At 46.7% G+C, this 115,343-nt stretch carries 120 protein-coding genes, 8 tRNA genes, 2 rRNA genes, 1 pseudogene, 2 riboswitches and 2 other annotated features (1 of these 135 running past the window's edge); of the genes and pseudogenes, 86 read left to right on the plus strand and 45 right to left on the minus strand.

All coding sequences use genetic code 11. From position 1 onward, the window contains the following. The 8 genes from ACFQU8_RS05680 to ACFQU8_RS05715 all read left to right on the plus strand — a co-directional run. A 23S ribosomal RNA gene (locus ACFQU8_RS05680) occupies positions 1–190 on the plus strand; the annotation flags it as partial. Between the two features lie 118 nt (positions 191–308). Beyond that, positions 309–424: ribosomal RNA gene (gene rrf, locus ACFQU8_RS05685) — 5S ribosomal RNA — on the plus strand. A gap of 83 nt (positions 425–507) precedes the next feature. Continuing rightward, positions 508–582 (plus strand) — tRNA-Asn (locus tag ACFQU8_RS05690). A 7-nt stretch (positions 583–589) separates the two neighbouring features. Then, positions 590–662: transfer RNA gene (locus ACFQU8_RS05695), tRNA-Thr, on the plus strand. A 308-nt stretch (positions 663–970) separates the two neighbouring features. Beyond that, positions 971–1,549, plus strand: a complete 579-nt coding sequence (gene cudC, locus ACFQU8_RS05700) for a choline uptake/conversion transcriptional regulator CudC (RefSeq protein WP_382358234.1) — start codon at positions 971–973, stop codon at positions 1,547–1,549. A gap of 50 nt (positions 1,550–1,599) precedes the next feature. Next, entirely contained in the window at positions 1,600–2,127 is a 528-nt protein-coding gene (locus tag ACFQU8_RS05705; RefSeq protein ID WP_382358235.1) for an MFS transporter, read from the plus strand. A 122-nt stretch (positions 2,128–2,249) separates the two neighbouring features. Then, on the plus strand, positions 2,250–2,423 hold the full coding sequence (locus ACFQU8_RS05710) for a Spo0E family sporulation regulatory protein-aspartic acid phosphatase (protein ID WP_382358236.1): 174 nt from the start codon (positions 2,250–2,252) through the stop codon (positions 2,421–2,423). Between the two features lie 157 nt (positions 2,424–2,580). After that, positions 2,581–3,231, plus strand: coding sequence for a hypothetical protein (locus ACFQU8_RS05715; protein ID WP_382358237.1), 651 nt, complete (start codon positions 2,581–2,583; stop codon positions 3,229–3,231). Positions 3,232–3,243: 12 nt separating this feature from the next. On the opposite strand, the gene ACFQU8_RS05720 is transcribed toward ACFQU8_RS05715, so the two are convergent. Next, on the minus strand, positions 3,244–5,694 hold the full coding sequence (locus ACFQU8_RS05720) for a YheC/YheD family protein (RefSeq protein ID WP_382358238.1): 2,451 nt from the start codon (positions 5,692–5,694) through the stop codon (positions 3,244–3,246). Between the two features lie 272 nt (positions 5,695–5,966). Here ACFQU8_RS05720 and ACFQU8_RS05725 point away from each other — a divergent pair, with 272 nt between their 5' ends. From ACFQU8_RS05725 to ACFQU8_RS05785, 13 genes are all read left to right on the plus strand, one after another. After that, positions 5,967–6,017 (plus strand): hypothetical protein, encoded by a 51-nt coding sequence (locus ACFQU8_RS05725; RefSeq protein WP_382358404.1) that lies wholly within the window; start codon positions 5,967–5,969, stop codon positions 6,015–6,017. A gap of 44 nt (positions 6,018–6,061) precedes the next feature. Beyond that, positions 6,062–6,307, plus strand: coding sequence for a hypothetical protein (locus tag ACFQU8_RS05730; RefSeq protein WP_382358239.1), 246 nt, complete (start codon positions 6,062–6,064; stop codon positions 6,305–6,307). Positions 6,308–6,366: 59 nt separating this feature from the next. Then, positions 6,367–7,044, plus strand: a complete 678-nt coding sequence (locus ACFQU8_RS05735) for a hypothetical protein (RefSeq protein ID WP_382358240.1) — start codon at positions 6,367–6,369, stop codon at positions 7,042–7,044. Positions 7,045–7,509: 465 nt separating this feature from the next. Beyond that, a complete protein-coding gene (locus tag ACFQU8_RS05740; protein WP_382358241.1) occupies positions 7,510–8,373 on the plus strand; it encodes a glycine betaine ABC transporter substrate-binding protein in 864 nt (287 codons plus the stop codon). A 161-nt stretch (positions 8,374–8,534) separates the two neighbouring features. Continuing rightward, the gene (locus tag ACFQU8_RS05745) at positions 8,535–8,984 is read left to right on the plus strand and encodes a MarR family winged helix-turn-helix transcriptional regulator (RefSeq protein WP_382358242.1); all 450 of its coding nucleotides are present in this window, start codon (positions 8,535–8,537) and stop codon (positions 8,982–8,984) included. Positions 8,985–9,029: 45 nt separating this feature from the next. Beyond that, complete coding sequence (locus ACFQU8_RS05750; RefSeq protein WP_382358243.1) at positions 9,030–9,446, plus strand: DoxX family protein; 417 nt, start codon at positions 9,030–9,032, stop codon at positions 9,444–9,446. 45 nt (positions 9,447–9,491) lie between these two features. After that, positions 9,492–10,475 (plus strand): ring-cleaving dioxygenase, encoded by a 984-nt coding sequence (locus ACFQU8_RS05755; RefSeq protein WP_382358244.1) that lies wholly within the window; start codon positions 9,492–9,494, stop codon positions 10,473–10,475. 29 nt (positions 10,476–10,504) lie between these two features. Further along, positions 10,505–11,398 (plus strand): VOC family protein, encoded by an 894-nt coding sequence (locus ACFQU8_RS05760; protein WP_382358245.1) that lies wholly within the window; start codon positions 10,505–10,507, stop codon positions 11,396–11,398. A 13-nt stretch (positions 11,399–11,411) separates the two neighbouring features. Further along, positions 11,412–12,020, plus strand: a complete 609-nt coding sequence (locus tag ACFQU8_RS05765) for a flavin reductase family protein (RefSeq protein WP_382358405.1) — start codon at positions 11,412–11,414, stop codon at positions 12,018–12,020. A gap of 23 nt (positions 12,021–12,043) precedes the next feature. Continuing rightward, the gene (locus ACFQU8_RS05770) at positions 12,044–12,634 is read left to right on the plus strand and encodes an alpha/beta hydrolase (protein WP_382358246.1); all 591 of its coding nucleotides are present in this window, start codon (positions 12,044–12,046) and stop codon (positions 12,632–12,634) included. A 74-nt stretch (positions 12,635–12,708) separates the two neighbouring features. After that, the gene (locus tag ACFQU8_RS05775; RefSeq protein WP_382358247.1) at positions 12,709–13,239 is read left to right on the plus strand and encodes a YceI family protein; all 531 of its coding nucleotides are present in this window, start codon (positions 12,709–12,711) and stop codon (positions 13,237–13,239) included. A 219-nt stretch (positions 13,240–13,458) separates the two neighbouring features. Further along, positions 13,459–14,079 carry an NAD(P)H-dependent oxidoreductase gene (locus tag ACFQU8_RS05780; RefSeq protein ID WP_382358248.1) on the plus strand — a complete coding sequence of 207 codons (621 nt, stop codon included), beginning with the start codon at positions 13,459–13,461 and terminating at the stop codon, positions 14,077–14,079. 159 nt (positions 14,080–14,238) lie between these two features. Continuing rightward, the gene (locus ACFQU8_RS05785; RefSeq protein WP_382358249.1) at positions 14,239–14,673 is read left to right on the plus strand and encodes a cell wall hydrolase; all 435 of its coding nucleotides are present in this window, start codon (positions 14,239–14,241) and stop codon (positions 14,671–14,673) included. Between the two features lie 222 nt (positions 14,674–14,895). Here the strand turns inward: ACFQU8_RS05785 and ACFQU8_RS05790 are convergent, their stop codons facing one another. Then, positions 14,896–16,983 (minus strand): catalase, encoded by a 2,088-nt coding sequence (locus tag ACFQU8_RS05790; protein ID WP_382358250.1) that lies wholly within the window; start codon positions 16,981–16,983, stop codon positions 14,896–14,898. 469 nt (positions 16,984–17,452) lie between these two features. On the opposite strand from ACFQU8_RS05790, the gene ACFQU8_RS05795 reads away from it, so the two are divergent. Next, positions 17,453–18,871, plus strand: coding sequence for a flagellin N-terminal helical domain-containing protein (locus ACFQU8_RS05795; protein WP_382358251.1), 1,419 nt, complete (start codon positions 17,453–17,455; stop codon positions 18,869–18,871). 448 nt (positions 18,872–19,319) lie between these two features. Here ACFQU8_RS05795 and ACFQU8_RS05800 read toward each other — a convergent pair whose 3' ends face one another. Together ACFQU8_RS05800 and ACFQU8_RS05805 are read right to left on the minus strand one after the other, a co-directional pair. Continuing rightward, positions 19,320–19,640: a hypothetical protein gene (locus ACFQU8_RS05800; protein WP_382358252.1), complete on the minus strand. Its 321-nt coding sequence runs from the start codon at positions 19,638–19,640 to the stop codon at positions 19,320–19,322. Between the two features lie 17 nt (positions 19,641–19,657). Further along, positions 19,658–21,229 carry an AAA family ATPase gene (locus tag ACFQU8_RS05805; protein WP_382358253.1) on the minus strand — a complete coding sequence of 524 codons (1,572 nt, stop codon included), beginning with the start codon at positions 21,227–21,229 and terminating at the stop codon, positions 19,658–19,660. A 201-nt stretch (positions 21,230–21,430) separates the two neighbouring features. On the opposite strand from ACFQU8_RS05805, the gene ACFQU8_RS05810 reads away from it, so the two are divergent. The 11 genes from ACFQU8_RS05810 (at position 21,431) to ACFQU8_RS05860 (ending at position 29,751) form a co-directional block, all read left to right on the plus strand. Next, positions 21,431–21,598: a hypothetical protein gene (locus ACFQU8_RS05810; protein WP_382358254.1), complete on the plus strand. Its 168-nt coding sequence runs from the start codon at positions 21,431–21,433 to the stop codon at positions 21,596–21,598. A gap of 94 nt (positions 21,599–21,692) precedes the next feature. Further along, positions 21,693–21,768, plus strand: a tRNA-Val gene (locus ACFQU8_RS05815). A gap of 1 nt (position 21,769) precedes the next feature. Continuing rightward, positions 21,770–21,845 (plus strand) — tRNA-Thr (locus ACFQU8_RS05820). A gap of 44 nt (positions 21,846–21,889) precedes the next feature. Further along, positions 21,890–21,975: transfer RNA gene (locus ACFQU8_RS05825), tRNA-Tyr, on the plus strand. A 6-nt stretch (positions 21,976–21,981) separates the two neighbouring features. Beyond that, positions 21,982–22,053, plus strand: a tRNA-Gln gene (locus ACFQU8_RS05830). 183 nt (positions 22,054–22,236) lie between these two features. Further along, positions 22,237–23,532: a hydroxymethylglutaryl-CoA reductase, degradative gene (locus ACFQU8_RS05835; RefSeq protein WP_382358255.1), complete on the plus strand. Its 1,296-nt coding sequence runs from the start codon at positions 22,237–22,239 to the stop codon at positions 23,530–23,532. Next, entirely contained in the window at positions 23,522–24,487 is a 966-nt protein-coding gene (mvk, locus tag ACFQU8_RS05840; protein WP_382358256.1) for a mevalonate kinase, read from the plus strand. Before ACFQU8_RS05835 ends, mvk begins: the two co-directional genes overlap by 11 nt. Before the next feature lie 359 nt (positions 24,488–24,846). Beyond that, complete coding sequence (gene mvaD, locus ACFQU8_RS05845; RefSeq protein ID WP_382358257.1) at positions 24,847–25,824, plus strand: diphosphomevalonate decarboxylase; 978 nt, start codon at positions 24,847–24,849, stop codon at positions 25,822–25,824. A 12-nt stretch (positions 25,825–25,836) separates the two neighbouring features. Continuing rightward, positions 25,837–26,934: a phosphomevalonate kinase gene (locus ACFQU8_RS05850; protein ID WP_382358258.1), complete on the plus strand. Its 1,098-nt coding sequence runs from the start codon at positions 25,837–25,839 to the stop codon at positions 26,932–26,934. Between the two features lie 272 nt (positions 26,935–27,206). After that, positions 27,207–28,505 carry a S8 family peptidase gene (locus ACFQU8_RS05855; protein WP_382358259.1) on the plus strand — a complete coding sequence of 433 codons (1,299 nt, stop codon included), beginning with the start codon at positions 27,207–27,209 and terminating at the stop codon, positions 28,503–28,505. 775 nt (positions 28,506–29,280) lie between these two features. After that, a complete protein-coding gene (locus ACFQU8_RS05860) occupies positions 29,281–29,751 on the plus strand; it encodes a peptide-methionine (S)-S-oxide reductase (RefSeq protein ID WP_382358260.1) in 471 nt (156 codons plus the stop codon). A gap of 95 nt (positions 29,752–29,846) precedes the next feature. Here the strand turns inward: ACFQU8_RS05860 and ACFQU8_RS05865 are convergent, their stop codons facing one another. Further along, the gene (locus ACFQU8_RS05865; RefSeq protein WP_382358261.1) at positions 29,847–30,398 is read right to left on the minus strand and encodes a biotin transporter BioY; all 552 of its coding nucleotides are present in this window, start codon (positions 30,396–30,398) and stop codon (positions 29,847–29,849) included. A gap of 377 nt (positions 30,399–30,775) precedes the next feature. Here ACFQU8_RS05865 and ACFQU8_RS05870 point away from each other — a divergent pair, with 377 nt between their 5' ends. Together ACFQU8_RS05870 and ACFQU8_RS05875 are read left to right on the plus strand one after the other, a co-directional pair. Further along, on the plus strand, positions 30,776–31,075 hold the full coding sequence (locus ACFQU8_RS05870; protein WP_382358262.1) for a DUF2089 family protein: 300 nt from the start codon (positions 30,776–30,778) through the stop codon (positions 31,073–31,075). After that, entirely contained in the window at positions 31,075–31,350 is a 276-nt protein-coding gene (locus tag ACFQU8_RS05875; protein WP_382358263.1) for a hypothetical protein, read from the plus strand. Before ACFQU8_RS05870 ends, ACFQU8_RS05875 begins: the two co-directional genes overlap by 1 nt. 438 nt (positions 31,351–31,788) lie before the next feature. Here ACFQU8_RS05875 and ACFQU8_RS05880 read toward each other — a convergent pair whose 3' ends face one another. Together ACFQU8_RS05880 and ACFQU8_RS05885 are read right to left on the minus strand one after the other, a co-directional pair. Further along, a complete protein-coding gene (locus tag ACFQU8_RS05880; protein ID WP_382358264.1) occupies positions 31,789–32,823 on the minus strand; it encodes a PTS transporter subunit IIC in 1,035 nt (344 codons plus the stop codon). A gap of 578 nt (positions 32,824–33,401) precedes the next feature. Continuing rightward, a complete protein-coding gene (locus ACFQU8_RS05885; protein ID WP_382358265.1) occupies positions 33,402–34,265 on the minus strand; it encodes a 5'-methylthioadenosine/adenosylhomocysteine nucleosidase in 864 nt (287 codons plus the stop codon). 130 nt (positions 34,266–34,395) lie between these two features. Next, a riboswitch (purine riboswitch) is annotated at positions 34,396–34,498 on the minus strand. Positions 34,499–34,698: 200 nt separating this feature from the next. Here ACFQU8_RS05885 and rocF point away from each other — a divergent pair. The 9 genes from rocF (at position 34,699) to ACFQU8_RS05930 (ending at position 45,950) form a co-directional block, all read left to right on the plus strand. After that, the gene (gene rocF, locus ACFQU8_RS05890) at positions 34,699–35,601 is read left to right on the plus strand and encodes an arginase (RefSeq protein WP_382358266.1); all 903 of its coding nucleotides are present in this window, start codon (positions 34,699–34,701) and stop codon (positions 35,599–35,601) included. Positions 35,602–35,747: 146 nt separating this feature from the next. Continuing rightward, positions 35,748–36,572: a diadenylate cyclase CdaA gene (gene cdaA / locus ACFQU8_RS05895; protein ID WP_382358267.1), complete on the plus strand. Its 825-nt coding sequence runs from the start codon at positions 35,748–35,750 to the stop codon at positions 36,570–36,572. Next, on the plus strand, positions 36,565–37,794 hold the full coding sequence (locus ACFQU8_RS05900) for a CdaR family protein (RefSeq protein ID WP_382358268.1): 1,230 nt from the start codon (positions 36,565–36,567) through the stop codon (positions 37,792–37,794). Before cdaA ends, ACFQU8_RS05900 begins: the two co-directional genes overlap by 8 nt. Positions 37,795–37,938: 144 nt before the next feature. Continuing rightward, positions 37,939–39,291: a phosphoglucosamine mutase gene (gene glmM / locus ACFQU8_RS05905; RefSeq protein ID WP_382358269.1), complete on the plus strand. Its 1,353-nt coding sequence runs from the start codon at positions 37,939–37,941 to the stop codon at positions 39,289–39,291. Positions 39,292–39,400: 109 nt separating this feature from the next. Next, the gene (locus ACFQU8_RS05910) at positions 39,401–40,072 is read left to right on the plus strand and encodes a response regulator transcription factor (RefSeq protein WP_382358270.1); all 672 of its coding nucleotides are present in this window, start codon (positions 39,401–39,403) and stop codon (positions 40,070–40,072) included. 24 nt (positions 40,073–40,096) lie between these two features. Then, complete coding sequence (locus tag ACFQU8_RS05915; protein ID WP_382358271.1) at positions 40,097–41,479, plus strand: sensor histidine kinase; 1,383 nt, start codon at positions 40,097–40,099, stop codon at positions 41,477–41,479. An 88-nt stretch (positions 41,480–41,567) separates the two neighbouring features. Next, positions 41,568–42,614, plus strand: a complete 1,047-nt coding sequence (locus tag ACFQU8_RS05920; RefSeq protein WP_382358272.1) for an ABC transporter permease — start codon at positions 41,568–41,570, stop codon at positions 42,612–42,614. 2 nt (positions 42,615–42,616) lie between these two features. Continuing rightward, positions 42,617–43,297: an ABC transporter ATP-binding protein gene (locus ACFQU8_RS05925; protein WP_382358273.1), complete on the plus strand. Its 681-nt coding sequence runs from the start codon at positions 42,617–42,619 to the stop codon at positions 43,295–43,297. A gap of 592 nt (positions 43,298–43,889) precedes the next feature. Then, a complete protein-coding gene (locus ACFQU8_RS05930; RefSeq protein WP_382358274.1) occupies positions 43,890–45,950 on the plus strand; it encodes an LTA synthase family protein in 2,061 nt (686 codons plus the stop codon). An 89-nt stretch (positions 45,951–46,039) separates the two neighbouring features. On the opposite strand, the gene ACFQU8_RS05935 is transcribed toward ACFQU8_RS05930, so the two are convergent. After that, on the minus strand, positions 46,040–46,396 hold the full coding sequence (locus ACFQU8_RS05935) for a DnaJ family domain-containing protein (RefSeq protein ID WP_382358275.1): 357 nt from the start codon (positions 46,394–46,396) through the stop codon (positions 46,040–46,042). A gap of 138 nt (positions 46,397–46,534) precedes the next feature. On the opposite strand from ACFQU8_RS05935, the gene ACFQU8_RS05940 reads away from it, so the two are divergent. From ACFQU8_RS05940 to ACFQU8_RS05985, 10 genes are all read left to right on the plus strand, one after another. Further along, complete coding sequence (locus ACFQU8_RS05940) at positions 46,535–46,858, plus strand: PadR family transcriptional regulator (protein ID WP_382358276.1); 324 nt, start codon at positions 46,535–46,537, stop codon at positions 46,856–46,858. Beyond that, positions 46,855–47,718: a permease prefix domain 1-containing protein gene (locus ACFQU8_RS05945; protein WP_382358277.1), complete on the plus strand. Its 864-nt coding sequence runs from the start codon at positions 46,855–46,857 to the stop codon at positions 47,716–47,718. Before ACFQU8_RS05940 ends, ACFQU8_RS05945 begins: the two co-directional genes overlap by 4 nt. An 11-nt stretch (positions 47,719–47,729) precedes the next feature. Further along, positions 47,730–48,755: a TolB family protein gene (locus ACFQU8_RS05950; RefSeq protein ID WP_382358278.1), complete on the plus strand. Its 1,026-nt coding sequence runs from the start codon at positions 47,730–47,732 to the stop codon at positions 48,753–48,755. A gap of 135 nt (positions 48,756–48,890) precedes the next feature. After that, positions 48,891–49,457, plus strand: a complete 567-nt coding sequence (locus ACFQU8_RS05955; RefSeq protein WP_382358406.1) for an NADPH-dependent FMN reductase — start codon at positions 48,891–48,893, stop codon at positions 49,455–49,457. 27 nt (positions 49,458–49,484) lie between these two features. After that, positions 49,485–50,219 (plus strand): RluA family pseudouridine synthase, encoded by a 735-nt coding sequence (locus tag ACFQU8_RS05960; RefSeq protein WP_382358279.1) that lies wholly within the window; start codon positions 49,485–49,487, stop codon positions 50,217–50,219. Then, complete coding sequence (locus ACFQU8_RS05965) at positions 50,173–50,586, plus strand: secondary thiamine-phosphate synthase enzyme YjbQ (RefSeq protein ID WP_382358280.1); 414 nt, start codon at positions 50,173–50,175, stop codon at positions 50,584–50,586. Before ACFQU8_RS05960 ends, ACFQU8_RS05965 begins: the two co-directional genes overlap by 47 nt. A gap of 60 nt (positions 50,587–50,646) precedes the next feature. After that, a complete protein-coding gene (gene ytxJ / locus ACFQU8_RS05970; RefSeq protein ID WP_382358281.1) occupies positions 50,647–50,991 on the plus strand; it encodes a bacillithiol system redox-active protein YtxJ in 345 nt (114 codons plus the stop codon). A 281-nt stretch (positions 50,992–51,272) separates the two neighbouring features. Beyond that, complete coding sequence (locus ACFQU8_RS05975; RefSeq protein WP_382358282.1) at positions 51,273–51,728, plus strand: DUF2512 family protein; 456 nt, start codon at positions 51,273–51,275, stop codon at positions 51,726–51,728. A 158-nt stretch (positions 51,729–51,886) separates the two neighbouring features. After that, the gene (locus ACFQU8_RS05980; protein ID WP_382358283.1) at positions 51,887–54,757 is read left to right on the plus strand and encodes a UPF0182 family membrane protein; all 2,871 of its coding nucleotides are present in this window, start codon (positions 51,887–51,889) and stop codon (positions 54,755–54,757) included. A gap of 30 nt (positions 54,758–54,787) precedes the next feature. Next, the gene (locus ACFQU8_RS05985) at positions 54,788–54,973 is read left to right on the plus strand and encodes a hypothetical protein (protein ID WP_382358284.1); all 186 of its coding nucleotides are present in this window, start codon (positions 54,788–54,790) and stop codon (positions 54,971–54,973) included. Here the strand turns inward: ACFQU8_RS05985 and ACFQU8_RS05990 are convergent. Next, positions 54,955–55,722, minus strand: a complete 768-nt coding sequence (locus ACFQU8_RS05990) for a DUF3891 family protein (RefSeq protein ID WP_382358285.1) — start codon at positions 55,720–55,722, stop codon at positions 54,955–54,957. The genes ACFQU8_RS05985 and ACFQU8_RS05990 overlap by 19 nt on opposite strands. Before the next feature lie 178 nt (positions 55,723–55,900). Here ACFQU8_RS05990 and ACFQU8_RS05995 point away from each other — a divergent pair, with 178 nt between their 5' ends. From ACFQU8_RS05995 to thrB, 3 genes are read left to right on the plus strand one after another with little or no spacing between them, the layout of a single operon-like run. Continuing rightward, entirely contained in the window at positions 55,901–57,208 is a 1,308-nt protein-coding gene (locus ACFQU8_RS05995; protein ID WP_382358286.1) for a homoserine dehydrogenase, read from the plus strand. After that, entirely contained in the window at positions 57,205–58,266 is a 1,062-nt protein-coding gene (thrC, locus tag ACFQU8_RS06000; protein WP_382358287.1) for a threonine synthase, read from the plus strand. Before ACFQU8_RS05995 ends, thrC begins: the two co-directional genes overlap by 4 nt. Beyond that, complete coding sequence (gene thrB / locus ACFQU8_RS06005; protein ID WP_382358288.1) at positions 58,263–59,150, plus strand: homoserine kinase; 888 nt, start codon at positions 58,263–58,265, stop codon at positions 59,148–59,150. The genes thrC and thrB overlap by 4 nt, the downstream gene beginning before the upstream one ends. A 516-nt stretch (positions 59,151–59,666) precedes the next feature. Here the strand turns inward: thrB and ACFQU8_RS06010 are convergent. Then, the gene (locus ACFQU8_RS06010) at positions 59,667–59,957 is read right to left on the minus strand and encodes a DUF3219 family protein (RefSeq protein ID WP_382358289.1); all 291 of its coding nucleotides are present in this window, start codon (positions 59,955–59,957) and stop codon (positions 59,667–59,669) included. A 158-nt stretch (positions 59,958–60,115) separates the two neighbouring features. Between ACFQU8_RS06010 and ACFQU8_RS06015 the strand changes: the two genes are divergently transcribed. After that, a complete protein-coding gene (locus ACFQU8_RS06015) occupies positions 60,116–61,360 on the plus strand; it encodes a cytochrome P450 (RefSeq protein WP_382358290.1) in 1,245 nt (414 codons plus the stop codon). Between the two features lie 78 nt (positions 61,361–61,438). Beyond that, on the plus strand, positions 61,439–62,860 hold the full coding sequence (locus ACFQU8_RS06020) for a LysM peptidoglycan-binding domain-containing protein (protein WP_382358291.1): 1,422 nt from the start codon (positions 61,439–61,441) through the stop codon (positions 62,858–62,860). A gap of 52 nt (positions 62,861–62,912) precedes the next feature. Here ACFQU8_RS06020 and ACFQU8_RS06025 read toward each other — a convergent pair whose 3' ends face one another. After that, positions 62,913–63,362 (minus strand): YaiI/YqxD family protein, encoded by a 450-nt coding sequence (locus tag ACFQU8_RS06025; protein WP_382358292.1) that lies wholly within the window; start codon positions 63,360–63,362, stop codon positions 62,913–62,915. A 159-nt stretch (positions 63,363–63,521) separates the two neighbouring features. Beyond that, positions 63,522–64,067, minus strand: a complete 546-nt coding sequence (locus ACFQU8_RS06030; RefSeq protein WP_382358293.1) for a DUF4362 domain-containing protein — start codon at positions 64,065–64,067, stop codon at positions 63,522–63,524. A gap of 289 nt (positions 64,068–64,356) precedes the next feature. Here ACFQU8_RS06030 and ACFQU8_RS06035 point away from each other — a divergent pair, with 289 nt between their 5' ends. From ACFQU8_RS06035 to ACFQU8_RS06060, 6 genes are all read left to right on the plus strand, one after another. Beyond that, on the plus strand, positions 64,357–64,740 hold the full coding sequence (locus tag ACFQU8_RS06035) for a GntR family transcriptional regulator (protein ID WP_382358294.1): 384 nt from the start codon (positions 64,357–64,359) through the stop codon (positions 64,738–64,740). Beyond that, positions 64,737–65,636 (plus strand): ATP-binding cassette domain-containing protein, encoded by a 900-nt coding sequence (locus ACFQU8_RS06040; protein ID WP_382358295.1) that lies wholly within the window; start codon positions 64,737–64,739, stop codon positions 65,634–65,636. The genes ACFQU8_RS06035 and ACFQU8_RS06040 overlap by 4 nt, the downstream gene beginning before the upstream one ends. Further along, positions 65,614–66,372, plus strand: coding sequence for a hypothetical protein (locus ACFQU8_RS06045; RefSeq protein ID WP_382358296.1), 759 nt, complete (start codon positions 65,614–65,616; stop codon positions 66,370–66,372). Before ACFQU8_RS06040 ends, ACFQU8_RS06045 begins: the two co-directional genes overlap by 23 nt. Next, entirely contained in the window at positions 66,369–67,109 is a 741-nt protein-coding gene (locus ACFQU8_RS06050) for a hypothetical protein (RefSeq protein WP_382358297.1), read from the plus strand. The genes ACFQU8_RS06045 and ACFQU8_RS06050 overlap by 4 nt, the downstream gene beginning before the upstream one ends. A gap of 219 nt (positions 67,110–67,328) precedes the next feature. Continuing rightward, positions 67,329–68,891, plus strand: a complete 1,563-nt coding sequence (locus ACFQU8_RS06055) for a BCCT family transporter (protein WP_382358298.1) — start codon at positions 67,329–67,331, stop codon at positions 68,889–68,891. A 108-nt stretch (positions 68,892–68,999) separates the two neighbouring features. Then, on the plus strand, positions 69,000–69,818 hold the full coding sequence (locus ACFQU8_RS06060; RefSeq protein ID WP_382358299.1) for a squalene/phytoene synthase family protein: 819 nt from the start codon (positions 69,000–69,002) through the stop codon (positions 69,816–69,818). A 94-nt stretch (positions 69,819–69,912) separates the two neighbouring features. Here the strand turns inward: ACFQU8_RS06060 and ACFQU8_RS06065 are convergent, their stop codons facing one another. The 5 genes from ACFQU8_RS06065 to thiW all read right to left on the minus strand — a co-directional run bounded on the left by ACFQU8_RS06065 (position 69,913) and on the right by thiW (position 73,333). Further along, positions 69,913–70,425 (minus strand): hypothetical protein, encoded by a 513-nt coding sequence (locus tag ACFQU8_RS06065; protein WP_382358300.1) that lies wholly within the window; start codon positions 70,423–70,425, stop codon positions 69,913–69,915. 217 nt (positions 70,426–70,642) lie between these two features. Further along, positions 70,643–71,251 carry a thiamine phosphate synthase gene (gene thiE, locus ACFQU8_RS06070; protein WP_382358301.1) on the minus strand — a complete coding sequence of 203 codons (609 nt, stop codon included), beginning with the start codon at positions 71,249–71,251 and terminating at the stop codon, positions 70,643–70,645. Between the two features lie 3 nt (positions 71,252–71,254). Next, a complete protein-coding gene (gene thiM / locus ACFQU8_RS06075) occupies positions 71,255–72,025 on the minus strand; it encodes a hydroxyethylthiazole kinase (RefSeq protein ID WP_382358302.1) in 771 nt (256 codons plus the stop codon). Further along, positions 72,026–72,829, minus strand: a complete 804-nt coding sequence (thiD, locus tag ACFQU8_RS06080) for a bifunctional hydroxymethylpyrimidine kinase/phosphomethylpyrimidine kinase (protein ID WP_382358303.1) — start codon at positions 72,827–72,829, stop codon at positions 72,026–72,028. A gap of 12 nt (positions 72,830–72,841) precedes the next feature. Next, positions 72,842–73,333: an energy coupling factor transporter S component ThiW gene (gene thiW / locus ACFQU8_RS06085; RefSeq protein ID WP_382358304.1), complete on the minus strand. Its 492-nt coding sequence runs from the start codon at positions 73,331–73,333 to the stop codon at positions 72,842–72,844. Between the two features lie 83 nt (positions 73,334–73,416). Further along, positions 73,417–73,533, minus strand: a riboswitch (TPP riboswitch). A 166-nt stretch (positions 73,534–73,699) separates the two neighbouring features. Here thiW and ACFQU8_RS06090 point away from each other — a divergent pair. From ACFQU8_RS06090 to ACFQU8_RS06105, 4 genes are all read left to right on the plus strand, one after another. Continuing rightward, positions 73,700–74,128, plus strand: a complete 429-nt coding sequence (locus ACFQU8_RS06090; protein WP_382358305.1) for a DUF4064 domain-containing protein — start codon at positions 73,700–73,702, stop codon at positions 74,126–74,128. 374 nt (positions 74,129–74,502) lie between these two features. Further along, a complete protein-coding gene (locus ACFQU8_RS06095; RefSeq protein ID WP_382358407.1) occupies positions 74,503–74,772 on the plus strand; it encodes a YhdT family protein in 270 nt (89 codons plus the stop codon). Beyond that, complete coding sequence (panF, locus tag ACFQU8_RS06100; RefSeq protein ID WP_382358306.1) at positions 74,769–76,226, plus strand: sodium/pantothenate symporter; 1,458 nt, start codon at positions 74,769–74,771, stop codon at positions 76,224–76,226. The genes ACFQU8_RS06095 and panF overlap by 4 nt, the downstream gene beginning before the upstream one ends. A 79-nt stretch (positions 76,227–76,305) precedes the next feature. After that, positions 76,306–76,902, plus strand: a complete 597-nt coding sequence (locus tag ACFQU8_RS06105) for a histidine phosphatase family protein (RefSeq protein ID WP_382358307.1) — start codon at positions 76,306–76,308, stop codon at positions 76,900–76,902. A 311-nt stretch (positions 76,903–77,213) separates the two neighbouring features. Here ACFQU8_RS06105 and ACFQU8_RS06110 read toward each other — a convergent pair whose 3' ends face one another. The 4 genes from ACFQU8_RS06110 to ACFQU8_RS06125 form a co-directional block, all read right to left on the minus strand. After that, positions 77,214–79,190 (minus strand): acetoacetate--CoA ligase, encoded by a 1,977-nt coding sequence (locus ACFQU8_RS06110; protein WP_382358308.1) that lies wholly within the window; start codon positions 79,188–79,190, stop codon positions 77,214–77,216. Between the two features lie 106 nt (positions 79,191–79,296). Next, positions 79,297–79,551, minus strand: a complete 255-nt coding sequence (locus ACFQU8_RS06115) for a DNA alkylation repair protein (protein WP_382358309.1) — start codon at positions 79,549–79,551, stop codon at positions 79,297–79,299. A gap of 63 nt (positions 79,552–79,614) precedes the next feature. After that, on the minus strand, positions 79,615–80,046 hold the full coding sequence (locus ACFQU8_RS06120) for a YueI family protein (RefSeq protein ID WP_382358310.1): 432 nt from the start codon (positions 80,044–80,046) through the stop codon (positions 79,615–79,617). A 116-nt stretch (positions 80,047–80,162) separates the two neighbouring features. After that, positions 80,163–80,339 (minus strand): YfhD family protein, encoded by a 177-nt coding sequence (locus ACFQU8_RS06125; RefSeq protein ID WP_382358311.1) that lies wholly within the window; start codon positions 80,337–80,339, stop codon positions 80,163–80,165. 210 nt (positions 80,340–80,549) lie between these two features. On the opposite strand from ACFQU8_RS06125, the gene ACFQU8_RS06130 reads away from it, so the two are divergent. Next, positions 80,550–80,720: a hypothetical protein gene (locus ACFQU8_RS06130; protein ID WP_382358312.1), complete on the plus strand. Its 171-nt coding sequence runs from the start codon at positions 80,550–80,552 to the stop codon at positions 80,718–80,720. A gap of 83 nt (positions 80,721–80,803) precedes the next feature. On the opposite strand, the gene ACFQU8_RS06135 is transcribed toward ACFQU8_RS06130, so the two are convergent. After that, complete coding sequence (locus ACFQU8_RS06135; RefSeq protein WP_382358313.1) at positions 80,804–81,415, minus strand: spore coat protein; 612 nt, start codon at positions 81,413–81,415, stop codon at positions 80,804–80,806. Between the two features lie 202 nt (positions 81,416–81,617). On the opposite strand from ACFQU8_RS06135, the gene ACFQU8_RS06140 reads away from it, so the two are divergent. Further along, positions 81,618–81,854 (plus strand): hypothetical protein, encoded by a 237-nt coding sequence (locus ACFQU8_RS06140; protein WP_382358314.1) that lies wholly within the window; start codon positions 81,618–81,620, stop codon positions 81,852–81,854. Positions 81,855–81,860: 6 nt separating this feature from the next. Next, positions 81,861–83,213: a tripartite tricarboxylate transporter permease gene (locus ACFQU8_RS06145; RefSeq protein ID WP_382358315.1), complete on the plus strand. Its 1,353-nt coding sequence runs from the start codon at positions 81,861–81,863 to the stop codon at positions 83,211–83,213. A gap of 58 nt (positions 83,214–83,271) precedes the next feature. On the opposite strand, the gene ACFQU8_RS06150 is transcribed toward ACFQU8_RS06145, so the two are convergent. The 4 genes from ACFQU8_RS06150 to ACFQU8_RS06165 form a co-directional block, all read right to left on the minus strand. After that, the gene (locus ACFQU8_RS06150) at positions 83,272–83,664 is read right to left on the minus strand and encodes a hypothetical protein (protein ID WP_382358316.1); all 393 of its coding nucleotides are present in this window, start codon (positions 83,662–83,664) and stop codon (positions 83,272–83,274) included. Positions 83,665–83,763: 99 nt separating this feature from the next. Beyond that, positions 83,764–84,819: a tRNA 2-selenouridine(34) synthase MnmH gene (mnmH, locus tag ACFQU8_RS06155; protein WP_382358318.1), complete on the minus strand. Its 1,056-nt coding sequence runs from the start codon at positions 84,817–84,819 to the stop codon at positions 83,764–83,766. An 18-nt stretch (positions 84,820–84,837) separates the two neighbouring features. Beyond that, on the minus strand, positions 84,838–85,893 hold the full coding sequence (gene selD, locus ACFQU8_RS06160; protein WP_382358320.1) for a selenide, water dikinase SelD: 1,056 nt from the start codon (positions 85,891–85,893) through the stop codon (positions 84,838–84,840). 227 nt (positions 85,894–86,120) lie between these two features. Then, the gene (locus ACFQU8_RS06165) at positions 86,121–87,482 is read right to left on the minus strand and encodes an FAD-dependent oxidoreductase (RefSeq protein ID WP_382358321.1); all 1,362 of its coding nucleotides are present in this window, start codon (positions 87,480–87,482) and stop codon (positions 86,121–86,123) included. A gap of 475 nt (positions 87,483–87,957) precedes the next feature. Between ACFQU8_RS06165 and ACFQU8_RS06170 the strand changes: the two genes are divergently transcribed. The 10 genes and pseudogenes from ACFQU8_RS06170 (at position 87,958) to ACFQU8_RS06215 (ending at position 98,411) form a co-directional block, all read left to right on the plus strand. Beyond that, positions 87,958–88,722, plus strand: coding sequence for a gluconate 2-dehydrogenase subunit 3 family protein (locus tag ACFQU8_RS06170; RefSeq protein WP_382358322.1), 765 nt, complete (start codon positions 87,958–87,960; stop codon positions 88,720–88,722). Positions 88,723–88,738: 16 nt separating this feature from the next. Further along, positions 88,739–90,498 (plus strand): annotated as a pseudogene (locus tag ACFQU8_RS06175) (GMC family oxidoreductase). Between the two features lie 158 nt (positions 90,499–90,656). Beyond that, on the plus strand, positions 90,657–91,151 hold the full coding sequence (gene mscL, locus ACFQU8_RS06180) for a large conductance mechanosensitive channel protein MscL (protein WP_382358323.1): 495 nt from the start codon (positions 90,657–90,659) through the stop codon (positions 91,149–91,151). Positions 91,152–91,259: 108 nt separating this feature from the next. Then, positions 91,260–92,717: an amidase family protein gene (locus tag ACFQU8_RS06185; RefSeq protein WP_382358324.1), complete on the plus strand. Its 1,458-nt coding sequence runs from the start codon at positions 91,260–91,262 to the stop codon at positions 92,715–92,717. 240 nt (positions 92,718–92,957) lie between these two features. Beyond that, the gene (locus tag ACFQU8_RS06190; protein WP_382358325.1) at positions 92,958–93,587 is read left to right on the plus strand and encodes a Bax inhibitor-1/YccA family protein; all 630 of its coding nucleotides are present in this window, start codon (positions 92,958–92,960) and stop codon (positions 93,585–93,587) included. 145 nt (positions 93,588–93,732) lie between these two features. Further along, the gene (locus tag ACFQU8_RS06195; RefSeq protein WP_382358326.1) at positions 93,733–94,116 is read left to right on the plus strand and encodes a GntR family transcriptional regulator; all 384 of its coding nucleotides are present in this window, start codon (positions 93,733–93,735) and stop codon (positions 94,114–94,116) included. Further along, positions 94,113–94,802, plus strand: coding sequence for an ABC transporter ATP-binding protein (locus ACFQU8_RS06200; RefSeq protein ID WP_382358327.1), 690 nt, complete (start codon positions 94,113–94,115; stop codon positions 94,800–94,802). The genes ACFQU8_RS06195 and ACFQU8_RS06200 overlap by 4 nt, the downstream gene beginning before the upstream one ends. Continuing rightward, entirely contained in the window at positions 94,799–95,629 is an 831-nt protein-coding gene (locus ACFQU8_RS06205; protein ID WP_382358328.1) for a hypothetical protein, read from the plus strand. The genes ACFQU8_RS06200 and ACFQU8_RS06205 overlap by 4 nt, the downstream gene beginning before the upstream one ends. Positions 95,630–95,642: 13 nt before the next feature. Further along, on the plus strand, positions 95,643–96,845 hold the full coding sequence (locus ACFQU8_RS06210; RefSeq protein WP_382358329.1) for a hypothetical protein: 1,203 nt from the start codon (positions 95,643–95,645) through the stop codon (positions 96,843–96,845). Between the two features lie 288 nt (positions 96,846–97,133). Continuing rightward, the gene (locus ACFQU8_RS06215) at positions 97,134–98,411 is read left to right on the plus strand and encodes a glycosyltransferase family 2 protein (protein WP_382358330.1); all 1,278 of its coding nucleotides are present in this window, start codon (positions 97,134–97,136) and stop codon (positions 98,409–98,411) included. A gap of 4 nt (positions 98,412–98,415) precedes the next feature. Here ACFQU8_RS06215 and ACFQU8_RS06220 read toward each other — a convergent pair whose 3' ends face one another. The 3 genes from ACFQU8_RS06220 to ACFQU8_RS06230 all read right to left on the minus strand — a co-directional run bounded on the left by ACFQU8_RS06220 (position 98,416) and on the right by ACFQU8_RS06230 (position 101,653). Further along, positions 98,416–99,525 carry a DegT/DnrJ/EryC1/StrS family aminotransferase gene (locus ACFQU8_RS06220; protein WP_382358331.1) on the minus strand — a complete coding sequence of 370 codons (1,110 nt, stop codon included), beginning with the start codon at positions 99,523–99,525 and terminating at the stop codon, positions 98,416–98,418. Next, the gene (locus tag ACFQU8_RS06225; protein WP_382358332.1) at positions 99,503–100,840 is read right to left on the minus strand and encodes a nucleotide sugar dehydrogenase; all 1,338 of its coding nucleotides are present in this window, start codon (positions 100,838–100,840) and stop codon (positions 99,503–99,505) included. The genes ACFQU8_RS06220 and ACFQU8_RS06225 overlap by 23 nt, the downstream gene beginning before the upstream one ends. A 129-nt stretch (positions 100,841–100,969) precedes the next feature. Beyond that, positions 100,970–101,653 (minus strand): acyltransferase, encoded by a 684-nt coding sequence (locus ACFQU8_RS06230; RefSeq protein ID WP_382358333.1) that lies wholly within the window; start codon positions 101,651–101,653, stop codon positions 100,970–100,972. A gap of 197 nt (positions 101,654–101,850) precedes the next feature. Between ACFQU8_RS06230 and ACFQU8_RS06235 the strand changes: the two genes are divergently transcribed. Continuing rightward, a complete protein-coding gene (locus ACFQU8_RS06235; RefSeq protein WP_382358334.1) occupies positions 101,851–102,798 on the plus strand; it encodes a Gfo/Idh/MocA family protein in 948 nt (315 codons plus the stop codon). Positions 102,799–102,871: 73 nt separating this feature from the next. Here ACFQU8_RS06235 and ACFQU8_RS06240 read toward each other — a convergent pair whose 3' ends face one another. The 4 genes from ACFQU8_RS06240 to ACFQU8_RS06255 all read right to left on the minus strand — a co-directional run bounded on the left by ACFQU8_RS06240 (position 102,872) and on the right by ACFQU8_RS06255 (position 104,506). Continuing rightward, positions 102,872–103,084, minus strand: coding sequence for a hypothetical protein (locus ACFQU8_RS06240; protein ID WP_382358335.1), 213 nt, complete (start codon positions 103,082–103,084; stop codon positions 102,872–102,874). 12 nt (positions 103,085–103,096) lie between these two features. Beyond that, on the minus strand, positions 103,097–103,513 hold the full coding sequence (locus tag ACFQU8_RS06245) for a hypothetical protein (protein WP_382358336.1): 417 nt from the start codon (positions 103,511–103,513) through the stop codon (positions 103,097–103,099). A gap of 134 nt (positions 103,514–103,647) precedes the next feature. Then, positions 103,648–104,091, minus strand: a complete 444-nt coding sequence (locus ACFQU8_RS06250) for a spore coat protein (protein ID WP_382358337.1) — start codon at positions 104,089–104,091, stop codon at positions 103,648–103,650. A 25-nt stretch (positions 104,092–104,116) separates the two neighbouring features. Next, complete coding sequence (locus tag ACFQU8_RS06255; RefSeq protein WP_382358338.1) at positions 104,117–104,506, minus strand: spore coat protein; 390 nt, start codon at positions 104,504–104,506, stop codon at positions 104,117–104,119. A gap of 45 nt (positions 104,507–104,551) precedes the next feature. On the opposite strand from ACFQU8_RS06255, the gene ACFQU8_RS06260 reads away from it, so the two are divergent. Continuing rightward, complete coding sequence (locus ACFQU8_RS06260) at positions 104,552–104,788, plus strand: hypothetical protein (protein ID WP_382358339.1); 237 nt, start codon at positions 104,552–104,554, stop codon at positions 104,786–104,788. 143 nt (positions 104,789–104,931) lie between these two features. Here ACFQU8_RS06260 and ACFQU8_RS06265 read toward each other — a convergent pair whose 3' ends face one another. From ACFQU8_RS06265 to ACFQU8_RS06315, 11 genes are all read right to left on the minus strand, one after another. Beyond that, positions 104,932–105,150, minus strand: coding sequence for a spore coat protein (locus ACFQU8_RS06265; RefSeq protein ID WP_382358340.1), 219 nt, complete (start codon positions 105,148–105,150; stop codon positions 104,932–104,934). A 157-nt stretch (positions 105,151–105,307) separates the two neighbouring features. Then, positions 105,308–105,643: a thioredoxin family protein gene (locus tag ACFQU8_RS06270; RefSeq protein WP_382358341.1), complete on the minus strand. Its 336-nt coding sequence runs from the start codon at positions 105,641–105,643 to the stop codon at positions 105,308–105,310. 83 nt (positions 105,644–105,726) lie between these two features. After that, positions 105,727–105,816, minus strand: a tRNA-Ser gene (locus tag ACFQU8_RS06275). An 11-nt stretch (positions 105,817–105,827) separates the two neighbouring features. Next, positions 105,828–105,900: transfer RNA gene (locus ACFQU8_RS06280), tRNA-Thr, on the minus strand. A gap of 215 nt (positions 105,901–106,115) precedes the next feature. Continuing rightward, entirely contained in the window at positions 106,116–106,886 is a 771-nt protein-coding gene (gene trpA, locus ACFQU8_RS06285) for a tryptophan synthase subunit alpha (protein WP_382358342.1), read from the minus strand. Continuing rightward, positions 106,879–108,084: a tryptophan synthase subunit beta gene (gene trpB / locus ACFQU8_RS06290; RefSeq protein ID WP_382358343.1), complete on the minus strand. Its 1,206-nt coding sequence runs from the start codon at positions 108,082–108,084 to the stop codon at positions 106,879–106,881. Before trpB ends, trpA begins: the two co-directional genes overlap by 8 nt. A 5-nt stretch (positions 108,085–108,089) precedes the next feature. Further along, positions 108,090–108,695: a phosphoribosylanthranilate isomerase gene (locus ACFQU8_RS06295; protein ID WP_382358344.1), complete on the minus strand. Its 606-nt coding sequence runs from the start codon at positions 108,693–108,695 to the stop codon at positions 108,090–108,092. Next, complete coding sequence (trpC, locus tag ACFQU8_RS06300) at positions 108,685–109,485, minus strand: indole-3-glycerol phosphate synthase TrpC (protein WP_382358345.1); 801 nt, start codon at positions 109,483–109,485, stop codon at positions 108,685–108,687. Before trpC ends, ACFQU8_RS06295 begins: the two co-directional genes overlap by 11 nt. After that, positions 109,486–110,511 carry an anthranilate phosphoribosyltransferase gene (trpD, locus tag ACFQU8_RS06305; protein WP_382358346.1) on the minus strand — a complete coding sequence of 342 codons (1,026 nt, stop codon included), beginning with the start codon at positions 110,509–110,511 and terminating at the stop codon, positions 109,486–109,488. It abuts the gene before it with no gap. Positions 110,512–110,555: 44 nt separating this feature from the next. Then, entirely contained in the window at positions 110,556–111,953 is a 1,398-nt protein-coding gene (gene trpE / locus ACFQU8_RS06310) for an anthranilate synthase component I (protein ID WP_382358347.1), read from the minus strand. A gap of 67 nt (positions 111,954–112,020) precedes the next feature. Beyond that, positions 112,021–112,402, minus strand: a binding site (T-box leader). An 88-nt stretch (positions 112,403–112,490) separates the two neighbouring features. Next, positions 112,491–112,732 (minus strand) — a binding site (T-box leader). Then, positions 112,707–112,850: a hypothetical protein gene (locus ACFQU8_RS06315; protein WP_382358348.1), complete on the minus strand. Its 144-nt coding sequence runs from the start codon at positions 112,848–112,850 to the stop codon at positions 112,707–112,709. (Overlaps the previous feature by 26 nt.) Before the next feature lie 21 nt (positions 112,851–112,871). On the opposite strand from ACFQU8_RS06315, the gene ddlA reads away from it, so the two are divergent. Continuing rightward, positions 112,872–113,978, plus strand: a complete 1,107-nt coding sequence (ddlA, locus tag ACFQU8_RS06320) for a D-alanine--D-alanine ligase (RefSeq protein WP_382358349.1) — start codon at positions 112,872–112,874, stop codon at positions 113,976–113,978. Between the two features lie 123 nt (positions 113,979–114,101). Here ddlA and ACFQU8_RS06325 read toward each other — a convergent pair whose 3' ends face one another. Continuing rightward, positions 114,102–114,662, minus strand: coding sequence for a nitroreductase family protein (locus ACFQU8_RS06325; RefSeq protein WP_382358350.1), 561 nt, complete (start codon positions 114,660–114,662; stop codon positions 114,102–114,104). Positions 114,663–114,704: 42 nt separating this feature from the next. Here ACFQU8_RS06325 and ACFQU8_RS06330 point away from each other — a divergent pair, with 42 nt between their 5' ends. After that, on the plus strand, positions 114,705–115,343 hold the 5' portion of the coding sequence (locus ACFQU8_RS06330; RefSeq protein WP_382358351.1) for a fructosamine kinase family protein. 435 nt of this gene lie beyond the right edge of the window; only the first 639 of its 1,074 coding nucleotides appear in the window; the start codon lies at positions 114,705–114,707; the stop codon falls past the right edge of the window.

Below are 115,343 nucleotides of genomic sequence, written 5' to 3' on the forward strand. Positions count from 1 at the left end.
ACGGCTGGGTAGCTACGTGTGGTCAGGATAAGTGCTGAAAGCATCTAAGCATGAAGCCCCCCTCAAGATGAAACTTCCCATCACGTCCAGTGAGTAAGATCCCTTAAAGACGATGAGGTTGATAGGTCCGGGGTGGAAGCGTGGTGACACGTGAAGCTGACGGATACTAATCGATCGAGGACTTAACTAACAGAATGTAGCTTGATGGTTCTCTTATTTAGTTTTCAGGGTGCAAAGGTTAAAAAACCTGTTGCATTTTGAGTTAAAAATGCTTATAATGGTTATGTGATTTCAAAATCAATATAAAGTCTGGTGACGATGGCGGAGAGGACACACCTGTTTCCATGCCGAACACAGCAGTTAAGCTCTCCAGCGCCGATGGTAGTTGGGGTTTGACCCCTGCAAGAGTAGGACGTTGCCAGGCTTTTATTATATTCATTAGTGTGATATTATTTGGTTAGGCAGTCATTATGAACTGCACACAATGTAAGTTATACATATTTTTATTCCACAGTAGCTCAGCGGTAGAGCCCTCGGCTGTTAACCGAGTAGCCGCAGGTTCGAATCCTGCCTGTGGAGCCATTATTTTGCTTCCATAGCTCAGTCGGTAGAGCGCTTCCATGGTAAGGAAGAGGTCATCGGTTCGAGTCCGATTGGAAGCTCTTTTCGTTTATTGTGCGTTAAGGCGTTGGTATAACAACGCCTTGGCGCTTTTTTTGATCTAAAAAAGCTATGTTTCTGTTCTGCTAATAAGATTAATTCCAGGGAAGATTATCTTTTATAGACATCCAGCTTCGTAGTGTTTTAATCATGATCATCCTCCACAAACGTTTCTAAATGAAGTTGACAGATGCAGAAAGTCATTATAAAATATAATAACGTTTAATATGTTAATAATGATATAAACGCTGTTAATGGTTACGATAAAACGTAACAAATCTTGTTATTCCTCAGGAAAAGAGGTGCCACTGTGGAAGATAATCAAAGTAACATGAATCAGGACAAAAATGAAGAAAAAGTTGATCAGGCAGAAAGCATTATGGTTAATACGATTTCTGAGACAATGGATCTCTATGGTGTTACACCTTCTGTCGGACGGCTGTATGGCACGATGTATTTTAAACATCAGCCGATTACCCTGGATCAGATGAAGCAGGAGCTTGGAATGAGTAAGCCGAGTATGAGTACATCGGTTCGGAAACTCCAGGATATTAATATTGTTCAAAAGGTATGGCAAAAAGGGTCAAGAAGAGATTCCTTTATAGCTGAGAAAAACTTTTTTAATTATTTTTCCCAGTTTTTTGGTATGAAGTGGGAACGAGAAGTGGGGATGTTTCTGACGAGCATTCATAGTTCCCAAAAACAGCTCAAACAGGTGATCGACGATAGTGAGACACCTGAACAAGTGCGTCAAAGAGCTGAACTGGATTATCAGCAGCTTGATGAAGCTAAGATCTATTATCATTGGCTTGAGCGGTTGACCCAGCTAACGAAATCTGGAGAGATTTTTAATTATATTCCCATAGAAGATGTGGACAGAAGAGATTAGAAGCTAAAGATTATCTTCTTCTTTGACTGAGGATTCGCGATCAAAATGGTTTGGCAACTTGGAGCGCAGGCACGATTACGAGTCTGCCGCTAATAACATTTGCGATTGTGTCACCGCTTGCCCCGAGAATTGGGAGACGCCTGGGTAATTTCCCGGCGATTATTAAAGAAAATTTCCCGCATAGAGTCGGCCGCATGACAAGTGCGTACTCGACATCTATGGCGGTGTTTGCGGCGACCGCTTCAGGGGTGTTCGTTCCGTTGATAAAAAATGCCGGCATGGGCTGGGAACTCGCATTGTTGTCGTGGGGGATTCTGGCTTTAGCCGCCATTATTGTGTGTCTATTTGTTATCAGGAAAGATACACCCGAAGCTAAGGAAAACAATATGGAAGACGATGCAGATGCACCAGTAGAAGGCAGCTTATTGAAGTCGCCATTGGCTTGGCAGGTTACTTTTTTTATGAGATGGTTTCTTGGCTGCTGGGGTGAGTGGACGGTATCGATTTTTATACTGGTGATTGTGTCTGTGCTGCTGACGCTGGCAGGGCTTGGAGCAGGACGCGACAAGTGTGTGTAACCGAGTAACATTCCATTGTGGGTAGGTTTACTGGGTAAGATGTCATGGATCTGTCACACAATTTCATACAATATGAGTTATAATAGATTGATTACTAGGAATCAAACATATAAGGAGCTTGTATGATACAGTTGGATGACAGCAATTTGGGCCTCTTAGCTCATAAGCTTGAACAAAAGAGACAGCAGCTGGTTGATACGGCAGCTGTTCAAGGGATGGAAAATGAGGAGACACTGAGCATCAGTCAGGAACTTGATCGTCTCATTCTTGCTTACCAAAAGAGTAAAGGCGATTAGCAGCAATCAGCATGATATATCCTGCTTCAGCAGCTGGTCATCCGGCCTACTATAATCCGTAAAAAAACGCTCATCCTTTGATGAGCGTTTTTTATTGGGTTGGGAAGTTAGGCTGTATCTTTGCTGCAGCGTGATAAGTCGCGCGAGGCGCCTGAATTTGATCGAGCAGCGTCCCAAAGTCGATCGAGGAACACCGGAATTCGATCGAGCACCACCCAAAGTCGATCGAGGGGCACTGGAATTCGATCGAGCAGCGCCCAAAGTCGATCGAGGGGCACTGGAATTCGATCGAGCAACACCCAAAATCGATCGAGGAACACCGGAATTCGATCGAGCAGCGCCCAAAGTCGATCGAGGAGCACTGGAATTCGATCGAGCACCACCCAAATTCGATCGAGGAACACCGGAATTCGATCGAGCAGCGCCCAAAGTCGATCGAGGAGCACTGGAATTCGATCGAGCACCACCCAAATTCGATCGAGGGGCACTGGAATTCGATCGAGCAGCGCCCAAAGTCGATCGAGGGGCACTGGAATTCGATCGAGCAGCGCCCAAAGTCGATCGAGGAACACCGGAATTTGATCGAGCAGCGCCCAGGGCCGCGCGAGGCGCACCGAACAGAACGCGAGCACCGCCCCAATCCGCGCGAGGCGCACGGAACAGAGCGCGAGCATCATCTCAATCCGCGCGAGGCGCACTGAATAGAGCGCGAGCACCACTCCAATCCGCGCGAGCAGCACCCAAAATTAAGCGAGCACAGCCCCAATCTCGCGCGGGGCTGTGCTCGCAATGTTGTCCGTCACCTTAATCATGCAGATTTCTAGTTTACTTCCATATTCTGTGTCATATCTTTTGTGTAGGTGATGATGCTTGCGGCAATTGCTTCGGTATCGAACATGACTTCGGGGCCGTTTGGCCGGATGTCCAGCACGTTCAGAACGCCTTCTGAGTCGATGCTGATATGGCAGGCCATTTCGGTGATGACTTCGCCGTATATGTGCCGCATTTGCTCAGCTGTCTGTATTGTAAGCCTTTCGATCTGTTGCTCGAGCTGGTCCGCCGTGTCCGTTTCGTATTGCTGGGCCAGAAATTCGCCGGGGGCGGTTTGCCGTGCTGTTTCTGCAAAGCCGTCAACGAGTTGCCAGGTACCGTTTAAGCGCGAGGCGTGTGTGTAAATGGTGAACGGCGTCCCCTCGTCAGTCTGTGAACGGGTATCCTGCAGGACGACGAGGCGTTTTTTCTTGAGCCATTCGTTCCATTTATGCCGTAAGGGCAGCTCGTTGAAGGTTTGACTGGTGTTTCCCTGGCTGATAGTCATTTGGCCGTCTGCGCGTTTTTCAGCGCGTTGGGTGTTGCCTCGGGCCGGGCCTTGCTCCGGTTTAAGCAATATGCTGCCGTATGTTTCGATGAACCGGAAAATGTCGCGTGTGCTGCCAACGCGCTGCCAGGGCGCCATGGTGGTTTCTGGATCGGCGCTTTGCAGCTGCTCATACAGCTCAGAGCGGGTATGCCGCAAGCCGGGCCATTCGTTGGTGAATAGGCTCGTTTCCAGTTCTTCGTAAATCCAGCTGGCATTGGCATTTCCCCGGAGTTTCAGACGATCCATAATAACATCCGGATAGCTGACGATTTTCGGAACCCATGCGTCATCCTCATAAAAGTGGCCGCGAATCAGCATCTCATCCGCATCAATATCGGCCGGCGTGAAGGAAAAAAGCGTTATGCCTTCGTCCGCGGCTTTCGCGATCATGTCCCGGGTCAGATTATCATAAACAAGTTTGCCGGTTAACAGCGCTACTGACGGCTGGTCTGTGTCTTGCATAACAGGGAGATCCGCACGCCTTGCCTGAAACTGCTGGCTGTTGTTATTTCTGGGCTCGGTGCGGACAATGCCATTTTCTGCGATATATTTGGCATAAGCGACCGTGTTCACAGCGCGTTTCGCTTCATGAAAGGCGGTCTGCGGACCATTATTCGCTTCATGCATCCAGTACCGGCCGTTTTCATCGATCGCAAAATCCAGTCCCAATTCATCCAGGGCCAGATTGTACAATTTATCGAGATGGCGGGTCACATTTAGGGACAATTCCAAAATGTCCTGTTCATACGTCGCCCCGAGCTGCTCGCCGTATTCCTGCTGGAGAAATGTATGGAAGTCCTCGACGTGCCCGTCTGTTGCGACGTTGCTCAAATTGCTCCGCTTGTTGCCGATACGCGGATAAATATGTGTGAGCACCCATTTGCCTTCGCCGTCCTTCTGCACATGCGCACGGATATGGTAAGGCTCGTCATCCTTCGTGCGTGTATGAATGTAGCGCTGCACAATATAGCCGCCCTGTTTCTTTAAAATCACGTTTTCCAGCCACTTATCAAAATCATCCTGTCCGAGGATCTGTTCTTTCTTATGAGCCTGCACGTGATAACGTTTGCCTGTTTTCGTGACAAAGAAAATGTTTTCCCCGCGGTTGCTTCCGAGCGCTTTGAAAACGACGCGCGCATGCTTGTCCATAAAGTCGTGAATGCCCTTGATACTGCGGCATGGCTGAAATGGGACGAGCAGATCTGCATATTGACGGTACTGCAGCATGCGTTTCGGCAAAAACAATTTATTGTCCACGTGAAAGGTCGTAAACGGAATCATGCGTCGCAATTTCCGTTCCGCATGTGCTCGCTGGCCGGTGCCCACATTATTGATCACGTCCGGGAACGAGGCCGTTACACGCTGCCAGCCGCCATTCTGATACGTATCCGCTGCGATTGTCTGCTCGGCAAAGTCCACGTCAGCCGATGTGAAAAAATACAGCTGGGCGTGCTGCTGCTCGCTTGCCTCAACCATTGCCTGAATCCGTTCATCTGTGTAAATGTCGAGCGGATTTCTGAATGCGGCAAACACACCGATGGCACACGGCTTGTCTGGCTCAGTCGTACTGCCGATTTCCGCGTTCAGCGTGGTGTAAATCGACTTGATCAGCGGCCGAACAGTAAACTGCAGCATGCCGCTGATTTCGGCGAGATTCCCCGCCTGCAGCAGCCGGGTCATATTCAAAACGTGTTGTTCCAATTTATCGATTTGTCCGGATAGATCGGGATCTTGCACTTCTTTGATCGCAGGACGGATCGCCGCAATCCCGTCCACCAGCGAACTTAATGTAAAAATGCTCTGCTGGATTTCTTTCGCTTTGACTAATGTGTGCAAGTGTTCACCTGCCTCCAGCAATGTCTGGGAAAGATTGATCACTTGCTTCTCCTGCTGGCCAGTTAATGCTGACATAGCATTCGCTCCTCTGAATGATGATTGCGTTTCTTCTATTACTAGTATCGGCAATGAAACGGGTGAGGTAAAGGGAAAAGGCGAGATTCTTAGAGAGGTTTGCATGTGTTTGGCGAGATTGCTTAGGGTGACGTTTCTTTAATTTACTAAAAATTTTGCTATGTTATAATCACGATAGTGTCATGAGGTTTTCATGGGTGGTGGCTCACTCCCTTTTTCTTTCTTATAGAAAGGGGGTGACGCTGATGACAGTTTTCGAATCATTAATTGTGATGATTTCGTTTGCAACATTAATTGTTGCAATTCTGTCAGAAAAAAAGTAACCACCCTTGAGCCTTGACAAGCGCAGGGGGTTACCTTTACCCACGTGAGTCACCCCTTTGAAGGGCATGACACACAAGGCCGTGTGGTGTATCAGCACCACTCGGTCTTTATTATGATAGTGTTAATTACATGTTATTATACACCATTTGCTGACGTAATCAAACTAAAATACGGTGAAGCCACTGGCAAAAGGTGCTATAGTGGTAATGATGAACAGAAAGGGCGATTCGATGTAGATCACGGGCTGTTTCATCATCTGATCCGCAAGGGTGCCCATTTTATTGTGTAAAGAAATATCGATCGTTATTATTTATTAATTAAAACTAAAGTTATAATGAGGAGGTCTATATGCCGATCCATTTTGGGGTTACAGTTTTTCCGGGAAAATGGGGACTCAAATTAACTCGTGAAAAATATGCCTTAATTAATAAAAGAAACTCTTTAGGGAAATTCAAAAATATGTTGCACGCATATGAAGATGAGAAGGGTAAATTTTACACTGATGAATGGTGTTTGAAACATCAGAGTAATTGTTTAAGAAATTTTGATTTACATATGAAATTTTATCATCAATTAAATCACGATAAATTTGAAAGTGAAATACAAGCATTCAAAGATAAATATCCAATGTTTCAAGATATTACGGATTTGAATAATTATGATCAACGTGCTGGATATTATGTAATGATATTAGATGAATATTGCCAAGTATATGTGGGTACATCCGGCAATATTAAAGAGCGTATAAGAAAACATTGGGGAAATAGTAAACCGTTCGATAGGTTACTATTTCCTATAGGTGCAGTTGATACTTCAGTTATGTCAATTGATTCTTTTAGATCTTTAGATACTACCAGAATTCTTGTTTATGAAACAGAAGAGACTTACACAACCGAGGATGAATATATTTCTTTCTTTTCACCAGAGTTTATTAGCAATAGAATATCAGGTGGAAAATTTAATGGCAGTATATTGGAATTTATTGAAAAGATGATTACAAAGAATAGAAGAGATTTTAGTGAATAAAGCAGTTAAGAGTTTATTAAATACATATAAGCTTAACCTAGGCATGCACGGTCATTCATGGAATAATCGGCTTTTTTAAACGTGTCCACTATCTTTAATAATGATGTCTGGATTGTAGCAAGCTTGTGCAAGACTAAATGAGTTCAATCTTTTTCATGAAAATAAAAAAGAAGTTTCAAAGTAGGTGAGCAAAAGCAGCCGTACTTTTTTATCGCTGGCGGTGCATATGACATAGGCTTCTTATCTTTTATCCATTTAAATGCCTCCCCCGAGATCACTGTTCCTTATGGAAAACATATACATAAACTATATTCAAAAAATTTGTGCAGGAAAATTTGGTTATGTTTTTCTGCATTCCAATGTGCATCAACAAAGGGAGGGTCATGCGGCAGCCGATGGCACAAACATTAAGGGAGAGGGACAATCATTCAATTAACTTATAAAATACGTTTAGCAGCTTTATCAGTGTTACTGCTTACGTTTGGATTGGCCGCGTGCAGCAATGATCAGGAAGGCGAGGCTGCACAGGATAAGGCGGTTGACAGCGATGACGATAAGACCATAACGATCGGACAGGATCCATACGATTTTGCGACGGTGCCAGCTTACTTGTCCAAAGAGATTTTGGAACGGGAAGGCTATGATGTCGAAATTGAGGTAGCCGATGTCGGTATCTTGTATCAATCGTTGTCCAATGGAGATATTGATGCCTTTGTTGATGTCTGGGCACCTGGTTTGCAAAAAGAGTATCTGGAAAAATACGAAGGTGATTTCAAGATAGCGGGAACGCTCTATTCGGATATGCCATACGGTGTCGCTGTTCCTGACTATTTGGAAGATATCGATTCAATTGAGGATGTTAAAGAACATCCAGAAAAATTTGACGGTAAGATCTATGCGATTGAACCTGGAAGCGGCATGTCCAAAACGACCGAAAGAATGGTCGATGAATATAACATGGCTGATTTTGAGGTGCAAAACAGCAGTTCACAGGCCATGGTGGCGAAGGCTGTCGATTCCTTTGAAGATGGAGAACCCATTGTGTTTGATGCGTGGCGTCCGCATCCGATGTTTATGAAGATGGATCTTAAGTTTTTAGATGATCCTAAGGACGTCTGGCATTTAGATGATGTGCATATCGGTGTGACGAATGACCTGGAGAATGCGTCACCTTTCGCCTATACGGTGTTTGCGAATATGGATTTAACGCTGGATATGGTTGAGAAATGGCAAAACAGTATGAAATTTGATGACGAAAAACCTGAGGATCTGGCTGAGGAATGGATTGACGATCATCCGGATAAGGTTGATGAATGGCTGGAAAAATAGCCATACAAAAGCCGCCCACACGACGTGAGCGGCTTTTGTATGTCCGTAACCCAATGTCTGATCCCATATCAAAGATTTTGTCGAGAAGGTTTGACAAAATAAAATACTTTGATATAATAAATCTTGAAGTAAAGATAAATGAACGAAGGGGTGTTTAGGATATGGAATCAGCGTCCGGGAATGATGAAAAAGATCTCTCCTTAAAGTGTTTTGTTGTATTATCGCGCGCAAGTCACGCTGTCATGGAGCAAGATCGGCAGAATATTAAGCAGTATGGCCTTTACCCCGCAGAATTTGGTGTTTTGGAACTTTTGCATCACAAGGGAGAACAGGCCATTCAGCAGATCGGCAAGAAAATACTGCTGACCAGCGGCAGTATAACGTATGTCATTGATAAACTGGAGAAAAAAGGGTTTTTAGAAAGAAAACCCAGCCCAGAGGATCGCCGTGTAACCTATGCCTCTATCACAGAGCAGGGGGAAATGCTTATGAATAATATATTTCCGAAACAGGAGGAAGCTGTCAATGACATGTTTAGTGCACTGACCTATGATGAAAAGCATGAACTCAAAGCATTGTTGAAGAAATTAGGTCTGTCGCAGCAAGCTTAACAATAACTTTTGCTATATATAAAAATAATTGAAGGGGTTTTTAAATTGGTTTCTTATGGTGTAACAGCAAGTATTGGTTTACTGATTATTCGATTAATGGTTGGTTTGACGTTTATAGGGCACGGATCGCAGAAATTATTCGGATGGTTTAATGGGGGCGGTATAAAAGGCACTGCTGGTTTCTTTGAATCCATCGGGATAAAACCTGGTGCTGCTATGGCTGTAATGGCGGGATTATCGGAAGTTGGCGGAGGACTATTATTAGCTTTGGGCTTTTTGACACCATTGGCTTCTTTGCTAATCATCGGGGCAATGCTGATGGCCATTATAAAAGTGCATGGCCCCAATGGGTTTTGGAGTAGTAACGGCGGCTTTGAATATAACCTGATTATTATAGCTGTAGCAATAGGCATCGCCCTGGTTGGTCCAGGTGCTTATGCTATAGACGCGTTAATTTTCTAAAGGTGAATGATTAAACTAAATACCTGTGAACAGGAGGACTGGATAATGAAAGGATTAAAAGGCATTCATCATGTAACAGCCATTACAAGCAGTGCCGAGAAGAACTATGAATTTTTCACGTATATTTTGGGTATGCGTCTCGTGAAGAAAACGGTGAATCAGGATGATATCGGGACGTATCACTTATTCTTTGCCGATGATACAGGCAATCCGGGGACAGATATGACATTTTTTGATTTTCAAGGTGCTCCAAAAGGAACGCATGGCACAAATGAAATCGGAAGAATAGCCTTCCGTGTACCAAGTGATGAGGCCTTAGATTATTGGCTGCGCCGGTTTGATCGTCTGCAGGTTGAACACAATGGTATTCAAACGGAATTTGATAAAAAGGTTCTCCCATTCGTTGATTTTGATGGTCAGCAATATCAATTGATTTCGGATGAAAATAACAGCGGTGTGACAGCAGGAACGCCGTGGGAAAAGGGACCAATACCAGAAGCGTATGCCATTGCGGGACTAGGACCCATACGCGTTTTAACGGATGATTATCAGGGTTTTAAACACATTATAGAAAATGTTTTAGGTTTTGAAGAAATGGCTCATGAGGGTTCTGATCATTTATTTGAAATCGGCGAAGGTGGTAACGGCGCACAAGTGATTGTAGAATATAACACCAGCCTGCCGGTTGCTCGCCAAGGCTATGGGACCGTTCACCATTCTGCTTTCCGTGTAGAAGATCGTGACGGGCTTGATGAGTGGATTGCGTATATGCAGCATACCGGTCTTCCAAATTCGGGCTATGTTAATCGTCACTTTTTTGAATCCTTATATCTAAAGGTTCCCTCCCAAATTCTGTTTGAAATTGCGACAGATGGGCCTGGCTTTATGGGTGACGAGCCTTATGAGACGCTTGGTGAAACATTATCTTTACCACCAGCCCTGGAACCAAAACGCGAGAAAATTGAAAGCTATGTGCGTCCGATTGATACAGTCAGAAGCACTAAAGATTTTATAAAAGAACGGGAATGATAAAAGACTTTGAAAAGGAGGGAGAAAGTGTGGAAGCAATCAAAAGGATTCATCATATCTCAGCTATTGTCGGAGATCCAAATGAAAACTTAAGATTTTACCGGGATGTATTAGGCCTTCGACTCGTTAAACAAACCGTTAATTTTGATGATCCGGGCGTTTATCATTTATATTTCGGCGATTATCATGACACACCTGGAACCATTATTACATTTTTCCCATGGACAAATGACAATTATGGGAGAAAGGGCAGTGGACAAGTTGGAAGGATTGCATTTAGAGTACCGAAAGATAGTATGGATCACTGGCATGACCATCTAACGAAACAAAATATCCACGTGGAAAAAACACAATTATTTGGTCAGGATACACTTGAGTTTGATGATATACATGGCCTTGAACTTGCGATTGTTGAAGGTGACACAGCAGCAAATCAACCTGATATCCTTTCTTTTCATGGAGCCGTTTTATTATCAGCCAATCCAGATGGAACTGAAAACTTGCTTACCGATATGATGGGTTTGAAAAAACTGGCTAGTCCGAATGACCATCGTCATTATGAAACTGTGGGGGAGGAGAAGCATCATATTATGACGTCTATGCCACCACAATCCAGAGGACGCTTTGGGATTGGAACGGTCCATCACATCGCTTGGTCTGTTCCGGATGTTGAGGTATTAGAAGAATGGCAATCCAGTCTTCAAGAAGAAGGGTTTAGAACAACGGTCATAAAAGATAGACATTATTTTAACTCTGTGTATATACCTGAAAAAGGGAACGTTATTTTTGAATTAGCGACAGACGGCCCAGGGTTTGATTTGGATGAGGACAAAGCGTCGCTTGGAACCGCATTGAAATTACCGGAACAATATGAACATAAAAGGCAAGAATATGAAACATTATTGCCTGAATTGGACATATAAACGGGTGAATAACATGTTGAACTTCTCACCCCAAGCACTGACGTCTAAAGAGAAAAAGAAATTCCTTATTGGTTCTGTCATTCCTAGACCAATCGCCCTTGTGTCGACGATTTCCAACAAGGGGATTGTGAATATCGCACCGTTTAGTTATTTCAACATCGCGACGTATGATCCACCTATACTATCTATCGCTGTACAGCGTATAGACCAAAGTCCGAAAGATACGGCGAGAAATATTTTCGAAAACAAGGAAGCTGTCGTTCAGATGGTTGATACAGATAATGTAGCAGCGACAAACAAAACGTCAGCTCCCTTGGATGCGGAAAAAAGTGAACTTGATATATCAGAATTTACAACGACGGATTCACATACGATTCGTGTTCCAGGGATTAATGAAACGAAAGTGAGATATGAGGTGGAACTATATGATTCGATGGTCGTGTATAATGAACAAAATCTTCCAACTGCAGATTTGTTGTTGCTGAAAGTAAAACATTATCATATAGACGAAGCTATTTATCAGCAAGGGTATATTGATCCACTAAAATTAAATGCCGTCAGTCGACTTGCGGGAAATGATTATGCTGAAGTTGGAAATATCTTTACAATTGAACGGCCGTAACTATATGAAAAGGAGTGATAAGGATGGAATATATTTATCGGGAACAGAAAAAAGGGGCACCCGTGTTTGTGTTACTCCACGGCACCGGCGGTACAGAAACAGACTTGATTCCTCTTGCAGAAATGCTCGACTCTGAATATAACATTTTAGGCATCAGAGGGAATGTCCAGGAAAATGGTATGAACAGATTCTTCAAGCGTTATGGAGAAGGCCAGTATGACTGGGAAGATTTAGCCTTTCGTGGAGAAGAGCTTTATGATTTCATCGTGGAAAAGGCAAAAGAATATGCATTTAAGCTGGAAGACACTGTACTTGTTGGTTTTTCTAATGGATCTAACATTGCTATACAGATGATGCTGCAACACCCTCATACATTTAAAAAAGCAGCTTTATTCGCACCATTATATCCGACAAGTGTTACAGAAAAACAAGATTTCAGTGATGTAGATGTATTTCTTTCGCTTGGCGTGGGCGACCCGATTGTATCAGAAGCAGAAAGCAATCGTGTGATTGATCTCTTTAAAGAAAGAAATGCCAACGTCACAACAACCTGGGTTAAAGGACACAATCTATCCCAGGATGCTGCTCTAAAAGCAAGGGAATGGCTAAGCTAAAAGGTTCAGGCCTCAAAAGATGGAAGCTGCAAGTATGAAATCAAAAAGAAACCAATTTATTGGAGGCGATTAATATGGCAAACGCAGTATGGAACGTGGACAAGGTACACAGTGTAATAGGATTTTCAGTGAAGCACATGATGATTTCAAATGTGAAAGGTACTTTTGACGAATTTGAAGGGACAGCAGAAGCAGATACAAACGATTTAACAGATGCTTCAATTGAGGTGAAAATCGATACAAACAGTATTAATACCCGGAAAGAAGATCGAGATGAGCATCTGCGATCAGCTGATTTTTTTGATGTAGAGAATCATCCTTATATAACATTTAAAGCAACCGACATCGAGAAAAAATCGAATGATCGTTATGATGTTACAGGCGACTTTACGATTAGAGGGGTCACACAATCCGTAACATTCGACGTCGTGTTTGAAGGCGAGGCCAAAGACCCCATGACTGGAGATGAAGCAGCTGGGTTTACGGGAAGTACAAAAATTAGTCGAAAAGACTTTGGTTTAACTTGGAACGCAGCACTTGAAACAGGTGGCGTTGTCGTAGGCGATGAAATAAAAATTGATATTGAGATTCAATTACGTAAGTAAACCTGTCATGCGGGAAAACATCCGCCCGTGCCGGAGCATCTTGCTAGACAGCCGACAGATCGATCCAGACTGTTGGTGTTGGATGCAGCCGAAGACCAGCATGGAATAAGAAGCATACATGGTTGACAAAATATCATATTTTGATATAATGAATCTTGAAATCAAGATGAATCAAACAAGAATAATTAAAGAAACTTATATTCAGAAAGGAAGATAAATATGTCTGATCTTAATTTAGCCATTGTTTATGATAGTTCATCCGGGGGTAACGTCACATTAGCAAACACGGCAGCAGAGGCAGCCGAAGAAGCGGGAGCGAATGTTAAGGTAGCCAAAGTGGCCAAAATTGCTCCGAAGTCAGATATCGTCCCAAATGACGCTTGGGACGCCAACCAGGAAGCAACTAAAGCTATTCCGGAAGCCGAAATCGATGATTTGCTGTGGGCCGATGCCATCATCTTCAGTACGCCGACCCGCTTTGGCAACATTTCAGCTCATATGAAACAATTCCTTGATCAGGCAGGTCCTGCATGGGGAGAAGGAAAACTTGCTAATAAAGTCGTCAGCGCGATGACGTCAGCGCAAAACCCGCACGGTGGTCAGGAACAAACCATTCGTTCGCTCTATGCTACCATGATGCATTGGGGTGCCATCATTGCTGCACCAGGGTATACAGATGGTTCAATCTTTGCAGCTGGCGGTAATCCATACGGTACAAGTGTGACGATCGACCCGCAAGGCAACTGGGTTGAAGACGTTACAGATGCTGTCAAACATCAGGCAAAACGTACTGTTCAGGTTGGTAAATGGGTTAAGCAAGGACAAGCGAATGAGGCTTAAGGCCATGCAATCTGTTCAGGAAATCCTCTAAAGCATTAGATAAATGACAAAAGCCCGCTTCTGCTTGCTATTAAAGCGTATAAGCGGGTTTTTTTATTGTATTTAAGTTAAGGTTGTCATACGAGCCATTTTTACATACCATACAGTGGAGGTGTTGAAATGGCAATTGTCCAATACACTGATTCTGACGTTGACTTAATGGCGAGAATGATGCGAGCGGAAGCTGTCAGCGAAGGAAAACAGGGCATGCTTTACGTTGGAAATGTTATTGTTAATCGCGATAAGGCGGATTGTCTGGATTTTTCAGACGTCAGAACCATTTCTCAAGTCATTTATCAAGTCCAAGGCAACAATTATGCATTTGAAGCGGTACAAAAGGGGAGTTTATTTTACCGGCCAGCCAGAAATGCTGAAAGGCGACTGGCTAAAAAGAATTTAAAGTATTGGCGGACCCATCCAGCGAAATATGCACTTTGGTACTTTAATCCAGGTGGGGAATGCCCTGACATGTGGTACGGTCAGCCATTTACAGGTCAATTTAAGCAGCATTGTTTTTATGAACCAGCAGCTGGAACCTGTGCCAGTGTTTATTAAGGGCAGGCTGCCGTAATATGCACGATACTAACACTTATTGTAACAATTAAAGCATACAATCAAAAAAGTAACCCATCCTGCTGTGCCTCAATAGGATGGGTTCCTTTTTTCGAAACGGCCACCGCTCATTTTGCGGTAGGTTTATATTTTCTTTATCTCCGATCCCCACAAACCACAAGAAGCCGCTCACACTATGTGAGCGGCTTCTTAACGTCTCTAATCCTATGTCCGGTCCCAGAAACGCTGGCAGGCGATTGCGTGGACGAAGTCATGGGCAAAGTCTGGATTGCTGGCGGCAAAGACCACGCCGGACAGGTTGTTCTCGTGCGTCGGCCGCAGGAAGTGCTGGCCGGTGGTGGCAAGGCCGATCGGTTTGTAGTGCTTATAGGCGGAATGGAGAAAATCCATCACGTCATAGCGGAAACTGGCTTCGCTATGGCGCGGCCGGCCGCCCACGACATAGAGTGAATCATACAGGACCGGATAGGTTGACGTGAAGGTTTTGTTCACCTCAATCGCGGTGCCGTCTGACCCGACGATGGTCCCCAGATGGTCGCTGATTACGTCCATGAACACGCCATTCTGTTTTAATGTATCAAGGGTGTGCCGGACTTCCTCGCCATGGAAGCCATCGTTAATCAGGACACCCACTTTTTGCGTATAGGCGTAATGCGGTGTGTTCGCCTCGCTCAGGCCTGGTGAGCTGTCGTAAACGGGTACATGCGAGCCTTCTGGCGGATTGACCCCGGTGCCGTCAGCGATCGCAGCGGCCATTCCCTGGTCGACGCTGGCGAACATATCGACGACTTGCTGTCTGATGCCCTTGGTTGGTACGTAGCTGAGGTGGAAGATAAAGGTTTCGATGATGTGCTGCTTCTCCACGTGGGTCATGCTGTTCCAGAAAAGCCGCGCCTGGGAAAAGAAGTCATAGAATGACGGTCCCGGCCGTTCGCGTGTTTTATAACCCTGGACTTGCTCGGGATAATGGCTAAAGCCGCCTTGCTCGGGCGGTGTTACATAGGGCGTATTCCCGGCGAGCTGATTGTCTTTATAATTCACGTCATCAACATCGATCTGATGGCGAACATAGCTGTCTTGCTGATTTGTGTTCGCCTCGGCAATCGGCTGGTTGACGGGGATATTGTTGATGTTGCCGGTTCCGAGCCGGTGATAATCGGTATCGCGATAGGCGAAGGAGCGGCCCTGCAGAACGGGATCATTCGTAAAGTTAATGCCCGGTACGAGGGTGGACGGGTCGAATGACGACTGCTCCTCTTCCGCAAAATGATTCTCCACCAGCCGGTTGAGCGTCATTTTACCGATAATCTCGACCGGGATGACATCTTCCGGCCACAGCTTGGTATCATCCAGTATGTCAAAATTATAATTGTATTCCTCGCCCTCTGGAATCATCTGCACGCCGAGTTCGTATTCAGGATAAGCTCCGCACTCAATCGCTTCATGCAGGTCGCGCCGGTGGAAGTCCGGGTCAACGCCGCCGATGATATTCGCTTCATCCAGCATTAGGGAATGGACGCCGAGCACCGGCTTCCAGACAAACCGGACAAAGGTCGACTGCCCCCGGTCGTTAATAAAGCGGAATGTGTTCACTGGCCAGCCTTCCATCATGCGCCAGCTTCTCGGACGGCCGCGTTCGGACATGAGCCACATAATGAAGTGGGCGATCTCCTGATTATTCGCCACATAATCCCAGGCATGCTCGTGGGCGACGGTTGCTTGCGGCACGCCGGTTTTCGGATTCGGCTTCACCGCATGCACGAAGTCCGGAAACTTCATCGCATCCATAATCGAAAAGATGGCAAAGGAAAGCGAGAGCATATCGTAGTTGCCTTCTTGTGTATAAAACTTCGTCGCAAACCCGCGTATGTCGATCGCTGTATCCTTGGAGCCTTTACTGCCGATAAAATTGGAGAACCGGGTAAAGACCGGTGTCTTCGTTCCAGGCTCCTGCAGGAAATGCGCGCGGGTGACGTGCCGCATCGACTTATACAGCTCAAATTCGCCATATGCCCCGTCACCCCGGGCGTGCACGACTTTCTCCGGAATGCGCTCCCGGTTAAAGTGCGACTGCTTCTTATAGAAATGATGATCTTCAAACAATGTCGGTCCGCGCTGGCCGGCTCTTAACGACCAGTTGTCATTCGAAATTTTCTTCCCTGTGTCACTGGTGAGCGGCTTGTTGTAACCGGTGTTTTGTTTATAATACTGGGACAGCTGCTGGTGTTTCGCGTCATTGTAATGGTGGTGATGGTACCCTCCTGATGATCGGTCGTTATCGTGTTCGCTCATGGTATCACCTATCCTTTTCTGAAATGAACTCCAGTTACATCTCTATGTGCTTTTGAAGGGAATATGACCTGACATATTAAATTTTTTAATTGAACATGATATTTTCATCTGTATGACCGTTGTCCTGCATGAAAGGTGACACGCTTTCCGCGGGCATGGCTTCAGCCTCCTCGGAAGAAAACCACTTCCTGCGGGGGTCTTCGACGCACAGGACGTGCTAGTGCAGGCGTTGCGACAGGACGTCGCGAACTTAGCCTGCCTACCTTTTCCCGCAGGAGTCGGTCACCTTTCATTACGGACAACTTGTGACGTTTTGACTAAATAAAGACCAATTCATTAAACTTTTTTCGTTTAAAGGCTTAATCTTTTCCAAATGCTTCCGATATAAGGAGTGAGGTCATCATAGCATGGCCATCACGCAAGTCACATGGACAGGACTTGCCAAACTTAAACATGGAGGTTGATTAATTTGCAAATTAATCATAATATTGCGGCGCTGAATACACAGAATCAGCTGCAGCAAAACAACAATGCGACACAAAGCTCGCTGGAAAAACTGTCATCCGGTATGAAGATCAACAAAGCCGGCGATGACGCGGCAGGTCTCGCGATTTCCGAGAAAATGCGCGGCCAGATTAAAGGCTTGGAAATGGCGGAGAAAAACGCCCAAGACGGCATTTCCCTAGTTCAGACAGCTGAAGGCGCGATGAATGAATCCCACGCGATCTTACAGCGCATGCGTGAACTGTCCGTCCAGTCAGCGAACGACTCGAATTCGCCAGATGACCGCGAGAAACTGCAGAATGAAGTTGATCAACTGTCCAGAGCTCTGGATGATATTTCGAACGATACGGAATTTAACGGCAAGAAGTTGTTGAATGGTGATTTTGCAAAAGGAAACAAGGATCTGACTTTCCATGTTGGTGCAAATGAGGGTCAGAATTTAGCAGTTAATATTGATGATATGAGTGCCAGTTCCCTGAACGTAGGCGGCATTGACGGAGCACAATTTGAGGTAACCGAAAATACCAATAATAATATTGATCAGGGCAAGTACAGTGTTGTGGAGCTTGAGGACGGCGCTACTGTTAAAGATGGTACTGGTTCCCCAAATAACACAGCAAATGTTAGTTATGCACTTCAGAATGAAAATGGTGATATCGCAGCGGTGAGTGATGATGGTGGCAAGACATATAAGAATCTTCAAAACAATGAATCAATTGACGATTTGGCTAGTGGAACACTAGATACGGGTGGTAGTGCAACTACGGATTTTGGTGGTGATCCTGTTATTTCTGGAACCGTAAATTCTACTGCTAGTGGTGCAACCGCAACCGCGACAGTTAGTTCAGGTGTCGATCTTGCTGATGGAACGTATACAGTTGTAGATGACAGCCATGGTGATGTTGATTCTGGTGAATCAGGTTTGCAAAATGATCAAGGAGATGTTGTAGCAATTTCAGGGACGGATGCTGGTGGTGATAAAGGTAAAATATGGAAATCATTTTCTGATACTAGTGAAACGGTGCTAGATACAGATTCAAAAGTAGATGCAGGTGAAGAAATTAAAGTAGGTTCTGGCGACGGACTGAATATTTCAACGCAGACTTCTGCTGATGCAGCTATAGACACCATCCAGGGAGCCATCGATGATGTTTCCGCTGAGCGTTCGAAGCTTGGTGCTGTTCAAAACCGTCTGGATCACACCATCAATAACTTGAGCACATCATCCGAAAACATGACAGCAGCGGAATCTCGTATTCGTGATACGGATATGGCTTCGGAAATGATGGAATTCACGAAGAATAACATCTTGTCTCAAGCATCGCAAAGCATGTTAGCTCAAGCCCAGCAAAGACCTCAAGGTGTTTTACAACTCCTTCAGTAATTTGATGGGAAAGGGCGTCTAATCTGGCAACGGGTTAGAGCATAACTGGGTGAATTGCTGGAAGTTCCTAAAGTGTTTTGTACCACAACGCAGGCTGGAAACAGCGAACGTGACGGTTCAAAAAACAAAACAATGATACAATGGATGATCAGCAGCCAAGCGCCTGTGGTGAAAACCTGGCGAAGGTCCAACGACTAGAATGCACTGCCTAGCGTGAGATAACACGATGGCAATGAGATTCATAGGGTGATAATCATATCATTCGAAGTGCCCAGCACCCTAAACAAAGGGTGAAGATATAGTCTATTCTATGATCGAAAGACATAGCGGCGAAGCAAGCCAACCAACAACCGCAAGGCGTATTGCAGTTACTGCAATAATTGTGGATATAATAAACCCCTCGGAGTTTCTCCCGAGGGGTTTTAAAATTAAGATCTTTTCCGTAAAATCAATCCTTATTTATGGATGCTGCTACTTCACTATAAGCATTACCACCACTCATTCTACTGAAAATCAATCTCTCAATTATTGATCTCCAATCTGGATTAATTCCGTCCCAGTCACTTCCCCAATTATCATTTATGAATTGATATGCTTTATAGGGTTTATTTTCATTTGGTTCAGGGTAACCCAATAGATCTTCCATACATTCTTCTAGAGCAACTACCTTATTTTTATCTCCTACTGCTTTTAAAATCGAATCATTAACTGCAGAAGCGTTCTGTTTTCCCATATCCCTATCATGAATCACAAATGGATCAATACCCAATGTTTTCAGATACTTCACTAATGAATAATTACTGGTTTACCTCTGGCTTTGACCACTTCCCAGTTATATGAAAACTCTTTATATAAATGCTCTGGCATTCTTGATAAAGTTTCACGTATTACGACTTCTTCTGTATCACCTTCAATAATCAAAACATTTTTCGTGAAAAATATGCGGCTCACATTGTCATCTATTTTAAGTAACATTTTGACATACGATTGATCTTCGTTTAAGAGATTTGTAAAAGCCTCACTTACATTAAAAGGATTAGAACTAACTAATTCAATTGGAGTTTCAGATCCATTATGTTCAATTGTAGTTGTATCTAAAAAGATATTATTTAAAACCTGTCCTGTATTTTTACTTAAGTCAATCATATATGGAGAGTGTGTTGTACATATTATCTGGTTTTCGGGCTCCATTGCTAGATCATAAATAGTGTCTCTCATTTGTATAGCCGCTTGAGGATGTAAATAAATTTCGGGCTCTTCAAATGCAATTAATAGCGGCCTTACATATTTGCCTGACTCTTTCTTTTTATTTTCTCGTATACTTTTATATCTCAACATAGCGAAAATTGCAGAGCGGATAACCCCAGAACCTTGATATTCAATAGAAGTATTTATATTGCTGCCTAATTGTACATCAAAGTTAGGCTTAATTACTTTATCGGCATCAGAAAGATTAGCTTGTGCTGAGAAAGATGTTTCAGGAAAAATGTCTCCCACTATCCTATTCAAGTCAGTTAATAATTTAGCGAAATCACTTTTATCATCATTAGGGTCTAGTTCTTCTGCAAGTTTACTTAGATAATGTTGAGCCTGGATGAAATTTTCTGATTCATTTCTTATATCATTAAATAATTCATTTAAAGTTTCCATCAATGCTCCATTATTACCGGAAAGTTCTTCGCTGTTAGCATCATCTGATATTAACAAAAATTTAGGAAGCCTGTGAGACACATTTCCAGAAATACCACCAGGATTTTCAGACCACTCGGTTTCTTGCTGTATGTTAAATAAACCTTCAATTCCATAAGCTTCAAGGTTTCTTAACATTAGTTCGGTAACATTTTGATCATCCTGCTTGTTTGGAAATAGATACTCGAATATTTCTCTATCTATCCCATTATTTATGTAATCCTGTATTGTTTTGCATTCACTAAAAATCTCTTTTTTATTACTTTTAAACTGCTTCATTTCAATTGTACAGCTTTTCTGATCAGGTCGGTAAGTCTTCCTATAAAAAAATCGAAGTCCACTTTCATTATCTTTTTCAAAAGTATCATATTTAAAAAGACGATGTTCATTAAATCCAATCCAATTATAAGCTTCCTCGGGAACATTTCTAAATTCACCAGTTATCACAACTTCATCACTGACTTGTCTATTTTCACCATTTTCATTTAAAATGCAAAAATAGTCGTGAGTATTTATAGTTTTTGTATCGTTAAGCAAATACTTAATAGCTCTAAGGATAGAACTTTTCCCAACATTGTTAGCTCCTATTAGGAAAGTTGCATCAGAACATTGTACTTTTGTACTATAATGTCTTCTAAAACCTTCAATTTCTATAGAATGTAATCTCAAGCATGCGATGCTCCTTTTTAATTTTAAATAAATTGTACCATGAATTTTAACATTTTTCTATATTTTACCAACTCTAATAGAAGGTATTCATACAAGCTTTTGGCGCTTGAAAAATAGGTCGTCGTTCATTAAGTTGCACATCTTCATACAAAACGATTAATATGTTATTCTAGAGAGGTTGCAGCTGGGGAGGCGACGCCGATGGATGCTTTTCCGATTCTTATCATACTGGCTTCTTTAGTCACGATCATGGAACTTTTTGTCGCGTTTTTTATGATCAAAAAGCAGGGGATGAGCGCGTGGCGGTCGCTTTACACGTCACTGCCGGTGATTGTAATTGTCTGGGTGGTCGCGTTTATTTATGGCTGAGGTCTGACATAACTTGGCGGGATCTGTAAAATTTGTCGTCAGCCCTTTACAAAACCGGATGCGCTGTATATAATAATATTTGTCGGTTTTAGACGGAGGATTAGCTCAGCTGGGAGAGCGCTTGCCTTACAAGCAAGATGTCACTGGTTCGAGCCCAGTATCCTCCACCATGCCGGTCTAGCTCAATTGGCAGAGCAACTGACTTGTAATCAGTAGGTTGGGGGTTCAATTCCTCTGGCCGGCACCATTTCATTTTTTATGTATAAGATGTTATCAAGCAGGTTATCATACGGAGGGGTAGCGAAGTCGGCCAAACGCGGCGGACTGTAAATCCGCTCCTTCAGGGTTCGGGGGTTCGAGTCCCTCCCCCTCCACCAGCATATTGGGCTATAGCCAAGCGGTAAGGCATCGGGTTTTGATCCCGTGATTCGCTGGTTCGAATCCAGCTAGCCCAGCTATTTTATGAATAAACGAAATCATCAAGTAAGGCTTCAAGGCCTGCTGCCCGCGGATAAACAAGGCTGTGCATATTGACAGCCTTGTTTATTTGCATTTTGGGCTGTTTTTTTACATAATGAACGTAATAGATATGGTATAATGCCCATATAGTGATTATGCATCTAAAAGGGTGAGGCGGTATGGAGACTTCCCGGATCCCCGGTTTTTATAATATGACGGTGGACGAGCGCCGGCAGCTGCTGGCGTCGATGGATCTGATTCAGGATGACGATGCAGCTTATCTGTTTGCCAAACAGCCGTTAGCGGTTGAGACAGCAGATCATATGATTGAAAATGTGATTGGCACGTTTCCGCTGCCGTTGGGTCTGGGGCTGAATTTCCTCATCAACGGTCAGGATTATGTGGTGCCGATGGCGATTGAGGAGCCGTCTGTTGTCGCTTCCGCCAGCCACATTGCGAAAATCGTACGAGATGCGGGCGGATTTACCGCCGAGTCGACCGGCCGTGTCATGACCGGTCAGATTCAGGTGATTGGCTGTCCGGATTTCGCAGCTGCGCGCGATGCTGTTTTAGCGAATAAAGCCAGACTGCTTAAAGCGGCTGACGAGGCGTATCCGAGTTTGCAGAAACGAGGCGGCGGCGCCCGGGATCTGGATGTGCGCCTGTTAAATGAGGCATCGGATTCGTCGTACAATCAGATGCTTGTGCTGCACCTTTATGTGGATACACGCGATGCGATGGGTGCGAATATGCTGAATACGATGGCCGAATCACTCGCACCGGTGGTTGAGGATTTGACTGCTGGCAAGGTTTACTTGCGCATCCTGTCCAATTATCCGGAGAACTGCCTCGCGCGGGCGCGCTGCGTGATTCCGCCGGAGAAGCTGCAGACAGGTAATTTCAGCGGTGAAGCAGTGCGTGACGGGGTGATTCATGCGTATGAATTTGCCGCCTCGGATCCGTACCGTGCCGTCACCCATAATAAAGGGATTATGAATGGCATCGATCCGGTCGTGATCGCCAGCGGGAATGACTGGCGCGCGATCGAGGCTGGTGCGCATGCCCATGCCGCTCGCAGTGGTATGTATACATCGATGAGCACCTGGTACACGGACGAGCAGGGCAATCTCGTCGGGGAATTGGAGTTGCCTATGCCGGTCGGAACCGTCGGCGGCTCGATCCGCGTGCACCCGATGGCGAAGCTCGCGCATAAACTGTTGAATGTGACCTTAGCTGCTGAGCTCGCCCAGGTGATCGTCACCGTTGGGCTAGCGCAGAATCTGGGGGCGCTTAAAGCGCTGGCCACGGAAGGCATTCAGAAAGGGCATATGGCGCTGCATTCCCGTTCAGTTGCGATTGCAGCAGGAGCTACAGGAGAGATGATTGATATGATTTCAGAACGGCTGATAGAGGAGAATGACGTTCGCATGGGAAAAGCTAAAGAATTGGTGGCCGATTATCAAAATGAGTATTGAAAAGGCAACGACGTCCGCACAAACAGCTGTAGGTTCAGCTCATAGCAAATTGATTTTAATCGGTGAACATGCCGTTGTTCATGGCGAGCCGGCCATTTCACTTCCTTTTCCGCTGGTTGAAGCAAAAGCCATGACGGCGTATGCACCTGGCTCGATTCAGATCGACAGCACCTTTTATCAAGGACCGCTGGCGACCATTCCGGATTCGCTGTACGGGCTGAAGGCGTGTATTGAGGATACGCTCGAGCATCTTGAATTGCCGCAGCGGGATTTAGTCATCCGTCTGGAGTCAACCATCCCGCCTGGCAAAGGGCTGGGATCGAGCGCGTCTGTCGCGGTGGCGATTGTCCGCTCGCTGTTCACGTATGCGGGTGAAGACTGCCGGATGCAGGAGATCCTGCGGCTGGCTGACGTGTCGGAGAAGCACGCGCATGGTGCTCCGAGCGGCATTGATACCATGACGATCACGTCCGGACTGCCGATCTGGTATCAGAAAGATGAGACGATGGAACTGATCGAGCCGCAGGGTGATTTTCATTTCATTGTTGCGGATTCCGGGCGCATGGCGGATACTCGTCAGGCGGTGGAATCGGTGACGGAGCGGCTGAAATCAGCGCCCAGACGGATTCAGACGAAGCTGGAGCACTTAGGTGACATGACCCGCCGGGCGCGCACGGCGCTGGAGTCGGCGAGTAAACATATGCTTGGCCAGCTGCTGGATGAAGCACAGGGAGAACTGGAAGCCTTAGGCGTCAGTGATTCGGGTCTGAACCGACTGATTGACTACGCCCGGCAGGAAGGTGCTCTGGGCGCGAAACTGACCGGCGGCGGCAATGGCGGCTGTGTGATTGCACTCGCGCAGAATGAAATGCACTCGCGGCAGCTGTCGGAAAAGCTGCGGCAATTCGGTGCGCAGGCTGTCTGGGCCTTTTCCCTGAAAAAGCAGCCCGATTAAACGTGAAGCAAGCTCAGGTAACATGGCGTGTCACTGCCATGTTGCCTCATTTTACTATCTGAAACGCGAAAACAGCGTCACCGGAGAGGTGCTGGGACAAAACTTAAGTTTTCAGCTCTAAAAACGAACGGAACTCAGGATTTAGCGGAGGAAAAGACGGAGACTCCTGCGGGAGCAAAGGATAGGTGAGACCCCGGAGTGCGAACGCACTTCGGAGGCTCACCAGCCGCCCGCGGAAAGCGATGTCTTTTTCCGGAGCGGTGTTATAGCTCCAATTAGTTATGTCAGTTGTTCGGTTTTAGTTAATAAAAGTTCTTTTGTCCGTTCCGGTCTCTCGCTGGTGACTGAAGGGGATCGTTATGCAAGCGACTGCCAGAGCTCATACGAACATTGCCCTCATCAAGTATTGGGGGAAGCGTGATGAAACGCGCATTTTGCCGATGAATAACAGTCTGTCCCTGACACTGGACGGCTTTTATACAACAACCACCGTTGCCTTTCATGAGGAGTTGACCGAGGACCAGTTTTATTTGGATGATCAGCTGGTTGAAGGCGCCGCCTATGGCAAGGTGACGGCGTTTCTGGACCGCATCCGGCAGACAGCTGGCCGGCTGGATCTGTCCGCGACGGTTCATTCGACGAATCATGTCCCGACAGCAGCTGGTTTCGCCTCATCGGCGTCCGGTTTTGCCGCTCTGGCCGCGGCGTCTGCGAAAGCAATTGGTCTGGATGTGACGGACCCGGAGCTTTCGATGCTGACGCGGCATGGGTCCGGTTCGGCCTGTCGCTCGATTTACGGCGGCTTTGTGGAATGGGAAAAAGGCACCCAGGCTGATGGCTCGGATTCCTATGCCGTTCCGATTGCGCCGGCTGATCACTGGGACGTGCGCGTGGCGGCTGTGGTGCTGTCTTCGGCGGAAAAGAAAATTTTAAGCCGGGAAGGCATGAAACGGACCGTGGACACTTCGGTTTACTACCCGGCCTGGGTCGAGTCGATTCCCGCTGATCTCGCCGCGATTAAGCAGGGCATTTGTGATAAGGATATTACGAAAGTGGGTGAAACGGCGGAAGCGAATTGCCTCCGGATGCACGCGACGACGCTCGCTGCCCAGCCGCCGTTCAGCTACTGGCACAGCACGACCATGGCGGTGATGGAAGCTGTCCAGGATTTGCGGGATTCTGGTGTCCCCGCTTATTTCACGATTGATGCCGGGCCGAATGTGAAGGTGCTTTATTTGCCGGAGCAGGAGGAAACCATCCGCGAGAAGCTGCAGGCGATTCCGGGTGTTCAGGATGTGACGGTAAGCAGGCCCGGACCAGGCTTAGCCTATCTTTAGGAGTTGACGACGTTGTCAGAATCATCATTGACTGTCCAAGTCCCCGGCAAATTAATGATTGCCGGCGAGTTTGCTGTTTTGGAAAACTATCAGACATTAGTCGCTATGGCGGTTGACCGGTTTGTTTACGCGACGATTGACGACAGCCGGGACAACCGCCTCACGCTGGAATCGTACGGTCTTTATAAGATGCCGTGGGCTTATGAAGCGCGCGCTGTCCATGTCAAAACGGCGGACAAACGGACGCGGTTTGTGGCCGAGGCGATGACGACCGTTTATACATATTTACAGGAACAGGGAATCACACCGGAGCCTTTCCATCTGGCTGTCCGCAGCGAGCTGGCCGATGCCTCAGGCAGGAAATACGGTCTGGGATCGAGTGCTGCTGTGGTCACCTCGGTCGTGGCGGCGATGCTGCACCGATTCTGGCCGGAGGAACCAGCGGATGCGCTGATTTTTAAACTGGCCGCGCTTTCGCATGTGATGACCCAAAAGGGCGGATCCGGCGCTGATGTGGCCGCATCCTCTTTCGGCGGCTGGCTGGAATATGCCTCATTTCAGGCGAGCTGGCTGCGGGAAGCGTCAACGCGTTTTGCGACCATTTCGGAGCTGGTGAATGCCGACTGGCCGTATTTCTCAGCCCAGCCGCTGGAGCTTCCGGACACGATTTATCTATGCATCGGCTGGACGGGATCGCCGGCTTCAACGCCTAAGCTCGTCGATAAGATTCTGCGGCTGCAGGAATCAGATCCTGATCTGTATCAGCAGTTTCTGACTGATAGTGCTGATGCGGTCGGACGATTTACCCGCGGCATCCGGGAAGCAGATCCCGCGCTGATTATGGACGGCGCGCGGCAGAACCGGCAGGCGCTCGCCGCGGTGGGGCGCCAGGCCGGTGCACCGGTTGAGACGCCGCTGCTGACAACGCTCTGTGATCTGGCCGAGGCGCATGGCGGCGCCGGAAAGCCATCCGGTGCTGGCGGCGGCGACTGCGGGATTGCCTTTATGCCGTCAAAAGCACAGGCCGATGCATTAATGGCTGCCTGGGAAGAGGCAGGCATTCAACCGCTCGCCCTCCGGCCCAATGCGACCGGCGCAACACGGATTTAGCAGGTTTGCCTGAAAGGGGAGCCTGCTTTTTTAATGTTTAACGCCATCTTCTTTATTAGCCTCTAATACAGCCTGCCGCGAAGTATCTGATCCTGCGAAGAGATTTGAATCCTAACCATTTTATTTCACAATAATTTAAATATTTACAATTTTAATATTGAATGATGCATAAAGGCCTGTTAGACTATGAGAAACTGATGTTCTTTATCAGTCGAAACAAACAGGAGAGGCATGTTTTAAGTTGTTTCAGTCAATCACAAGGAGGAAATGGAATGAGTGACAAAAACGCATTGTGGTTTGAAAATGCTGGTCGCAAATTGGATCCTGGTCTGGTGGAACAACTGCGATTTAACAAACAACAAGATCCCTCGGAAACAGGGGATCACAGTATATCTGTTATTGTTTATTTGAATAAACACTCTGATACAGAGCAGAAGCACGACTTCGTAACAAGCTGTCATGCTGAAAAGAACAACAGTATAGGAAATGAGCTTGGATTGGAAGATACGTTATACGGTCAGTTGACACCCAAGATGGTCAAAAAAATGAAAGATCATGGCTCCGTTGACCGTATTTTTTATGACCGGGATGTTAAAGCGTTTCTGGACGTCGCTACTAAAGGGGTTGGTGCTACAAAAGTCCAGGAGCAGCTTGGATTCACCGGAGATGACGTTACCGTTGCGGTCATTGATACAGGAATCCATCCGCACCCCGATTTAATTGAGTCAGAAAATCGAATCATCGCATTTAAAGATTTTATTCAGGATCAAACGGATCCATATGACGATAATGGCCATGGCACCCATTGTGCTGGCGATGTAGCCAGCAGTGGCTCTCAATCCGACAAGAAATATATGGGCCCGGCCCCCAAGGCTTCTCTCGTTGGTGTGAAGGTGTTGAACAAGGATGGTGGGGGAAAACTATCAACCATTGTGAAAGGCATTGTGTGGTGCATCGACCATAAAGATGAATACAATATCCGTGTTCTCTCTCTGTCGTTAGGGGCCGAAGCATTTGAATCCTTTCGTGAGGATCCACTTTCACAAACCGTCCAAAAGGCCTGGCATCACGGCATGGTTGTATGTGCTGCAGCAGGGAATGACGGCCCGGAATCTCAAACCATTTCTACACCAGCGATTAATCCATTTGTCATGACAGTCGGATCAACGGATGATCACAATACGCCGAAAAGATCCGATGATATCATTGCTGATTATTCAAGTCGAGGGCCGACGATTGATTCTTTGATTAAACCGGATATCTATGCCCCAGGGACCAAGATAACGTCGCTATTGGCGCCTGAGTCTACCCTGGCAGCAGAGCAACAGCAGCATCAAATGGTGAACGAAAGTTATATATCACTATCTGGAACCTCTATGGCAACGCCTATCGTGGCTGGTGTTGTAGCACTTATGTTAGAAGCCAATTCTGCACTTAGTCCGAATGATGTGAAAAGCATTTTACAGGCGACTGCTCCTTCCGAACTTGATGATCTTTGGGGCTATATGAACGCTGAAGAGGCCGTTGATATGGCCCAACGTTATTCCCAAATACAGCTTGTGACAAAATAGTTCGGCTTAGCAGGGATAAAAACAATATTACGAAAGCGTAAAATGGTCAGAGGTACAGAATAACATACGGTTATGAGTGCTTAACTAACAGTATTCTCCCTTTGTTTAGAGTATTATTCTTCACCTTAGTAGACAGCGTATCAGGTGTGAAGATAAAAAATCATTTATCTTGGCTGAGAGTACTGTTGGAATGTTTAACCAAATAGGTTGTTATCATGAGCTATAAACACAGTCATTAGAAAATTGATAACATAAACTAAATGGAGTCCTGAGATCATTTCACGAAAAATTAAAATGCTGTCCAAATATTGTTCAGGTAGAGAGGTGATCTCTGGATGTATGACAAGAGGAATTTTGAACACCTCCATTTGATTCCAGTATTAGTTACCTTTATGGGAGTTTATTCTTGAATTTAAGATAAGCTCTTTTTATTTTAATGACTTATAACCTGAAAGTTTTGTTGTTTCCACTTTTGCCATTTTAGTAATTCGGTCCCTGTACACAGGAGGAGGATTGAATATCGCCGTCTAGTTAGGGCGGTTCCCTTTATCCCGTATATGAACTAATTGTCGGCTCATAATGTTAAAATTAAAATAGGTATTTCTAAAAGCACGCTTAGCCGTGTCTGACACCAACAAGCCCTAGATGACTCGATGTAATTTTTTCCTAAGGCATTACATGTATTTCTCCCACCGTGATAAGATGAAATAGAAATGACTCAACAAATTGGTCTATTTAACTTGTTTCAAAATCGTCTTTAAAGAAAGGAACCAATATGGAGATAGTATATTTAGCAGGTGGATGCTTATGGGGAGTACAAGCATTTATAAAATCGTTACCTGGCGTTAAATTTACAGAAGCAGGAAGAGCTAACGGAACAACTCATACACTTGAGAGTGAATATGATGGTTATACTGAATGTGTCAAAACAGGATTTGATCCAAAAATTGTAACAATAAGGGAGTTAATGGGCTATTTATTTGAAATCATTGATCCATACAGTTTGAATCAACAAGGGCAGGATATTGGTGAGAAATATAGAACAGGCATATATAGTGAGAAATTCGAACACTTAGAAGAGGCAAAAGCATTTCTTAGTCAAAGAAATGATTATAACCATATAGTAGTTGAAGTATTACCTCTTACAAATTATGTGAGAAGTGCAGAAGAACATCAGGACAGGCTAGATAAATATCCAAATGATTATTGTCATATTCCAAAAGATGTACTGGATAAATATAAATAATGACATGTACGATAATGTCATAGAGTATTTTTCAGGCTAAGGGAATACGTTTAAACGCATTCCCTTATTTTTAACCTACATACTCAAGAGATCTATTATGCTGCAGGAACCAGGATATGAGCTTCTTTCAATCGTCTACGTACGACAATCCCAATCCAGCCGGCTAAAACAGCTTTAATAAGGCCAACTGCCACGAATGGAGCAAAACCGCTTAGAAAAGCTTCATACCAAGTTAGACTCGCTACAATTTTAAGCCAAACTGTACCAAATATAAGCGTGATAAACATACCCATGACGTTAGCTATAATAGCATGTGTCACGTTGAATCGAGTCATCTCTAAATATTTTCCCATAAAATAGACGGTCGGAATGAAACCAACGATAAATCCGCCAGTAGGACCAAGTAATATGCCCAGTCCAGAAGTCATTTGTGAGAAAACCGGGACACCTATCGCTCCAATAATCATATATAATATTGTTGAGTAAGTGCCATAACGCGACCCCAATATCGTTGCGGCAAGTCCTATTGCGAGTGTTTGTCCTGTGATAGGCACTAGAGGAAGGGGTATGGCAACTTGAGCTAATATCCCGATGATAGCTGTGAATAAAGCAGTTACAATCATCATTTGCAACTTAGTATTTCCCATAAAATATTCCTTTCTACATAAATTATACTTATTGTTAACCTATTTAATAAATGGTTGACAATAAGTATAATTTATAAAATAAATACATAGTTGTCAAGTTGAATATATATTTTGTTTAAAATTCTTTACTGCGCCTAATATAATTAGAATCGATGTAATGCTTTCCTAGAACATTACATCTAAAACTCGCATGGTGATGGGATTGAAATAAATGAGATTCACTCAACAAACGAGGCCATTTAATTGAACAGTAATAAATAGGTTTTTTATTATTGTTCAATTTTATATAAATATATTTTTTAATTTATTAAATTAGTTTTTATTTTTATTAAAAAATATGTTAAGTTAAGGTTAATGTTTGTGAGGTGAAAGAACTAATGAATATAAAAGATGTGCCAACTTGGATTTTATCTTTAGAAGAAGAAGATGTGGAGTTTATCAAACGGTTTGTTCTAAATTCTGGGTCTTTAAAAGAGATATCTAAGATTTATGGAGTTACTTATCCGACTGTTAGAACCAAATTAAACAGGCTAATAGAAAAGGTTAGCTTAAATGATACAGAGGATAACCAGGAATTTATAAAATTTATCAAGCAGCTATCAATTGATGACCGCATTGAACTTGAGGAAGCAAAGCTAATAATCGACAAATACAAAAAAGAAAGGGATGAAAGATGATGGAGAACTTCTTTATAATTATAGCTGTGATTGTTTTACTTGGACTTCAGGTGTTTCTTTCTAAGAGAAAAAGTATTTATTTCGGTGCTATTTTGCCTGTAGGTATTTCAGTTGTATGGTTAGTTTGGGTCCCATCAACTGACGTATTTAACTACATTATTAAATTTCTTTTGATTTGGGCTGTTTTCGGTGGAATATGGCTTGAAGGCAGAGAAGCATTAAAAAAGAGAAGGAAAAGGGAATTAGACAAAATAACTACTTACGATATGAAGTAGTTATTCGCGGGCGATTTAATTGAACAACATCTTAGCGTTTAAGAAGTGCTGATACATTGATTGAAGATAAAGAAAGTGAAAATAAATTTATAAGAAGATTTAAGTTAATATTTCACACGTTCGTACTTATTTTTGCCATAGGTATAACCTTCGACTCTATTGCAAGCTGGAATGAGTTGAATAGAGAACTACTTAATTTAATACTAGGAATTGTGCTAGGTGCTGCAAGTATATATGGATTATACAAGAATTATACAAATAGCCTTTAAGCGTAGTCTTTACGCAAACAGGCACGTTTACGATGAAATGACTAAATTGATATAAATGTTGCTCAAAACCTTTTTAGCCGCATCGGGTCTTCCTGATTATCGTAAATCCCATCCTCTTTGGCTATTATCATTTAAGGAGTGGCGCACCTTAACTACGCTTATTCGCAGCTTATTCATATATAATTGTCATATCACCCGGTTTAATCCAGCCTTTTTTCCTGAACCATTCCGCAATAATCAGACTGATGATGGCTGGCCCAACAACATGTAGCGCCATCATGGACCATAATACTTCCCATGAGAATCCCATCGTCTCAAATGTCATAATCTGTCCCACCAATCCGCTCGTTCCCATGCCAGCCCCAAGATCATTGTTCGACATACTCAGCCAGACGGTGGCAATCGGCGCCAGAACAGCCCCGGAAATGGTAGGCGGCAAGATAATGATCGGTTTTTTTAGAACATTGGCAATCTGCAGCATAGAGGTGCCAATCCCCTGTGCCAAAATACCGCCGAAACCGTTATCCCGGTAACTGGCTGCAGCAAAACCGACCATCTGAGCAGCGCACCCAATTGTTGCCGCACCCGCTGCCAGTCCATCAATTGAAAGCATAATCGCAATAGCAAGACTTGAAATCGGTGCCGTCAGTCCCCAGCCCATCAAAACAGCCACCAGCATACCCATGATCAATGGCTGCTGCTCAGTTGACCAATTGATAATATCGCCAAACCAGACCATGGATGTATTAATGGGTGGCCCGATAAATGTTCCTACCGCAAATCCGATGAAAATTGTAACAAAGGGCGTTACGATAATATCCACACGCGTTGTCTTGTAAACAACTTTTCCAAATTCAGTGGCAAACAGTGCTGTGATATAACTGCCGGCAGGCCCGCCCAGTTCAGCTCCAAATGCACCGGCAAACAGCGCCGAAAAAAGCACAAGCGGCGGCGCATTCAAACCATAGGCAATCGCCACACCAATGGCACCACCCATAATCTTGGTTTCCATGGCATAGCTGCCCATATCAACCAGAAAGTCAAGATTGCCAAGCCCGAGCGCAACCGCCTGCTCGCCGGCTGTCTTAATAATCAGGCCAATAATCAATGACGAGAACAGCCCCAAAGCCATATAGCTCAGTGCCGTTATAACATACGTCCTAACTGATAATGAAACCCCTTTACGCTGTAAAAACGACCTCATGTTTCCTCCCCCTTATTTCATCCTGTGAAATCATTCACATGTTAATGAACAAATGCTGGTGACAGTTTTTTCCTTTTCACCATTATCATGTGAATTTTTTCATATATCAAGTCTTTTTTTAATTGAGGCATTATTTTTGGGCACTCACCAAAAACATTACATGTGAAAATTGCGTTGTGCTAAAATTAAACTGATATAAACTTAAATAAAATAGGCTCATACCATTAATCAAAGGAGGCTTTTGTGGTTGGTGAATTTAGAATTTGTCAATCTCGTTCCTAAATTCCTGAACTTTTTTGAACTTGCGAATCATGAGGATGTAAATAAAACTGAACAGGGTACAGGATGGTTTGATAGTTCAACAGTCAGACGTGATTGTATAATTAGAAGTCTGATATAGCCAGTTTTTAATTAATTCTTTTTATGAGATGTATGATGAACTTGGTATCATCATAAAACCATACATCAGAAAGAGGAATCCTAGCTGGATTTGATAGTCCTTCGTTAAGAGCAGAAACTAGTAATAAATTGACCTATTTCCTCTTTCTGTATGAGACGCGTATGGTTTTATGCCTGAATCATTTATCCGAACTATAGTTATTAAGAATGTGCTTCACCATATCAATAGCATTTTGGGCAGCCTTGTCTTTAAAATTACTATAAAGTTCTTCGCCCCCATCACCTGCAGTATCAGATATAGATCGAATCACAACGTATGGTATATCGTTTAAATACGCAACCTGTCCAATAGCGGCACCTTCCATCTCAATAGCCCATGCATCAAATCGAATAGCAATCCGATGTGATTTTTTGTCGTCTGTCACCATTTGGTCCCCAGTGGCGATGGTACCCGTATAAGCACTCATCTTTTCGGGTAGTTCATCGGCGGCTGATTCAGCTAATTTCACTAATTCAGGATCAGCTTTAAAAAATGTTTTATCCATATGCGGGATTTTACCTGCTTTATCCTTATCTGCAGCATTCATATCATGCTGGACAGTTCGAGTTGAAATAACAATGTCGCCAATATTCAATTTCGATTTTGGACCTCCCGCAACCCCTGTATTAATGAGTGCGTCAACCCCAAATTCGTCAACTAATATTTGTGCAGTCATGGCCGCATTAACTTTGCCGACACCTGAGCGTACAACCACAATTTTCTGGTCTTCTAACTCGCCCTTGAAGAATGTTAACCCATTTTGCTCCTTTGTTTGATCAACTTTCATTTCTTTGTGGAGATTCTTAACTTCTTCTTCCATAGCACCTATAATTCCAATTACGTCTGAATTCCCATTGTCAGGTTCAGCCTGTGCCGTGTTTTCCTTTGTCCCTTTTGCAGCAGTGTCTTGTTCCTCGGACGAACTGCATCCTATTGTTACAACCGCAAACACCAATATAAGAAGAACAGCAAAAAACCCTCGAATATAACGGTGAGACATCATACTTATTTCCCCTTCCTATTATTTATTAGGTGATACTTCCAAAATAAAAAACCCGAAAAACCAGACACACCCCATAAGTCAGAGTGAGCCCCGTTTTCCGGGTTTTGAAATAAATATAAAAGAGCCACATATTAAGTGGACGCTCACTCGTAGTCAACCCATTTACGGTAGGTTGGTAGAGACTTTACAGGCCTTATTCCTGAGATTATACGAGTTTTTAAGTTGAATAGGGTTATTATAGCTAACTTTTTAAAAAAATGAAAGAAAAAAATGAATGAATAGAATATAAAAGTACGTCTTAATTCAATGTCATTCAGTTTTAGGTATATAAGAAACCATAGATGCATATCTATACATTTTTTTGTCATGTTGAGTCATTCAGAAACTTTCCATTATAATGTCAGTAAGCGCTTTAAAAGGGAGAGGCTTAACAATGCAGAAGAATATGTCAGTAATTGGTGTACCGATGGATTTAGGTCAGAACCGGCGCGGGGTGGATATGGGCCCGAGCGCGATTCGGTATGCTGGTATGATGGAGCGTTTGGAAGACTTACATTATAATGTTGAGGATCTGGGTGATGTGCCCGTTTCCCGTGCAGATAGTCAAAATACGGTACAGGAAGGAAATTTGCGCAATTTAAAGCAAGTCGCGGACAGCAATCAGAAGCTCGCCGAGATGGTTGATCAGGAGATACATAAAGACCGCTTTCCGCTGGTGCTGGGTGGTGATCACAGCATGGCTATCGGCAGTATGGCGGGTATCGCGAAAAATTATGAGAACCTGGGCGTGATCTGGTATGATGCGCATGGCGATCTGAATTCCGGTGATACGTCACCGTCCGGGAATATTCATGGCATGCCGCTCGCGGTCAGTCTGGGAATCGGGCATGAGAAGCTGACCCGTATTCTTAACTATGCGCCTAAGGTAAAACCGGAAAATATCGTGATTATCGGGGCGCGTTTGCTTGACCCGCCGGAGAAAGCCCTGCTGCAGGAATTGGGGATTACGGTTTATTCCATGCATGAAGTTGACCGCTTGGGGATGCCGTATGTGATGAATGAGGCCATCAGCAGTCTGAAGCAGCGGACCGATGGTGTTCATTTGAGTCTGGATCTGGACGGGCTTGATCCGGCTGAGGCACCAGGTGTCGGCACGCCCGTGCTTGGCGGACTGTCCTACCGGGAGAGCCATCTGGCCATGGAGATGCTGTCGGAGGCGGATATTCTGACATCGGCTGAATTTGTCGAAGTGAATCCGATCCTGGATGATCAGAACAAAACCGCATCACTCGCTGTTGGGCTGATGGGATCCCTGTTTGGCGAGAAATTAAAATAGCGTGACATTAAAAGGCATCCGCGGCAGGGTGTCTTTTTTTTGCGATTGAGCCAGTTTGGGCTGGGGAAATTAGGCATAATATGGTATAATTAAATGGGTATTCTATAAACGGCTAGCATTTAAACGCGTCGGAAGGAAGTGTGAACATGCTTGATGGGGGATTGGATCTTTTAGACATATTACGGATCGGTTTAGATATCGCTCTCGTCTGGTATGTTTTATATAAATTAATGATGCTTATCAGAGGGACAAAGGCCATTCAACTGCTGAAGGGCATTGTTGTCGTGCTGATTGTGTGGGTGATCAGCATTGTCCTGGAACTGCATACCATCCAGTATTTGACTAATCAGGTGATTAACTGGGGATTTGTGGTTATCATTATTCTATTCCAGCCTGAACTGAGACGGGCACTCGAACAGCTTGGCCGCGGCAATCTCTTTTCCAGAGGATCGCAGTCCGAAGAAGAGAAGCTGGAACAGGAGATTGAGGCGCTCACGAAGTCGTGTCAGTACATGGCGAAGCGGCGAATTGGTGCTTTGATCTCGATTGAACGTGAGACAGGGATTGGTGAATATGCCGAGACCGGTATCCCAATTAATGGCAAGCTGACCCATCAGCTGCTGACCAACATTTTCACGCCGAATACACCGCTGCATGATGGGGCAGTGATTATAAAGAATGAAGAAGTATTTGCGGCAGCCTGTTATTTGCCGCTGTCCGAAAGTCCTTTCATTTCCAAGGAGCTGGGGACAAGGCACCGGGCGGCTATGGGTATAAGTGAAGTGACCGATGCGATTACGATTGTCGTATCTGAAGAGACAGGCGGCATCGCAGTTACGCGTAACGGTGAAATGCGAAAGGATCTCGATCAGGAGGGCTTGCGCACTTACTTATATGAGATGCTGGCATCGTCATCTATGAAAGCCTCTGAATCCAAGTCACGTCATCAGAGGGGGAAGAATAATGGATAATTGGTTCAAGAGTCGGTGGTTTATCCGTGTTGTCTCGCTGGCCTTCGCGATTGTGTTATATATATTTGTCCAGGTGGAAATGGATCAGTACCAGAATGATTCGCGGCTTTTGCCGAATGCAGGTGATGATGTGCAGACGGTTGATGATGTGCCGGTGAACATTCGTATTGATAATGACAGCTATGTCGTCAGCGGTGTTCCGGAAGTTGCTGATGTGACACTTGAAGGCAACATGGGGACCATCACGGCGACAGCCAAGCAGAAGAACTTTGATGTCTATGTGGACCTGAACGATCTGGACCCTGGCACCCATCGGGTTGACCTCGCGTATACGGGTATACCGGAAGACCTCAGTGTTTATGTCGAACCCAAAACGGTTGAAGTGACGATCGAGGAGCGGGCGACCAAGAAATTAGGGGTCTCGGTTGATTATATTCATCAGGATCAGCTTCCGGAAGACATGGAAGTAGGCGAGGCCCAGACAGATCCGGAACAGGTGACGATTGCCAGTTCTAAGGATGTGATTGACAAAGTTGCGATTGTGAAGGTGTTTGTCGATCTGGCGGATGTCACCAAATCCATTGACAACCGGGAAGTACCGGTGAAGGTCTATGATGCCGGCGGGAATGAACTGAATGTCCGGGTTGAACCGGAAAATGTGAAAGCATCCGTCGATATCGGCAGTTCGAGCAAAAAAGTACCGGTGAATGTCCAGACGACAGGTGACCCGCCTGATGGCTACGACCTGGCGTCTGTCGAACCGGATCCGAGCGATGTGAAAGTGTTTGCAAAAAAAGATCTGCTCAAGGATCTGGACAACGTAACGACTGAGAAAATTAATTTAGATGATGTCACGGAATCAGGTGATATGGATGTTGACCTGGCGCTGCCGGACGGGGTGAGTGCCGACGGAGATGGTTCGATTGGCGTCGCGGTTAAGCTGACACAGACACGCGAGTTTGATAAGGTGCCGGTTGAGGTGAATAACCTTGATGACTCGCAGAATCTGACATTCAGCAAACCGGAAAACGATCAGATGCTGGTGACGGCCTCTGGAAGCCAGAAAACGATCAGTGACCTGACAGCAGGGGATTTTACCGCGTCGATTGATGCCGCAGACCTAGCGGACGGCGAGCACGAGCTGCCGATTACCATCAAGGGTCCGGACGGCATTGAGACAAGCGGTGAATTCGATAAGGCTTCAGTTGAGATCACCTCCTAGAGGCTATCCGGCGGCGATTTTTAACGAAAACTGGGCTGAATCAGGATGAATGGCCGAAGCATGTATGGTCACGAAACGCTATGAATAATAATCTTTAAACAACCTCTAGTCATTGTTAGACGACTATAAAGGAGAGGTAACACAATGGGAAAATATTTTGGAACAGATGGTGTCCGAGGTATTGCCAATACGGAGCTGACATCTGAGTTAGCTTACAAATTAGGCCGTTTTGGCGGCTATCACTTAACGCGAGGGTCGGACACTGATAAACCCAAAATCCTGATTGGACGCGATACACGTGTCTCGGGTAATATGCTGGAAGATGCATTGGCTGCAGGGCTGATGTCGATCGGCGCTGAGGTGATGCGGCTTGGGGTTATTTCCACACCCGGCGTTGCTTACTTAACACGAGCGCTGAAGGCTGAAGCTGGTGTGATGATTTCGGCGTCGCACAACCCGGTTGAAGACAATGGGATTAAGTTTTTCAGTTCGGACGGATTTAAGCTCACCGACGATCAGGAGCAGGAGATTGAAGACCTGATGGATGAGGGCGATCATTTACCGCGTCCGACTGGCGGTGGTATTGGTGTTGTTAATAACTACTTTGAAGCTGGACAGAAATATCTCTCCTTTTTGAAGGATTCGATTGATAATGATTTTGCCGATCTTAAAATTGCTCTGGATTGTGCGCATGGTGCAACATCCAGCTTAGCGACTCATCTGTTTGCTGATCTGGAGGCTGATATTGTCTCCATTGGTTCTTCGCCGGACGGGCTGAACATTAATGACGGTGTTGGCTCGACCAAACCGGAAGCGCTGCAGGACTTTGTTCTGGAAAAGGGAGCTGATCTGGGACTTGCTTTTGATGGCGATGGTGACCGTCTGATCGCTGTTGATGAGAAAGGCCAGATTGTTGATGGCGACCAGATTATGTTTATTTGCGGCAACTATATGAACGAGAAAGGTGTGTTGCGTCATAATACGGTTGTTTCCACGGTTATGAGCAATCTCGGGTTTTATAAAGCACTGGAAGACAATGATATGCACAGTGATAAAACATCGGTGGGCGATCGCTATGTGATGGAAGAGATGCGCCAGAATGGTTACAATCTGGGCGGCGAACAATCCGGTCATGTGATTTTCCTCGATTATAATACGACTGGTGATGGTATGCTGACAGCGATTCAGCTGGTCAATATTCTTAAAGAAACCGGCAAACCGCTGTCTGAACTGGCAGGCGGCATGACGGTTTATCCGCAGGTGCTGAAGAACGTGAAGGTGATTGATAAACATAAGGCCATGACGAATCCGCGCATTCTTGAGGTCATCGACGCTGTCGAAAAGGAAATGGGCGGCGAGGGCCGTGTGCTGGTTCGTCCGTCCGGTACAGAATCGCTCGTTCGCGTGATGGTCGAGGCGCCGACTAAAGAGGCCTGTGAGAAACATGCTGGCGAGGTGGCCGACGTCATCGATGAACTTCTCGGGATGCAGGATTAAGCGACTGGGACAAAACTTGCGTGATCAACACTCATAACGAACGAAACTCAGGGATTGTTCGGAGGAAAAGACGGAGACGTGTGGTTCGCACGAGAAAGAAGGGATGTCATTGACGACGATTTTAATTGCTGACGATGACCCGTCGATTCGTGAGCTGCTCCGTTTTTACCTGCATAAAGAAGGCTATCAGGCACTGGAGGCTGCGGATGGTGAAGAGGCTTCAGAGCTCTTGCTGTCGCATTCAGTCCAGCTGGCGATTGTTGATATTATGATGCCTAACGTGGACGGCTATCAGCTTTGTACGGAGATCCGGCATGATTATGACATCCCGGTCATGATGGTAACCGCCAAAGGTGACATTACGGATAAAGAAAAAGGATTTGATTCCGGAACTGATGATTATATTGTTAAACCTTTTGAGCCGAAAGAGGTTTTGTATCGTATCAAGGCCTTGCTCAGGCGCTTCAGCATGGCTAGTGAGGATACCATTCAGATAGGCGGGACGGTCATTAACCGGAAAAGCTATGAAGTCACAACGAATGGCAAGACCTTTATTCTGCCCCTTAAGGAGTTTGAACTGCTGGCACAGCTGGCCAGTTTCCCGGACCGGATCTTCACCCGCGATGAGCTGATTGATCTTGTCTGGGGCAACGATTTTGATGGCTATGACCGGACGGTTGACGTTCATATTAAGCGGCTCCGTGAGCGTTTTGTTGATAGCGGGGATGACTTCCGGATTCAGACGATCCGGGGAAAAGGCTACAAACTGGAAATCGCTTAAACGGCAGTATGGGGGAGCGGACCTATGCGAACACTTTACATGCGGATCATCGTCATAACGATGGTGATTATGATTTTAAGCGGTATTGCTTCTTTTCTGGTGACAAATGGTTACTACCAGTTTTATTTAAAGCCTGTGAATGATGATAAAGTAACGGGGATCGCGCATGATATTGCCTCCATTTATGAACGGAATGAGTCTGAGACGCTCGGGCAGTTTCTGGAGGAGCTGACAGATTTGGGTTTTCAGTTCTATGCGGCGGATGAATCTGGGCATACGGAGCTGTTCGGCAAACCGTTTGATACGGCCGAGCTCCCCTCAGGTGCGGTCCAGCAGGTTCTAAATGGCACGACATATCATGGCATTAAAAATTACCCGTGGACGCCATTTATTACAGGTTTCTTTGACAATAAACTAAAGAATACAGTCGGTGTTCCGATTACCTCCAATAATGGGAAGGACTATGCGTTATTTCTGCGGCAGAATACACAGCAGCAGTTTGGCGAGATGCGCATGTTCCTGGCGATTATGCTGGTTCTGATGGTGATTATCACCTTTTTAATGGTGCTGGTCAGCACGCGCTTTATTGTGAAGCCGATTGATAAACTGAGTGCTGCGACCCGCCGGATATCGGCTGGTAATTATCATATTAAATTGAATGATCGCCGCCGTGATGAAATCGGCCGGCTGGCGCGCGATTTTCAGCAAATGACTGACAGCCTGGCTCAGACGGAAGAGAAACGGCAGGAATTCGTCTCCAATGTGTCACATGAGATCCAGTCGCCGCTGTCTTCGATCCAGGGCTTTTCGCAGGCCCTGCGTGAAGAGGAGATGACTGAGGCGGAACATCAGCGGTATCTGACCATTATTGAAAATGAAAGTAAACGGCTGTCACAGCTGAGCCGGCAGCTTTTAACGCTTTCGTTCCTTGATGACGATGCCCGGTCGAATGAGAAAACATCCATTAATCTTCAGGAACAGCTGAAGGATGTGATCGCAGCATCTGAGTGGCTCTGGCGCGAGAAAGGCATTGGCGTGGAACTGGCTAGCGTTCCGGACACCATTTATGGCTATCCGAAACTGCTGCATCAGGTCTGGACCAATCTCTTGACGAATGCGATTCGCTACTCTGAATCCGGCGGAACGATTAAAATCTACGGGAAAACGGTCAAAAATATGGTGACGGTGACGATTGAAGATAATGGTCCTGGCATCAGTGAGGACGATATTCCGCATTTGTTCGAACGTTTTTATAAAGCGGATAAAGCCCGGACGCGAACGGAAAAGAGTTCAGGTCTTGGCTTATCGATCGTAAAGAAGATTATCGAACTGCATGACGGAACCATTACAGTCGACAGTACGCTTGATCAAGGGTCCAAATTTCACGTGTCGCTTCCCAAAACATAAAAAAATGATGGTGTAATGAATCGTTCACTCTCAGTTCATAATCAAGCGTTAAGCTAGGTTATGGAAATGAAAGGAGTGGACGATTTTTATGTTTCTCGCGCTACGCGAATTACTTCATACAAAACTGCGTTATATTTTGATTGGCTTCATCATGCTGCTGGTTGCCATGCTGATTTTCATTATATCGGGACTAGCCAATGGGCTGTCCACTGACAATGCCGGATCGATTAAGTCGATGGATGCCGATGAACTGGTGATCGATCAGGATGCTGACAAGCAGCTGACAGATTCTCTCATGCCGAATACCGCTGTCAGCGATGCACGAGAGGCTGACAATGTTACAAAAGCAGCGCCGCTTACGATAGCCATGTCCAGCATAACGAAGCAGGATACTGATCAGGATGCTGACGTTGCCGTGTTTGAAACCGATTTGCAGGGGATGCTTGTCCCGGATGTCTTGAAAGGTTCGAAGCCTGCTGAGTCTGATGAAGTTCTGGTTGATGAGTCACTGCAGCAGGACGGTTACCGCGTAGGGGATACGATCACCTTTAACGCTGATGATGCGGCTTACACCATTACAGGATTTGCTGACCATGAGCGGTTCAGTCATACACCGGTTGTGTACAGAGAGACCAGTCATGACAAGGTCTCAGCCGTTGCCATTCAGACAAACGGGAGCACAGCTGATCTGAGCTCATCCTACGATGTCCTGTCGAAATCGGATGTTCTGGACGGGATTCCGAGTTACTCTCAGGAGCAGGCATCGCTTGATATGATGATTGTCTTCCTGTTTGTGATTGCAGCTTTTGTTCTGGCGGTCTTTTTCTACGTGATTACGATGCAGAAAAAAGCACAGTTCGGTGTTCTGAAAGCTCTTGGTATATCGACTTCTTATCTGATCCGTAATCTGATGTTCCAGATGGTGGCTATTTCGGTCGTATGTATCGCGATTGCTATAGGCGTGACATACGGTGTTAAAGCCATGATGCCTGATGATATGCCATTTATCATGAACACAGCTAACATGGCGGGCGTCTCACTGCTGTTGCTGGTTGTGTCGGTGCTTGGTTCACTGATATCGCTGTTCCAGGTTATTAAAGTTGATCCTGTTGAAGCTATTGAAGGGGGCGAATAAGCATGTCTCTGACGATGAGCCATGTCTCAAAAGTTTTTAAAGATGGTCCGAACGAATTCAAGGCACTGGATGATGTATCCATGAAAGTCGATAAGGGTGAATTTGTTGCTGTCATGGGTCCCTCCGGATCAGGCAAAAGCACCTTTTTGTCAACGGCTGGAGCACTGCTGTCGCCAACCAGCGGAACGATTGAAATGGACGGCGAGGACATAACAGCATTGAGCGACAAGGAAAAGACCAGGATGCGCTTGAACAAAATTGGGTTCGTATTTCAGACTGCTAACCTTATTCCGTACCTCAGCGCCGCTGATCAGCTGCGTGTGATTAACATTGCCGCGAAAACGGATGGTGTTGTCGATCATGGAACAGATCTGCTGAAGCACTTCGGACTTGGTCATCGTATGAAAAAATTCCCGAGTGAGCTTTCCGGCGGTGAGAAGCAGCGGGTGTCCATAGCACGCGCGTTAGTGAATGACCCTGAACTGATACTGGCCGATGAGCCGACAGCCAGTCTTGATTCCGCAAGAGGCCGGGAAGTGGTTGAGCTGCTGGCGAATGAAGTCCATGATCGCGGAAAAGCAGGCATTATGGTCACCCATGATGAGCGTGTTCTGGACTTATGTGACCGCGTGTTAACCATTACAGATGGCCGGATGACGGAGGCCGAAACGGTTCAAAGCTAGGTGCTTTATTATATAATCGTATGATAGGCCGTGAACGGGGCATGAAAAGATAATGTTTCTTTTCGTGCCCCGTTTCATGCTGTTTTGCAGGTGCCGATCGGCGTATCAAACCGAAAAGTCAGCCAATAAAATTGATTAAAGCCCATATTCTGTGTTATAATATATATAAGTATGTATAGGAGCAGAAAAATTTTCAGCCTCGCCACATGCACGTTTTCAGTCATTCCTGAATAAATTGATGATAGTTTGGGTACTGAAAAATGCTTGATAACGGACGGAATGCTTTGTTATATTATTTTACTTGAAGATATTAGCATAGTTGCTGTCATATAAGCATAGGATGCATGGGTCCCGTTTTTAGGCAGAACAGTCTGTTTAAGGATTGCTGCTGACGGGAAACAGCTCTGAAATAAGGCAGAAACATTCAGGGGTTAACAAATTTATAGCATAGGTGTAGAATAATATTTGGTTAAAAAACACGCTGCCAAGAAGGCTTGTGTTGAAGGTTGCTTACGTACGCAGTTTTTCCGGACAATGACGCTGACAAACGCTTAAGCAATGATGACTATTGAGGTGAATCAAGGTGGAGAAATTGAAGAATGTAAAATCTACCAAAATGGGCTTTTTTTTACTAGCCTTAGTTCTGTTTTGGCTGAAAACGTATATTATATATATCACCGAATTTAACTTAGGGGTCAACGGCGCGCTGCAGCACTTTTTGCTGTTTATCAATCCGGTGAGTTCCGGCTTGTTATTCCTCGGTCTGGCGCTGTTCTTTAAAGGAAGACGATTCGGCATTTGGCTTTTGATTATTGACTCCCTGCTGACGATATTTATGTATGCAAACGTCGTGTTTTATCGCTTCTATGATGATTTCATCACGATTCAGACGCTGATGCAGACGGACAATATCGGCAGTGTCGGCAAGAGTTTTGTTGATCTTGCGAAAATGCATGACGTCCTTTATGGACTGGATATTGCTTTTTTGGTTGTCTTGTTTTTCAAACGGAAAATCAACTGGTCTCCATCTCGTTTAAGCATCAAAAAACCTTTTGCTGTCCTTGCGACTGGCGTTATTGTGTTTGCAGCGAACTTAGGCCTGGCGGAAATTGACAGGCCGCAGCTTTTGAAACGCGTTTTTGATAATAATTATATTGTTAAATACCTCGGTGCACCGAACTTCGCCGTGTTTAACACGGTTCAGTCTGTGAAAGCCAGTGCTAAACGGTCGATGGCCTCCAGTGAGGATATCGATGAAGTGAAGGATTATACAGACAAGAAATTTGCGGCACCGAACGCCGAATACTTCGGTAAGGCGAAAGGGAAAAACATTATAAAAATCCACTTGGAATCATTCCAGTCCTTTTTGATTGATTATAAACTGCATGGTGAGGAAGTGACACCTTTCTTAAATTCACTTGTTCATGATGATCAGGATTTCACGTATTATGATAACTTCTTCCATCAGACGGAGCAGGGCAAAACAGCAGATGCTGAGTTTCTAATGGATAATTCTCTGTATGGCTTGTCTCAGGGTGCCGCATTTGTCACAAAAGGTACGAACACGTATCAGTCACTGCCGGCCATTCTGGATCAGAAAGAGAACTATACGAGTGCGGTTATGCATGGAGATGACAAATCATTCTGGAATCGGAATCAGGTTTATAAACAGATGGGCGTGGATAAGTTTTATGATTCCAGCTATTATGATATGGACGACGATAAAGTAATCAATTATGGTTTGAAGGATAAGCCATTCTTTAAACAATCGATTCCAAAGCTTGAAAAGCTCAACAAACAGGATGGGCCGTTCTATTCGCATTTGATCACTCTGACACATCACTATCCATTTAAATTGGATGATGGCGAGGAATCGATAAAGCCTGCCAACACTGGCGATGGCACGGTGGATCGTTACTTCCAGACAGCCCGTTATCTTGATGAGTCGCTGAAGCAGTTCTTTGCTAATCTGAAGGAAGAGGGTCTGTATAAGGATTCCGTGATTATGATTTACGGTGATCACTATGGTATTTCAGAAAATCATAATCGCGCCATGAGCCAGATAATGGATAAGGAGATTACACCACTGGTCAATGCTAATCTGCAGCGGGTGCCATTTATGCTGCGTGTCCCGGGCATGAAAGGTCAGGGCATTAATCACGAATTTACAGGCCAGGCGGACGTTGCGCCAACGATCTTGCATCTCTTGGGCATTAATTCCAAGAAATATATTCAGTTTGGTACTGACATGCTGTCTGATGAGCACAAAGATTTTGTGCCATTCCGGAACGGGTCCTTTATGACGAAAGATTACAGTTATGTTCAGGGCATCTTCTACGACAATGAGACAGGTGACGCTATTAAAGAACCGACGGATGAGATGAAGGATCTGCGTGATCAAGTGCATTACGAATTGAGTTTGAATGATGAAGTGCTGAATGGTGATCTGCTGCGCTTCTATGAGCCGAGTGAGTCGTGGGAGCCTGTTGATTCCAGTAAGTATCGTTACGGAAAAGACAATAACGAAAACAAAAATGATGACGACAGCGATCAGCAGTCTGACAATGAGACCAATGTTGAGTCCGGTGATATCCCTGACGAGGACAGCAATCAAGAACCAAATAAGACATCTGAGGATGACTCCGGCTCGTAACACAAAAACAGCCCCGCTTCCAATGTATTGAACACTGGAGGCGGGGCTGTTTTAGAATCAATCAGTTAGACGAGCTGACACTGACCTTATCAGAACAATTTTTTGATCATTTTTTTGCGGTAAGCTGGGAATTTTGAATTGCGGTGCAGTTTGCGCTTTTTGACGAGGCTATCAAATTCTTCGCTGTTTTTGACTTCCTGCTGATAGTCATCACCAATGGCATATGTCATGAGGTCGTTTGCTTTGACATGTTTTCTGTTTGTTTGCTTGTTGTTTGTCTCTGGCACAAAGCCGGCATTTTTCAGGATTTTATAGGCCTGGTTGAGTTCCGGTGACATTCCCGGCAGGTCTTCGCGCAGATCAAGTTTTTCGCCTTTTCCCGGCAGATTGTCAAAATCACCGTTATCAATGGCATCTTTAATTTTATCTTCAACGATGAGGTACATAAAAAACCTCCTTTTGGCATTGGCTTCATTATAGCATAGGACTGTCAGATGGTCATGTTCACGCAGCTGGTTCACTGCAGTCTACCCTTGTAACGCGATGCATATTGTTTTACGATGGCGATAAGAGGTGATCGATGTATGGATCGCGAAATTATGAAAGGGAGCATCGATATTCTGCTGCTTAATCTGTTAAACAGTCAGGATATGTATGGTTATGAAATGGTTAAGGTTCTCAAAGAAAAAAGCGATCAGCTGTATAACATGGGCGAAGGAACGCTTTATCCGGCGTTAAAACGCATGGTGAAAAAAGGCTGGATCAGGTCCTATTGGCTTGAAGTCGGGAGCGGCCGGCGCAAGTATTACCGGATAAAGGATGATGGCCGACGTGCACTGGATGATAAATTGGGGCAGTGGAACAGTGTGGACCAGCTGATTGCCAAAACGTCCGGGGATTTATCATGACGCGAATGGAAATACATGTCCAGACGATTTTAGAGCAGCTGCAGAGTTCAGCTGGTGAACGTGACGGGATGCACGAAGAACTTCTCAGTCATTTGCAGGAAGCGAAACAGCATTATCTTAATGAGGGGTTCACGGATGAACAAGCGGAAGAGCGGGCGGTTTCAGAATTTGGAGACCCCAAATTGATCGGTCGTCAGCTGCAGGAATCGCTTTACCCGTACCAGCGGGGGCTGCTGTACGGGATTGGGATAGGTATGATTGCATTTGCCATTCTGTTTTATCTGAATATAGCGTTTTTTCTGCATGATACGTCACTTGTCTGGCTGGCTGTTCAGCTCATATTGGGCGGTGCTGTGACGCTTTTCGCTATGAATATAGCCTTTGCCGGACGCCATGCTTATGGGGTGAGTGTGACGCTGCTGGCGGCTATTATCTGGAATGGATTTAATGTAGTCATCATGCAGAGTATGCCGGTTTGGCAGGCGCTGTGTTTCAGTATTTATCTGCTGCTGCTGATTATTCTGGGATTTATCGCAGTCATTCGCCATTCCTATTATGCCAGTGATTTGACTGAGAGTGAGCGGCCGAAGCGTGGTCTTGTGCTGACAAGCTATGTGGTGAATCTGCTGTTAGGTTCTCTGGTTTCGGGCATTAGTCTGTTCTTTTTGTGGGCACTTCTGGCTTTTTCCGAGGACGGTGCTTCGGTATTCTGGACGTTGTCCCCTCTGCCGATTTGGCTTGTGACGTACCGATTTCAGATGGGCTATATCGCTAAACGGCCTTTAATCGCCATTGCCACCGGTGTCGGTTTTTCCGTCTTGGCGGTTGCGATTCCCTTGCTGATTTTTATGGGGATTTAGGAGGTTTATAAATGACGGTCAAAATGAAGAATATCAGTGTGATAGCGGGCCTGGCTGTGCTGTTCTTGGTGCTTTGGGGTGCTGGTTCGCTGGCAGGCCCTCCTAAAGGCTTTTCGGGATTTGGCAAGACAACGGATGTGTCACCGGATGATCACGAGCTGGTCTTTTCCTATTATCATGATGATGACGCTGCGTTATACACTGTTCCTGTGAGCGGTGGTGAAGCCGAACGGTTAGCCAAACCGGATGAAGGAAAATCGTATGTTCATCCAACGTTCTCACCAGACGGGGAAAAACTTGTGTTCATGGAACAATGGGAGGAAGAAACTGAAGGTGAGAAGCGTCGCTACAGCCAGCTGCGGATCATGGCTAGGCATGATGATTCGGTTAAAACACTTATGAATACAAGTGATTACATAACTGAAGCGGCCTTTTCGCCGGATGGGGAATCCCTTTATTATCTGAAAGCAGACACCTATCAAAATTATTCGCCGGTTGCCTCTGAACAGCCGCATGACTGCGATGTATTCCGGCTGGATCTGGCCTCAGGGGAGACGGAACAGATAACCGAGAAAGAAAGTTACGACATGTCATCACTAAATGTGTCGCCAGATGGTGATCGGTTGATGTATACAACATTTAATAACGGTGACCAGCTGCATGTGCGGGATTTGAAAACTGGCCAGGAAGAGACGCTGGTGCCGGCAGCGGATTTTGCTTCAAACCAAACAGTCATTTCAGCACCAGCTTTTTCATCCGACGGCGACCATGCTGTTTTTTCCAGTGTTGCCGCGAAAGATAAGCAGGGCACTTACATTTATGAAGGTTTCCGGATGAATCTGGAGACTGAAGAAGCTGAACAGCTGACAAATTTCCATGAGCATGTCACAAGTCCTGTCTCTTTCCACCAGGCTGATAAATGGCTGGTAACCGTTGATAATAATTTTGCCAGAGCGGATTCTGACTACAATTATTGGAAAATTAGTGCAGACGGCGACGAGCGGGAGCCGGTGACGATCAACATGCCTGATACGTAAGTGGTGTTTTTTGCCAGGTATGGCCCTCTCCAGTTCAATTAACTGTAACTTTTACGTTTTTTGTGTAAAATGGGCTTGAGAAATTGTTATGTGTCCGTCGGTCGTTCATCGATGGACGTTGAGGGGGGCATTCATTTGAAAGTCATCGGGATTGCTGGGTCCGTTGTCGGATCGAAAACACGAATTGCTGTTGAGCAAGTCTTAACGGCATTAAATCATACTTATGAGACTGCAGAAACGGAATTGATTGATTTGGGCGATTATGAGCTCGTTTTCAGTGACGGGCGGGATTACCGGGATTATACCGGTGATACGAAGGTAGTTCTGGAAAAAATCATGGCAGCGGATGCCTTTATCATAGGGACACCGATTTTTCAGGCGTCGATTCCCGGTACGCTGAAAAATTTGTTCGATCTGCTTCCCAATGAGGCATTCAAGGGTAAGCTTGTTGGCATTCTGGCGACAGCGGGCTCGCCCAAACACTATTTAGTACCGGAACACCAGCTGAAACCAGTTCTTTCGTATATGAAAGCGGTTATTCTGCCGAAATATGTGTTTGTTGAAGAAACGCATTTTGCGCAGAAAACAATTGTTGATGAGGAAGCGAAATCCCGGCTGAATCAGCTTGCGGCGGATTTGATGCATGGCGTGCAGGTGTTCAGCGAGGTGCAGAAGGCAAGGGATTCGGCTTTTCCATTTTAATTTGATTGGTGAAGGGATGCATAAACAGTGGCTATTTCAATTCTCTATGAAGATAACCATGTCCTTGTAGTGGAGAAGCCTGTGAATATGCCGGTTCAGGGTGATCAATCACATGACAGGGATCTTTTGACCATGCTGAAAGATGATTTGAAAATACGCTATCAGAAACCTGGCAATGTCTATTTGGCGCTCGTCCACCGGCTCGATCGTCCGGTTGGCGGTGTGATGGTTTTTGCTAAAACATCCAAAGCGGCGTCGCGTTTGTCGGATAGCTTGCGCCGGGGCGCGTTTGAGAAGCACTATCTGGCGGTTGTCCGCGGCCATCCGCCGCACTCGTCTGGGACGCTGGAAGATTTTTTGCTGAAAGATCACAGCGAAAATAAAGTGCATGTCGCATCACCCCAGACGAAAGGGGCAAAGAAGGCGGTTCTGGATTATGAGGTTGTCGGTCAGCATGATGGCTTGCATTTACTTGCCATCCATCTCCATACAGGAAGGCCGCACCAGATCCGGGTGCAGCTGGCAGCTAGCGGCTGTGTCATCTATGGTGATCAGAAGTACGGGCAGAAGGTGAACTCGCCCGGTCAGCAGCTGGCACTCTGGTCCCATACGTTAGCGTTCGAGCATCCGACCAGGAAGGATATGCTGGGGCACGAGTCCTGGCCGCCTGCTGATTATCCGTGGCATCTCTGGCCAAATTTTGTAAAAGGGGATGATGAGCGTGAGCAAAACACAGCACACATTCACGATAGCAATACATGAGAAGCAGTCATTTACGAATCTGGACAGGCACTTGGATGAGGCTCTATCGGCAAGTGGTATTGCGGATGGCATCATGGTCGTCTACTGTCCGCATACAACGGGTGCGATTACCATCAATGAAAATGCCGATCCGGATGTCAAAACAGATTTAAAACTGGGATTGAACGAGACATTTCCGAACAAACATGAGTATGCTCACATGGAAGGCAATTCAGACGGGCATATGAAGTCATCCGTCTTTGGGGCGAGCGAGACGCTGATCATCTCGGATGGCGCACCGGTACTGGGCACATGGCAAAGTGTCTATTTTTGTGAATTTGACGGGCCGCGAACACGAACGGTCCACGTCAAGCTGCTAGAAGGATAACGCCGATCGTGCTGCAGGATAGGTCCTGCGTGAAAGCTATACTATTAAGGAGGTATTAGAATGACTGATTTTAAAGAGCTGCAGACAAAAGAAGAATTGGAACAGATGTGGAAAAGATCCACGGAAAAACCTGTGCTTGTGCTGAAACACAGTACGACTTGCCCGATTAGTGCTGAGGCATTTAAGCAGTATCAGGCGTTTTTGGAATCGGGTGCTGATCCTGCGGAGGCTTATTTAGTTAAAGTGATTGAGAGCCGGGATCTATCGAATCAGCTGGCTGAGGAAACGGGCGTTAAACATGAGTCACCGCAGCTATTTCTGCTTCAGGATAACCATGTTCGCTGGCATACATCCCATTCCGCCATTACGGAGGATGCCATCAATCAGGCGTTGCAGCAGGCATAACGAAAGCGAATAATTTAAACGTCGAACAATGGCTCGGATCAGCGGAGGAAAATACGGAGACTCCTGCGGGAGCAAAGGGTAGGTGAGACCCCCGAGCGTGCCCGCGAGGAGGCTCACCAGCCGCCCGCGGAGAAGATGTCTTTTTCCGGAGCGGTTCAGTCATTTAGTAATGAGATTGCTAGCAGAAAAAATGAGATAAGATTTTCCATCATCAGGTATAATGCCATGCTTTTCCGGCATAATAACGGTTACGTATTCCCGGAAAGGATGGTTAGACGGATATGGTTTATTTAAAAGCATTAGGTATTAAGTTTATTGTGGTTGGTATTACGGTGTTTTCGCTCTTCGGTATTTTTTATCATGCAAGCGTTTTCAGTTTATTTGGGATCAGTCTATTAACAACAACACTTTCGTTTGTCATTGGTGATTTATTTGTACTTAAGAAATTTGGCAATATCGCCGCTTCGATTGCCGATTTTCCTCTTGGGTTTCTGTCGCTTTTCCTGTTTGGAGGTCTGTTCATTATGACGGGCACCTCTATGGCTGCTATTGCTTTTATGGGGGCTTTTTTTATGGCACTATGTGAGCCTTTTATCCATGCTTATCTGATAGAAAACCTGGAAGAAGAGGCGCTTAAAAAGCAGGGGCCGTTTTCATATGATGGCCAGTTCCAGACAGAATTTGCCGAGGAATTCGAGTCTGATGACAAAGATCAGAAAAATGATGATCGCCAGTAACAGATGTGACTTTGTCAGATTTCCCTCTAAATCAGCGAAAAAATGATCATAAACGTTTTCAATTCCTGTATTTGTCATGTATGATAGGGAGTGAGATTTTACACTGATGTTACGAGGATTAATGTTATTTTGCGAGATAATAGGGGGAGAGGTCTACATTGGATGTTTTTGACGGAGGCTCTAATCAGCGGCCGAAAATGAATTGGAACGGTAAGTATAAATGGATTGGCTATGTTGTGCTTGCCGTCATCGTGCTTGTGATCGCAGGCTTATTTGCTATGCAAATCATGACGGACTATTATTGGATGGATTCTTTAAATTTCTCATCCGTGTTTACAAAGATACTGACGAGTAAAGTGCTGCTCGGTGTTGCCGGGTTTATCTTGTTTGCTATCTGTACGTTTATCACCCTTTTCTGGATTAGGCGGTCTTACGTTAAACATTTTGATTCTAATCAGCTGCCGCCTATTCTGAAGAGACGAAAAATCATGACAGCTATCATGCTTGGTATTGCAGCTATCATTGGCTTATTTGGAAGCAGCATCATTCAAGGTGTTGGCTGGGAACAGGCACTGAAGTTTTTCAACCGGGCGTCATTTGACAAGACGGATCCATACTTTGGACTGGATATCTCATTTTTTGTTTACGTTCTGCCAGTTCTTAATTTAATTGTATCGGTCCTGCTTGGTTTAAGCATCTTTTTCCTGCTGGTGGAAATTGGGGCTTATTCCGTTTTCCAAATGTACCAGAAGAGCCGTTCTGCTCAGCTGCATTTAGGAACAACACTCGCGATTATCGGTGTGCTTCTGGCAGGCTATCATTTTCTGCAGCCATATGGAACGCTGACCACGAACATGGTCAGTCTGTTTCAGGAGAGTGTCGTGCACGGACTGAGCTATACGGATGAAGCGGTCAATATACCGAAAGCTTATATCCTGGCTGCGGTAGCGTTGCTTATGACGATATGGATGATTGTGAAACTCGTCAGGGGAAATATCCGAACTATGCTGACGCCGATTGCAGTCTACATTGTACTGATTATCGTCGGACAGGGTGTATCCGTAGCGGTTCAGAACTTTGCGGTTTCCCCGAATGAATTTTCCGTGGAGAAGCCTTACTTGCAGGATAACCTGGATTATACAAGGGCTGCTTACGACTTAGATGACATGGACATTGAGCAGCATCCGGGGAATGATTCACTGGATGCGGATATGGTCGAACGCAATCAGGATACGATTGATAATGTGCGTATGAATGATGTGCGGCCGTTACTGGATGTTTATAATCAGGTGCAGACATTCCGGACGTACTATGAATTTAATGACGTTGATGTTGATCGTTATCAGGTTGATGGCGAGTATGAGCAAGTATTTTTGGGTGCACGTGAATTGGATACCTCCAGCTTGCCTGATCAGGCGAAAACGTGGGTTAACCAGAATCTGAGGTATACACATGGTTACGGATTGGCAATGAGTCACGTTAATGAGGTGACCGATCAGGGACAGCCGGAATATATGGTGAAAGATTTGCCGCCTGAAGGCGATTTAGACGTCGAAAAGCCGCAAATCTACTTTGGCGAGCAGGATTATCCGAATGTCATCACAAACAGTGATGTTGATGAATTCGATTATCCGGCAGGTGATAAGAACGAGAGCAATCGTTACCAGGCCGATAAAGGCATTCAGCTGACAGGCTTCAAACGCTTGCTGTATGCACTTGATGAAGGGTCTTTCCGGATGCTGGTGACGGATCAGCTGAATGACGACAGTCAGCTGCTGGCAACGCGGAATATCAAGGATCGTGTAAACCGGATTGCGCCATTTTTCGATTATGATGATGATCCTTATTTAGTCGTTCGTGATGATGGCAGTCTTGTCTGGATGCTTGATGCGTATCTGTCAGCTGATAATTATCCATATTCCGAGGCTTTCCAGGGTGAACAGAATTACATCCGGAACTCGGTCAAAGTAACAGTTGATGCGTACTCTGGCGATGTGAACTTTTATGCGTCTAATCCGGATGATCCGCTCATGCAGACATTTAAGAATATCTTCCCGGATTTAATTACTGAAGATGTACCGGATGATATTAAAGCGCATTTCCGTTATCCGACCGACCTGTTCAAAATTCAGTCGACGATGTATGGCACGTATCATATGTCTAACTTAGAAGTATTCTATAATCGTGAAGACACTTGGCAGACGCCGACCGAACGGTATTTTGATGAGGACGTTGAAATGGAGCCTTATTATATGACCATGAAGCTGCCTGATCACGATGAAGAAGAGTTTATTCAGATGATGCCATATACGCCGAAAAACAGACAGAATATGATCAGCTGGATCGGTGTACGAAACGATGGCGAGAATTACGGCGAGAAATTTGTCTATGAATTCCCTAAACAGCGGAATATTTACGGGCCGCAGCAAATTGAAAACCGGATCAACCAGGATAGTGAGATTTCTCAGGAACTGAACCTGTGGTCGCAGGGCGGTTCTGATGTGATTCGCGGTAATCTGCTGGCTATACCGATCGAGGATACGATCATTTATGTTGAGCCGATTTATATCGAATCAAACAATGAAACCTCTCTGCCTGAAGTGAAGCGGGTTGTCGTAGCTTATGAAGATGAAATTGTGATGAAAAGTGATTTTGATACGGCACTGGATACGATGGTAGATAAAGTCAGTGATGGCGGCGGTAAGAAAGATGAGTCAGACGGTGATGAAGACCAGGCTGATGAATCAGATCAATCATCAGATGAGCCGATCAAAAAAGCACAAGAAAAATTAGAGAACTTTTCCGAGCTGTTTAATACCTATCAAAAGGAACTGTCAAACGGCAATTGGGAAAAAGCTGCTAAGACTATGAATGAGCTGGAAGACTTGATGGATGAGCTGGACATATCCAAGACGGACGTTCCGGCTGACATGCCGGAAGATGTTCCGGAAGACGTACCGGATACCGATGAATCACAGCCATCTGATCAGGGAAAGAAATCACCGGATAATTCAGAAGGAAAAGATTAGACCAGGTATGTTAAAAAATCGGGAAACGCTGTGGCGTTCTCCCGATTTTTTTTTAGATTTTGTGCTGGCATTGGATTGGGCTGGCCGGAAATCGATCGAGCGCGCGGCAAATTCGATCGAGCGAGCGGAGAAAACGATCGAGAGCGCCGGAGAATCGATCGAGAGCATCGGAAAATCGATCGAGCGCGCGTGCCGCGTCAGGATCCTGTTAGTTGAATGGAGACGTTCTCGAAGTCAGCTTGTCTGTAACTTTCAATCAGTCCTTTTTCCGCTAGGGTTTGTTTGGGAATAATTTTTTGCTGAACGGTAACGGTTACAGGTTCAGCGAATGGGAAAGCGTCCATGACCACGGTCTGGTTATCCTGCCAGTGAATGGGCGTTTTATGAGTGTCAAAAAAACTGAGAGACGGTGAAACGGTGATACCGTTTTTAAAGAAGGGATGCCTATTCTCTTCGCGGGCACCCGGTTCGTTCATACAAACGTACAGAGACAGACTGTCCAAAAATTGCAGGAGGTCCCAATGCATCCAGTATAAGTCCTGGTCGTAAGCATCAAGGTGCTGCATTAAAGACTGCTGCCGCTGTCTTTCCTGCTCGACAAATTGCTGGGAATCCTCATCCGGATCGTTCTCTAAAAAGCGTCTGTAGTGCTCACTGCATATCAGAGCGGCGTAGTCATCCTGTTCTTGAACGGTGTCAATTCCTTGTTTGTAAAAAACCGTTTTGGCAGCGTTGGGAACGTCGGTGAATCGATAAGGTTCCTGTTTCAGATCATTCCAGAAAGGCTGTTTATCCAGCATTTTCCACGCGTCATCGTGCTTGGCAATCGCGTACTCAACGGAAGGTCTTAGGTTTTTGTCGTCAAAGAAGGCATTATCCAGCTGGCGGGCCAGCTCACCGGAGATCTGGGCGTGATGGTGCTGTTGAATCATGACAAACCCCTGGTCGCGTTCTCTTACAATCATTTGCCTCACCCTTTCGCTTAATGGTTATTATGATTAGTATACAAAACGATTCAGGATTTAGCCAATGTGGTGGGATGAGAGTCAGTCTGCCCGCAGGTGTTGTCTAAAAATTCGATATTGTCATGAAGTCAGATTCATGTTTCAATATATATCACTAACTGCTAAAAGAGGTGATAAGGTGGATGCTAAAGTATCAGTCGGATTACTCGGTGTTGGTGTGGTGGGTTCAGGTGTTATGACGCTGATTGAAAAGCACCAGAAAAAACTCATGCATCAGCTTGGTTGTCCTGTCGAGGTAAAAAAGGCACTCGTTCGTGACCCCAATAAAAAACGTGCTATTGATACTGGAGCTTCTGAGACGGTTCTGACACTGGATGCTGCTGATGTGCTGGATGACCCGGAAATTGATGTGGTTATTGAAGTTATGGGAGGGATTGAAGAAGCCCGCCGCCACATTTTAAGTGCGTTTGCTGCGGGTAAACACGTCGTGACAGCCAATAAAGATTTAGTGGCACTGCACGGGGCTGAACTGCATGAGGCTGCGGCACAGAATAACTGTGACTTGTATTATGAAGCAAGTGTTGCCGGCGGGATTCCAATCCTGCGCGGAATAACTGACGGTTTTGCCTCAGACCATATTGAGCAGGTTATGGGCATTGTAAACGGGACAACGAATTTTATTTTGACCAAAATGCATCAGGAAGGTGTCAGTTATGATGATGCTTTAGCACAGGCACAGGAGCTCGGGTTTGCGGAAGCTGATCCGGCTGCTGATGTTGAAGGGCTTGATGCTGCACGGAAAATGGCGATTTTAGGGCGATTAGCGTTTTCCACGTATATTGATTTGGATGACATTGACGTGACCGGCATTAACGGTATTGAACTGGCGGACCTGAAATATGCTGATACGCTGGGATTCACGATGAAATTAATCGGTTTCGCTAAATTTGATGGCAAGCGTGTGGAGATTAATGTCCAGCCAGCACTCATTTCGCGTAATCACCCGCTTGCAGACGTTAAAAATGAGTATAACGCTGTTTATGTTTATGGCGAAGCAGTGGGTGAGGCTATGTTTTATGGCGCCGGTGCCGGAAGCATGCCGACTGCTGCTGCCATCATTTCGGATGCTGTTACGGTCGGTAAAAATATGCACCGCGGTGTAACGGGCAGTCAATTTATTGAGCCGCGCTTCAAAAAGGAATTGAAATCAACGGATGAGCAGTTTGGCCAGTACTATCTCCGGCTGCATGTGCGGGATGAAGCTGGCGTGTTTTCCCGGATATCGGACACCTTTAATGAGCAGGCGATCAGTTTTAAGCAAATTCTGCAGCGTCCGTCTGATCAGCCGGAAACAGCCGAAATTGTGGTGGTCACCCATGAAGCGTCACTGGCGATCATGCAGCAGGCTTTAGAACACTTGCAGGATCTTGATACGGTTCTGGCCGTGGTGAGTTTTTACAAAGCAGAAGGAGATGCTGACACATGATAGGGCAGGGTTTGCTCCAGACGTATCGCGCGTATTTGCCTATAACGAATGAAACACCATTGATAACGTTGAAAGAGGGTCATACACCGCTCATCCCTTTATCAGCGTTATCGGAGCAATTAGATATAGAATTATACGGTAAAATTGAAGGCTTTAATCCGACTGGTTCATTTAAGGACCGGGGCATGGCTCTTGCTGTTGCTAAAGCTGTTGAAGCGGGCAGCGAGGCAGTAATTTGTGCATCAACCGGCAATACGTCCGCCTCTGCTGCGGCGTATGCTTCCAAAGCCGGCATCAGGGCGATTATAGTCATTCCAAAAGGCAAAATCGCGCTGGGTAAATTAGCTCAGGCGGTCATGTATGGTGCGGATATCGTGGAAATTGACGGTGATTTCGATGATGCACTGAAAATTGTCCGGACATTAAGCGAAACCACCCCGGTAACGCTTGTTAATTCCGTTAATCCGTACCGGCTTGACGGGCAGAAAACAGCCGCATTTGAAATTTGTGATGAGCTGGGGATGGCACCTGAGGTTCTGGCTATTCCGGTTGGCAATGCCGGTAACATCAGTGCTTATTGGAAAGGTTTCCGGGAATATGCTGACAGGCAAAACACGGACCTGCCCGAAATGCACGGTTTCGAAGCGGCTGGAGCGGCAGCGCTAACGCACAATCAGATCGTCGCCAATCCAGAAACTATGGCGACTGCTATCCGGATTGGCAACCCCGCAAGCTGGACACTGGCTGAAGCGGCGCGGGATGAATCAGGCGGCACGATCGCGTCTGTTACTGATGAGGAGATCGCAAACGCGCAAAGATGGCTGGCTAGACAGGAAGGCGTTTTCGCTGAACCGGGTTCGTGCGCGTCAATTGCCGGTATGATTCGCGAGCGGCAAGCAGGCACGATAGCAGCGGGAACAAAAGTCGTGGCGGTTTTAACCGGCAACGGCCTGAAAGACCCGCAGGCAGCCATTGAGCAGATGGGAGACGGGCCGGTTACACTGCCCAATGATGAAAAAGCCGTCACGGATTATGTGACAAAGCTGGTGAAAGCATGACACCTTTCAGGATCGTGGTCCCCGCCAGCTCGGCAAATCTTGGGCCGGGTTTTGATTCACTGGGCCTGGCGCTCAGCCTTTATTTAACAGTCGATGTATCAGCGTCCGATGCGTGGGAAATAGAGCAGCACTCGGCCTATTTGCCGGAGCAGGTGGATGCTTATGATCATTTAATAGTCAGCGCGGCACGTGAAACGGCTGCACACTGGCATGAACAGCTTCCTCCCTGCCATCTGTCCATGCAGAGTGATATCCCTTTGGCCCGGGGGCTGGGGAGCAGTGCCTCGGCGATTGTGGCAGGTATTGAACTGGCTGATCGGGTCTGTTGTTTGTCGCTGACGGCTGATGAAAAACTGCAGCTGGGTGCGTCGATTGAGGGCCATCCGGATAATATCGCACCGGCTGTCATGGGTGGTCTGGTGATTTCAGCTGCCGCTGACGGAGTGGCTGAGCGGGTCTTGCTGCCGGTACCTGACGTTGAGACAGTTCTGGCGATACCGGGCGAGGCATTAACGACCGAAGCAGCCCGGGATGTGCTTCCCGCGGTCTATACAAGGGAGCAGGCGGCTTCTGCCAGTGCGATCAGCAACGTCCTGGTCGCCGCGCTTGCTGCTGGCGATTATGCGCGGGCTGGCAGGATGATGGAACAGGATCTTTTTCATGAGCCTTATCGTCAGGCTATGCTGCCGCATTATGAAACCATCAGAAGTGAGGCGGGCGCTCACGGTGCTTATGGAACAGTTATTAGTGGTGCGGGTCCGGCTATGATCTCATTTTTGCCTGAGGGAAAAGGCGATTCTCTCGTCAGCCGCCTGCAGGACAGACTGCCTGATTACCAGGTGATGCGGTTAAAGCCTGATCCCAACGGCGTGTTAAGCTCATAAAATGAACCACACAGCAGTTGCTGTGTGGTTTTTAAAACAGCTGGGACGTAACGTATTTTGATCATAAGTCCGCTCCGGAAAAGGACGTCGCTTTCCGCGGGCGGCTGGTGAGCCTCCTCACGCTAGCGCGCTCCGGGGTCTCACCTATCCTTTGCTCCCGCAGGAGTCTTCGTCTTTTCCTCCGCTAAATCGATCCTGTTCGAAGCAAGTTTGAGTGTTTCGCTTTCGTTGTGACCCAGCCCCATTAAAACAGCTGGGACGTAACGTATTTTGATCATAAGTCCGCTCCGGAAAAGGACGTCGCTTTCCGCGGGCGGCTGGTGAGCCTCCTCACGCTAGCGCGCTCCGGGGTCTCACCTATCCTTTGCTCCCGCAGGAGTCTCCGTCTTTTCCTCCGCTAAATCGATCCTGTTCGAAGCAAGTTTGAGTTATTCGTTTTGTTGTGACCCAGCCCCTTTTAAACAGCTGGGAAAATAACCGCTTCGGAAACGTCCCGGTCCTTTCAAAGGAGGGCTATCATTTTTCGGTCAGTTCAAGTTTAAATTCGCCTACGTTTCCAGGCTCATATAAATTGGTGATGGATGTTGAGTACGTTGTGATAACGGCTGGGAAAGCCAGATCTTTTTCAGGCATCTTAATCGTGAAATCATTTTGATATAATAACGTCGTGATATCATGATACGTATCGTGTGTGACATGAAATGAAAAATTCACCCTGGTGCGTTCACGTTCCTTTTCCGTGATCGTATCCAATTTAACGTTAAACGCTTCGATTGCCATGTCATTAATCATAATCGTTGTCTGCAAAGGATCACCTTCATTGCTTAAATTTCAAACCAATCGTAACAGGTTTGCTCAGCAGCTGCCACGTTTTGGTTTATATGGCGTCGCAAGGATAAAAACGAGCACCTGGGGAAAACCAACAGACAGAACCAGATTTATCTGTGAGAAAGGAGCCAGCAATTGTGACAATACCGCGTGAACAGGGATTGGATCATACGATCACTCTCATGTCAGAAGGCTATACGTATATACCAGACAGACGTCGGCAATTTCAATCAGATATCTTTCAGACCCGGCTTATGGGACAGAAAGTTATCTGTATGGGCGGTGAGGAGGCTGCCCGGATTTTTTATGATCCTGCCAAATTCACACGAAAAGGCGCCCTGCCGAAGCGCATCCAGCAATCCATCTTCGGAAAAAATGGTGTCCAAATGCAGGACGGTGCGCAGCATAAGCACCGAAAAGAAATGTTTATGAAACTGATGGCACCGGAGCGTATTAATGACCTGGCCGCTATTGCGAAAGAACAGTGGGAAGTGGCGCTGGCCGGCTGGGAGAAAAGGCACCGGCTTGTGCTCATGCCTGAAACTGAAGAAATCATGTGCCGCATCGCGTGCCAGTGGGCAGGTGTGCCGTTGTGGGCGAATGAGCTGACGAGACGGACGCGTGACTTGGCAGCAATGATTGATGCTTTTGGAGCGGTTGGGCCAAGACATTGGAAAGGGAGAATGGCCCGTAACCGGACTGAACGCTGGATCATGCAGCTGATCGAGCAAGTCCGGAATGGCACATTAACACCGCGGGCCGAAACAGCTTTATCTCACATCAGCTGGCACCGGGATTTACAGGGGCATCTGCTGCCTGTGCATACCGCGGCAGTAGACGTTATCAATATTCTCAGACCGATTGTAGCTGTCGCACGGTATGTGACTTATGGCGCTTTGGCTATGCACGCCTTTCCAGAAGCCAAACAAAAACTGCAAAACGATGCTGGAGCCTATACTGGCATGTTCGTCCAGGAAGTGCGCCGCTATTATCCATTCACGCCCTTTTTAGGGGCGAGAGTCCGCCATGATTTTAACTGGGACGGGCATTCATTTAAAAAAGGGACGCTTGTTCTGCTTGATGTCTATGGGACGAATCATGATCCGAATTTATGGGATGAACCGGAAGAATTTCAGCCGGAGCGTTTCCGGAACTGGGATGGCGGTCTGTTTGATTTTATTCCGCAGGGCGGCGGCCGTTATAATAGCAATCATCGCTGTGCCGGTGAATCAATCACACTGGCAATCATCCGGACAAGTCTGGAATGTCTGGCAAATCGGCTGGATTATGAGGTGCCTCAGCAAGATATGACATACAGCATGGTTCGGATGCCGTCTGTGCCAAAAAGCCGCTTTGTGATTAAAAATATAGCCACTTTATAGAAGAATTTCGGTTAATTGGGTTACGTGGACAATCATCTCGGAATAGGCTGTTATACGAGACAGATTGGAGGCGTAACCATGCAGATTCATGTTGTCAAAAATGGCGACTCACTATGGCGGATTGCGCAAAATTATGGCACTGACAGCAGTCAGATTGCTTCGGTAAATGACTTGGAAGACCCTGATGTTCTGGTGGTTGGTCAATCCCTGGTAATTCCGGAGCCGGGCATTGATTATGTGGTGCAGCCCGGGGATACATTGAGGACGGTGGCAGACAGATTTGGTGTGACGGTTCAGCAGCTTGCCGCAGCCAATCAGATTGCCGATCCATCGCGCATTTATGCTGGGCAGATGCTGCAGACCCCTTTTATAACACATAATGTTCAGGCAGGCGACACAATCTGGGCGCTTGCCCAGCAATATGGTGTGAGTGTGGCGACCATTCTATCAGTGAATCGCTTGTCAGCACCCGGCTTGATATTTCCGGGGCAGACGCTGATAATTCCTATAGCGATACGGCGGCCGGTCATTGATACATTTGCGTATGCATCCCTGGTTGGCAGTAGTACCGGGAAATCGGATGTTCTGCGTTTGGGAAGGCATTTGTCGTACCTTGGCCCCTCTATGTATCATTTTACAGAAGACGGGGAGCTGGTAGAACTGGAAGATCAGCCGGTTCGGCAGGCTGCTGCGGAAACGAATACGGCCCCCATTTTAGTCGTGGCGAATCAAGGCGAGGAAGGCGGATTCGATTCTGAACTGGCTGCTGACTTATTACAGGACTCGGATACCCAAACACAGTTCATGACGAATTTACTGGACGAATTGCGGGAAAAGGACTACGCAGGCGTTAATTTTGATTTTGAATACATCAATTCGGAAGACCGGGAAAATTATAATGCGTTTCTCCGGCGTGCTGTTATCCGGCTGCATCCGGAAGGTTTTCTTGTATCGACAGCTGTTGCTCCTAAACAATCAGGCGGGCAGCAGGGCCAGTTATACGGGGGAGTCGACTATCAGGCACATGGGTCAATCTGTGATTTTGTGATTCTCATGACGTATGAGTGGGGCTGGTCAGGCGGCCCGCCACGAGCGATTGCCCCGGTCGATGAGGTTAGAGGTGTATTGGATTATGCTGTGCGTCTTATCCCGCGCGATAAGATATTCATGGGTATTTCTTTGTATGGACGTGATTGGAAGATCCCCTGGGAGGAGGGAACAAGAGCAGATACACTGAATCCGCAAGTGCTGCTGGAACGAGCCGTTGATTACGGTACTGCGATTCAGTATGATGACACGAGCCAGGCACCCTTTTACCGTTATACCGATGATGATGGTCAGCGGCATGAGGTCTGGTTTGAAGATGCCCGCAGTATGCAGGCTAAATACGATACGGTAAGCGCTTATGGCATACGCGGTGCTGCTTATTGGACGCTGAATTTTTCTTTCCCGCAGAATTGGGCGGTTCTGCAGGATAACTTTCGTGTGCGGCAATGGTGAGACGGCCCTTTGAGGCGGCAAAGCCCGTTTCAAAGGGATTTTTTCGCAGGGACTAAGCCAGTCGCGCGTCAAGTGTTTCCCGAAAAAGCCTGCTGAATGCTGCCTCATCTTCTGAGGTGAAGGCTTTCGGGCCTTTTGTCCGTTTGCCGCTTTTGCGTGCCATGGCATTTAAATAACGTGTCTGCAGCAGCTGATCGATGTTAGTGTTCGTGTAGGCAAAGCCCTTATGATGCAGCACAGTGCAGTCTTTAGCGAGCCCGAGTGACGCCAGTCCGTAGTCCTGGGTAATGATAATATCGCCTGTCTGGACGAGCTGCATAATCCGGTAATCCGCAGCTTCAGCGCCTGTATCAACGTAGACCGTTTCGACGCCTGCTGGATCGTCAGCGGGTGAAAAGTGTGAGAAGCTTTTTACGATCACGACCGGCACAGCAAATTCCCCCGCAATCGTCATAATGGTCTGTTTGACCGGACAGGCATCCGCATCGACATATACCTTCATGATACCGCCTCCGTTTAAGTCTACCGTTATTTTAGCAGAAACAGGACGGTGAAACCAATTGCCGGTGCTTATAGCTGATGATCGCAGCAAATTGATATGGGGGCATTTTTGTACATATATCGCTGTTTTAGTTGAATAAGAAATTATGAATTGATTACATTAAAACTCATAACTTTCATACTCATAACAATTTGTGATATATGGCATTCTCGGATCATCTACAAGCTTTTTACAGTAGTCTTCCCGTACGCTAAATCGTTCACCAGTTTCCATATCCTCTTTTATATGTCTTCCACTCTCATCCCTTGTACTATCCCAACGATAGTATATAAGTTCACCATTAAATTGGAATTCAGTAGTTATTGGGTCGCCAGTTTGTGAGAATTGGGTAAATCGAATAAAGTCAGGATTACCATTCTTGACGTTCTTTTTAAATTGATTGATTGTTTCACGTTGCTTTGACGTCATGTCACTTGGCGTAATATCACCATTCGCCATTGCTTCTTCTAGTGTATAGTCTTCAGGAACGTTATCTGTTTGTTTTTTTCCGAAGTTTTCAATTTGCTTTTCAAATGCAGGATCACCTTCCTCATCTTTATTATCCTGAGCCAACGAATTTCCATTAAAAACGATCAGGAATAGAATTAAGCTGCTAATCACCATTATTACTGTCAAGACAACCCTTTCACGTTTGAGATCTAACAATTTGCCCAGCCCCCTTGGCAATGCTGTTATGGGTACTATATACACAACTCATTAAATTTATTCATGAAAGTCACAGATATTATAATCTATGACGTTTCTTGATATTTAAAATCACTGTTACGATATTACTTCGGTGTCCGCCTCCCTCAAAGAATAGTCAAAAATATAATGGCGTATGCAGGTTACCCATTCGGATGTCCGACAATGGTCCCTTGCATAGGATCTTTTTATGTACTATACTAAGTTACATAACTAATGCACTGCATCACTGGAAAGGAGGCAAGCTTGAATGATCAATCCGGATGGTGCAAAGCCCATTTATAGGCAGATTGCCGAATGGCTGGAAAACGAAATTTTAAATGAAACATTTAGGCCGGATGACAAAGTCTATTCGCAATATAAGCTTGCCGATCTGTTTAATATTAATCCGGCCACAGCAGCAAAAGGCCTGACCATGCTGGCTGAGGAAGGGGTTCTGTATAACCAGCGCGGACTTGGCAAATTTGTCGTGCGTGATGCGAAGGCGGTTATTACAGATAAGCGAAAAAATCAGACACTCAAACAGCAGATCCAGGAAGTGGCGGCAGAAGCTGAGCGTCTGGATGTTGGCGAACAGGAATTAATCGAGCTGCTTCGGACTGCAATCAATGAACGCAAGGGGGATGTAACGTGAACGTGGCAGAATGCAGAGATTTAAGCAAGAAGCACGGACGGCATAAGGCGTTGGATCAGTTGACAGTGACGATAGGGGAAAACAAGATTACCGGTCTGGTCGGGCGCAATGGGGCAGGCAAAACGACTCTGCTGAAATTGTTAGCGGGCTTCTGGCGGCCGTCTTCCGGTGATGTTCGTGTCTTCTCCCGCCGGCCATTTGATGATCTGCTGGTATCAGCTAATACGATATTAGTTGACGATGATCTGGATTTTCCAACGGCGCTGACATTAAAGGAAATTCTCGAAGAAGCGGGCCGATTTTATGAAAACTGGGATATGGCATTAGCGGATCGCTTGTTTGCTTATTTTTCATTTCAGCCGGATCAGAATTATGCCAGTCTCTCAAAGGGGCAGCAAAGCACGTTCAATATGATTGTCGGGTTGTGTTCGAGATGCGCCTTAACGATTTTTGATGAACCAACCAATGGTATGGATGCGGCTGTCCGGAAAGATTTTTACCGGGCTCTCTTGAAGGATTATCTGGCTCATCCGCGCTCCATTATCGTGTCCAGTCATCATTTGGATGAAATCGAGGAGCTGCTGGAAGATGTGCTTCTCCTGGAAGATGGCCACAATTACTTACACATGCCTGTCGAGGAACTAAAAGAATATGCCGTGAGCCTGAGTGGTCCATTCGAGGCGGTATCAGCGTGGACACGCAACAGAGACGTTATGTATTCAAAACAGACAGAAGCTGGCATGTATGCGGTTGTGAAACATGATTTTTCGACGGATGAATGGGAGCAGATGCGACGGGCAGGTATTCGTGCGGAAGCTGTTTCGCCAGGGGATGTGTGCGTGTATCTGACTGATAGCACAAAGGGGGAAATCGATGATGTATTTGACAAAGCCTAGCTTATTCCAGACGGTTAAGCAGCAATGCCGCTTTAAGTTAAAATCGTTTTCCGGCTTTTTCACGACCTTAATGATACTGCAGCTGATTGCGTTTGTTCTTTCGCTGTTCTCGACAGGTTCCTCCACAACCAGTCTTAGCAGGGGGATGCATATTTACGTCGATTCCTACTCGGCTAGTATTGTCGTCGTATTTACGATGCTGTGGGGGTTTATAAGTGCTGTGCAAATGAAAACGCAAATGTTTCGGGATGATGACTTTGTTTTTGTGTCGAGTCATTTAAGTCATGATTTAGCCAATATGATCTTTTTGACGGTGACCAGCCTGTTAGGCGGTATAACGGCATTGTTATACGGGTTTTTGCTGAAAGTCGTTACCTTTTTTCTGTTTTCGGCAACCCCTATTATGCAGGGCGGCTTCACCGATACAGTGGGTGAATGGCTGATGGGGGCACTGGCAGCGTTCATGTTTATCTTAATGTTCAGCAGTGCCGGCTACCTTGTTGGAACATTCGTTCATTTATATAAAATGTTTGCTTACATTATACCAGCTGTGATTATTGGGTTATTGTTTTTCTGGCCCCGGATCACAGGCGGTGATCAGTTATTACTGGAGATCGGGACGTTTTATTTTGAAGAGAGTTCTTTTCTTCTGTTCATGTGTAAAACACTGCTGACCGCGCTTGTGTTATTTGCCGGCTCGATCATCATTTACCGTCGACTGGAGGTGCGGACATGACGTCGTTACTGCAATTGATGCCAATCATCATTTTACTGCTGATCGTCGGGTTAATCGTATTTGCTACTTTTAAACTGCCAAAAGGAAACTGGCGGCGCAGCTATACGACAAGGGTGAGACGCCTTTTTATCGTCTATAGTGCTGTGCTTATCCTGGCTGTTCCGGCTGCATTGATGCTTCCTGAGTCATCGGATGCTCCGGGTGAGGCGGTGAGTGCTCCAGTTGATGACTTCCCACGATTAGCGGGAATGGCTGAAGACGGAAGCATTGACAAGACTGATCAGATTTATCAGCAGGAATCCTGGGAGCTGTCAGCTGAGAAGCAGGATATCCGGCTGGAAATGGTGAGCGGCCATGATCCTTATACGGGAATTCCTGTTTATGCGGAAAGAGTCTCCGATCAGAGTGACACGATTCAAGCAACGTATTATCAGACACCGCTTATTATAGAGGGAAGGGATATGTCAGATAAATTGCCTCCATTAGATGTTCAATACACGTCGGGGGCCATAAGAATCAACGTTTCGACACCTTTTGACATTGACCTGTCCACATTCAGACAAGAATTTCCCATTTCGCAATTCACCAGCACCAGCGGCGAGGAGAATGGACCTTGGTCTGATCGGGTCATAAAGGGCGGTGAGCAGCTGATTTACTTAAAGATACCTGAAGATGTTCAATTGGATGCTCTTGAGGGGATGCCGTTTCATTATGTCTGGCCGTCAGCGGGTCCATAGCCTTGAATCGTGTCGGACTTTTCATTCACTTTGGTTGACGCTTGCTTCGATGCACTTTATAATTTTAAGACGTATATAAAAATAATTCGAGCAAGCCGGTGGTTTTTAGAGAGAGAGAGTTAAGAAATGGTTTGAGCAAAGGATAATCATTTTACATCCAACGGTCTGTAATGACATCACGGTGTTATAGGCACTTGCTCCTCAATGGGGAGGAAAATCTTGAAGAATACTCAAAAACCGAAAACGGATTGGACCGTTTTTGCCGTCAGCGGTGGTTTTTTGATATTATTTGTCATTCTATCGTTCATCAGCAATGACGCGGTTGGGAACTCGATTACGGTTTTATTTGATTATGCTGCTGAATATTTTGGAGGCTATTGGCAGCTATTGCTGCTTGGTAATTTTGCGATTGGTATCTTTTTAGCCTTCTCCCGATTTGGCAAGGTTCGCTTAGGGAAGAGGGAGAAACCGAAATACAGTTATTATCGCTGGGTTGCCATGATTCTGGTGACGCTGCTGGCAAGCGGTGGCGTCTTTTGGGCGGCCTCGGAGCCGATGTATCACTACATGGATACGCCCCCGCTGTTTGGCGGCGGTGAAGGCAATATCATGGCAGCTTTCGGACAAAGCTTTATGCACTGGGGCTTTATGGCCTGGGCGATACTTGGAACGCTCGCCACGATTGTGATGATGTATGTTCATTACACTAAAGGCTATCCCATGCGGCCGAGGGCATTGTTATTTCCGATATTCGGTGAAAAGATCTTTCATAAAAGTGTTATCGGGGCAGCGGCTGACATTTTTTCCATTATTGCAACTGCTGCTGGTACGCTGGGACCGCTTGGTTTTCTGGGTTTACAGATTTCCTATGGTCTGAATGATCTGTTTGGTATACCCAATACAGTGACGGTCAGCATTTTAGTTATTGTTGTATTGGTTGCGATTGCAGCCATTTCTGCTGCGACCGGGGTGGATCGCGGAATTCTCCTCTTAAGCCGTCTTAACGTTGGGATGACGTTTGTGCTCGGGATTATTATGCTTTTGATTGGTCCAACATTCTTTATTCTTAATTCGTTTATCGGTGGATCTGGTTTCTATTTAGACAACTTCTTTACGATGAACTTATTCCGTGGTGATGAAGCCTGGCTTGGATCATGGACGATCTTTTTCTGGGGCTGGTTTATCGGCTATGCTCCGATGCTGATTATTTTTATCAGCCGCATTTCCCGCGGCCGGACCATACGGGAATTGGTCATTGCCGTGTCGATTGCAGCACCGCTCGTTACGAATTTCTGGTTTGCTGTTGTTGGCGGATCGGGCGTGTTTTATGAACAGGAAACGCCGGGATCTGTATCTGGTCCGCTGAGTGAAGGGGGCATGCCTGCAGCCGTTATGGCGATCATGCATCAGCTGCCGCTGGGCACGATTATGGCTATTGCTTTTCTCGTCATTTCGATTATATTCGTGGCGACGACGACAGATACAATGTCTTATACGGTTTCGGTAACACTGACCGGCAATGATGAGCCGAAACGCTGGCTGCGTGTCTTCTGGGCCCTGATATTCGGTCTTACAACGATGGTGATTCTAACGATTGGTGAAGACAGTATCACGGCGATCCAGAATTCAATCGTCATTACAGCTGTTCCGGTTTCATTGTTATTGCTGCCGCCTTTGTGGAATGCCCCGCAGATTGCCAAGAAAATGGCACTGGAGCAAGGTCTGATGTGGGAGCGTCCGCGTAAGGGCAAAGATGTTAAATTTGATCGCAGATGGTCATAGAATGCGAGAGGGGTACACCAATTTGTGCCCCTTCTTTTTTTGCTATTATTGTCATATTATTTTGGATGATAGTTTGGTATAATGGCAGTGTGTTAAGGAGGCGTATTTTTGAGCGAAACCAAGAAGCTGCAAAAAGATGCAAACGTTATACTGAAACAGACAAGCCGGACATTTTATATACCGATTACGCTGCTGAAGTCACCGCTGAAGGAAACGGTCGCATCTGCCTATTTATGCATGCGTGCGGTTGATGAGATAGAGGACCATGAAGAGCTGAATTCAGACATTAAAGCGTATTTGCTGCGCTCGGTGAGCGATTTGTTAGAACACGGCTTTGATGATGCCGTTTACCGTGAACTTCTGGGACCGTATGAATTGCTTCTGCCTGAGGTTACGCTAAGGCTGGGTGATTGGATCAGGCTGTGTCCGGACGGGATTGTGACGGACGTGAAAGAATCGACTGGCACGATGGCCCGCGGCATGGCTGAATGGGCCGAAAAAGACTGGGATGTTAAGGACAGGGCTGATCTTGATGATTACACGTATTATGTTGCAGGGCTGGTCGGTGTGATGCTGTCAGATATCTGGGAATGGTATGACGGGACACAGACTAACCGTGAGCAGGCCATTGGCTATGGCCGCGGACTTCAGGCTGTTAATATTTTACGGAATCAGGACGAAGACAGTGAACGCGGTGTTAATTTTGTTCCGGATGGCTGGACGCGGGATGATATGTTTGCCTATACTGAGTACAACCTTGCTCAGGCCGATGCATACATGAACGATATTCATACCCGGACGATCAAGCTGTTTTGCCGGATACCGCTTGCCCTGGCTAAACAGACGATTAAAGCCTTGAAGGAAGGCCGCGAGAAAATTTCCCGGAATGAAGTGGAAACGATTGTTGAGGATATTAAGGATGACTAAAAAAGACCGCTTAGAAGAGCGGTCTTTTTTGTGTAAAAAGCTGTTGTTGTGTGTCTGGGCAGGTTTTAGTAGCACTGGAAGGACTGAATGTCGTTTACATCAAGTCCGTAGTAGACCCATCTGTTGCGCTGCCAGCGATAGCCGGAGACGGAACGACGGCCGACATACGTTGGGTAAAACCAGAAGCCGCCCCATCTCTGCCAGATATACGTGAATTGATACAGGCATCCTCTGATGGAGCCTGGGTCAACGGCATACGTGCTGACACCTGGCGGGCCTTCTGTTGCTGGCTTCTGCGGGGTGAATGACGGCGGTGGTGAATTAGGCGGGCCGGCCTGCTGACCGCCTGGGTAGCCAGAAGGTCCACCGTATCCTGGGTTGTATCCAGGCTGGCCGTATCCAGGACCAAATCCGGGCTGCCCGTATCCAGGCTGGCTGAAGCCTGGATCGACTCCGGGTCCATATCCTGGGCCGTATCCGGGTCCATATCCAGGATTGTATCCAGGCTGACTGAAGCCCGGATCAACTCCAGGACCATATCCCGGTTGTCCTGAGCCGTAGGAAGGCCATCCACCCAGAGAGCCAAAAAAGTTAAATAGCCTTTCATCATCAAATGGTGGCTGATTGGCCATAAGTTTTTTTCCTCCTTATAATAGCTTTCTCATTACTATATGAGACGTCGGTCCATAATGTATGGGCGGCCCAATCCGCTTTGCATGATTAACTTTAAAAGCACACCATTTGATAATGCTGGAGGCAGCTCATTCGTTTTTAAGGCTGATACGTTCGTTATATCCCAGTTTTATCGTCAAATTCAAGCGTGTTCACAGATTTCTAACAGCTGTACCAATATCGGATGCCTTAGTAATGGCCGAGATGACCGAGACGCCATCAGCACCGGCACTGATCACAGAAGAGGCATTATCTGTTGTGATTCCGCCGATTCCGACAATGGGCATGCTGGGATAGTGATGCTTCAGAGATCTGATCCAATCGGTGCCGACTGCCTGTTTGGCATCTTCCTTCGAGGATGTGGCATAGACTGGTCCGGCTCCAAGGTAGTCAGCGAGCTGAATCGGGCTGCTGTTCATCTCTCGTTCACTGGATACGGACAGCCCGATGTATTTGTCAGGAAACATCTGCCGTACGGTTTCCAGCTGTGTATCGTCCTGTCCGACATGGATGCCGTCTGCTTGCAGTGGTTCAGCCAGATCAAGGTCATCATTTATAAAAAACAAGACGTTGTAGCGCCTGCAGATGTCACGCAGTCTATGTCCTAAGGCTAATTTGGCCTCACCCGTAAGCGCGTTTTCACCTTTTTCCCGGAATTGAAAGGCTGTAATGCCGGCTTGAGCGGCTTCTTCAAGTATTGCCTCAGGCTTGTCATGGCTGGCATTCTGACTGCCCATGATAAAATATATCCGTAAATTCATAGCTCACGTCCTTTCCAGTTCGGCGGGATCAAACGACAGGGCATCGATAAAATGCGGCAGAAATGTCCCTGAGCCATTGACGTCCGAGCGTTTGGCAGCATATTCAGCGGCCAGTCCGTAAAATTCAACCGCTGTCAGAACTTGGTTTTCAAGCGTGTCGTCAGTGGTCAGGCAGGCTGTTAAGACAGATCCCAGCAGGCAGCCAGCACCGGTTACTTGGCTTAAAAGCGGGTGGCCGGTTTGATTTGACACCATGCTGCCATGACTGCTGATGATATCTGTCTGGCCGGTTACAAGCGCAGTTGTCTGGTAAATATCAGAAATTTTAGTGGCGATGTCGTCAGCATGGCCATCGCCAATTGAGTCAACGCCTCTTGTTTCCCACGGGATGCCTGCAATATGAGCGAGTTCGCCGGCATTCCCCTTAATGACTGTCGGCTTCACGTTTTCTAAAATGCTTTTGACAGCGTTTGTCCGGAATGGGGTGGCAGCGACACCGACCGGATCAAGCAAAACCGGGATGCCATTTTCATTCGCTGCTTGGCCGGCACGAATCATCGCCGGCAGCTCCCAGGACGTCAGGGTGCCGATATTCAAGAGAACACCATCAGCATTCGCTGCCATATCCGCTGCTTCTTCTTCAGCTTTGCCCATAACGGGTGCTGCCCCGAACGACAGCAACCCGTTTGCTGAGAGATTGATCACCACTTGATTCGTCAGATGGTGGATAAGCGGTGTCGTCTTGCGTACGTCTTCAATGATCGTGTGTTTCATTTAATTAAACTCCTCCATTCTGCTGGCCCAGTGATTGGTCGGACCGCTGCCATGGCCGATCGAAAATGAATGGCGTATGGCTGAGGTCACAAAAGCTTTAGCCAGGCGTACAGCGTCATATAAGGTATAGCCTTGACTGAGATAGGCTGTGATGGCGGCTGAATAGGTGCAGCCTGTGCCATGCGTATTACTGGTCTCGATGCGCTCTGCCGTAAACGTATGAATTGTCTGGCCGTCGTATAAAAAGTCAACGGCTTTACCTTGCATATGGCCGCCTTTAACAAGGGCAGCTCCGGCATTGTACTTGTGAACAATCTGCTGGGAGGCCTGCTTCATGTCATCAGCTGTTTGAATCGTCATACCGGTCAGTACTTCGGCTTCCGGGATATTCGGGGTAACGACTGCTGCCAGCGGTAATAAAGCCTCGCGCAAATAATCGCGCGCCTCCTCTGAGACGAGCGTATCGCCGCTTGTTGTCACCATAACCGGATCCATGACATAAGGCACATCCAACTGGGCTAATTCGGCATAGACCGCTTCCATAATAGGGACGTTTGCCAGCATGCCGGTTTTGAATGATTGGAATGGGATATCGTCCATGACGGATTCCAGCTGCTGTTTGATCATGGATGATGACATATTCTGGACGTCCTGAACACCTGTTGTATTTTGGGCGACGACGGATGTGATAACGGACATGCCATAGCTTTTCAATTCCTGAAATGTTTTAAGATCAGCCTGAATGCCGGCGCCGCCTGTCGGGTCTGTGCCGGCAATGGTTAAAGCTTTGGGTATTGATGGCATTGCAATGCCTCCTTAGACATGATTTTTCATGACGTTTGTCTGTTTCATTTTTGCTGTGACAAACCAGCCAATTAAAGCACCCGAAACACTGCTGACAAGAAATGACGGCATAAAGAAAAAGGCACCGGCTGAGCTTCCCAGCAGAATGCGTGCAAAGGGCACGGCGAACAGTGATCCGATTATACCAGTTCCGATCGCTTCGCCAAAGGCAGCCATTCCTTTTCTGTTTGTCAGCCGGTAGAGCCAGCCAGCCAGAAAGGCGCCAACCATGCCACCGGGAAAGGCTAACAGCGTCCCCAGACCGAGCATGTTGCGAAGCAGGCCAATCATAAATGCAATGATAACGGCCGGTCCCGGACCGAGCGTGACAGCTGCTGTTACATTAACGGCATGCTGCACAGGATAAGCTTTCGCGACACCTGCTGGAAACCATAAGAGTTGAGCTCCCAGTGTTCCAATCGCGACAAAAACAGCCATTGTTGTCAGGAGGTGCGTACGGTTCAATCCAATGCTCCTTTCATTAGGGGCGGCAGAAAAATCAAAAAAGCCAGATCCATTGACTGGACCTGGCTTAAAAAATAGCTGAATACGTTATCAGACTACTTCCCTTCGCTGGTACTAACCAGATCAGGTCCGTAAGAGTCGGAAAGCTTCGAACGCCTTTCCTCTCAGCCCGCGATTTTTGGGCACCCCTAGTAGTGTTTAATTGTCTTTTCATATTCAGTTTAACAAAAGAATAAGAATTTGTCATGATAGTTAAATTTTTTAGTAACGTTTGATAGAATGAAAGAGGTAAGAAAATACTTACAACTATGTGACTGGTGATGATGGCCATGTCATGCATCTTTTAATAAGGGAGGCAGGAGCAGTATGAGCAGAACAGGGGAAATCGTTTTATCGGTTATAGGTGCACTTGTTTATGGATTTTTTTCGATCGCAGGCGGTCTTATGGTCTGGGTGTCTAATAACGAGGCGGTTTTGAATGAAGCAACAGATGAAATGAAGCAGCAGCCCGGTATAGCACCAGGCGAGCTGGATGTAGCTTTAGAAGGTATTCAGGGCGGCGGCTGGTTCCTTGTTATTCTGACGGTAATTAGTGTGATTATGGGAATTATCTCAATCGTGTTTATGAAAGGCAACAGCAAACCCAAAGCGGCCGGCATTATGTTGATTGTGACGGCGGCGGTATCCACGCTGATCACCTTTGGAGCTTTGATATTTGGCGGAATCTTTTATTTGATTGCCGGTATTATGTGCCTGGCGCGAAAAGCACCTCAGTCAACCATAACTATGGAATAAGCAGAGGCTGAGACAAAAGTATCCTGTCAAAGGGTGATCCGAACAACTCGAATGTGAGCACAACGCTCCGAAAACAGACGTCGGTTTCTGCGGGCAGCTGGTGAGCCTTCTCCTGCTCGTCACGCCCGCGAGCTTTTTCGGGGAAGTCTTGCGTTGTGCTTGACGTATTTCGGGGTCTCATCTATGCTTTTGTTCCCGCAGGAGTCTTTAGTCGTTTCCTGCGCTCATTTTAACCCAGCTTAGTCACAGGGCAGTTTTAAGCAATGAACTTTTTAAATATTACAAATATGTTATAGTGAGTTATAGTCGCAGAAATGTCCTGCCCTGGAACGACTGGGACATTCAAGGGGGATTATTCATTGAATAAACAGTATTTGCCCGATGAGGACCCGCGTTATAAGGTGGCTAATCGTGAGGCCTTGATTGGCGTTGGACTGGCCATATTTAATTTTATCTGGTGGTTTGTCTTTGCGTATGGTCTTGGCAGTCAAGACCCGTCTGACTATACATATATTTTTGGATTGCCGGCCTGGTTTTTTTACAGCTGTGTTGTAGGATTTATTGTCATGGCTGTTCTGGTGACTGTTGTCGTCAAAAAATGGTTTGTCGAGGTCTCACTGGATGATGAGGAGAACGAGCTATGACGACATGGCAGGCATTAGTTCCGTTAATTGGCGTTTTGCTTATTATATTTGGTGCCGGTGTCTGGGCGAGCAGATCGGTACAGTCGTCCAGTTCGTTTATGCAGGATTACTTTCTCGGTGGGCGAAGTCTTGGCGGCTTTGTCCTTGCGATGACGATGACAGCGACTTATGGCAGTGCCAGCAGTTTTATTGGCGGACCGGGCACAGCCTATACGGAAGGCCTCGGCTGGGTGCTGCTCGCGATGACTCAGGTGTCGACGGGTTATTTTGTCCTGATGGTGCTGGGGAAAAAGTTTGCGATTGTGACGCGGAAATATAACGCCCTGACAATGGTGGATTTTTTAAAGGAACGCTATAAGTCCAAATGGGTTGTTCTGTTTTCAGCTGTCAGTATCATCATATTCTTATTCTCTGCGATGGCGGCGCAGTGGATTGGCGGAGCCCGGCTGATCGAATCACTGGTCGGTATTCCATATACAACGGCCCTGTTTATCTTTGCGTTATTTGTCCTGATTTATGTGACTATTGGCGGTTTCCGGGCAGTGGCGCTGACCGATGCCATTCAGGGAGCGATCATGTTTGTCGGGACGCTGATTCTTTTGATTGCGACGATTGTGGCAGGAGGCGGTTTGTCCAATCTGATGGAGGGTCTTCGTGCGGAAAACCCGAATCTGATTACGCCGTTTGGTGCTGAAGGCACGCTCACACCCCAATTCGTGTCGTCATTCTGGCTGCTGGTCGGTGTCGGTGTCGTGGCCCTGCCGCAGATTACAGTCAGAGCGATGTCTTATAAAAATTCCCGCTCGATGCATCGGGCGATTATCATTGGCACGATTGTCGTCGGTATTATTATGCTGAATATGCATTTGATTGGTGTCCTGGCCCGGCCGATTCTGCCAGGTATTGAAGTGGGTGATAAAGTCATGCCGCTGATTGCTCTGGAAGTTTTGCCGAACTGGCTGGCAGGCATGGTGCTTGCGGCTCCGATGGCAGCGATTATGTCAACGGTGGACTCCCTGCTGCTTTTAGTCAGTTCTTCACTCGTTAAGGATATTTATTTGAATTATGTCGAACCAAAGGCACCTCCAAAACGGGTGAAAGGGCTTAGTATTGGTGTAACCGCAGTTCTTGGGGTGATTGTCTTCCTGATGGCTCTGAACCCGCCTGATCTGATTATCTGGCTGAATTTATTTGCCTTTGGCGGCTTGCAGGCGGCGTTTATGTGGCCGATTGTGCTGGGGCTCTACTGGAAAAAAGGCAACAAATATGGCGCCCTTACGTCGATGATTACGGGTGTCGGCCTGTACATTTTATCAGATACGTTCTTTCCAAAGCCGTTCGGTCTGCATTCGGTTGTTCTGCCGGTCGTGGCGGCATTGCTTGCTTATGTGATTGTCAGTCTGGCAACTCAGAACAGATCGGGAGCCATGATTGAGGAGGCGACCTATCACTAACTGTCTGTTGTGGCCGTTGTGCTAAACTAGATAAGCGGGGCTATTTGCCCAATGATTGTTTGAAGGAGTTGCTTTGATTATGGGTCGTATTGGATTCGTGCGTCATGGTGTGACACAGTGGAATAAAGAGGCGAGAGTTCAGGGTGATTCGGATACGTCACTGGATGAAGAGGGGAGGCAGCAGGCTCAATTACTGAGAGACACGCTGGAAGCGGCTGACTGGGACAGAATCTATGTCAGTCCGCAGCTGCGGGCTGAACAGACCGCTGAGATTCTGAACGCGAAACTTCATAAACCGCTGCACACTGATGCGCGATTGCGTGAAGCAAGCTTTGGACTGATTGAAGGGACTAATGAACAAGAACGTGTGCAAACGTGGGGAACAGATTGGCATAAACAGGATCTGGGCTATGAAACGCGTGCCCGTGTGATTGAAAGAGGGCTGGCTGTGCTTGATGAGGTTTCGCGCAATCATCCGGACGAAAATGTTCTGGTGGTCAGTCACGGCACTTTTATCAAGCACCTTTTGACAGAGCTGATGCCGCAAGCAGAAATGAGCGGGTCTTTAGACAATACATCGCTCACGCTTTTAACCAAGGACGCGGACGGGTGGCATTGTGATTTGTATAATGACACCCGGCACCTCCCGGAGAGTGCGTTATTTCATAAAGGCTAGAATTAACCCTCTCCGGAAACAGATGCCGCCTTCCGCGGGCGGCTGGGGCGAGACAAAACGATCCCCAACAAAACCAACCCGAACAAATATCACTTATTAAAGTGAATATGTTCGGGTTTATTTTAGTCGCTAAATGGAGCGAAGGGAAAATGCGAAGACTCCTGGGGGAGCAAAGGCATAGAGAAGACCCCGCAGGCCGACAGGCCGAGGAGGCTTGCCAGCCGCCCCCGGAAAGCGCAGCATTTTCCCGCAGCGGTTTTGTCCCGGGCCCTTATGTCTTTTATCCCGCCGGTATTTCCCCGCTTATACGGCTACGCATTCTTTTGACCGGCTAACTGCACAAAATAATCCAGGGAATCCGGGTTGCTTAAGGAACCTCTGTTGACAACGTTCTCAGCTGCCTGCCCCGTCAGGATCTTTTTGATCGGGATTTCCAGCTTTTTGCCGTTTAAGGTTTTGGGCAGATCCGGTACTTCGTGAATAACGCTCGGGGTGTGTCTTGGTGAACAGTTTTCCCGGATTTGCTGCTTGATCGTTTTTCTGACGTCGTCGGTCAGTTCCTCGCCGTCTTTCATCAGGACAAACAGCGGTGTATACGACTCGCCGTCCTCTTTAGGAACATCAACCATAATACTGTCATTCACGGCGCTCACATGATCAACAGCACGATAAATCTCGCTTGTGCCGATCCGGATGCCGCCGCGGTTGATGGTCGCATCTGACCGCCCGTAAATCACGCAAGTATGCCGGTCAGTGATTTTTAAATAGTCGCCATGCCGCCAAATACCTGGGAATACGTCAAAATAACTGTCGTGCATCCGACTGCCGTCAGGGTCATTCCAGAAATAAATCGGCATGGATGGAAAGGGCTCAGTCAGGACCAATTCACCGACTTCCTCGATTTGCGGCTCTGCCTGATCATCGAAGCTCTCAATTTTTGCCCCAAGTCCGCGGCACTGCAATTCACCTGCATACACGGGTAAAATCGGTGCGCCGAGAATAAATGCTGTGCAGACGTCGGTGCCGCCGCTTGATGAAGCTATCCACACATCTTCCTTCACATGATCATAACACCACTGAAAGCCCTCTGGCGGCAGCGGCGAACCGGTTGAGCTGATATTTTCAAGATGGCGCAAGTCAAATTCTTTGCCCGGCTCGATACCATCTTTCATGCAGCCAGTGATGAAGCTGGCACTGGTTCCAAAGACGCTCATTTTCGTATCCTGCGCAAATTGCCACAGCATCCGTTTGTTGGGATAGCCGGGACTGCCGTCATATAAGATAATCGTGCTGCCGGTCAGGAGGCCGCCGACAAGGAAATTCCACATCATCCAGCCGGTTGTTGTAAACCAGAAGAACCGGTCACCTTTGTGGAGATCAACATGGAACGTCAGTGCCTTTAAGTGCTCCAGCAGAATCCCGCCTTGACTTTGTACGATCGGTTTGGGCTTGCCGGTTGTTCCGGAAGAAAATAATATCCAGAGCGGCTCATTAAACGAAACATGCTCATAGGTGAGTGTTCCTGACACGGCTACGGCTCCATCCCACATCATAACGTTTTTTAAGCCTGTAATAGTGGGCTCATCCTGTAAATAGGGAATCACGATGGTTGCTTCTAACGCGGGCAATGCCGACTGGATGGTTTCCACGACATCTATTCGGTCAAAGTCTTTGCCGCCATAGCGGTAACCATCGACGGTGATCATTACTTTCGGTTCAATTTGCTGGAACCGGTCCGTCACACTCTGCACACCGAATTCCGGTGATGCACTGGACCAGATAGCGCCAAGGCTTGCCGTTGCTAGAAAAGCGACAATAGACTCATAGATATTGGGGGCGTACGATGCAACACGATCCCCTTTTACGACGCCAAGATTTTTAAGCGTTTGCTGCAGTCCGGCTGTGTCCTGATAAAGCTTTTGCCATGTAACATGTTCTGTCTCGCGCAGTTCTGAGGCGTGGATGATCGCCGGCTCAGTTTCATCCCAATTGCGGAAAATATGTTCGGTGTAATTAATTGTTGCCTCGGGAAACCATTGCGCTCCGGGCATTTCGTGGGATGTCAGGACGGTTTCATAAGGGTCTTTCGCCTGAATATTAAAATATGCCCAAATGGATGCCCAGAAATCTTCCACTTCATCAACGGACCACTGCCACAGGGCATCATAGTCCGTGAAATGCAGATTTTTATGCTCACGCAGCCAATTCATATAATCATATATGTTGGATTGTTGTTTTCGCTTCTCACTTGGTTCCCATAGCAGCGTGCCTTCTTTTATGTCGCTCACCACTGAAGTCCCCCTTTACTGCTTATACATATATACATTATATGAAAACGTTTCACATATGTAAAGCTGGACTGTGGCGTTTAGGAAACGCGATCAGGGATCTGTTTTAGCGGCTGTTGTCCATATGTTCGGCGAATTTGATAAACTGCTTCTCATCTTCAATAAGGCCGCAGGAACCGCACTGAATTTTATAAGCTGGGCCATCGTATGCTCTGTGAAAGATCTCGGGCTCACTGTCGGTATAGTCATTTAGAATGTCACCGGTTCCGGGGTCTAATTTAACCGGTCTGGCTGCTTGTTCAATCATATTAAACCGGGAACGATTGGTCTTGCAGTTAGGACAAAGGTAGTGCTTTGCCATATCAAACACCTCCAGTCCTTAGGATACCGGGATCAGCTCCTTTTTATGTAAGGCACAGTCTTTTTAGCTGAACCAGCGTTTGATTTTGCTGAAAAAAGAAGTATCCTTATCCGGTTTTTTAGCCGGGTCATCCGTTGCGAAAATCGCGTTCAGATTGAGCGCATAACCATATGTCAGCACGGCACCGATATCTGTCTCTGCCTCTTCGTTGGTGATCTCGGTGTAGGGGATATGGTATTGGCGGGCCAGCGCTATTTCTTTTTTTAGAAATCTGCGGGCTACTTTGCCATTTATCAGCAGGGTGGCATCAGGGTATGTCCGCATGGCTTCTTCCAGATCCTGAAGTCCTTTATTATGCATGATCTGGCCCTTGGTGAGAGCGAGGACAATACGTTCCCGAAGTGTTCCGAGGAATCGTTTGCGCTCAGAGGGCTTTGTTTGCCGTGCCCCGTAGATGCCCTCGGTTAAATAGTCATCAACATTTTTCTTTGCCATGTGTATCACCCTTTATAAATGTTTCTGCTGCCATTATACGGGAGGACGCATGACATCTGCAAAGCATGCTAGTCAAAAAAAGCGCCCCGGGACTGCCCGGAGCACTTTTATGACGATTATCGTTTGTTGGAGCGTTCTTCTGCAGCTTGGCGCCGCACTTGTGCCTCTTTGTCATCGGAATCTGCAAATTCCTCGAAAAACTCAACATCGTTACCGTTTGTTTTAGCGTATTCCGGAGTCTGGTCCAGACGCGGCCGTCCGCGGCGATTGGTCTTGTGTTCATCTCTGCCCATCAGGAAGCTCCTCCTTGAAAAGCTCTTTCAAAAGCCTTTCAAATGTAGTATGTGCGGCAAAACATTACTTTATCCCGCTTATAAATATCCAAGCAGGGCTGTTAATTTACGGGATCAGTTTTGACCGGGAATGATTTGACGACTGCTGTAAAAGCTATGTATGACGGTTCAGCCCTTTAATGGACCGGCAATAGCAAGGAGGGAAAAATCATGGCATTTGAAGAAACCTGTAAAGCCTGCAATGGCACAGGCATGCAATCAGATGATGAAGGCTGGCAGTATCAATGCAGCGCTTGCCGTGGTGATGGTGTGTATGATGCCGAGGATGCTGAATCGGCGCGTGTCATGTCAGTCGACGAAAATAATCGACTGCTCGATTAAACAATGAAGTGTCTATCTGATGAAAAAACCGCCTGTTGGCCTTAGGGCCGAAACAGGCGGTTTTTTGCTATCGCATGAAACCATTAATGCGGCATGACACCTTGTGCTGGAGCGTAACTCTGCTGGAATGCCTGCATGTCCTGGATCTGCAGCTGCGGCATTTGATAATATTGATTTTTATTTTGATACAGGAATACTTCATAGGCCATTTCAATTAAATTTGGAACACTGTCTGCCAAAACACGGCGCATAACCGGATTGGTGGATTCAAGGGCCGCGCTTGTGAAGCCTGTGGCGGTTGATTTGAGTGAATCCATCATGAATCCGGATATCGACTGATCGTTGATTTCACCTGGTGATTGCACTGGCTTGGTTGGCTGTGCGGGTGCTTCAATGCCGTAAACGACATCGTTGGATTGATCCATTTTATAAGACTGGGTATCGACAGCTGGATCCTGACCGGATTGGTACGTGTCCACCAGTGTGTTGTAAAGCTGATTGCTGAAAGACCGGTGTTTTTGGGACATGGTTAGTAATTCCGGGTCCTGGATATATTGTTCAAACAGAACGCACTTATCCATAGCACCGGCCAGTGCCGATAAGGCTTCATGACCATCAAACATATCATGCCCGCCGAAATGCTGTTGTGGTGGCAGTTGTGTCGTGCTCGTGAAATTTTGCGGTTGATTCTGCATGAGAATGCCTCCTAAAAAGTATTCATGATTAGTTTGGGATAAAAGGATGTCTTTATGTGCCGAGTGACGGTTTCTAAGCTGCCATTTTCCGGAACGGCCGGAAAACAGATGGGAGCAATTAATAACGAAATAAGGCCTTTCTTAAACAATGTTGAATAGGTATAATCTGAAATCGTGAGGTATGAAGAAGGAGTTGTTGGATTTGGAACAAGAGGAGAAACAAGACAATATCGAAGTATGGGAAGATTACGTTAATATAAAAGACCTGGTGCTGAGTCTCGTCGTTTGCAGCTTGACGTCAGTCGGCGGCTATATCATCGCACCTGCAGGACAGCAGCCGCTCATTTTTGGGCTGGTCGGAGCGGTATTAGGTTTTATTATCAGCACCATTCTGATTAAACCGAAACGTCAATTCAGTTATACCAATGATGAGGCGTAAGGTCTTATGGATATAATGTTAATGTTGCAAATGGTGCTTGTTGCGATCGTTGCAGCAGGCCTGTATACGATTATCGGCATTGCGCCGGGGACAGATGAAACAGCGGTTTTGGCACCGGTAACGCTGGTGCTGGTGATGTCCGGCATGGAGCCGATTCTTATTTTGACCTTTTTTATCGCGGCAATTGTTGCAAAGAAACTAACCGATTCTATTCCGGTGGCTATTGCGGGAATCCCTGGCGGTGTGATGTCCGCTCCTATGGTTGAGCATGCCATGGTGCTGAAAAAACATGGCAAGCCTGATGTGAGCATTCGCAAAATGGCTTCTGGTTCGGTGATTGGAACTATTGTTGCGGTTCCGCTGAGTCTGCTTTTGGCGACGGCGCTGACACCGCTGGCTGATGTCATTCAGGAATATTCCAGTCAGGTATTTTTCGCCGGGGCGATTTTTCTCGCGCTGCTGACCAAACATCGCTGGTTTGCGCTGATCTCCATTGTGCCTTTTGCGTTTATTATTCAGGGCTTGCGCAACCTCTACTGGGATTTGAATATTGTACCAGAGGATGTCACAGTTTTTACATCTTTTTTCCTGGGGATTACGATCGGACCGGTAATCTTAAAGTTATTTGAGCTGCTGAATAGCCGCATCAGACGGAATTTGCCACGCCACGGCAAGAAGCAGATTGTGATGCGCAAAACCCAAACGGACAAAGGCTTTCCCAATCCATTTAAAATCCTGGATCATAAAGAGACGCTATCAAGCGCTGTCAGTTCCGTATTTGGGGTTGCGACGTTTTTCCTGACACCGGTCGGCATGACGATTCTGCTCGGCGAGACCATTGCAAGCCGCATTAAGGATCCGGTCAAACGCGCATCAAGGGCCATTTCCAGTATGGACGGGCTGACCAATGCGGCCTATATTGCCGGCACGCTGATTCCTTTAATCGCCATTGGCTATCCGCTGTCGCCAACAGCATTGGGTCCTGGCCATGCGTTGTTTAATGCACCACCGGTATTTAGCTATGAGCATAATCTGCATGATATTCTGTCGATGAATGAGTTCGTCGCGGCGTCCGTGATTGGTGCTGTTATTGCGATCGGTATCACGTTTTTCATTACGATTAAGTATGCGCAGCCAATCTGTGCCTTCGTGTTTAAATATATTCCGCATGAAGCACTGCTTGGTTTGTTTTTCGGCTTAGTGCTGATGCTCGCGTATATGGATGCTGGTGCTTTAAACATTGCAGGGGTGCTGCTGATCGGGTTAGTGGCAGGTTTTCTGCACCGGAGAGGTGTTCATTATGGTATTCAGTTTATGACATTATATGCAGCCCCGTGGCTGGTTGGCCTGGTGTTCTAATAGGCGGGGGATTGGCCAGCAAATAGTCTGAAGCGGCCTGTTCAGGCCGCTTCAGAGATTACTTATCCTCTTCCCGGGGCATAAATGTCAGGACGGCAAAGAGTATAAAGCTGAGCAGCATGATCGAACCGCCGACAATAAAGACAACCGTCGTCAGTCCATCAGCGAAGTCAAACGGATTGAGATAATAGAACCACATGCCGACAGTCAGACCAATTGCTCCAATAATCGCTGTCCACACGTGCAAAGTGGCAATGATCGTTTTGACCGGAGTGAACAGTCTGTAATAAACAGCCCACGCAAACAACGTCAGCCACCCGACAACCAGAATGTGGGCATGCACTGATTTGAACATGGCGCCTCCTGATCCGGCCATATGTGACCCGATAAAGGCACCGATCAATGCGAACAGGGCGGAAAAACGAAGTAATACCTTACTATAATTTCGCAAACATTATCTCTCCCTTTGCTGAAAAAGCTATGATCTTATAATCATTATAAAGGTATCACATGTTTATGAACAGAGGATGAACGAAGGCTGGTTTAAAGTTTAAACGGATTTTACCTGATCTGGATACATAGCCGCTAGCTGTGTCTCGATTTGGGCAGCAGCATCGTCCATATCATCAGCCTGAATCGTTTCGGTGTTTTCGTCCGGATATTTCTTCGTTGCATGTTCGTACCGCGGATCATAGTAGTATTCAAGCAGGAGCTGGATAACGCTTCTGTATCTGGCCGCATTCAGGTCAGCCTCAATCTGTTTGGCAATGGGCGTATGAATACGTTTCCTGATCCGGTCAAATGCCTCCATAAACTGGTCGGGATAGTCCCATGGCTGATAGTCCTCTAAAATGTTCTCAACGCGCTGCTGGGCAGGTAAGTTAATAAATAATTGCGTACTCTGTTCTTTTTTATTAAAGAAAAATTCCGGTATGGTGTCTTTGCCGACCCGCTTGCTTTCACCTTCAATTAAAACAAACGGCACGTCATACAGCTGGTGCATGTTTTGGACGAGCTGGGATTCAAATTCTTTCTGGATCTTGGGCTCCAGTCCAATATGGCCAAAAATGGATCCTCTGTGACCAGCTATGCCTTCCAGGTCAATCATTGGATAGCCTTTTTCCGCTAAATGGTGCAGCAGTTTCGTCTTGCCTGTACCGGTATTGCCGTTTAGAACAATAAGATCGGGCGGGAAGTCCTCCTTTTCCAGTTCGCCGACGACCCATTGCCGGTAGGCCCGAATGCCGCCGTGAAGCCGGCTGACATTAAGGCCCATTAAATCCAAAAGGGTTGCGGCTGTTTTGCTGCGCATACCGCCGCGCCAGCAAAAGACCGTTTTGGGTGTGTCAATCTCTTTAAACTGTTTCATGAAGTCTGGGAGCTTAGCGGACATAATTTCCAGCCCGCGTTCTTTGGCGGCTTCCTTGCTTTCTTGTGTATACAGAGTGCCGACTTCGGCCCGTTCCTCATCGGTGAAGACGGGGATATTGATACTGCCAGGGATGGTCGTTTCGTTGTATTCCGACGGTGACCGTACATCAATAATGGTCTGGTTGCCCTGTTTCTGCTGCTCTAATAATTCCTGCAAGGTTATGTCCTGAAACATATCCTCATCCCTTCCTGACTAATCGACTGTAATGTGTCCGTTTTTCCCGTCTGTTACCTCGCCTATCATGTGGGCTTCGACCCCTTTTTGCTGTAATTCCGTGAGCAAAGCGTCAGCCTCACTGCTGTCTGCGGACAGGAGCAGGCCACCTGAGGTTACGGCATCACATAAAATATACTGATCTGTTTCGGCGAGATTCTCCGAAAATGTTACATGCTCTTTGACATGGTTAAAGTTATTTTTTGTGCCGCCCGGAATGACACCTGCTTGGGCTAATTGCTGTGCCCGCGGCAGGACAGGAACAGCATCAGCGTCAATGTGTACATCAACATGGCTTGCAGCTGCGATTTCCGATAAATGACCAAGCAGTCCGAACCCAGTGACATCGGTGCTTGCGTTCACTGTATAGTTGCGCATCGTTTCGGAAGCTGTTTTGTTTAAAGTCGTCATGACACTTGTCAGACGATCAATGCCTTCCTGTGTCAGCATGTCCTTCTTCAGAGCAGAGCTCATAATGCCTACGCCGATAGGTTTGGTTAAAATTAGCTTATCTCCCGGCCGGGCACCGCTATTGGCGTGAATCTTATCAGGATGGATCGTTCCGGTTACGGCCAGACCGAATTTAGGCTCCTGGTCATCGATCGAATGACCGCCGGCAAGCGAGACACCAGCTTCGTCCAATTTATCACCGGCACCGCGCAGAATACTGGTAAGAATGCTCTCATCTAATGTGGTGATAGGGAAGGCAACAATATTTAATGCTGTAATGGGTGTTCCGCCCATCGCATACACATCACTGATGGCATTGGCCGCAGCGACCTGACCGAAGTCATATGGATCATCAACAATCGGTGTGAAAAAGTCGGTCGTCTGGACAAGAGCGAGATCGTTCGTTAATTGATAAACGCCTGCATCATCTCCGGTATCAAGACCAACCAGCAAATTTGGATTAGGTGCCGACTGTTTGGGAAGCGAGCGGAGCACATTTTCTAAATCAGCCGGACCAATCTTGCAGCCACAGCCGCCTTTCGAGGAGAGTGATGTAAGTTTAACGTCGTTTGCCATTCTGATCATCCTTTCAGCGCATATACTATCATGATTATTTTAGCACAGACAAACAGCAGATGCTTGCCTGCGGGATCAACTGGAGACAATCCACTTTTCGGATGTCTAGTTGTTCTTCTTGTTTGTCACGTCCGGTTTTCTTATTTAACGACCTCAATGTAAAAGACGTGCAGAGTTGTTAAGCGTACTCTGCACGTCTTTTTAGAGTTTCGGGTGTATTTATGATGACCGTCAAATTAGAATAACTGCTGGTCACTTCCGAATGTTTCGCCCAATGCTTGTTGAGCCAACACGTTCAGGAAGTTCCATGTGTCGTCGTATTCTGGCTGGAAGAAGAAGTCTGCTAAAGCAAGATCCTCTAATGTCCAATTAGCAGAAATAGCGACAGATATCGCGTTGATGGCCATCATCACATCTTTCTGTGACATGAGCTGTGCCCCGACAATGCGGTGTGAATCTTGTTCATAGTGAATTTTCATGGCGATTTTCGTATCATCATGCATGAAGTTTGGTAAGATTTGTTCTTCATGGTATTGACTATCGATTGCTGCACTAAGTGTATCGGCATTAGCATCTTTTATGCCTGTATTGGCAAACTTATAATCAAATAGTGCTAAACCGGATGTGCTTGAAACAGCTGGCATTTTATATTTATTTTCGTCTGCTGCCATGTTTTTCGCTGCAATAACAGCTTGGCGACGGGCATTACCGGCTAATGGGATAGAACGTTTATCATTACCGGGGGCGAAAGGAACTTTTGTTGCATCCCCTCCAGCGTAAATATCTTGATGGGAGGTTTGCAGGTATTCATCCACTTTGACGAATCCGCGCTCATCTAAATCGACTATACCATTTAGCCAACCGGCATCCGGTCTAACGCCGGCAGCAATTAAAACTGTATCTGCTTCATATTCGGCTTTATCCGTAACCACTTTAGATACTTTTCCATTTTCACCGGCAATCTCTTTGACCATTTCACCAGGACGGAATTTCATGCCGTGTTCTGCCGCGTTTGCTTCCACTACTTCGGTAAATTCTTTGTCCAGATAGGCTGGCAGAATATTGTCCAGCGTATCGATCACGGTTGTATCGATGCCAGCTTTGGTGAACGCTTCAGCTGCTTCAATACCAATATAGCCGCCGCCAACGACGATCGCTTGTTTAGCAGTTTTCATGCGTTCATTGACTTGACCAGCCCAATCACGGCCGCGCAGATAATAAACGTTAGTCAGATTATTACCGGGAACAGGGAGTTCGAATGGAACCGCTCCTGGACTTAAGAATAATTTATCGTAACTTTCTTTGGTTTCGCCATCCGGGGATTTGACCGTAATGGTTTTCTCATCTGGGTTGAGTCCGGTGACTTCACTGTTCACGTGTACATTGACACCTTGTTTTTTGTATGAATCAGCTGTCGCATAATGTAGTTCATCGAGGGATTGTGAGACATTTTCTAAATAGCTTTGAATGCCGCATGACAGAAAGGACGCTGTCTCGCCGCGCTCATATAAATGAATTTCTGCATCTGGCATTTCTTTCAGCAGTGTTTGCGTTGCTTCGTATCCTGCGTGTGATGACCCTACAACAATTAATTTCATGATCAATTCCTCCATATTTATAAACGCCATAATAGCTGCGAAAATGAATGATGAGAAAAGCAGAGGAAGAGATAAACGCTCGTTCCTGCTATTACTTTTAACACATTTTATGGTCGGTAGCTATTATCTGATTATAATAATTATAATCTAATTACTATTATATATTATAATGCGTCAATGTCAACAGTTAGAGCTTGTTTGAAAGGGGGGGCAATTGCTTCCAAATAAGTACAATAATGCCAACCTTTCTTGTTATTTTCTCTGAGCAGATATCTTGATAATTTGGTGTTCTATAACTTGTGTATTATCAATTATATACGACATTTATCAATTATGGAGTTTTATTAAAAGTGAGCAGCTGGATGAGTTTTTTATGGTCAAAGATAACAAACAATGAAACTTGAGAAAGCTTTTCATCCGCGTATATATTCCCTTATAAAGATGATACTACTGATAGAAGAAGGGAGGTCGAAAAATGGCAGATAATGATGACAACGCAAAAGATAAAAAACCTGATTTAGGTCGCCGGCGATTTATGAAAAATACCGGCATAGCGGTCGGAGGCGTTGCAGGTGGTTCATTGCTTGGAGGCCTTTTAACGGATCAGTTTCAGTCAAATGAAACAACGGACACAAAAACAGAAGAATCTGGTGATAAATACACAGAAGCGCGCATGTTCTTTACAAGATTTGAAGACTTTGTCGTGCTTGAGCAAGCAACTGAACGGCTATTTCCCAAAAATGATGATGGTCCTGGTGCGATTGAGCTGGGTGTTCCCTACTTTTTCGATAAGCAGCTGGCCGGTACATGGGGGATAAATGGCAGAGATTACAGGCATGGCCCTTTTCTAACTGGCGGAACATCTGTGCAGCATTCCAGCTTGAACAGGGGAGAAGTGATTAGATCTGGCATAAGAAAAATGAATCAGCTAAGCCAGGAACGATTTGACACGTCCTTTGATAAGGCTGAAGAAGATCAGCAAATGGCCATTTTAAAGGACTTTGAAAGCGGTGACGTGAAAATGGGCGGCGTAAACGCCAGCAGCTTTTTTGGTCTGCTCCGGGACATGACATTAGAAGGTGCTTATTCAGATCCATTATACGGTGGCAATCGTCATATGTCAGGCTGGAAAATGAAGGACTTTCCAGGTGCCGTAATGTCTTATAGTGACATCATTGAGGATGATGAATTCGTTAAAAAAGATCCGGTCAGTTTAACAGATTATCAGCAAAAATCATAATGAAAGGAGTACACACATGGCTGAAAAATTAGATAAAGTGGATGCTGTCGTTGTTGGGAGCGGCTGGGCGGGCGGCATATCAGCTGCTGAACTAACCAAAGCCGGCTACAGCGTTGTATGTTTGGAACGCGGGAAAGATCAGGATACAGCAGATTTCGCCGGATCGAAAGATGAACTTCGCTATACGCGCCGTCATGAATTAGCTCAGGATCTATCCAAACAAACGATGACATTTAGAAACACCCTGGATGAAACAGCAAATCCCATCCGAGTCTATTATGGTTACCCGATTTATGGTGAAGGGACGGGTGGTACATCGGTACACTGGTCCGGCTGGTCTTATCGCTGGCTTCCATTTGATTTTGAAATTCGCAGTAAAGTCATAGAAAAATACGGGGAAGACAGAATTCCTGATGATATGACGATCCAGGATTGGGGCGTCACGTATGATGATATGGAGCCGTATTACGATAAATGGAAAAAACGGCGGGCATATCCGGTGAGAAAAATCCGCTTGGCCCGGAGCGTTCAGATGACTATCCGAATCCGCCCATGAAAGAATCAACGCCACTTAGCATGTTCCGGGAAGCAACCAAAGAACTTGGCTATCATCCTTACCGTATGCCTGCTGCGACGATTTCACAGAACTACAAAAATCCAGATGGTGAATCCATAAACGCTTGTGTTTATTGTGCTTTTTGTTCCATGTATGGCTGTGATTTTGGTGCGAAAGCAGATCCGATTATTACGGTCCTTAAAACGGCTGAGAAAACAGGCAATTTTGAGCTCCGGAATAATGCTCATGTGAGACGGGTGCTGCACGACGGGCAAAAGGCGACAGGTGTTTTATATATTGATCCTGAAACCCGTGAGGAATATGAACAGCCTGCTGACCTTGTGGTACTTGGCGCATTTTTTTCGGGAAATACAAAATTAATGATGTTATCGGAAATTGGCGAACAATTCAATCCGAAAACGGGAAAAGGGATGCTCGGCAAAAACTTCACTTCCCACTATACGGGGCTGGGCGGCAATGCCGCTACAGGTTTCTTTGAAGATAAAAAATTCAACACGTTTGCAGGGGCAGGCGGATTAGGTTCTGTGATGGATGATTATAATGGCGATAATATAGATAATAGCCAAACGGATTTTCTGCATGGCTTTAATTTGAGTATCTTTCAGGACGGTGCCGCACCAATTTCTAATAATCGTGTCCCTATGGGAACCCCTCGCTGGGGAAAAGAATTCAAGGAAAACTCGTTGCACTATGCCTATCGTCATTTAGTCGTTAGCGGGATGCAGGGAACCTTGCCGCGTTCACATAACTATATGGATTTAGATCCAACGTACCAAGATGCCTATGGCGATCCTCTGCTCCGGATCACTGCAAAGGTTACTGACCAAGAGCTGAACATGGCTAAAGAAATCGGCAAGAAAGCCGAGGCCATCATGGAAAAGATGGGAGCGGATATCATCGATGTTGCCGAGGTATCCGACGAAGCGGAGCTAAAGGAGTCCAGTATCAATACACATGCAGGAGGCGGTGTCATCATGGGGGCAGACCCCGAAACGTCTGTCGTTAATACCTATTCACAAGTATGGGATATGGAAAACTTGTTTGTGGTGGGCGGATCATCCTTTCCTAACTTCAGTAACTCGAATCCGACCGAGACCATTGGCGCATTCGCTTACCGGGCGGCAGAAGGTATGATTGACTACCTGGAAAGTGGCGGCGGATTATTAGTTGAAGGCAAACAGGAAAAAGGGACTGTCTGACTTTTAGAATAACGGCATACGGCAGAACAGCTTCTTGATGGAAGGTCGTGTGTGACTTCTTCAAAGAAGCTGTTTTTAAATGTTTTCACCGATAACGAATGTTTCGTTCTAGCCTGTCCTGTTTTTTCATAGAGTAATGAGAAAAGGGGGCCAGCGGAATGGGGTTGATTCGCGATTTTCGTCAGTTTGTCATCAGAGGCAGTGCTGTGGACATGGGTGTCGGGGTAGTATTGGGAGTGGCCTTCAGTGGTCTGATTAATTCACTCGTTAAAGACATCCTTATGCCACCGATTCGTTTTTTATATGCTAAGATCGGTATACAAAACATGTATATAAGTTTAACCGGTGATGTGTATCCTTCGCTGGAGAAGGCTGAAGAAGCAGGTGCCATTACGATCAACTATGGCTTGTTTACAATGGCCTTTATCCGTTTCATTATTATCCTGTTTGCCGTTTTCATTATCGTACGGCAAATCAAACGATGGAAAAACCCGCACAAACATCCAATTGACTCGATGACGAAAAAAGAATGCCCCTATTGCTGCCTGGCGATCCCTTCAAAAGCCGTCATATGTCCGAATTGTTCCTCTTGGCTGCAAGAAGAAAAGGTTAAAAGGTATCACCGGCCCAAGCCGACGTGGCGGATAAAATAAGATGTTTCTCTTGATTGCCAAGTGACTTGACATCACCCTGCTGTCCGGTAAAATAACGGTATAGTCACAAAATTATGTGTTTAATGACTTCTGCAGGGGGAGTGTCATATGACAAGAGAGGAACTAACCATAAAAGCTATCCAGACTGCCATGCAGAGTGGGGATCTAACATCAGAAGAACTTGTTCGTTATTATTTAAAACGGATTGCTGCTTATAATCCGTATCTTAACGCAGTACTCGAAGTAAATGCCGATGCCATGGCGATTGCTCAGGCACTGGATACTGAGCGGCAGCTGCAAACGTCACGCGGCCCTCTTCACGGGATTCCCGTTTTACTAAAAGACAATATCGATACCGGTGATACATTACATACAAGTGCTGGCTCATTAGCACTTGCCGGTTCATACGCCATAGAAGATTCCTTTATCGCAAAAAGAATACGTGATGCTGGCGGTATCATTATGGGAAAAGCAAATATGACAGAATGGGCGAACTTTATGACAGATGGCATGCCGAGTGGCTTTAGTTCAAGGGGAGGTCAAGTGCTGAATCCATATGGCCCGAACGATTTCGATGTCGGCGGGTCAAGTTCGGGATCGGGTGCCGCTGTTTCTGCAAACTTGACAATGCTCGCCATTGGTACAGAAACATCTGGTTCCATTTTAAGCCCTTCTTCAGAGAATGCCATCGTTGGTATCAAGCCGACAGTTGGTCTTATCAGCCGTACAGGGATTATCCCAATTTCCCACAGTCAAGACACGCCGGGACCAATGGCTCGAACTGTCCGCGACGCAGCCACTCTGCTCGATGCGCTGACTGGTGCCGATAACAAAGATCCGATAACACTGGCCGGAAGTGAAATGGCCGCAGACAATTATACGCAGTATTTGGATGAAGCTGGGTTGAAATCAGCACGAATCGGGGTTGTCAGGAAAGGGATTTTCGATCAAAAAGAGCTCACAGAATCAGCAAAGGCAGTCATAGAAGATGCCATTGAACAAATGAAACATGCAGGTGCTCAGATTGTTGATCCCGCAGATATTCCTGCTGCAGATAAGAAATGGGATCAGAATGTTATGGTTCACGAATTTAAATCAGATCTTAATGCTTACTTAAGCAAACTTGCACCAGATCAGCCGCATACCTTACAAGATGTCATCAAGTTCAATATGGAGCACAGCCAAGACACATTAAAATATGGGCAATCCCTGCTGCTCGCCTCTGAAGATACAAGCGGCACATTGTCTGAGCCAGAGTACCTGACGAGTCGACTGAACGATTTGCAATGGTCACAAAATGATGGAATCGATGCCGTGATGGATAACTATAATCTGGATGCATTACTATCTCCGGCAAACGCTGGAGCCGATATTCCAGCACGTGCAGGCTATCCATCGATTACGGTGCCTGGCGGTTTCACAAATGAAGGCCAGCCTCTGAATGTGACGTTCACAGGAAAAGCTTATAGCGAACCCGCTTTGATCAGATTGGCGTATGCATTTGAACAGGCCACAAATCATCGTGAGTCTCCCGGGATGTTAAGTGATGGACGTCCAGCACAATAGGGGTGGATGACTTAAAAAGACCGCTAACCCTTCAAACAAAAGCTGGAGACGTTTTTAAAGAAGCGGAAGAGAAATAACTGCAGGATGCCAGGTGTCAACAGTTATTCAAAAACGATGTGTTTCAAAATCACTTTTAATGGTACCATGTGATTTGGAGGATGGTTACTTATTCTTGGTTATGCAAGACTAATCATCCATCCGACATGTGAATTGTTCATAAAGAAAGAAGGAATTACGAAAATGTACCAGGCTTCTAATCCTGTAGGAAAATTAATGGCGACCTTTTTCGCTGCTTTTTTGATTGCGGTTATCGGACTGTACGCAGGTCAATATGTGCCGCCGAGCCTTATGCTGCCACTGTCTATTCTGGAGCTTGTTCTGGTTATTATTGTGGTTTTTACCCGGAAACACCAAGGGCTCGGCTACTTTGTTATGTATTTGTTCATGCTCGTATCCGGGATCACCTTATATGCTATCATCGCAAACTATGCAAGCGTATTGGGCGCAGATGAGGTATTTAAAGCTTTTGTGATAGCATTAGTTGCGTTCGCGGCCCTTGCTGTCTTTGGTTCTGTCACGAAATTTAATCTAGGCTTTTTAGGAAATATCCTGTTTTTCGGGTTACTCATATTGGTCGTTGTATCACTGGCAGGCATCTTTATTCCATTCTCCAACACCATCAATTTGATCATTGCCATTGCGGGGATTGGCATATTTGCCGGATACACGCTTTATGATTTCAACCAAATTGCCAGGAATGGCTTCAGCGAAAAGGATATTCCATCGATTGTGATTAATATTTATTTGGATTTCATTAATCTTTTCACGTATATTCTTCGCTTTATGCGCTATGCTGGAAAAAATAATTAATTATTAAAAGTCTGTTGACTTATTAGTGTATTAACCTTATAATACAGTATATCATGTATTAGGCGCTTAATACACGTTTTTTTAGCTAAACTGTATTAAATGATTAATACAGTTTACTTCATCAGATGAATTGGGAGCTGTGGTGATGGATGTGAATTTTAACAAACGGGATCCGGTTTATGTGCAGGTCATTCGGCATTTTAAGGAACAGATTGCGACCGGTGCATTTGAGCCAGGTCAGGAAATTACCTCACGGCGAGAGCTGGCTAACCAGCTAAAAATTAATCCGAATACCGTGCAGCGGGCTTATAAAGTAATGGAGGAGGCGGGGCTTATCTATACGGAGCAGAATGTGCCAAGTAAAATCACAAAAGATGAAACGATTCTTCAATCGGTTCGGGAGGAATTAATGAACGAAGCTGTTGATGAGTTCGTCCGGTCCATTCGTTCAATTGATGTTCCGATTGATGAGGTGCTGCAGCGTGTTAAAGAAACATATGACGCGAAAGACGAGGGGGGAACGCCATGATTGAGGTCAATGGGATCCGTAAAAAATTCGGACGCAAACGTGTGCTTCAGGATGTGTCATTTACCGCTGAAAAGGGTGAGGTTACCTGTATTATCGGTATTAATGGTGTCGGTAAAACGACAATCATGAATGCGATTATGAATCTGACACCGCTGAATGGCGGCCAGATTCTGATTGATGGGGAAAAACTCAGCAAGAAGAGTTATGAAAAAATAACCTTCATTCCTGATGCGATTATTATGCAGCCAACGATGACGATAGCTGAAGCGATGCAGTTTATGGCTGATTTTTATGACAGCTGGAATCAGGAACGCGCTGATGAATTGCTGGATTTCTTTAAGTTACAAGCAGGCGATAAAATTAATAACTTATCAAAAGGCAACCGGGCGAAGGTGAACTTGCTGCTCGGACTGGCACTTGATGTGGACTATCTGCTGATGGATGAACCATTTTCCGGTATTGATATTTTCAGCCGGGAACAGATTGCTGACGTGTTTACGAGCCATTTGGTAGAGGACCGCGGTGTGATTATTACCACACACGAGATTAACGATATTGAACATTTAATCGATCAGGCGGTTCTTCTGGACAACGGGGAAGTGCTGACGCAATTCAGCTGTGAAAAAGTCCGGGAAGACGAGGGCAAATCAGTTGTTGATGTGATGCGGGAGGTGTATCAGCCATGAAGCGTTTTGTGAAACTCTTAAACTTTGAATTAAGCCGGTTCATGAAGATTTATCTTGTGCTGGCGGCTTTCACAGCTATTGTGCAGATAACAGGTGTCATTGTTAAGGCTAAGCAATACTTGGGCAAAGCTAACGAAGCCATGACCACGGAAGGTCTTTCGCAGGCGCAGTTTCTTGATCGGAATCCGCCAATGTCGTTTTTGAATGTCACCCAGACACTCTGGTTTGTGGGACCCATTGCGATATGTGCGGCGGCCTTGATCTTTTATATATTTATGATCTGGTACCGTGACTGGTTTGGTAAAAACACATTTATCTACCGTCTGCTGATGCTGCCAACGACGCGCATGAATATCTATCTTTCCAAGGCCTCATCAATTGTCTTAATGACACTGGGCCTCATATCTTTTGAGCTGATACTCCTGCCGCTGGAAATGGGTATTCTGAAATGGATGCTGCCAGTTGACTTTTGGGAGTATATGTCAGTCAACCAGATCCTTAATTGGAACGTCCTAACAATACTTATTCCACACACCTTTACAGAATTTATTCTATATTATGGTGCCGGGTTTATGGCGGTATCGGTTCTGTTCACGGCTGTTTTATTCGAACGCAGTTTCCGGTGGAAAGGGATAGCGGCTGGCATTATTTATGCGCTGCTCTCACTTGCTGTCATGCTGTCACCGTTTTTGGTCAAGGTATTTGCAGATCATTACTACTTGTATCCCTTGGAAACAATCTGGCTGGAGATTGGACTGGGACTGGTTGTCACAGCCGGGTCCTTATGGACGGGTTACTATTTACTGACGAAAAAAATAACGGTGTAAAAGGAGTGATCACATGAAACGCTATTGGCGTTTGATAACTATTGTAACAGTAGTCGTCTTAACAATCGGAACCTTTTATATCCAGTCATCTTTGGCGGCGAGTGATTTGCCGGGCGTAACGATTGAAACCGTGAGTGGTGATGCGGATGAAATGGATCCTGTTACGATCGGTGGCAACTATAACGCAGATGGTCAGTTAGTGAACGTTCATGTTGATAAAACAGGTGCCACGTACAGCAACGAGCAATCACTATTTCAGCGTCTGCGTGGTAGTGTTCAGGAAAGAGTTCAAGAACTGCGGGAAGAGCACCGCGGGTTTATGCGCGGTAAACAAGGCAATGCAGTTTCTTATCTGGAAGCAGACAACAAGCTTGCTTATGCTAGTGTGACCAATCAAATCGTTTCTCAAGGAGATAAGGCAGCATTTGATATCGCTGTGCTTGATAAAGAAAGCGGGGAGACAACATCGTTCACGGTCCCTGTGCCGGACAGAGCCACCTATAATTATCTATACATTGATGATGTGCAAATGAGCGATGATGAATTAGTCCTTATCACACGAAATATAACAAAGGACGGGAAGAAGGAAGAGCGTCTCTATCATGCCGATATGGGGGAACAAACCATCAGTGATGGTGAAACGATTTTATCCCAGGATCATACAAACACGAATAAGAGAGACGTCAATTTTAACATCCTGACATCTGGTGACGGAACAGCACCCCGCAAGGATATTCTGTTCCGAAAAAGGAAGCAAATAACTGTGTCGGAGGGTGATCAGGACAAACAGCAAGCGCAGGAATTTGAAACAAAAACAGCTGGGTATGTGGCCTATAATCTGAAAACCGGCGAGACGCAAGAACTGGATACGCCCGAAGCATTAGCGGATCAAGCGGCTATCAGTCGTGATGACACAACGCTTTATTTCAAAAACGGGGAGAAAGTGACAGTTTATAATTTTGAAAAGGGCGAGATAACGCAAAAAATTGCTCTTCCTGAGTCATCCAGTTCATCCAGTGCAAAAGATCGGAGATCAGGGTCTGTCATGCGGATCAAGGATAACAAAGGCTATATCCTGACGCGAAATGAAGACATGCCGCAGCGACTGCTGGTGCTTGATTTAGCATCCGGTGACACGCTGTATGAAGGCCGGATCAGCTTTGATGATATTGACGATAATGCGACAGTGTATCTGTCTAATTTAACGATTGACTGAGGCCATGAAGCTGAGATATAACGAAGCAGCATAGACTTAAGTAAAAAGCCGGCAGTCAGCCGGCTTTTAAAAGCGTAATCGTTAGGGTGTGGAACTCTCAACAAGGCCTTGTATCGATTACGATATAGTATGTATGCTATTGGCTAATAGAAGCGGCGTTTCTATTAAGAGAGATGCGTATTTTCTAGTGTTGCTGGCTGGTAATATATTCGCCTGAAGGCATAATGCTTTAGCAACGTTCATATAGATGGTTCTGGTATAACATCCCGGTTAATTGGAGGGATCAGCTTGCGTGATATAACAGCCATTCTCATCGATTATTCAGATCAGGCAGCCCTGTCCAGAGCACTCAATTCGCTGCGTCCGATTCGCTCCCGGATCAGCTCAGTTATGGTATTGTACCGGCATGAACGTCCGTCTGACGGTTTGACTGATGCTGTTGATAGTGACCATTTGCAGCTGATATCGGCTCAGGGTGAGGATATGGGAAAATGGCTGCAGGAGACGATAAACACGCTTGCGACACCTTTTGTGTTATGGCTGAGCGGCAGGGATTATCTGCCGGCAGCCACAACACCTGATACGTTTCAGTTAGATGATAACCAGACTGTCTTAGGGACCTTCAAACAGCGCCGGAACACAACGATCCAAACCCCTGTCTTTGTCCGCACGTCGCGTGTCAGCGAAAAACCGCTAAACTTGAGTTCGGAGCTGCCGTTTCAAGAGGCTCTGCTCCCGTCCTGGCTTATAAGGGTGCCTGATTCAGAAAAGATTTTTAAGGAAGGTCTCGTTAAAGAAGCTGGGATAAGCCATGAACGAGATACAGTCGAGACGTATCAATTTATGCAAAAATATCAGCTGGAACCTGCGCATATCGAGCGCCCCAGCCTTACCGTGATTATGCCGGCTTACAATATGGCGGCTTATGTCCAGACTGCTGTTGCTTCAACGTTGCTGCAGCATGATCAGCCGGATCAGCTGCTGATCATGGATGACGGGTCAACGGATGCGACGCATGAGCGCCTGCAGCGTTACAGTCAGGACCGGCGGGTGCAGCTTTTTCAGCAGGAGAATAGCGGGAAGGCACGAGCGTTAAATCGTTTATTGGCGCATGTGACATCGGATTTTATACTGGAACTCGATGCCGACGACTGGCTTGATCCTGACGCCATTTCGGTGATTAAAACGCATTTGGCAAGGCTTCCCGCTGATAGAGCAGTCTTATATGGCAATTTGCGACTATGGAAGCAGCTGTCAGGCACTGTTCAATTTAAACAGCTTGCCAGGGGTATGCCTGTCAGCGGAAGGAACGATCTTTTAGCGTATCGCTTTCCGCTCGGGCCGCGTGTTTACCGGACATCTTTGTTAAAACGGAAAGGCGGTTTTCCGGTCAGTGATTTTGCTGATGGCAGGCTGTACGAGGATGTCAGCACCTTAAATCGCTTAATTAAGCATCACCGGTTTCAGTATGAGGATTTCACTGTCTACAATGTTCGTAAGCATTCCGAAAGCATTACGAAGCAGAACGATGCCCATTGGCGGGACTTCTTAAAGTCACTTGACTAGCAAACTAGTGTTGATTTTCCATGAATGTGTTGACCGCTTGAATAACGTTGTCTTGCTGCTGCCGCGATAATGTCGGGAAGATAGGCAGTGCCAGCACGTGATCGGCGGCTTTTTCGGCAATCGGAAAATCACCTTTTTGATAACCGAGACTGCTGAACGCTGGCTGCAGATGCAATGGAACAGGATAATAAATCGCTGTCGCAATATTTTTGTGTGTTAAAGCCGCTGCCAGTTCATCGCGGTGGTTCAGCTCAATATTATATTGATGAAACGTGTGCGCCCGGTCCTTCACTGTTTCTGGCTTTGTAAGCAGCGGGGACAGGTTGTCAGTGTAGCGTCTGGCAATGGCTTGCCGTTGTTGGAGGAAAGTGTCCAAATAGGGCAGCTTAGCCAGCAGGACAGCTGCCTGGACTTCATCAAGCCGGCTGTTGGTGCCGCTGGTTGTATGATAGTATTTCTCAGAGCTGCCATGATTGCGCAGCTGCCTGACTCGATCAGACAGTTGCGGATCATCGGTCGTGACGAGTCCAGCATCGCCAAATGCGCCGAGATTTTTGGAGGGAAAGAAGGAAAAGCAGCCAAGATCACCAATCGACCCCACCTGTTTGCCGTGGTATTCTGTACCGATGGCCTGGCAGGCGTCTTCAATCACCCGTAAACCATACGCATCAGCCAGTTCCATAATAGCTTCCATAGGAGCGGCTTTCCCGTATAAATGGACGATGATGATGGCCCTGGCCTTGTGTGATACAGCTTTTTCAATACGGTCAGGATCGAGGTTGTACGTGTCCGCGTCAATATCTGCAAATACGGGTGTGGCTCCGGTCTGGGCAATCGCTCCGGCGCTGGCAAAAAAGGTGAATGGCGTTGTGATCACTTCATCACCTGGCCCTATATCCAGTGCCTGCAGTGACAGCTTTAAGGCGTCTGTGCCGCTTGCGGTCCCGATACCATAGGCTGTTCCGATACGGCTGGACAACCGCTTTTCCAATTCGTCACCCTTCTCGCCCAATACATAGCTGCCACTCGCCAGAACCTCGTTAACTACTTCTGTGACGGGCTCTTTAAGAAGAGTCCATTCGGCTTTTAGATCAGCCATAGGGATGTGTGTCAAAACCATCACCTCCTGTGTTTCCGATGCCTGCATAGGTAATGCCGTGCCGCGTGATGTCTTGTTTGTTCAGTTGATTCCGGCCGTCCAGAACAATTTGGCAGTTGGGGAACTGACTGAAATCAAGTTCGCTGTATTGTTTGTGAAATGCCTGCAGTATCACGCCATCGATATCGGCACATGCTTGACTGTTTAATGTGAGTGGCGTGGCTTCGCAGTTCAGGATGTCCTCGTCAGAGAATAGGGGATCGTGAACAAAAGGGTGTGCGCCTTTATTTTTGAGCTCTTCGATGAGCAGAAGGGCTGTTGATTTGGCGGGCTCCTTCACGTCGCCCCGGTAGGAGAGACCCAGAATCAGAATAGTTTTATCGTCCAATGCTCCGATCTGTTTTTCGATTTTGTTAATAGCGTAGTTTGCCATGCCGTCATTAACCTGCCGTGATAGAGGGACGAGGCCGGTGTTCAGGCCCTGATTGATGAAAAAGTAAGGATAGACCGGAATACAGTGGCCGCCGACGCCAATACCAGGCGAATGGATATGGGCATAAGGCTGACTGTTGCTGGCCTGAAGGACTTCCGGCATATGGACATCAAGCCTGTCAGCAAACATGGCGAGTTCGTTGGCAAGCGCAATATTCACATCGCGATAAACACATTCGGCGATTTTGGCGAATTCAGCTGTTTCCAGTGAGCGCACGTCGATTAAAGGGCACCCAAGGGCTTTTTGATAAAAGGCCGCAGCACGTTTGCGGCTTCGGTCATTGATGCCGCCGATGACTTTGGGGTAATGCTCTAAATCATGGATTATCTGATTGGCATAAACCCGCTCGGGACTGTAAGCGAGATCGACGTCTTTTCCCGGCTGCCAACCGGATGTCTCCTCAATCATTTTCCCGAAGCGGTTTTCGGTATCGCCGGGCGGAAGGGTTGTTTCAAATATGACCAGTGAGTCCTTCTGAAGGCCCTGTGCGATAGTCTTAACGGCTTGATCAATGCTGCGATAGTCAATCTTGTTTTGGTCATCGGTTAATACAGGAACGATAACAACGATAATATCAGCCTGGGCGACAGCTTCAGCCGTATTAGTGGTTGCCGCTAATGTATTAGCGTGACGGGCTGCTGTGATAAGATTAGCCAGTCCCGGTTCATTGTCGATGTGTGACGTTCCTTGATTAACCGCAGCTACAGCGGTGGGATCAATGTCCGCACCGATGACGTGATAGCCATTACGTGCAAACAGCGCTGCCAGAGGAAGGCCAATTTTGCCGAGACCAATAACGGCGACAGTGGATGCAGCGGGGTTGTGCGAGTCGTCCATACGATAACCTCATTTCTTTATAAACGTTACGTTATGTTATGCTGCGAAAGTGGCGTTTGCGTGTGCTTGTGTTTGAACGCGTCATTGATTGATTGCCCCGCACAGATAATACCTGCCGCCTGATCAGAATCATGGTGTCTTAAGCTGTTTCGCAGGCACGCCGGCAACGGTGACAGCGTCGGCAACATCTTTGGTGACGACAGAACCAGCACCAACGATACTGCTGGATCCGATGGTTATATTTGGCAGAAGGGACGCATTATGACCAACTTTCGCGCCTGTTTTAATATAAGGGCCAGTTAGAGTTGATGGTTCAGTCCCCATATATTTATCGTTCGCCATCGAGACATCAGGGCCGATGAACACATTGTTTTCCAAGGTTGTGTCGCCCGTAATATAGGCTTGTGTCTGAATGGTACAGGCTTTGCCGATGCTGGTATTTAATTCGATGATTGCCGCTCTTCCGATGACGGAGGTATCATCAATCAGGACATTTTCCCGGATGCTTGCGTGATCACCGATGAAGCCATTTTTCCCGATACGGGTTCCGGCGTAGATAGAAGCCAGATGTCCGATTGTTGTGCCTGCCTGAATGATTAACGGGTCAGCCTGGCTGGCTGTGTTCCGCATACGCTGATTGCCCCCTGGCTTGATGCCGAGGACACAGTTATGACCGATTGTCACATCGTCGCCTATATATGTCCCCTTTAGAATTGTGGTGTTGTGACCGATCGTCACACGCTCCCCCAGAACAACACCGTCTTCCAAAATGACATGCGTTCCGACCTGCGTGGTACTCGGAATAGATGCCAATCGAATCCCTCCTTTATTAAACACGTGTTAAATCATATGCTGTTTTTTCCTGAACGGTGTGGTTTTTTAACGGGACGAGTAAAATTCATAGGGCAGAGGCCAATTTTGCCGTGTTCTCAGTATGACAGTCTATTGTCTTAGAGAAGCTCGCGCATAGACTATCGAAGAACTTCTATTAGTCAAGTGAGGCGATTTGTATGAAAGTAGGTGTCATTGGAACAGGGCATATGGGACAAAATCATGTCCAGACGTATCTGGCCATGAACGATGTTTGCCAGCTGGTCGGAATCTATGATGATGATAAACAGACAAAACGTGACGTGGCAGAGTACTATCGGGTCCAGTCATTTCAGTCCGTTGATGATCTGCTCGGATCTGTTGATGCTGTCAGTATCGCGGTGCCAACAGAGCGCCATTATGCCATCGGGCTGGCCTGTGTCCGGCGAAACGTGCATATGCTGATGGAAAAGCCGCTCACAAATACTGTGGCAGAGGCTGACGATTTAATTGCAAAGGCTCATGCGAAGGGCGTTAAACTGCAAACAGGCCATATCGAACTTTATAATCCATTCATCCAGGTGTTGCTGGAATTGCTGGAATCTGAATCCATCATTGGCATGAGCTGTCACAGAGTCAGTCCGGAAGAAAGCCGGCTGCAGAATGTTAATGTTGTGACGGACTTAATGATTCACGACATCTATATATTTAATGAATGGTTTTCAGACAGCACGCTTGATTTCGCAGCTGTCGGACAGGTTTCAGGGGATACGCCAAAGCATGCAGCCGTTGTTCTCAGAACGTCACAAGGGGAGACGGCTCAATTGACATCAAGTTTTATGGCCGGCAGGAAGGTGCGATCGATTCGTATTCTGACTAAGAATGGCATGATTGAGGCAGATATACTGCATAAGGAAATTAACGTCACGCGGACGTTCACCGAGAAAACAGGTCAGGACCCGATTCCGGTTTCCCAGACGATTCAAGTCGGCGATGCGGCTCAGCCGTTATATCTCCAATTAAGGGACTTCTTGAGTTGTCTTAAATCTGATTCTGAGCCTTCTGTTACTGGTGAGGACGGCAGACGAGCGCTGGCAATGGCCAATCAGATTACAGATGCCATTGTTTCGCGCAGCACTTATCACTAGCATTATTTGCAGATGAAAAGCCCCCGGCCTGTTGTGGGCCGGGGGCTTTGGTGTATGGGAGGTGTTTCCGGAGTTATGCTGCAGCGACAGGGAAGCGGACAAAGTTAATCGCATCTAATGACAAGTACACTGTTGTATTGTCATAGCCTGTGTCGATCTTAACGACCAGAACCAAATCGTCTGTTACGCCTGAGAGAACACCTTCAATTAAATTGTTACCCGTTGCAATTTCTACTCTTGATCCAACGCGTGTGGCAAGTTCAGCTGCCAACGTAGCCTGAAACATGTGAATCCCTCCTTATAATTGACTGACTTGTTCTATCTTATCGATCGGAACAAGATTTAACGATCCATCGCTTTCTACCAGCACAGCGTAGTTATCCTTTACTGCTATCAGTGTTCCGGTTACCGGCCCGAATGGTGTGGTGATTTCTACTTGATCGTTTTGGAGGTTAAGCAATACATCCCGCATTGTCTGGGGGCTCGAAGGCTGGGATGGCTGTGTGGGTGGATTGGTATTGCCCGGTTTGCCAAAATCCAGATTCAATCCGGTATTCATATCAAAGCCTGGTACATTAACGGAAACATTTTTATTCATATCAGCGTTTGGGGCTGTTGTCTGCTCTTGTCCTGTATTTTGATCCGGTATTAAACTCTGGTTTAACTGATTCACCAATTGCAGCAGATTTCGCTGACGATCTGTCAAATTGGCCATGATCCATCATTCCTTTCGTTAAAAGTTAAGATTTCCCGTAAAAGGTTTATTAAGACATGCCGGGGAGACTCCGGGTGACTGGTGCTTTTAAGTGGATGGGGTGCTTGAGTAGCCTCCCCGGCATGGGGGGGTTGTTACAGAATATCGAGGCTGGCGACAACGGCGAGCAGTACTTGGAGCATGATTTGGACGTTTACGGCAATATCTGTATCCTCGGTTGTGATTTCTACATCTTTTGATTGTTCGACGATGGTCTTTTGCCGGTTTGCCTGTTTTGTTTTGGCAACCTGTTTAAAGCTGTTTTTGATATCCCTGGCTTGTGTTGAATCAGCGATAGCAATTTGAATGACAGCGGTGATGGCGGCCTCGATACCTAGTTGGAGGGAAACCGCCGTTTGCCGGTCGGTCGTTGTCACATCAATGTTTTCGGAGTCTTTAATGATGATCCATTCATCTGATGTTTGCTGGGCAGCTGCCGATTGAACAGCATTTTGGTCTATAGTCGCATTGCTGTTCTGCTTGGCAGGCTGATCACAGTGGTCCAAAGCACGCCAGTTTGTTTCTGTCATATGGCTCATATTTTCCAGCTCCTTTCTTGAAGATTTATAAAATGTCAACCATCGCAACAAGGGCTACAAGCAGCTGCAGCATGACTTGAATGTTGATGGCCAGATCCGTATCCCGTGTGGTGACGACAGCGTCTTTTGTGTTATAGATATAAATTTTTTGTTTATTGACTTGCTCGGCATCAAAGTTCTGGAAGAGTTCCTGTGATATGGCTTCACTTTGCCCGGAGTCGGCAATGGCAATGTTTAGAACAACGGCGATTGCCAGCTGTAAACTTGCCTGGAGTGAAACGCCGATTTGTGTGTCTGTTGAATCGACACGGATGTTGCAAGATTCCTTTACCCAAATCATCTCGGCTGATTCCTGATCCATAAAGTCGTATTGACTGGCACTCTGTGAAACAGTGGCTGGTTCAGCTTTTGGCATCTCATATGGGTGGTCATGATTGTAGTCGTACTCAGGTTTATTGTGTTGGTGTCTGCAGTCTTTGCAAGTGCTGTAGCCAGGTTCGCAATCATGGGTGCCGCATTGCTGACAGTGGTGCTGGTGGTTATGCTCATGTTTGCCGCAGTTGCTGCACCCGTACTGATTGCTGGTGGATCCGCAATGCCCGCAGCTGATCTGATGCCCGCGCTTGCGTTTATCCTTGAGGTAGAAGTACTTGCTTTTGTCACCGTAGGGATTCATCGTATGGTGTTCGTGATTTGACCTCATTTTTTAACACTCCTTTCATTTCTTAATAATAAGCTATGGTTTTTCCTATTAGTTGGATTGTATATCTAACTAGATTAGCCGCTTTTGGACAAAAATAAAGAAAACACCTATTAGGAAGGTGTTTTCTTTAATAGACATTAGTCATCTGATTCGTTCGTCTTCTTTTCCCCTTGATTAAATTGTTCGACTTGTTCCTTCAGGTCATCAACCATACTCTTAAGCATTTGTTTCTGGTCAGAGGGAATATTCTTTTTGACTTCTTCGGGCTCGACGTTATTTTTGCGGAATATATCGTCAATCATGACCCTGACAACTTGCTCAGGAATCATGTTCTGCTGAGATGAGTCTTCAGCCATAGTCATCACCTGCTTTCTATAAGCTTTGGTTCATCTTATGGCTTTAAGGCGGGGGCTGACTGTATTGTTGTCTATGATTTGTCTGTTAATGTGTCAGCTGCTGATAGACTATCATCCTAGGGCAGGCAGGGGGCGGCTGGCAGATGGCTTATCCTGTTTACGTGAGATAAGCTGTATAAAGTTTATTTAATTTCTCCGCAAACAAATCCATCTGAACAATGCGGGCCTCACGCATATATTCTTTTCCTCCTGCAAACACGAGAATGACGGGGACGGTAAAAATGGAAAAGCGGCCGGCAATCGCCTCCAAATGATCAGCGTTGACATGCCCCATGTGGACGGCCGGATAATCTTCCAGAAGCTCTTGAACCTGAGGAAATAAGCCGTGGCAGACACTGCAGCCGGTCCGGGAGATAAATAAAAGGGTTAGTGAATGGCTGGTGAGAAAGTCATCAACTTGCTCAAGCGTCGTTAAGTCGGTGTAGTCGTTCATGATTCTGTCTCCTTTGGTGTTTTGCTGTTATATAATAAACTGCCGCCCGTTAAGGCGACAGTTTTTAGCTAATCTCTATAAAGCGGAGGAGGTGGGATTCGAACCCACGCGGCGCGTCAACGCCCTAATGCATTTCGAGTGCATCCCCTTCAGCCGGGCTTGGGTACTCCCCCAAATAAAAGAGTGCTGGTGAGAGGACTTGAACCTCCAACCCCTTCATTACGAGTGAAGTGCACTACCAATTGTGCTACACCAGCATGTTGTTTTGTTTAATTCCATAGAAAATAATAATACAAATTGTCGTTTTGTGCAATGGATTTGTCTCGATTTTTTTGCAGTTTAAATGAGCGGGTCATTGCTTAAGACTTAAGTTTAAACCTTATTATACACGTCCTGATGGTGATTATTCCAAGGCCGGCAGGAAGGGTGAACAGACTGTCACTCACCAATTATTGGCAAGTGACAGGACAGACTAAATACTTTCTTCTATCAAATGTTTAATCGTATCGGTTTCACCTTTATGGAAAGCATCCACGATTTTGCTTCCGATAATCACACCATCACAGCTGGAGCTGAGGTCACGCGCCTGCTCTGGAGCTGAAATGCCGAAACCGGCTAAAACGGGTGCATCCGTCATTGTTTTTAATGTTTGCAGATAGGTTTTGACCTGGCTGTCATGCTTTGACCGGGCACCTGTTGTTCCGGTGACTGAAACGGCATAAAGGAAGCCCTCTGTCCGCTGGGCGATAGCCGTGAGCCGTTCATCCGGGCTGGTCATGGCGGCCAGACGGATGTGGCTGATGTCTCGCTGGTTTAAGCTATCAGTCACAATCTGTTCTTCCTCCAGCGGCAAATCAGGTATAATCACGCCGCTGACGCCAGCACTGGCACAATCCTTGGCAAAACGCTCGATCCCATACGTATAGATAGGGTTGAAATAAGTCATGAAAACGACCGGGATGGTTAACGTCTGGAACGTCTGCAATGTTTCCAGAACGCCTTCCAGTGTTGTGCCACCTGCTAATGCCCGCTGGCCGGCATCCTGGATGACCGGCCCGTCAGCTACCGGGTCAGAAAAGGGGATGCCAAGTTCCACGGCTGCCGCTCCACAAGCTTCCAGAAAGGCGAGGCGTTCTTCCAGGATATCCAGACCGCCATCACCGGCCATAATATAAGGAATGAGCAGGTTTTTTCCTTCCGCGCGTTTAGCTTCTAACGTCTGATTTAAAAAGAGATTAGTCATTTGCAGTCCCTCCCAGCATGTCTTTGACTGATGCAACATCTTTATCACCGCGCCCGGACAGGCAGATAACCAGCGACTCGGTTTCGCTCATCTGGTTGGCCTGTTTCATTGCAAAAGCAACCGCATGAGCACTTTCGAGAGCCGGAATAATACCTTCTGTCTGTGACAGGTCTTTAAATGCGTCGAGTGCTTCCTGATCGGTGACTGAGGTGTACGTGACCCGGCCGGTGTCTTTCAGATAGCTGTGCTCAGGGCCGACACCTGGGTAGTCAAGACCTGCTGAAATCGAATAGGCTTCCTCAATCTGACCGTCCTCATCCTGCAGCAAATGAGTCATCGTACCGTGCAGCACGCCGATATTGCCAGCTGTCAGGGTAGCGGCATGCTGCTGGGTTTCGATGCCGCTGCCGCCTGCTTCGACTCCATATATGGCAACGCCCTCATCCTCGATGAACGGGTGAAACATGCCCATTGAATTACTGCCGCCGCCGACGCAAGCAATGACAGCGTCCGGCAATTGTCCCTCAGCGTGCAGGTGCTGCTCTCTTGTCTCTTTTCCAATAACGGACTGAAAATCGCGCACCATTTGCGGAAAAGGATGCGGGCCGACGACAGAGCCGATAATATAGTGCGTGTCAGATACATGGCTGACCCAGTAGCGCAGGGCTTCATTAACCGCATCTTTCAGCGTGCCATTGCCCTGGGAGACGCTTTCGACTTTCGCACCGAGCAGCTCCATCCGGAAAACGTTTAATTTTTGGCGTTCGATATCGGTTTCACCCATGAAAATGACACAGTCTAATCCAAGCAGGGCACAGACCGTTGCTGTTGCGACGCCATGCTGGCCGGCACCGGTCTCGGCAACGACTTTCGTTTTCCCCATCCGGCGTGTTAACAGAGCCTGGCCGATGGTATTGTTAATTTTATGAGCACCGGTATGGTTTAAATCTTCGCGTTTTAAATAGATTTTAGGCCCGCCCAGTCTTTCTGACAAATGCTGGGCATAATAGAGCGGCGTTTCACGGCCGACATAGTTCTGCAGATAATCATTAAGTTCGTCATTGAAAGCCGGGTCGTTTATGGCTTCTTGATAAGCGTCATCCAGTTCGAGTAAAGCCGGCATCAGCAATTCCGGGACAAACCGCCCGCCGAACTGGCCATACTTTCCTGCGTTATCAGGGTTTGCATACGTGCTCATGGTTCTCATCCTTTCTGTTTGGCGTTTTGAATGAATTGGTTTATTTTTGCCAGATCTTTCGTGCCATCTGTTTCCACCCCACTGGACACGTCGACCGCGGCCGGTCCTGCCGCGGTAATGGCTGCATGCACGTTTTCGGGTGTCAGTCCGCCGGCCAGTATGGTTTTGTGCGGGTCGAGGCTGCTGTCTGCGAGCTGTTTCCAGTCAAAGGTTGTGCCATTGCCGCCCCGGCCGGGTCCTGTTGGACTGTCAATCAAGTTATACGTGCACGGATAACGTTTAATCGTTTCCGGGTGCTGCTCACGCAATCGGAAGGCCTTGATCACAGGATAGGGGAGTGACGCAGCGAATGATGGCGGTTCGTCCCCGTGCAGCTGAATCATGTCCAGGCCGGCCTGTTCGGCTGTTGTCATAATGGTATCGCGGGAGGCGTTCACAAACACACCGACTTTTGCTAGTGACGGCGGCAAGTCCGCCGTGATGCGGGCTGCCTGCTCTGGCGTCAGCTGGCGTTTGCTCGGTGCAAAGACAAACCCGAGAAAATCCGCTCCGGCTCTGAGTGCTTCCTGTGCAGCTGCAGAAGTCGTGATACCACAAATTTTAACGTGCATGAAAATGGCCTCCTTCAGGGAGCGGGACGCGCAAGTCAGTGACCATGCCCCGCACATCATCAGAGCGCATCAGGGTTTCGCCCATGAGAACAGCGCGGGCACCGGCGTGTGCTGCCTGCTGGGCGTCTCGGCGTGAGGCCAGGCCGCTCTCACTGATGATTAAGGTGTCCGGATTTGTCACCAGCGAAGCCAGCTGCCCGGTCGTAGCCAGATCGACCGTGAATGTGTTTAAGTCCCGATTATTGATGCCGATCACATCAGCCCCCAGTTCAATCGCGGTCATCATTTCCTGTTCATTATGCACTTCGCAAAGCACATCCAGTTTCTGCTCTTTGGCATAGGCGAACAGATTCTGCAATTTGAACGGGGACATGGCGGCCACGATTAACAGAATGATCGAGGCGCCTGCCGCTTTGGCATGATCAATTTGCACTTGATCGATGAAAAAGTCTTTAGCAAGGAGCGGGACATTAACCGTCTGCCGAATCGTGCGAAGGTCATCCATAGATCCTTTGAAAAATGGCTCATCCGTTAAAACGGAAATGGCTCCGGCACCACACGCTTCATATAAAGCCGCTTTGCGGGCTGGATCAACGTCAGGGTCGATCGAGCCTTTGGAAGGTGAGGCCCGTTTAATTTCGGCGATGACCGTCATGTGTTCTGCGCTTGAAATTGTTTGGACAAAGGATGGTGTTGCGCGCGTCTTCCCAGTGCTTTCGGGAAGCGGCTGCTCTTTTAAAGACGTCACTTCTTTTTCTTTTTGCTGAAGAATTTCCGTTAAAATACCCACTTACATCACCTCGCTTGCAGCATGCCGGCTGTAGTCAACAAGCCGGTTCAGTGTTTTGAGGGCAGCGCCGCTGTGAATGCTTTCATTTGCCATTTCGATCCCCTTGCTGATTGACGGGGCGGCCCCGTTCGCGTACAGGGCCAGCCCGGCATTCAGAAGGACGGTATCGAGATGCGGGCCTGGGGTGCCATTTAAGACATCACGCAGGATTCGGGCATTGTCTGACGTATCACCGCCCTGGATTTGCTCATTGGCATAAACCGGCAGATTAACATCGGACGGATGAAGGGTGAATGACCGCACGCTGCCATTTTCTAAAAGTGACAGATGATTCTCACCCGCGAGTGATGCTTCATCCATATAACCGGCACCGTTAACGATCAGTGCGCGCCTGCGTCCCAGCTGTTTGAGTGTTTCCGCTAAGAGCGGCAGCATGTCACGGCGGTAAGCCCCCATGAGCTGCGTGTCGAGGGCTACTGGATTGGTCAGCGGTCCGATGATGTTGAAGATGGTTGGTATGGCCAAGTCTTTCCTGACAGTCGCGAATCGCTTGATACCAGGGAGAACATGCGGTGCAAATAAAAACGCAATATTGTTGTCGTTCAGCATATCGATCACGTGCTGTTTGGAAAATGATAAGGAAACACCCAGATGCTCCAGGACGTCTGCACTGCCTGTTTGACTTGTCACACTGCGGTTGCCGTGTTTGGCGACTTTCACACCAGTCCCGGCTATGACGAAAGCGGCTGTTGTACTGATATTAAAACTGTGTGAGCCATCCCCCCCTGTACCGCAGTTATCCATGACGTGAGCGACGGCATTCGTTGACTGGCTTGACTGGGCGCGAACCGCCTTGACGAGTCCGGCAATTTCCGCCGGTGTTTCGCCTTTAGCGCGTAATGCAGTCAGAAAAGACGCGCGTTCACTTTCGCTGACGTGGTCATCAAAAGCGGCTGCGGTGGCCGCTTGCATTTCCTCTAATGATAAATCCTCTCTGGCAAGCAATTTTTCCAGATACTGTTTCATGCTTAAAACTCCTCTCTTGAAAGTGATGATGCTGATAGCCTCAGTCATGTCTGGCCCGATGTTACATGGTGCGCGGAAACGTCCATTAGAGCCTTTGCTTTGTTTAGTGTTTCAGCATACTCGGATGCTGGATCAGAATCGGCGACAATGCCAGCGCCGGTTTGCAAGATGGCCTGATCACCCTGGATGATCAGAGACCGGATAGCAAGGGCCATATTCAAGTCATGATTGAAACTGATATAGCCAACCCCGCCGCCGTAAAAACCGCGCCGGTTGTCTTCAAGCTGATCGATGATGGCCATGGCACGTGATTTTGGCATGCCGGAAACCGTCCCGGCCGGTAAACACGCCTGGAGTGCATCAAGACTCGTATAGCCGGCAGCGAGCTTCCCGTGTACTTCAGAGACCATGTGCATGACATGCTGGTAGTATTCCACTGTCATATAGCGGGAGAAGCGCACACTGTTCTGTTCACAGATACGGCCCAGGTCATACTGGCTCAGATCAGCCAGCATTTTATGCTCAGCGATCTCTTTTTGATCTGTTGTGAGATCCTGCAAGAGAACCTCATCTTCTGCTGCTGTCCCGCCGCGCGGACGTGTGCCGGCTATTGGATTCGCGGTGACGTCTGAACCGTGTATGTCAACCAGACTCTCCGGTGAGGCTCCTAAAACCGTGTAATCCGAAAAATTGATATAGAACATATAAGGTGACGGGTTCGCCTTGCGCAGTTTTCGATAGTAGGCAAATGGATCACTTGTAATGGGTGCTTTCATCCGCTGGGATAGCACAATTTGAAAAACATCGCCCTGGCTTATATGATTTTTGGCCTGCTGGACAAGGTCCATAAATTGCGCCTGATCCATCTCAGGCTGAAATGTCATGGCTTCATCAGCTGGCAAATCAGCGGTCGGAAATGGTCTTAGTGCTTTTTTTAGTTTCTCAAGTCGTTCATCCAGGATATCTTCAGATGCTTGATCCATAGTCACTGTGACAAGAAAAACCGATTCAGCGTGATGGTCATACACAATAATCGACTGATACAGCATTAAGTGGGCATCCGGCATAGCACTATCGGCCTGCAAGTCACCCCCGATTGTTTCCTGACTGCGGATGGCGTCATGACCGATGTAGCCCACGGCACCACCGAAGAAAGGGAATGGCAGCGTTATATCCTGCTGCGGGCATACGGCCTGAAAAACGTGCAGAACTGGTTCACTCCGGCTGATGGCTGTTCCTCGCCGGTGGTCATAAATGGTTGTTACATCGCCATTTCCGGTCAATTCCATATAGGGATCGGCGCCAATAAACGAATAACGCCCCTTTTCGTCATGATGACGGGAACTTTCGAGCAGAAACTTATTCCTTCCGTCAAGGTTCTCGTAGATACTAATAGGCGTCAGATTGTCAGCATTTAATTCGGTATATTTGCAGTTCGCCATATGAACGATGCTCCTCTCTTTATCTGGATCCAATAAAAAAGTCCTCTGCATCACACATGTGTGTGGTGCAGAGGACGATTGTGATCGCGGTGCCACCTCTTATTGGAGATACGTATCTCCATCTCTTTTCGGCTGCGGAAGGCGGGCAAATGTCTTTTTGTTAACTATAAAGTCCGAACAAGTGACATAAAGAGCTGGAGCAATAAGTCCGCTCCGGAAATAGACGCCGCTAAATCCTGAATGTCGTTCGTCTTTAGAGCTGGCAACTTAAGTTTTGTCCCAGCCTCGACAGCCTATCCGTGTAACGGCGGAACTCCGTGTTTCCGTACTGTGATTTCAGGAAACCTCTTGTAAGGCCATTCAGCTATGATTCACGTGCCGGTATCACACCATCACCGGCTCTCTGTAACGCTTCACGAAAGCCTACTCTTCTTACGCAGCGATTTGGCTGGATTATATTAAATGTTTGTGGTGAGTTATGCCTGCTCAGCAGCTGGCGGCTGCGTGACTCAATAAAAAAACGGGTTCCTCATCCTATAAAAGGACGAGGAACCCGCGGTGCCACCTTTGTCAGCTGTAAACAGCCTGCTCTGGCCGTATCAAACATGTCTGTTTCATACGCATCCCAGTAACGATGGGACTGTCGCCAAAGCCTACTGCCTGTACGGTTCGGTTTGGAGCTCTGAAGGCCATTCATCTGCCGCTCACGTCGGTTCACACCAGCCACCGACTCTCTTGAGTGGAACAAACAGATTACTCTTCTTCGTCATCGCTTTGTTCGTTGTATTGATTGCTTTCAATCATAAGGTGATTTTCGTTTTCTGTCAACTGATTTTTTAAAAAATAAATAATTGCTGTTTTGAACAAGCCTTTGTATGCTATTTTAAATATAGACATTTGCAAAAGGAGTTCTGAGTTATGCCCAAGCGAAAAGTAGGCATTATTTTTGGCGGTCAGTCAGCCGAACATGAAGTGTCATTGCAATCAGCTAAAAATATCGTCGATGCGATTGATCACGATAAATACGATGTTATGCTAATCGGAATTGATAAACAGGGGAAGTGGCATATCAATGATCAAGCGTCCTATCTGATTAATGCTGAGGATCCTGAACGGATTCAGCTGCATAAATCAAATAAGTCTGTGGGCGTCGTTCCGGGTGCGACCGATCATCAATTGGTGAGGGCAGCGGATGCGGAAAAACTTGAGCAGCTGGATGCCGTGTTTCCAATCGTTCATGGCACCATGGGTGAAGATGGCAGTCTGCAGGGGCTGATGCGGATGGCCAATCTGCCATTTGTCGGGACCAGTGTGCTGGGTTCAGCCATCTGCATGGATAAAGATATTGCTAAGCGTCTGCTGCAGGCGTCTGGCATCAATGTGGCGAAAGGTCTGGCTTACACATTTGCCGAACGGTCGATGATCGATTTTACGTATGCCAGGGAACAACTGGGCGTGCCGATGTTTATTAAGCCCGCCAATCAGGGGTCGTCTGTCGGCGTCAGCAAAGTGTCGACACAAGCTGCGTTTGATCAGGCGATTAACGAAGCGTTTCAATACGATCAAAAGCTAGTAATTGAAGAAACGCTGAAAGGGCGCGAGATTGAATGTGCTGTTTTAGGCAATGACGATCCCAAAGCGTCGGTTCCGGGCGAGGTGCTGCCGCAGACTGAATTTTATTCCTATGAGTCCAAGTATATTGACGAAGAGGGTGCGATCCTCGAAATGCCAGCTGCGTTGTCAGCTGATGAGGTGAGCCGTCTGCAGACAACGGCTGTCGCGGTTTTTAAAGCTTTGGAGTGTGCCGGACTGGCACGTGTCGATTTCTTTTTGACCACGGACGGGGCTGTTTATGTCAATGAAGTTAATACGCTTCCAGGTTTCACTCGAATCAGTATGTATCCGAAACTATGGGAAATCAGCGGTATTTCCTATCCTGAATTAATTGACCAGCTGATTGAACTGGCGATAGAGCGACACGCGCAATACAGCCAGCTGAAAAGTGCTGTATTTGAGGACGACTAGCGTTAATAGACTGACATAAATGTGTTTTGTTTCATCAGCCGCTCCGGAAATAGACATTTTCTCCGCGGGCGGCTGGTGAGCCTTTTCCTGCGCTCATATTTGTCCCGGTGTCTTGCATGTTTATTAGCCTTGAAAACGTGTGAATTTGTCAGCAGCGGCTATGCGTTCTTTTTTAGCCGGCTTGTTATCAAAATAGCCCAGATGCAGAAAGCCGACAATCTTCTCCTGATCACCGACCCCGAGAATGTCTTTAACCTGAGGATCGTATATATGGGCGTTCGTTTTCCAGACGACACCGAGCTTCTGCTCCCAGGCCAGCAGCCAAAAGTTTTGAATCATGCAGGCGGTGGCCCCGAAATTCTCCTCCCACTGCTTCTGGCTGGCAGGCACGTCCATCACAACAATGAGGAAGGCAGACGGTTCCAAGAGATACTCGTAACGATTTTGCTGCCGGTGTTCCGGATAAGTAGACGCGACTTCGCGTGCGAAACGGTCTTTCGCGTCAGAGCCGATAAAAATAAAGCGCCATGGCTGGCGGACACCATGTGTGGGTGCCCATACGGCATCTTCCAATAAATTTAAGACAGCTGCTTCGGTGACAGGTTTAGCATTGTAATGTTTTTTCACGGCACGCCGGTCACGGATCACTTTTTGCAATGCCGTTGATTGGTGGGTTGTTTCCATGGATAGCCTCCTACTTCTCATCTCGGCATATATCTTTGCTAATTGCTGTCAATTGTAGCTGATGGCGCGGCAAAACGCAAAAAGCGAAAGGATGCCTCTCGCATTTTGCCGGAAATGGCCGGATGCAACACATGCCGTCTGCTTATGACAGGCGGGGTGATTCTGCTATACTGGCGGCAAGGCTTATACGTTAAGACGAGCGGTTGTGCTTTCCGTGATTTAAATTATCGTGTTAAAGGAGCATCCCTGACCATGACGCAGCGCATTCAGCAAGCATTGGAACAGGCGGGTGAGCATGCCCGGCTGGAGACGGTTCAGCGTGTGGGTGGCGGCTCAATCAATGACAGTTACTATGCCAGAACGGCAAATCAGGCATACTTTATAAAATATCAGCCGAATGCTCCTGAGAATTTCTTTGATCTGGAAACACAGGGGCTGGAGCTGATCAGGGAGACGCAATCTATTGCTGTCCCACATGTGTATGCCCTGACTGAAGACACGCAGGGTGCCTATCTCATCATGGCGTGGGTGGACGGAAAACCTGCAGCCAGCACTGAGTGGCAATTGGGTGACCGGATTGCGGCGCTGCACCAGTCGACCGGTCAATGGCATGGATTTTCCGCTGATACCTTTGTTGGAACGCTTCCGCAGCCGAATGGCTTATTTGCCAGCTGGCTTGCC

The organism is Lentibacillus kimchii, from assembly GCF_042666895.1.
GTDB classification, from domain to species: Bacteria; Bacillota; Bacilli; order Bacillales; family Amphibacillaceae; genus Lentibacillus; species Lentibacillus kimchii.

Bases quoted from the DNA above. Each gene is read 5' to 3' on its own strand.
- ACFQU8_RS05710 (WP_382358236.1), top strand. From the start codon at position 2,250: ATGATACAGTTGGATGACAGCAATTTGGGCCTCTTAGCTCATAAGCTT.
- ACFQU8_RS05720 (WP_382358238.1), bottom strand. From the start codon at position 5,694: ATGTCAGCATTAACTGGCCAGCAGGAGAAGCAAGTGATCAATCTTTCC.
- ACFQU8_RS05735 (WP_382358240.1), top strand. From the start codon at position 6,367: ATGCCGATCCATTTTGGGGTTACAGTTTTTCCGGGAAAATGGGGACTC.
- ACFQU8_RS05745 (WP_382358242.1), top strand. From the start codon at position 8,535: ATGGAATCAGCGTCCGGGAATGATGAAAAAGATCTCTCCTTAAAGTGT.
- ACFQU8_RS05755 (WP_382358244.1), top strand. From the start codon at position 9,492: ATGAAAGGATTAAAAGGCATTCATCATGTAACAGCCATTACAAGCAGT.
- ACFQU8_RS05765 (WP_382358405.1), top strand. From the start codon at position 11,412: ATGTTGAACTTCTCACCCCAAGCACTGACGTCTAAAGAGAAAAAGAAA.
- ACFQU8_RS05770 (WP_382358246.1), top strand. From the start codon at position 12,044: ATGGAATATATTTATCGGGAACAGAAAAAAGGGGCACCCGTGTTTGTG.
- ACFQU8_RS05775 (WP_382358247.1), top strand. From the start codon at position 12,709: ATGGCAAACGCAGTATGGAACGTGGACAAGGTACACAGTGTAATAGGA.
- ACFQU8_RS05780 (WP_382358248.1), top strand. From the start codon at position 13,459: ATGTCTGATCTTAATTTAGCCATTGTTTATGATAGTTCATCCGGGGGT.
- ACFQU8_RS05785 (WP_382358249.1), top strand. From the start codon at position 14,239: ATGGCAATTGTCCAATACACTGATTCTGACGTTGACTTAATGGCGAGA.
- ACFQU8_RS05790 (WP_382358250.1), bottom strand. From the start codon at position 16,983: ATGAGCGAACACGATAACGACCGATCATCAGGAGGGTACCATCACCAC.
- ACFQU8_RS05810 (WP_382358254.1), top strand. From the start codon at position 21,431: ATGGATGCTTTTCCGATTCTTATCATACTGGCTTCTTTAGTCACGATC.
- ACFQU8_RS05835 (WP_382358255.1), top strand. From the start codon at position 22,237: ATGGAGACTTCCCGGATCCCCGGTTTTTATAATATGACGGTGGACGAG.
- mvk (WP_382358256.1), top strand. From the start codon at position 23,522: ATGAGTATTGAAAAGGCAACGACGTCCGCACAAACAGCTGTAGGTTCA.
- mvaD (WP_382358257.1), top strand. From the start codon at position 24,847: ATGCAAGCGACTGCCAGAGCTCATACGAACATTGCCCTCATCAAGTAT.
- ACFQU8_RS05855 (WP_382358259.1), top strand. From the start codon at position 27,207: ATGAGTGACAAAAACGCATTGTGGTTTGAAAATGCTGGTCGCAAATTG.
- ACFQU8_RS05860 (WP_382358260.1), top strand. From the start codon at position 29,281: ATGGAGATAGTATATTTAGCAGGTGGATGCTTATGGGGAGTACAAGCA.
- ACFQU8_RS05865 (WP_382358261.1), bottom strand. From the start codon at position 30,398: ATGGGAAATACTAAGTTGCAAATGATGATTGTAACTGCTTTATTCACA.
- ACFQU8_RS05870 (WP_382358262.1), top strand. From the start codon at position 30,776: ATGAATATAAAAGATGTGCCAACTTGGATTTTATCTTTAGAAGAAGAA.
- ACFQU8_RS05875 (WP_382358263.1), top strand. From the start codon at position 31,075: ATGGAGAACTTCTTTATAATTATAGCTGTGATTGTTTTACTTGGACTT.
- ACFQU8_RS05880 (WP_382358264.1), bottom strand. From the start codon at position 32,823: ATGAGGTCGTTTTTACAGCGTAAAGGGGTTTCATTATCAGTTAGGACG.
- ACFQU8_RS05885 (WP_382358265.1), bottom strand. From the start codon at position 34,265: ATGATGTCTCACCGTTATATTCGAGGGTTTTTTGCTGTTCTTCTTATA.
- rocF (WP_382358266.1), top strand. From the start codon at position 34,699: ATGCAGAAGAATATGTCAGTAATTGGTGTACCGATGGATTTAGGTCAG.
- cdaA (WP_382358267.1), top strand. From the start codon at position 35,748: ATGCTTGATGGGGGATTGGATCTTTTAGACATATTACGGATCGGTTTA.
- ACFQU8_RS05900 (WP_382358268.1), top strand. From the start codon at position 36,565: ATGGATAATTGGTTCAAGAGTCGGTGGTTTATCCGTGTTGTCTCGCTG.
- glmM (WP_382358269.1), top strand. From the start codon at position 37,939: ATGGGAAAATATTTTGGAACAGATGGTGTCCGAGGTATTGCCAATACG.
- ACFQU8_RS05915 (WP_382358271.1), top strand. From the start codon at position 40,097: ATGCGAACACTTTACATGCGGATCATCGTCATAACGATGGTGATTATG.
- ACFQU8_RS05920 (WP_382358272.1), top strand. From the start codon at position 41,568: ATGTTTCTCGCGCTACGCGAATTACTTCATACAAAACTGCGTTATATT.
- ACFQU8_RS05925 (WP_382358273.1), top strand. From the start codon at position 42,617: ATGTCTCTGACGATGAGCCATGTCTCAAAAGTTTTTAAAGATGGTCCG.
- ACFQU8_RS05935 (WP_382358275.1), bottom strand. From the start codon at position 46,396: ATGTACCTCATCGTTGAAGATAAAATTAAAGATGCCATTGATAACGGT.
- ACFQU8_RS05940 (WP_382358276.1), top strand. From the start codon at position 46,535: ATGGATCGCGAAATTATGAAAGGGAGCATCGATATTCTGCTGCTTAAT.
- ACFQU8_RS05945 (WP_382358277.1), top strand. From the start codon at position 46,855: ATGACGCGAATGGAAATACATGTCCAGACGATTTTAGAGCAGCTGCAG.
- ACFQU8_RS05950 (WP_382358278.1), top strand. From the start codon at position 47,730: ATGACGGTCAAAATGAAGAATATCAGTGTGATAGCGGGCCTGGCTGTG.
- ACFQU8_RS05965 (WP_382358280.1), top strand. From the start codon at position 50,173: ATGAGCGTGAGCAAAACACAGCACACATTCACGATAGCAATACATGAG.
- ytxJ (WP_382358281.1), top strand. From the start codon at position 50,647: ATGACTGATTTTAAAGAGCTGCAGACAAAAGAAGAATTGGAACAGATG.
- ACFQU8_RS05975 (WP_382358282.1), top strand. From the start codon at position 51,273: ATGGTTTATTTAAAAGCATTAGGTATTAAGTTTATTGTGGTTGGTATT.
- ACFQU8_RS05990 (WP_382358285.1), bottom strand. From the start codon at position 55,722: ATGATTGTAAGAGAACGCGACCAGGGGTTTGTCATGATTCAACAGCAC.
- thrC (WP_382358287.1), top strand. From the start codon at position 57,205: ATGATAGGGCAGGGTTTGCTCCAGACGTATCGCGCGTATTTGCCTATA.
- thrB (WP_382358288.1), top strand. From the start codon at position 58,263: ATGACACCTTTCAGGATCGTGGTCCCCGCCAGCTCGGCAAATCTTGGG.
- ACFQU8_RS06020 (WP_382358291.1), top strand. From the start codon at position 61,439: ATGCAGATTCATGTTGTCAAAAATGGCGACTCACTATGGCGGATTGCG.
- ACFQU8_RS06025 (WP_382358292.1), bottom strand. From the start codon at position 63,362: ATGAAGGTATATGTCGATGCGGATGCCTGTCCGGTCAAACAGACCATT.
- ACFQU8_RS06035 (WP_382358294.1), top strand. From the start codon at position 64,357: ATGATCAATCCGGATGGTGCAAAGCCCATTTATAGGCAGATTGCCGAA.
- ACFQU8_RS06045 (WP_382358296.1), top strand. From the start codon at position 65,614: ATGATGTATTTGACAAAGCCTAGCTTATTCCAGACGGTTAAGCAGCAA.
- ACFQU8_RS06050 (WP_382358297.1), top strand. From the start codon at position 66,369: ATGACGTCGTTACTGCAATTGATGCCAATCATCATTTTACTGCTGATC.
- ACFQU8_RS06065 (WP_382358300.1), bottom strand. From the start codon at position 70,425: ATGAAAGGCTATTTAACTTTTTTGGCTCTCTGGGTGGATGGCCTTCCT.
- thiE (WP_382358301.1), bottom strand. From the start codon at position 71,251: ATGAATTTACGGATATATTTTATCATGGGCAGTCAGAATGCCAGCCAT.
- thiM (WP_382358302.1), bottom strand. From the start codon at position 72,025: ATGAAACACACGATCATTGAAGACGTACGCAAGACGACACCGCTTATC.
- thiD (WP_382358303.1), bottom strand. From the start codon at position 72,829: ATGCCATCAATACCCAAAGCTTTAACCATTGCCGGCACAGACCCGACA.
- ACFQU8_RS06090 (WP_382358305.1), top strand. From the start codon at position 73,700: ATGAGCAGAACAGGGGAAATCGTTTTATCGGTTATAGGTGCACTTGTT.
- panF (WP_382358306.1), top strand. From the start codon at position 74,769: ATGACGACATGGCAGGCATTAGTTCCGTTAATTGGCGTTTTGCTTATT.
- ACFQU8_RS06105 (WP_382358307.1), top strand. From the start codon at position 76,306: ATGGGTCGTATTGGATTCGTGCGTCATGGTGTGACACAGTGGAATAAA.
- ACFQU8_RS06115 (WP_382358309.1), bottom strand. From the start codon at position 79,551: ATGGCAAAGCACTACCTTTGTCCTAACTGCAAGACCAATCGTTCCCGG.
- ACFQU8_RS06120 (WP_382358310.1), bottom strand. From the start codon at position 80,046: ATGGCAAAGAAAAATGTTGATGACTATTTAACCGAGGGCATCTACGGG.
- ACFQU8_RS06125 (WP_382358311.1), bottom strand. From the start codon at position 80,339: ATGGGCAGAGATGAACACAAGACCAATCGCCGCGGACGGCCGCGTCTG.
- ACFQU8_RS06130 (WP_382358312.1), top strand. From the start codon at position 80,550: ATGGCATTTGAAGAAACCTGTAAAGCCTGCAATGGCACAGGCATGCAA.
- ACFQU8_RS06135 (WP_382358313.1), bottom strand. From the start codon at position 81,415: ATGCAGAATCAACCGCAAAATTTCACGAGCACGACACAACTGCCACCA.
- ACFQU8_RS06145 (WP_382358315.1), top strand. From the start codon at position 81,861: ATGGATATAATGTTAATGTTGCAAATGGTGCTTGTTGCGATCGTTGCA.
- mnmH (WP_382358318.1), bottom strand. From the start codon at position 84,819: ATGTTTCAGGACATAACCTTGCAGGAATTATTAGAGCAGCAGAAACAG.
- selD (WP_382358320.1), bottom strand. From the start codon at position 85,893: ATGATCAGAATGGCAAACGACGTTAAACTTACATCACTCTCCTCGAAA.
- ACFQU8_RS06165 (WP_382358321.1), bottom strand. From the start codon at position 87,482: ATGAAATTAATTGTTGTAGGGTCATCACACGCAGGATACGAAGCAACG.
- ACFQU8_RS06170 (WP_382358322.1), top strand. From the start codon at position 87,958: ATGGCAGATAATGATGACAACGCAAAAGATAAAAAACCTGATTTAGGT.
- mscL (WP_382358323.1), top strand. From the start codon at position 90,657: ATGGGGTTGATTCGCGATTTTCGTCAGTTTGTCATCAGAGGCAGTGCT.
- ACFQU8_RS06185 (WP_382358324.1), top strand. From the start codon at position 91,260: ATGACAAGAGAGGAACTAACCATAAAAGCTATCCAGACTGCCATGCAG.
- ACFQU8_RS06190 (WP_382358325.1), top strand. From the start codon at position 92,958: ATGTACCAGGCTTCTAATCCTGTAGGAAAATTAATGGCGACCTTTTTC.
- ACFQU8_RS06195 (WP_382358326.1), top strand. From the start codon at position 93,733: ATGGATGTGAATTTTAACAAACGGGATCCGGTTTATGTGCAGGTCATT.
- ACFQU8_RS06200 (WP_382358327.1), top strand. From the start codon at position 94,113: ATGATTGAGGTCAATGGGATCCGTAAAAAATTCGGACGCAAACGTGTG.
- ACFQU8_RS06205 (WP_382358328.1), top strand. From the start codon at position 94,799: ATGAAGCGTTTTGTGAAACTCTTAAACTTTGAATTAAGCCGGTTCATG.
- ACFQU8_RS06210 (WP_382358329.1), top strand. From the start codon at position 95,643: ATGAAACGCTATTGGCGTTTGATAACTATTGTAACAGTAGTCGTCTTA.
- ACFQU8_RS06225 (WP_382358332.1), bottom strand. From the start codon at position 100,840: ATGGACGACTCGCACAACCCCGCTGCATCCACTGTCGCCGTTATTGGT.
- ACFQU8_RS06235 (WP_382358334.1), top strand. From the start codon at position 101,851: ATGAAAGTAGGTGTCATTGGAACAGGGCATATGGGACAAAATCATGTC.
- ACFQU8_RS06240 (WP_382358335.1), bottom strand. From the start codon at position 103,084: ATGTTTCAGGCTACGTTGGCAGCTGAACTTGCCACACGCGTTGGATCA.
- ACFQU8_RS06245 (WP_382358336.1), bottom strand. From the start codon at position 103,513: ATGGCCAATTTGACAGATCGTCAGCGAAATCTGCTGCAATTGGTGAAT.
- ACFQU8_RS06250 (WP_382358337.1), bottom strand. From the start codon at position 104,091: ATGAGCCATATGACAGAAACAAACTGGCGTGCTTTGGACCACTGTGAT.
- ACFQU8_RS06255 (WP_382358338.1), bottom strand. From the start codon at position 104,506: ATGCCAAAAGCTGAACCAGCCACTGTTTCACAGAGTGCCAGTCAATAC.
- ACFQU8_RS06265 (WP_382358340.1), bottom strand. From the start codon at position 105,150: ATGGCTGAAGACTCATCTCAGCAGAACATGATTCCTGAGCAAGTTGTC.
- ACFQU8_RS06270 (WP_382358341.1), bottom strand. From the start codon at position 105,643: ATGAACGACTACACCGACTTAACGACGCTTGAGCAAGTTGATGACTTT.
- trpA (WP_382358342.1), bottom strand. From the start codon at position 106,886: ATGACTAATCTCTTTTTAAATCAGACGTTAGAAGCTAAACGCGCGGAA.
- trpB (WP_382358343.1), bottom strand. From the start codon at position 108,084: ATGAGCACGTATGCAAACCCTGATAACGCAGGAAAGTATGGCCAGTTC.
- ACFQU8_RS06295 (WP_382358344.1), bottom strand. From the start codon at position 108,695: ATGCACGTTAAAATTTGTGGTATCACGACTTCTGCAGCTGCACAGGAA.
- trpD (WP_382358346.1), bottom strand. From the start codon at position 110,511: ATGAAACAGTATCTGGAAAAATTGCTTGCCAGAGAGGATTTATCATTA.
- trpE (WP_382358347.1), bottom strand. From the start codon at position 111,953: ATGGCGAACTGCAAATATACCGAATTAAATGCTGACAATCTGACGCCT.
- ACFQU8_RS06315 (WP_382358348.1), bottom strand. From the start codon at position 112,850: ATGTCTATATTTAAAATAGCATACAAAGGCTTGTTCAAAACAGCAATT.
- ddlA (WP_382358349.1), top strand. From the start codon at position 112,872: ATGCCCAAGCGAAAAGTAGGCATTATTTTTGGCGGTCAGTCAGCCGAA.
- ACFQU8_RS06325 (WP_382358350.1), bottom strand. From the start codon at position 114,662: ATGGAAACAACCCACCAATCAACGGCATTGCAAAAAGTGATCCGTGAC.